Raw genomic sequence first — 115,343 nt, 5'->3', positions numbered from 1 at the left:
TGTAAAGAAGCAATTGATGCAGGTTTCACATCTGTAATGATCGACGCTTCTCACCACCCATTCGATGAAAACGTTGAAACTACTAAAAAAGTAGTAGAATACGCACACGCTCGTAACGTATCTGTTGAAGCTGAGCTTGGAACAGTTGGAGGACAAGAAGACGACATCATCGCTGAAGGCGTAATTTACGCTGATCCAGCAGAGTGTAAGCACCTTGTTGAAGCAACAGGTATCGATTGCCTAGCTCCAGCTCTAGGTTCTGTACACGGTCCTTACAAAGGTGAGCCTAACTTAGGATTCGCTGAAATGGAACAAGTTCGTGACTTCACTGGCGTACCTTTAGTATTACACGGTGGTACTGGTATCCCAACTGCTGATATCGTAAAAGCTATTTCTCTAGGTACTTCAAAAATTAACGTAAACACTGAGAACCAAATTGAGTTTACAAAAGCTGTTCGTGAAGCATTAAACAAAGACCAAGAAGTTTACGATCCTCGTAAATATATTGGACCTGGCCGCGACGCTATCAAAGCAACTGTTGCTGGTAAAATGCGTGAGTTCGGTTCTAACGGTAAAGCGTAAGAATAAAATTCCGTTTTGGAAACCGTCTAGTCTTTTAGACGGTTTCCTTTCGTTGTATAATGAAAGCGTGAACAAGTCTAAAGATTTTATAAAGTGAATTTTTGGTTTGCGAATATAGAAAATAATGTGCATAGTCCTATTAATAAATGTGGTAAGTATCTGAATTGAGTAATTTGATTCGATGAATAGTTAATCTTCATCTATTTGTATAGCAGGGGAGCTACAGGTGATGGTTTTCTACTTATTGAGTTTCAGGATGGAAAGAGTGATTGAGATTCTTAAGGGGGAATCTTCTACTTCTTATAAAGAAGTAGAAGATAAATACATTCACAAGAAGGGAGCTCAATATGGAAAAGTTGCTAATTGAAGGCGGAAGAGCTTTAAATGGAACGATTCGTGTGAGTGGTGCAAAGAACAGTGCTGTTGCACTAATTCCAGCGACAATTTTAGCAGATACTCCAGTAACTATTGGCGGTGTTCCTAATATTTCGGACGTGAAAATGTTAGGAGACTTACTAGAGGAAATTGGAGGGAAAGTAACTTATGGGCAGGAAGAAGAGATGGTAGTCGATCCTTCTAACATGGTTGCGATGCCTTTACCAAATGGAAAAGTGAAAAAATTGCGCGCCTCTTATTATTTAATGGGTGCAATGCTTGGCCGTTTTAAAAAAGCTGTTATTGGGCTTCCAGGTGGATGTCATTTAGGGCCACGACCGATTGATCAGCATATTAAAGGGTTTGAAGCGTTAGGGGCATATGTTACAAATGAACAAGGTGCCATTTATTTAAGAGCAGACGAACTACGTGGGGCACGTATTTATTTAGATGTTGTTAGTGTAGGAGCTACGATTAATATTATGCTAGCGGCTGTACGAGCGAAAGGTAGAACTGTTATTGAAAATGCAGCGAAAGAACCAGAGATTATTGATGTAGCTACATTGTTAACGAGTATGGGAGCACGTATTAAAGGTGCTGGTACAGACGTAATCCGAATTGATGGTGTGGATTCACTGCACGGTTGTCACCACACTATTATTCCAGACCGTATTGAAGCTGGTACGTATATGATTTTAGGAGCAGCATCAGGAGGAGAAGTAACAGTTGATAATGTTATTCCTCAGCATTTAGAATCCGTTACTGCGAAGCTAAGAGAAGCTGGTGTTCAAATTGAAACGAACGATGACCAAATTACAGTGAACGGCAATAGAAGGTTAAAAGTAGTTGATGTAAAAACGCTTGTATATCCAGGGTTTCCAACGGATTTACAACAGCCGTTTACAACGCTTTTAACAAAAGCGCATGGAACAGGAGTTGTAACTGATACAATTTACAGCGCACGTTTCAAGCATATTGATGAATTGCGCCGTATGAACGCGCAAATTAAAGTAGAAGGCCGTTCAGCAATTGTGACTGGACCGGTTTTATTGCAAGGTGCGAAGGTGAAAGCGAGTGACCTACGAGCTGGTGCGTCCCTTGTTATTGCGGGTTTAATGGCAGATGGCATTACAGAAGTAACGGGACTTGATCATATTGATCGAGGTTACGAAAATATAGTAGACAAGCTTAAAGGGCTTGGTGCAAACATTTGGCGAGAACAAATGACAAAGCAAGAAATTGAAGAAATGAAGAATGCATAAAGTGAAACTTTAATCAGTATGGGGTATCCCACGTCGATTATTAACCCTCACCAATCGGGATAAGGTGGTGATACTTCCGTTAATGGGGAGCGAAGAATCACTACTAACGGAAGTACACTTTATAGAAAAATAAGGTTCACAAAATACGGCAGAAATATAAAGGCTTAAAGGAGAGGGATTATCGTGGAAAGAAGTTTATCTATGGAGTTAGTACGTGTAACAGAGGCTGCAGCATTATCATCAGCGCGTTGGATGGGGCGCGGAAAAAAAGATGAGGCAGATGGTGCAGCAACATCAGCTATGCGTGATGTATTTGATACAATTCCGATGAAAGGTACAGTTGTAATTGGCGAAGGTGAAATGGATGAAGCGCCAATGCTATATATCGGAGAAAAATTGGGTACAGGATATGGACCACGCGTAGACGTTGCAGTTGATCCTCTAGAAGGGACAAATATCGTAGCGGCTGGCGGCTGGAATGCGCTTGCTGTTATTGCAATTGCAGATCACGGCAATTTGTTACATGCTCCTGACATGTACATGGATAAAATAGCGGTTGGTCCAGAAGCAGTTGGTGCAGTTGATATTGACGCACCTATTATCGACAACTTACGTGCAGTTGCGAAAGCGAAAAATAAAGATATCGAAGATGTTGTAGCGACAGTTTTAAACCGTCCACGTCATCAAGCAATTATCGAAGAAATTCGTAAAGCTGGTGCTCGTATTAAATTAATTAACGATGGAGATGTAGCTGGAGCAATCAATACAGCATTTGACCGTACTGGTGTAGATATTCTATTCGGTTCTGGTGGAGCACCTGAAGGTGTATTAGCTGCGGTCGCATTAAAATGCTTAGGTGGAGAAATTCACGGGAAGCTCTTACCTCAAAACGAAGCTGAACTAGCTCGTTGTAAAAGAATGGGTATTGAAGATATCAATCGTATCCTTCGTATGGAAGACTTAGTAAAAGGTGACGATGCAATCTTTGCAGCAACAGGTGTAACAGACGGAGAACTATTACGAGGCGTTCAATTTAAAGGTAGCGTCGGAACAACACAATCACTTGTTATGCGTGCAAAATCAGGCACAGTACGCTTCGTAGACGGCCGCCATAGCTTAAATAAAAAACCGAATTTGGTTATTAAATAAAAAGCGTAAGCAGCTCGTTCAGAATGGGAGGGGGATGGAGCTTCAGACGTAGAGGCGCTTTTTGCCTCACAGGAAGGGGTGAAATGACCGGAGATTCTAGCCCCTGGAACTGAATTAAATAAAAGCAGAAATACCTTATCTATTCTGCCTTAAAATCAGGTGAGTAGAAAAAAGAAAGAAATATGAAAAGGCGAAGACAAATTTTCTTGTCTTCGCTTCTTGTATTTGTGTTTCAACGTATTGATTAAAACTAGATAAAAGGGTTACAATAGTGAATATTATCCTACTTGAACTTATTGCCTTTCATTATTATTTATTTGCCTTCCGTATTTTTCCCTTTACCCATGTGAAAAGAGAATAAAGTTAAAGTGTGGTGTCTGAATGAATTTGTCAATTGCAGCATTAGAAAACATGAAATTAAAAGAGTTATACGAGCTTGCGAAGGAATTTAAGATTTCGTATTACAGCAAGTTAACGAAAAAAGAGCTAATCTTCTCTATCTTAAAAGCTCGAGCAGAAAAAGAAGGTTTCTTTTTCATGGAAGGCGTATTAGAAATTATTCAATCAGAAGGATTTGGATTCTTACGTCCTATCAATTATTCTCCAAGCTCAGAAGATATTTATATCTCGGCTTCGCAAATTCGTCGTTTCGATTTACGTAATGGAGATAAGGTTTCTGGTAAAGTACGACCTCCGAAAGAAAATGAGCGCTATTTTGGATTGCTACAAGTTGAAGCTGTAAATGGAGATGATCCAGACTCAGCAAAAGAGCGTGTACATTTCCCTGCATTAACACCGTTATACCCAGATCGCCAAATGAAATTGGAGACGGAAACGAAAAAGTTACCGACACGCATCATGGATTTAATCGCACCAGTTGGATTTGGACAACGTGGTTTAATTGTTGCGCCTCCAAAGGCTGGTAAAACAAGTCTGTTAAAAGAAATTGCACACAGTGTCACAACAAATCATCCGGAAGCAGAATTAATTGTACTTTTAATTGATGAGCGTCCAGAGGAAGTAACAGATATTGAACGTTCTGTTAAAGGTGATGTTGTAAGTTCTACTTTTGATGAAGTGCCAGAGAATCATATTAAAGTAGCGGAGCTTGTATTAGAGCGTGCAATGCGTCTTGTAGAACATAAAAGGGACGTTGTCATTTTAATGGATAGTATTACCCGTTTAGCGCGTGCTTACAACCTTGTTATTCCGCCAAGTGGTAGAACCTTATCAGGTGGTATTGATCCTGCTGCTTTTCATAGACCGAAGCGTTTCTTTGGGGCTGCGCGTAATATCGAAGAGGGCGGTAGCCTAACGATTTTAGCAACAGCGCTTGTTGATACAGGGTCTCGTATGGATGATGTAATTTACGAGGAGTTTAAAGGAACTGGAAATATGGAACTTCACTTAGATCGCTCATTAGCTGAGCGCCGTATCTTCCCAGCGATTGATATTCGTCGCTCTGGTACGCGTAAAGAAGACCTATTAATTCCGAAAGAACATTTAGACAAGCTGTGGGGTATTCGTAAAACAATGCGTGATACACCAGACTTTGTTGAAGGCTTCTTACGTAAACTTCGTCAAACAAAGACAAATGAAGAATTTTTACAAAACATTGTTGCAGACTCAAAAAGGTATGTAACCACTAAGTAAAGGGAAAAGATGGGGACTCGCTTATTTCGTAGTAAGCGAGTTTTTTATGTTTTTAAGGGAATATTAGAGAGAGTAATATATGGAAAAAATTTGTTTTTTGAGATGGAAATCATATTTGGATTGAGAGCTTGAAGTGCCCTACGATTCTGGGCGAGCCGCTACGTCAGAAGCTCCATCCCCCTCTCATTCTGAACAAGCCGCTTGTGCTTTTAGGTATATCCATCTCCAGCGGCTAGAATCTCCGGCCATTTCGCTCTCTCGGTCGAAGCAAAAAGCGCTTCTTGGTCGAGAGCTTGAAGTGACCTGGATTCTGAACGAGCCGCTTGTGCTTTTAATTGATATCCAGTTCCGGCGGCTAGCTCTTCGTGTCTAAGAACCTCCCGCACTCAAGGTAAAAAGCACCTTTTGTGCGAGAGAACCTTAGCCAGTCAGAGCTGAGCGAGCCGCCTCCACTTTTAGGTGCTATCCAGCTCCAGCGGCTAGAATCTCCGGCCATTTCGCTCTCTCGGTCGAAGCAAAAAGCGCTTCTTGGTCGAGAGCTCCAATGTCCTGCGATTCTGAACGAGCCGCTTGTGCTTTTAATTTTTAAAAAGACAAAAACAGGTAGTTGCAAAATGGAGTTAGCCTTGTTATAATTTCATCATATGTGTTTCATCAATATAGTTGTGTAAGCAGCTGAAGATGAAAAACTCTGTTTCGAAAATGATTCAGGGCGGAAGGAGATGAAAAGAATGAAAGCAGGAATCCATCCAAATTACAATAAAGTTGTATTTATGGACACGAACACTGGCTTCAAATTCTTAAGCGGGTCTACAAAAGGCTCTAGCGAAACTGTTGAGTGGGAAGATGGTAACACTTATCCATTACTAAAAATTGAGATCAGTTCTGATTCTCACCCATTCTACACTGGACGTCAGAAGTTTGCTACTGCAGACGGACGTGTTGACCGCTTCAATAAGAAATACGGCATCAAGTAATAAAGAACATAAAACAGGCAAGTGTATGTATTCGCTTGTCTGTTTTTTTTGCGAAAATATTAAACCTTTACCCTACTTTGGATTAGGAAAGTAGATGAAAGGAGAGCTCAATGTACTTAATGAATCAAAATGGTTGGATTGAAGTGATTTGCGGGAGTATGTTTTCTGGGAAATCAGAAGAGCTCATCCGCCGTATACGCCGTACACAATTTGCGAAACAACATGCGATTGTATTTAAACCATGTATTGATAATCGTTATAGTGAAGAAGATGTTGTATCACATAATGGATTAAAGGTTAAAGCAGTTCCTGTTTCAGCTTCAAAAGATATATTTAACCATGTAACAGAAGAAATGGATGTTATTGCAATCGATGAGGTACAATTTTTTGATGGGGACATTGTGGAAGTGGTGCAAGTATTGGCAAATCGTGGCTATCGTGTCATTGTAGCTGGATTAGACCAAGATTTCCGTGGTCTACCATTTGGACAAGTTCCTCAGCTGATGGCGATTGCTGAACATGTAACTAAATTGCAGGCAGTTTGTTCTGAATGTGGATCTCCTGCAAGTCGTACGCAACGTTTAATCGATGGAGAACCAGCGGCATTTGATGATCCAATTATTTTAGTTGGGGCTTCAGAATCGTATGAACCACGTTGTCGTCATTGTCATGCAGTACCTACAAAACAAAGATAAGTGAAACTCGCTATGTAGAGCGGGTTTTTTTCGAAAATAGATGAAGATTGGTGGCCAGCTCTTCGTGTCTAAGAACCGCCGCTACTCAAGGTGAAAAGCACCTTTTGTGCGAGAGAACCTTAGCCAGTCAGAGCTGAGCGAGCCGCTTGCGCTTTTAAATATTATCTAGCTCCAGCGGCTAGAATCTCCGGCCATTTCACTCTCTCGCTCGAAGCAAAAAGCGCTTCAAGGTCGAGAGTTCCAATGTCCTGCGATTCTGAGCAAGCCGCTTACGCTTTTAAATATAATTTGCGTTTTTTTGATTAAGTACCATATACTATTTGTATTAGATACTAGGATGTAGAGGTGAATGGTGTGTTAGATCGTTTGCAAGCTGTAGAAGATCGTTATGAGAAGTTGAATGAGTTGTTAAGTGACCCAGAGGTTATTAGCGATACAAATAAGCTTCGTGAGTATTCAAAAGAGCAATCTGATATTCAGGACACGGTAGAGGTGTACCGTGAGTATAAAGATGTTCGTGAGCAATTACGAGATGCAAAAGCAATGTTAGAAGATAAGTTAGACGCTGATATGCGTGATATGGTAAAAGAAGAGGTTTCTGAATTAGAAGGACAAGAGAAAACATTATCAGAACGTCTGAAAATTTTACTTGTTCCAAAAGACCCTAATGATGATAAAAACGTTATCGTTGAGGTTCGTGGCGCTGCTGGTGGTGACGAAGCAGCTTTATTTGCTGGTGATTTATATCGTATGTATAGCCGTTATGCTGAGGTGCAAGGTTGGAAAACTGAAATTATCGAAGCGAGCTATACAGAGTTAGGTGGATATAAAGAGATTATCTTTATGATTAACGGTAAAGGTGCTTTCGCGAAGCTGAAATTCGAGAATGGTGCTCACCGTGTACAACGTGTTCCTGAAACGGAATCTGGCGGACGTATTCATACATCTACAGCAACTGTAGCTGTACTACCAGAGGCAGAAGAAGTAGAAATTAATATTCATGAAAAAGATGTTCGTGTTGATACGTTTGCTTCTAGTGGTCCTGGTGGACAAAGCGTTAATACAACGATGTCAGCGGTACGTTTAACGCATTTACCGACTGGTGTAGTTGTATCTTGTCAGGATGAGAAATCACAAATTAAGAATAAAGAAAAAGCGATGAAAGTATTACGCGCACGTGTTTATGATAAATTTAGACAAGAAGCGCAAGCTGAGTATGATCAAAACCGTAAACAAGCTGTTGGTACGGGAGATCGTTCAGAGCGTATTCGTACGTATAACTTCCCGCAAAACCGTGTTACAGACCATCGAATCGGTTTAACGATTCAAAAGCTAGATCAAATCCTACAAGGTAAGTTAGATGATTTCATCAATGCCTTAGTGATGGAAGATCAGGCGCAAAAGATGGAGGCAGCTGAGTAATGCGTGTCTATGAAGCCCTGAAATGGGCTTCTTCTTTTTTACAGGAAAATGGACGAGATGAAAATGCGGGAGAAATTGTCCTTTGTCATGTATTAAAGACGAACAGAACCGGAATGCTCATGAATATGCGTGAAGAAATAACTGCGGAACAAGAGAAAAGTTTTGCAGAATTTATCCACAAGCATGTAGAAGGTATTCCGATCCAATATATGCTCGGTTATGAAATGTTTTATGGCCGATCATTCTTTGTAAATGAAGAGGTATTGATACCAAGACCGGAAACAGAGGAACTTATAGTTGGAGTGCTAGAGAGAATTGAGCGCCATTTCGGTAATGAGGAGCTTCACATAGCGGATATTGGAACAGGTAGTGGAGCGATTTCTATTACGCTCGCTTTAGAAAATAAAAATCTTCATGTGTATACAGTAGATATCGCACAGGAGTCGATTGAAGTTGCAAAAGAAAATGCAAAAACTTTAGGGGCGGATGTAACTTTCTATCACGGCGATTTACTGTCTCCGTTTTATGAAACAGGTCAGAAGTTAGATGTTGTTGTTTCCAATCCTCCGTACATACCAGAGGAAGATTGGCGTGGTCTTTCTACTGTTGTGAAGGAGCATGAGCCGAAGCGTGCGCTTGTTGGTGGGGAAGATGGACTAGATTTCTATCGTCGTTTTATGGAGGAATTGCCGAATGTATTACAGAACAAGGCGATTGTGGCGTTTGAAATTGGTGTAGGGCAAGGTGAAGATGTGAAAGCATTATTACAGCAAACTTTCCCGCGAGCTCAAGTTGAAGTTGTATTTGATATTAATGGAAAAGATCGCATGGTATTTGCAGAGATGGAGTAAGGCATAAGCCTTACTCTATTTTTTGTATGAAAAATTCGTAACTACTCAGCCATACATTTTATTTAGAATTTTGGTAAGGGGAATTATTTCAGCGAAAATACGCACCTTATTACCTATACATAGCCAGTTCCTCTCGCCAATTAAAAAAATGCTTTTCTATCGGTTTTTTATATAGATTTTGAATTTAATAGTTTAGAAAGATGAAAGTCTGTCCACACTGTTTCTAGAGGGGACGGTGGAGGAAATGAAAAAACAAGTTATTGCTTACTTTCTTTTATTATTAATTGGTGCACAGTTACTTGTGCAGTTTGGATATATGAAAGCTGATGCAAAAGGGCCTACTGTTATTCCGAAAGAGGCCGTTCGATTACGTATTTTAGCTAATAGTGATTCCGATAAAGATCAGGCGTTAAAGCGTAAAGTACGCGATGAAGTAAAAGCGCAAATTGATGGATGGGTAGCGGATTTAACGTCATTTGAAGAAGCTCGAAAAGTAATTCAAAATCATATTCCTGAAATTGAAAAGACAGTGGCAAATACACTAAAAAGAGAAGGAAGTAAAGAGGCGTTTCAAGTGAAATTCGGTAAGAATGTGAAGTTTCCTACAAAGGTATATGGGAATTTTATTTATCCGGCAGGAGAATATGAAGCGGTACTTATTACAATTGGAAAAGGTGAAGGTGCAAACTGGTGGTGTGTATTATTTCCACCGATGTGTTTCTTAGATTTTTCAAGTGGTACAGCTGTAAGGAAAGAAGAACATGTTGTGAAAGCTGAATCTCCTGAAGAGGAGCAGGTGAGACAACTAGATGAGGAAGTAGTGGATGTACCGGAGAAGAAAGAGGATAAGGTGAAAGAAAAGAAAGTAGTAAAGCCGGAAAAAGCTGAAAAAGTAACAGCACAGGAAAAGAAAGTAGTAAAACACGAAACACAAGTAGAAGAACAGCCTGTAAAAAAAGTAGAAACAAAAACTGTGGAAAAAGTGGAGAAACCTGTGGAGCAAAAACAAGAAAAGCAAAATGAATATGTAACAGTAGAAGAGGAAGAGAAACCAGAGGTTAAATTATTTATCGTCGAAGCTTTTACATCTTTATTCTCTAAATAGTGCTATTAATAAATCCTTCCTCATATATATCAATGAGGAGGGATTTACTATGAAGAACGTGTATTTTGCTACGAAAGCAGATGTAGAAAGATTACATTCTTTTTTCGGACAAGCTAATAAAAAAGATGATAAAATAAATGAGTTGTACGCACAATTTATGATCTTGGAAGAGGCGGGAGAAATACGAGCGGTAATTGGATATGAACAAAGTGGAGAAAATGCACTTATCCGTTCTTGTTTATTCACACCTAATGTGGATAAACAGACTTTCTTATATTTTTTCGAGATGTTTTTGCAGTATATGAAAGAAAAAGATATTCGACAATTGTACTTACTCACAAATCATCCACAATCTGTGACCATCTTTCAGTTTTTTAACTTTGTCATTGTAGAGAAAGAGGAAGTGCCAGAGGAAATTCGACAGTTAGAACACTTTTGTAAAAATATAAAAGAGCTAAATGCAATAATACTAAATTGTCAGCTATTCACAAAGTTATCCACGGATTAACAAGGTTTATCCACATTTTGTGGATAAACCTTGTTTGTCTTTTGGATAAATCTCATAGTAAACTAAAAATAGACAAGTATTTCATGGTAGAAAAGGACGTGGGAAAAAATGCATACAAATATGTGGGTTGTGGATAATGTTGTGGAAAGAAAAAAATATTATCCACAATTAAAAGAAGCAGCGAGATTATTAAGAGAAAATGAAGCGGTGGCCTTCCCAACGGAAACGGTATATGGGTTAGGAGCAAACGCAATGGATGATGAAGCGATAGCGAAAATTTTTGAAGCGAAAGGGAGACCGAGCGATAATCCACTGATTGTCCACATAGGAACAAAATCTCAGTTAGATGGTATCGTAAGAGAAATTCCGCCGGTTGCAGAAAAGTTAATGGAGCATTTTTGGCCAGGACCATTAACAATCATTTTACCGAGAAAAAAAGGGATTTCAGAGAGGGTTACGGCAGGACTTAATACAGTCGGAGTGAGGATGCCAGATCATCCAGTAGCGCTCGCCCTTATTGAAGAGGCAAACGTGCCTGTTGCAGCACCGAGTGCGAATCGTTCAGGACGCCCAAGTCCAACGTTAGCTTCTCATGTGTATGAAGATTTGAATGGGAAAATTGCTGGTATTGTTGATGGCGGGGCAACAGGAGTAGGCGTTGAATCAACTGTAATTGATTGTACGAGCGAGGTTCCGACGATTTTACGTCCAGGTGGGATTACGAAGGAGCAATTAGAGGCCGTGATAGGAAATGTTTCTTTAGATCCAGCTTTAAAGGATGAGAAAGAAAAACCAAAATCACCTGGAATGAAATATACACATTATGCACCGAAAGCGCCACTTAGTATTGTTGAAGGGTCCCGTGAGTTTATTCAACGTATTGTGGATGAGAAAAAGAAAGAAGGATTTAAAGTAGGTGTATTAACGACAGAAGAGTATCAGCATGTGTATAGTGCAGATGTTGTATTGTCTTGTGGTGTGCGAAGCGATTTAGCCAGCGTTGCGACTAAGTTATATGATGTGCTTAGAACGTTTGATGCAAGTGAAGTAGATGTTATTTTTAGTGAATCATTCCCGAATGAAGGCATAGGAAATGCAATTATGAATCGTTTAACAAAAGCTGCGGGACATCAGATTATTATTGAATGATAATGTACCTTTAGCAAACAGAATATTTCTCCTCGGATAAGCATATTGTGAAGTAGCACGTCCGAGGGGGGATATGAATGACACTTGAACAATTAATACCTTTAATAATTATGGCATTTGCCCTGGGGATGGATGCATTTTCAGTGAGCCTCGGTATGGGGATGGTAACATTAAAGTTAAGACAAATCCTTTATATAGGTATGACGATTGGGATATTTCATATTATTATGCCATTTATCGGAATGGTACTAGGACGTTTTCTATCAGAGAGGTATGGGGATGTCGCAAATTTTGCAGGAGCTATTTTATTAATTGGGCTAGGGTTCTATATCGTATATTCGTCTATTTTAGAAGGGGAAGAGACTAGAACTGCTCCAATTGGAATTAGTTTATTTGTATTTGCATTTGGTGTCAGTATAGATAGTTTTTCAGTAGGTCTTAGTCTTGGAATTTACGGAGCAGAGACAATTATTACGATATTATTGTTCGGACTAATAAGTATGTTACTGGCTTGGATGGGTTTATTGCTTGGTAGCCATGCCAAAAATATACTTGGCACATACGGTGAAATAGTAGGTGGTATTATTCTTGTTGGGTTTGGATTGTATCTCCTTTTTCCTATATAATTTTATGTAGGAGGGAATTATGAACAAGCTATTGGAATGGTATGTTAAGCTTTTAACCTTCTTTCCTCGATGGCTAAGAAGACTTATAATATTGGGTGTTATTTTGCAAATTTCGATGTTAGGTTGGATTAAGTTAATTCGTGAATGGTGAGATAGTTCCTTTCTGTGCATAGTTTCGTTTGTACTATATTGATCACACTAAAAAATTACAAATATAGAAAGGATGAGATGAATGACGAGATTAAAGCAAGTTTTTGGTATTATTATTAGTTTTTTTGTTTTTTGGTTCAGTATGCTCGGTGTACAAATGTTTGCTGAGTTTTTAGATATTGAGTCATTGAAGTTTGTTGCAGGAAAATCGGAGGCGGCGCGTACTTTTTATTCTCCGTACCCGTTTTTAATTGTTTTCCTTATTACGTTACTTTCCTTATATTTCTTTGTAATAAAGCTTGGTAGATCTAAAAAAGAGAAATTCCCGGCATTAGAGGAGAAGAACGAAGAATTACGATAAAAAATCCCCCGCTTTCAGCGGGGGGGGGTTATGTTTGAGTGATGAAGCTGGAGCTTTTCGGTGGTATCCAGTGCCGGCGACTAGCTCTTCGCATCTAAGAACCTTCCGCCCGAAAGGCAAAAAGCGCCTTTAGGACGAAAGAACCTTAGCTGGTCAGAGCTGAACGAGTCGCCTCCACTTTTAGATAGGCCTCACTAATTCAAATTGTTCTCCTAGTTTTGCGTAGTTGTGTCCTGCTAGGCGGCTTATTGGTTTTAGTTCTTCGGCGTGAATTCGGCCGTTTTCGTATAAGTGTTCAGCGACGTGAAAGCGGACGACGCGGCCGATTAGTAGGTCACAAGCTGGCGAGTCTTCGGTTCCGCCGAGTGGGATAGCGCGTTCTAATATGCACTCCATTCGAATGTTTGCTTCTTTAACCCCTGGTACTGAAATGACATCACTGTCAATCGGTGTTAGTTTTGCTAATTCGATTTCACTTTCATTAGGAGGTAGGTTCGCTGCTGTTTCGTTGATCGCCTCTACGTAAGATTCATCAGAAATATGTACGACAAATTCCCCTTTTTCTATTGCGTTTCTGGAAGTGTCTTTCGGTTTTCCTTCTTTGCGTTGTACTGAAACTGAGATAAGTGGTGGATTGGCAGCGACGATATTGAAATAACTATATGGCGCACCGTTCAATACACCATCTTTAGTTACAGAAGTAACGAATGCAACAGGACGTGGAATGATACTTCCTGTTAGTAATTTGTAATTATCTTTTTCAGTTTGTTCGTTTGGATTAATGGATAACATGTTGTAATCCCCTTTCTAAATATGAATACTTATTGTTCCTTTACAAGATAACAATGGGAATCTCCTGCTGAAAATAATATTTTTTTGATGATGTAAAAAAAAGAGATTACCTCGATTGTACTGAAGTAATCTCTTTTTTGGCAAATATCTTGAAATAGAGATAAATATTAAAGTAAAACGTAAGCGCCAGGTCCAATTAAAGCTACACCGATAGCGACAGCGATTAACATTAAATTATATTCGAATCCGTTTTGTGTTACCCAGTAACCATTTTTTCCGTGAACTGTGAAAATTGCTACTAGCATTGTTCCTACGATAAATAATGAACCAACTACAGTGAAAATACCTGCTGCGAATAAGAAACCACCTAATAGTTCAGTTGCGCCAGCCATAAATGCCATAAATACGCCAGGACGTAAGCCGATTGACTCCATCCAGCCGCCAGTTCCCTTTAAGCCGTAACCGCCGAACCAACCAAATAATTTTTGAGCACCATGACCCATGAATGTAATTCCTATAATAAGACGAATAATAAGAAGACCGATATCCATCATTTCAAAAAACCTCCTAAAAGTTATTAACTTACCTTATGTAAGTAATAATAAGATAGTTACTTACTTTAGTCAAGTGTATTTCAACAAAAATTTGAAAGGAATTTTACAAATTAACAACAAAAAATAAAATGTAGTAAAGACCTCTAGACAAGTAAGTGAAAAAAAGAGAAAATATAAGTAGAAGTTAACTTCTCATTGTTATTCAGACAATCAGAATTGACTGGAATTTTGTGAAGCGCTACAATAAGAGTCTAGTAGTAATGACATGATTTATTTCGAAAGAGTTTTTACAGTATAACATTCGAAGTATGAAGTCTTACGTGTATTTCGATCTTGAATAGAGATTGCCCTATAAACTTTTAGGTAAATTATAAGGAGGACTATCCTATGTTTAAAAAATTATTCGGTTTTGGTTCAAAAACAAATGAAGAAACAATCGTAGCTCCATTAACTGGAGCAGTGAAAAATATTGAAGAAGTACCAGATCCAGTATTCGCTGGTCGTATGATGGGTGACGGTGTTGCGATCGATCCTACTGAAGGTGTAGTTGTATCTCCAGTTGATGGTGAAATCGTACAATTATTCCACACGAAACATGCTATTGGAATTAAAGCGAAAAACGGTACAGAAATTTTAATCCACGTTGGATTAGAAACTGTAAAAATGGAAGGTGAAGGTTTCGAAGCTCACGTTTCTGAAGGACAAGCTGTAAAAGCTGGAGATAAATTAATCTCATTCGACTTAGAATTAATTCGTGAAAAAGCGAAAAGCACAATTACTCCAATCGTTATTACAAACACAGATGCAGCTGAGTCTATTAAGACAACTGTAGGTGTAACAGCTACAAAAGGTTCAACAGAAGTAATGAAAGTTACAATGAAATAATTATTTGATAGAAGGAATCCGTTTCATATGAAATGGATTCCTTATTTTGTTTCGTAGTGTGTTCATTATGTATGGTAAAATACTTTGGGCACTTGGAAATAGGGTTTCATATATGTGGATAAGGCGCATTTTTCTTAGAAAAAATATAAGAGAAATGCGCCTTTCGTATGTTCACATTTCTTTTGTTCTATTCTAATGTACGCTATGATAAAGTGAAACTTTAATCAGTGGAGGGTGTTCATCCCCCGCTGATTATTAGCCTTCACCAATCGGGATAAATGTAGGAAACAGAAAAAAAGGGGTGGGTTTAGATGAAACGGGTGTTATTTGTTTGCACTGGAAATACATGCCGTAGTCCGATGGCTGAGGCTTTGCTTCGTCATTATGGAGAAGGTAAATTTGAAGTGCAATCTGCTGGTGTTTTCGCCTATCCTGGAAGCGATGTGTCGATACATGCAAAGGAAGCTTTAGCTGAAAAAGGAATTGTAATCAATCATGCCGCGCAGCAGGTAAACGATACTTTGGTTGATTGGGCGGATATTGTAGTAACAATGACGGAAAATCATAAGCAAATTGTACTTGGGTATTATCCGAGCGTGGAAAAGAAATTGGATACATTATATGGATTAACTAAGGGTATAAGTAAGGATATTTCAGATCCATTTGGCGGATCGCTTTCTATTTATAAAGAAACGTTAGAAGAGATGGAAAAACTTGTACAAACTTTACTGAAAAAGCATTCAGAAGGTTGATGTTTCGTGTATAATACGATATTGGAGATCACTTTGTTCCATTAAGGTAGCGAGTGTGAAATGAAGATAATTGATTGAAACTTCGGAGGGGTAAAAATGAAAGTAGTAGTAGCATCTGATCACGGCGGTATGAATATCCGTAAAGAACTTGTAAGTTTATTAGAAGAGTTAAATATTGAATATATTGATTTAGGTTGTGAATGTGAAGCTGGTTCTGTTGATTACCCTGATTTTGCGTTTCCAGCAGCAGAAATGGTCGCGAATGGTGAAGTGGATCGTGGTATTTTAGTTTGCGGGACAGGCATTGGTATGTCAATCGCAGCAAACAAAGTAAATGGTATTCGTTGTGCATTAGTTCATGATACTTTCAGTGCGAAAGCGACGAGAGAGCATAATGACACTAACATGTTAGCGATGGGCGAGCGTGTAATTGGAGCTGGTCTAGCGCGTGATATCGCGAAAATTTGGCTAACAACTGACTATGAAGGTGGCCGTCACGAAAACCGAGTAGGAAAAATTAAAACGTACGAAACAAAGTAATAGATTCTAACTATAAGTAGTATGAAATATAATTTGGTGAACCAACCTGTGAAAGGAAGAGGCGTAATGACAGAAATCGTAAAGGTAAGAGAACAGCTACAAATGTCGCTTTCTGATTTCCAAGAACAAGCCACGCTGCAAAGTGGTCAAATTTTTGTAGTGGGGTGTAGCACGAGCGAAGTGCTAGGTGAAAGAATTGGAACATCAGGAACGATGGAAGTGGCAGAGGCGATTTTTTCTGAGTTAAAACAATTTCAAGAGAGAACAGGTATTGAATTGGCGTTTCAATGTTGTGAGCATTTAAATCGTGCTTTAGTAGTTGAGAGAGATGTAGCGATGAAATATCAATTTGAAATTGTAACAGTTACGCCTGTTAGATCAGCAGGTGGTGCATTAGCGACGTATGCGTATCACAATTTTAAAGATCCGGTAGTAATTGAGTTTATTAAAGCAGATGCAGGAATGGATATCGGCGATACATTTATCGGTATGCATTTAAAGCATGTAGCTGTACCGGTTCGTACAAGTGTGAAGGAAATAGGAAGTGCGCATGTAACGATGGCGAAAACACGTGGGAAACTAATAGGTGGAGCACGTGCCGTTTATGCGGCAAATGAAGAAGCTATTCCTTGCCGTTAAACATGAAAAATTATAAAGTCTTATACAGCTGTATATCGAAAGGTAAAAGGTATGTGGTCTGACTTTATAATAGAAGAAAGAAAAGACCAATTTTGGTCTTTTTTTTTCTTTTATGATATAGAAAGTCATGTTAGAATGTAGTTGAAAACATGAAGGTTCGAAAGAATTACAACCTGAATTTTCGTTTTTTCTGAATAAATGAGAAAAAACTATTGGGAATTGATGTAATTCGTTCAGAAAAGGGGGATTTTGGTGAATCATTTAAAACGTCAAGATGAAAAGGTATTTGCTGCAATTGAGGCAGAACTAGGAAGACAGCGTTCAAAGATTGAGTTAATTGCTTCGGAAAACTTCGTAAGTGAAGCAGTAATGGAGGCGCAAGGTTCTGTTCTAACGAATAAGTATGCTGAAGGATATCCTGGAAAACGTTACTATGGTGGTTGTGAACACGTAGACGTAGTAGAAGATATCGCACGTGATCGCGCGAAAGAAATTTTTGGCGCAGAGCATGTAAATGTTCAACCACATTCTGGTGCACAAGCGAACATGGCAGTATACTTCACGATTTTAGAGCAAGGCGATACAGTACTTGGCATGAATTTATCTCATGGTGGTCACTTAACACACGGAAGCCCTGTTAACTTCAGTGGAGTACAATATAATTTCGTAGAATATGGCGTGGATGCTGAATCTCACCGTATTAATTACGATGATGTATTAGCAAAAGCGAAAGAACATAAACCAAAATTAATCGTTGCAGGTGCAAGTGCATATCCTCGTGTTATCGATTTCAAACGATTCCGTGAGATTGCAGATGAAGTGGGTGCATACTTTATGGTTGATATGGCACATATCGCTGGTTTAGTAGCTGCTGGTTTACATCCAAACCCAGTACCACATGCACATTTCGTTACAACGACAACACATAAAACATTACGTGGTCCACGTGGTGGTATGATTTTATGTGAAGAGCAATTTGCAAAACAAATTGATAAATCAATCTTCCCTGGTATTCAAGGTGGCCCACTTATGCACGTAATTGCTGCAAAAGCTGTTGCATTTGGTGAGACACTACAAGATGAGTTTAAAACATATGCACAACATATCATTAATAATGCGAACCGCTTAGCTGAAGGCCTTCAAAAGGAAGGACTTACACTTGTTTCTGGTGGAACAGACAATCATTTAATCTTAATTGATGTTCGTAACTTGGAAATTACAGGTAAAGTAGCAGAGCACGTATTAGATGAAGTTGGTATTACAGTGAACAAAAATACAATTCCATTTGAAACAGCAAGCCCATTTGTAACAAGCGGCGTACGTATCGGTACAGCAGCTGTAACATCTCGTGGTTTCGGTTTAGAAGAAATGGATGAAATTGCGGCACTTATTGCTTATACATTAAAAAATCATGAGAATGAAGTTGCATTAGAAGAAGCAAGTAAGCGTGTAGAAGCGTTAACGAGCAAATTCTCAATGTATACAGATCTATAATAGATTGAAAAAGACTGCTGAAACGTAATTGTTTTGGCAGTCTTTTTTGTGGACATATATTATTTTTAAAGTATGTATACAAATGATGAATAAATTTTGGCGATATAATGAAGGATACAGCTCCCATAATTGGTAAAGATACTAGATAGATTCATCGCAAAATCATGATTTTGCCAAATTTGCCCTTGAATATTAGTAGCGTTTTCTTTACAATCGTAAATAGTGTAAAGAAGCGTGTAAACGCATGAATATCATCTAAAGGAGAGATTCACATGGGAAAACTGTATGTATTTGATCACCCGTTAATTCAACATAAGATTACATATATTCGCGATAAGAATACAGGTACGAAAGATTTTCGTGAATTAGTGGACGAAGTAGCAAGCTTAATGGCTTTCGAGATTACTCGTGACCTTCCACTTGAAGACATTGAAATTGAAACGCCTGTAAGCAAAGCGACAACAAAAGTGATCGCTGGTAAAAAACTTGGTTTAATTCCGATTTTACGTGCAGGTTTAGGAATGGTTGATGGAATTCTGAAATTAATTCCAGCAGCAAAAGTAGGACACGTTGGTTTATACCGTGACCCTAAAACATTGCAACCGGTAGAATACTATGTGAAACTTCCAACGGATGTAGAAGAGCGTGACTTTATCGTACTAGATCCGATGCTAGCAACAGGTGGTTCTGCGGCTGAAGCAATTAATTCTCTGAAAAAGCGCGGTGCAAAGCAAATTAAATTAATGTGTATCGTAGCTGCTCCAGAAGGAGTAAAAGTAGTGCAGGAAGAGCATCCTGATGTTGATATTTATGTAGCAGCATTAGATGAGAAGTTAAATGACCATGGTTATGTAGTTCCAGGTCTTGGTGATGCTGGTGACCGTTTATTCGGAACGAAGTAAGACAACAGACGAGAGGGGGATTCCCCTCTCGTTTTTTTTCGCCCTCAGCGCACGGGGGAGGGGGAGATAAATATACAGGGTATATACAACATAAGTTATATACACATCACATATAATATAGAAGTCTTACGTCTCGGGGACACTATATTATGGAAGGAAAGCGCTATATCTTAAAAATATAATAGTGACAAACTTGTGAACATTTTCTTCTATTATAAAGAGAAAACTGTTAGAAATTGCATATCTCTAACCAGTATTTAGAAGGGGAACGTTTTCATTTTTGGGAGGAAATGCCTAATACTCAAATTTTTTGATTTTTTACGATTTCTCGTTGACACTGTTAATACCCTATTGTATGCTAACAACGGGGATAGATGGTAGGGCTTTCAGTGACAAAAATGCATCTATTCCGTGACGAAAATGTAAACTTTTTATTTTGTATAGAATTTATGCAGAAAAATGAGTTATTATTAACACATCGTGAATGAGGGTTACATATTGGAGGGATGAATCCTTGCAAAAAAACGATCGCAGCCATATAAAAGCGTATGCTTTAATGTCAGGAATACTTGCTCAGTTAGTTGGTTCTATTCTTATCGGAATCTTTGGTGGGCAATGGATTGATAATAAGGTTGGAACGTTTCCGTTGTTTCTTATTATAGGGTTATTACTCGGGTTAGGAACAGGGGTATACGCAATGATTCGACTCATTCAACATTACTATTCGGGAGAGCAATGATGATAGACGTACATGGACTTGTCCAACGACAAAAGAAATATATGTACTACTTGCTTGCGCTTCTAGTGCTAGGATGGGGAATTACCTCTTACAAGGATGTATTTCTTGGGCTGATTATCGGAACGATTTTCAGTTTTCTTAGTTTGCGCATCATTGCACGTAGAACAGACAAGCTATTAGATCGCGTAACAAATGGAGAAAACGTGAAGTTTAAGGCGACAGCGGTAAGTACATATTCAAGATTCGCCACGATTGGGTTATTAATTTTATTTGCAGCCAAATATCAAGAGTTAATTGCGATGTGGGGCTTAGGTGTAGGATTGCTGACAGGATACCTTGTCATGATCATAGATTTTCTTTATTTAGAGTATACGAGCAGGGAAGAGAGGTGAATTACTAGTGGAACACGGTAAATTAGTTGAATTTCTAGGTTTAACGTTCGATTTGTCATCAGTTATGATGGTTACTGTAGCAGCAGTTATTGTTTTCTTAATCGCTGTTATCGGAACTCGCAGCTTAGCGCTTCGCCCAACCGGGATGCAAAATTTCATGGAATGGGTGTTTGACTTCGTGAAAGGGATTATCAATAGTACGATGGATTGGAAAACAGGTGGACGTTTCTTAACGCTTGGCGTTACGCTCATCATGTTTATCATCGTATCGAACTTCCTTGGTTTACCATTCATGTATTCAACAGTTGAGGCTGGCGAACATATTGCATGGTGGAGATCACCAACGTCTGATCCAGCAGTTGCATTAACATTAGCCGTGATGGTAGTTACCCTCACCCATTATTATGGAATTAAGATGAAGGGTACGAAAGAATATGTTAAAGGTTATTTCCAACCTATGAAATTCTTATTCCCATTAAAGGTTATTGAGGAGTTTGCTAACACATTAACGTTAGGTCTTCGTTTATTTGGTAACATTTACGCAGGTGAAATCTTATTAGGATTACTTGCTAAGTTAGGCGGGGCATCATTCTTAGGAGCATTAGGTGCGCTTGTACCGATGTTAGCATGGATGGGATTCAGCGTATTCGTTGGTTCAATCCAGTCATTTATTTTCGTAATGTTAACGATGGTTTATATGGCTCATAAAGTAAGCCATGACCATTAATATAATTTAAGTAAGAAAAAATTTATTTTTTTATAATACAAAGGAGGACAAATTAAATGAGTTTAGGTGTAATCGCAGCTGCAATTGCAATTGGTTTATCAGCATTAGGTGCAGGTATTGGTAACGGTCTTATCGTATCACGTACAATCGAAGGTGTTGCTCGTCAACCAGAATTAAAAGGCGCACTTCAAACAATTATGTTCATCGGGGTTGCATTAGTTGAGGCACTTCCAATTATCGGTGTAGTTATTGCTTTCATCGTAATGAACAAATAAGGGAGACTCCCCTTACATAGATGGCGAAGAGTGTTTTTCCGAACTTTCTTCGCCATTGCTTTATGAACGAAACGTATGTCTTTTTTTTTCATATGATCAATTTAGATATTTTGAAGGGAGTGAATCCTTGTGCCAACTTTATTATTAGGGGCTTCCATTCCATTTGGAACGATTGCTTATACATTGTTCATTTTCTTACTTCTATTAGTAATGCTACGCAAATTCGCGTGGGGTCCTTTAATGGGAATTATGAAAGAACGTGAAGAGCATGTTACTAATGAAATCGACGCTGCAGAAAGAAGTAATGCTGAAGCGAAGAAATTAGTAGAAGAACAACGTGAAATGTTAAAACAATCGCGTGTTGAAGCACAAGAGTTAATCGAAAGAGCGAAGAAACAAGCTGTAGATCAAAAGGATGTTATTGTTGCTGCTGCGAAAGAAGAAGCAGAATCAATTAAAACATCTGCTGTACAAGAAATTCAACGCGAAAAAGAGCAAGCGATTGCTGCTTTACAAGAACAAGTTGCTTCTTTATCTGTTCATATTGCTTCTAAAGTAATTGAAAAAGAATTAAAAGAAGAAGATCAAGTGAAGTTAATTCGCGATTATATTAAAGAAGTAGGAGAAGCGCGATGAGCAATGGGATTGTAGCAAAACGTTATGCTGTCGCTCTTTTCAAAATTGCAAAAGAAAAACACGTATTAGAAATGTTTGAAGAGGAATTACGCCTTGTACAAAACGTTTTTACAAAGAACGGAGAACTACATAGCTTTTTAACGCAACCGAACATTTCAAAAGAGCAGAAGAAAACGTTTCTTGCAAACGTATTCGCATCTGTTTCTGAATCTATTTTAAATACGTTATATATTTTAATTGATAACAAGCGTATTGATATCCTACCTGAAATTGCAAATGAATATGTTGTTCTTGCTAATGAAGAACGTAACGTAGCGGATGCAACTGTATATTCTATTCGTCTTCTATCGGAAGAAGAAAAACTTAACATTGCAGAAGCATTTGCAAAAAAAACAGGAAAAGATGCAATTCGCGTGAAAAATGTTGTGGATGAAGATTTACTAGGCGGCATTAAAGTACGTATTGGAAATCGCATTTACGACGGAAGCTTACAAGGAAAATTAGCACGTATTCAGCGTGAATTAATGAAGAATAGATAGGGGTGAAGCACATGAGCATCAGAGCTGAAGAAATTAGCGCACTGATAAAGCAACAAATCGAGAACTATCAGTCTGAAATCGAAGTTAGTGATGTTGGTACAGTTATCCAAGTTGGTGACGGTATTGCGCGTGCTCATGGTCTTGATAACGTTATGGCTGGTGAACTTGTAGAGTTCTCTAATGGCGTTATGGGACTAGCACAAAACTTAGAGGAAAACAACGTAGGTATCATTATTTTAGGACCTTACACAGAAATCCGTGAAGGTGACGAAGTTCGTCGTACTGGTCGCATCATGCAAGTACCAGTAGGAAAAGAACTAATCGGTCGTGTTGTAAACCCATTAGGTCAACCAGTTGATGGTTTAGGCCCAATCAATACAACAAACACTCGTCCAATCGAAAGTCCAGCACCAGGTGTAATGGATCGTAAATCTGTTCATGAGCCACTTCAAACAGGTATTAAAGCGATCGATGCTCTTGTACCAATTGGCCGTGGTCAACGTGAGTTAATCATCGGTGACCGTCAAACAGGTAAAACAGCAGTTGCACTTGATACGATCATTAACCAAAAAGATGAAGATATGATTTGTATCTATGTAGCTATCGGACAAAAAGAATCAACAGTACGTAACGTAGTAGAAACACTACGTAAGCACGGTGCATTAGATTACACAATCGTTGTAACTGCATCAGCTTCTCAACCAGCTCCATTATTATACCTAGCTCCTTACGCTGGTGTAACAATGGGTGAAGAGTTCATGTACAATGGTAAACACGTATTAGTAGTATATGATGACTTATCAAAACAAGCAGCGGCTTACCGTGAGCTTTCATTACTATTACGTCGTCCTCCAGGTCGTGAAGCATATCCAGGGGATGTATTCTACTTACATTCTCGCTTATTAGAGCGTGCAGCAAAATTAAGTGATGCAAGAGGCGGCGGTTCTTTAACTGCACTACCTTTCATCGAAACACAAGCAGGGGACGTATCAGCTTACATCCCAACAAACGTAATTTCTATTACGGATGGACAAATCTTCTTACAATCTGACCTATTCTTCTCTGGCGTACGTCCAGCAATCGATGCGGGTACTTCTGTATCTCGTGTAGGTGGATCAGCTCAGATTAAAGCGATGAGTAAAGTATCAGGTACACTTCGTCTTGACCTTGCATCTTATCGTGAGTTAGAAGCGTTCGCTCAGTTCGGTTCTGACCTTGATAAAGCAACACAAGCAAAATTAAACCGTGGTGCTCGTACAGTTGAGGTATTAAAACAAGGATTACACAAACCGTTACGTGTAGAGAAACAAGTTATCATTCTTTACGCTTTAACACGTGGATTCCTAGATGATATCCCAGTAGTAGATATCACTCGTTTCGAAGAAGAATTCCATGCTTGGTTAGATTCAAATGCAACTGACTTATTAAGCGAAATTCGCACAACTAAGAAACTTGCGGATGACGACAAATTTGCAGCAGCAATTAACGGATTTAAAAAAGTATTCGTAGCTTCTGAATAATAATTAAAAGTGAAGTCGACTGTGGCTTAGCTAGATCATATAAAAGGCATCTCAGCTTTTGAGATTGCTGACGGTTATGTAAAGGAAAAGAGTAGGTGCACCTATTCTTTTCCTTCAATCATGAGCAAGAATATCTTGCAACGTAGATTAGGAAGAGGATTCTTACTAATCGTGCCAACTTCCGGAAAAAAGGTGGTGAAAACCTGTGGCATCTTTACGCGATATAAAAGCGAAGATTAACTCGACAAAGAAAACGAGTCAAATTACGAAAGCGATGGAGATGGTATCTGCATCTAAGTTAAACCGTGCAGAACAAAATGCTAAATCTTTCGTTCCGTATATGGAAAAGATTCAAGAAGTAGTAGCGAGCATTGCGCAAGGAAGTAAAGGGATTAATCATCCAATGCTAAATGCGCGTCCTGTAAAGCGTACAGGGTACATCGTTATTACATCTGATCGCGGACTAGCAGGTGGTTATAACAGTAACGTATTACGTACAGTAAGTAACGTAATTCGTGAACGTCATAATATGGATTCAAACCAATATTCAATTATTGTGCTTGGACGACTAGGACGTGATTATTTAAAACGTCGCGGCTTTAACATCATTGATGAAGTAGTTGGATTATCTGACCACCCATCATTTACTGATATTAAAGATATTGCTTCTCGAGCAATTGCGATGTTCGCAGATGGTGCTTATGATGAGCTGTATATTTACTACAATCATTATGTAAGTAAAATTTCACAAGAAGTAACGGAAAATAAAATTTTACCGCTTACGGATGTGGCGTCTGATAAACCGACGACAGCTTATGAATTCGAACCTTCTGAAGAAGAAATTTTAAAAGTATTATTGCCACAATACGCAGAAAGCTTAGTGTACGGTGCATTACTAGACGGTAAAGCAAGTGAGCACGCGGCGCGTATGACAGCAATGAAGAGTGCTACAGACAACGCAATGGAAGTTATCGATTCACTTACACTTTCATTCAACCGTGCGCGTCAAGCAGCGATTACGCAAGAAATTACGGAAATCGTTGGTGGAGTAGCAGCGTTAGAATAGTATTAAAAAGCGTAGGTGGCTTGCTCAGAAGGGGGAGGGCATTGGAGCTCCTGACGAAGAGGCGCTTTTGGCCTCGTAGGAAGGCGCGAAATGACCGACTGTTCTAGCCGCTGGAACTAGATTCAATAAAAAGCGGAAGCGGTTCGTCCAGAACAGGAGAGTCGCGTAAGCTATAAACTAATAAAAATTAAAAGCCGACTTCTCTTAGAAAGCTGGCTAATTAAAAGAAAGCTAGGAGGGAACCCGATGAATAAAGGGCGCGTTACGCAAATCATGGGTCCGGTTGTAGACGTTAAGTTTGATGGCGGAAAGCTACCAGAAATCTACAACGCCCTTACGGTAAAACAAAGCAACGAAAACGGAGCAAGCATTAACTTAACATTTGAAGTTGCACTTCATTTAGGTGATGACACAGTTCGTACAGTTGCAATGTCTTCCACAGATGGACTTGTTCGTGGCACAGAAGTAGAAGATACTGGTAAAGCAATCTCTGTACCAGTTGGGGATGTAACACTTGGTCGTGTATTTAACGTATTAGGTGATGCAATTGACTTAGATGGTGATGTTCCTGCGGATGTACGTCGTGATCCAATTCACCGTCAAGCGCCTGCATTCGAAGAGTTATCTACTAAAGTAGAAATTCTTGAAACTGGTATTAAAGTAGTAGACTTACTTGCTCCTTACATTAAGGGTGGTAAGATCGGTCTATTCGGTGGTGCCGGCGTAGGTAAAACAGTATTAATTCAGGAATTAATTAACAACATCGCACAAGAGCACGGTGGTATCTCTGTATTCGCTGGTGTAGGTGAGCGTACTCGTGAAGGTAACGACTTATACCACGAAATGAGCGATTCTGGCGTAATTAAGAAAACTGCGATGGTATTCGGACAAATGAACGAGCCACCTGGAGCACGTCAACGTGTTGCATTAACAGGTTTAACAATGGCTGAACATTTCCGTGATGAGCAAGGACAAGACGTACTATTGTTCATCGATAACATCTTCCGTTTCACGCAAGCGGGTTCTGAAGTATCTGCCCTTCTTGGTCGTATGCCATCTGCGGTAGGTTACCAGCCAACACTTGCAACAGAAATGGGACAATTACAAGAGCGTATTACATCTACAAATAAAGGATCTATCACGTCTATCCAAGCGGTATACGTACCAGCCGATGACTATACGGATCCAGCACCAGCTACAACGTTCGCTCACTTAGATGCAACAACAAACTTAGAGCGTCGTTTAACACAAATGGGTATTTACCCAGCCGTAGATCCATTAGCATCTACATCTCGTGCGCTTTCTCCAGAAATCGTAGGAGAAGAGCATTATGGAGTAGCTCGTCAAGTACAGCAAACTTTACAGCGTTATAAAGAGCTTCAAGATATCATCGCTATCTTAGGTATGGATGAGTTATCTGAAGAAGATAAGTTAGTTGTACATCGTGCTCGTCGTATTCAATTCTTCTTATCACAAAACTTCCACGTAGCTGAACAGTTTACAGGTCAAAAAGGTTCTTACGTACCTGTAAAAAATACAGTTAGTGGTTTCAAAGAAATTCTAGAAGGAAAATATGATGACCTTCCAGAAGATGCGTTCCGTCTTGTTGGTAGCATTGAAGAAGTTATTGAAAACGCGAAGAAAATGATGGCGTAAGGCCTTAGGAGGGACGAATTATGAAGACATTTCCAGTCAGTATTGTAACTCCTGATGGACCGGTTTACGAAAAAGAAGTAGAAATGGTAAGCGTAAAAGCAGAGAGTGGGGAAATGGGGATCTTACCAGGTCACATTCCAACTGTTGCACCTTTAAAAATTAGTGCGGTTCGTCTGAAAAATGGTGGGCACACTGATTATGTAGCAGTAAGCGGTGGCTTTATCGAAGTTCGTCCAGATAAAGTAACTGTGTTATCATCATCTGCTGAAGAAGCAAACCATATCGATATCCATCGTGCAAATGAATCGAAACGTCGCGCTGAGCAACGTATGCAAGATAAACAAGCGCATGTTGACTTTAGACGTGCAGAAATGGCCTTGCAGCGTGCTGTGAACCGTTTAAACGTTTCTGATATGAAGTAAAAAAATCCGTAAGGGCTCTTGCCTTTACGGATTTTTTGTTATGGATATAAATAATAAGAGGAAAAAAATGCCTCTCTTTAGGTAGGAGAGAGCATCTAGCCGTGCATAGAAGCGGTCAGAGCCTTTTTCTGCCCGATGCCAAGTGTGAAAATCAAGAAATAAAAAGAACTGCAGGTTCGTTTTTTGTTATGCATAGATGTGTTTTATTTAAATGTCGAAGCTGAAACTCAATTTAATATATAGAATAAACTGACAAAATTGGTATAATTATATTGTTGTTTGTATAAGTAGAAAATATATAACAATTTATATTTCATAAAGGAGATGAACAAATGATCGGTGAAATGAAACGAGAAGCATTGTACTCTTTAAAGGGAAAATGGGGACTAGGTGTTGGATCAACGATTTTACATATTATTTTAAGTTATGTTGTTTCAATGGCTGCAATGCTTATACTTTTAATTCCAGGAATTATTATATTTTTCTTAGTTGTTGGTTTAGCGGGTTCAATTGAAGGGGAAGCGATATCAGTCGGGGCAGGTATTACATTTGGAATTTTTTATTGCATAATGATCATTTTGAGTAATGCATCTTATGGTATTACATCATACGGTTATACGAATGTGTTGCTACAAATTAGTAAACGAGAAGATGCTAGAGTAGATTATTTATTTGAAGGATTTCGTGGCTTTAAAAGAATGATGAAAACAATGTGGGCTATGCTTGCGATTTTGTTATATACAGGTACGTGGATTCCGATGTTGTTACTAGGTGTATTCGCATTTTTTGGTGAGGAAGGGAATGTATCGTTAACAATTGCTTTCTTTGTACTATTAGCCATTTCGATTGTTGTAATGATTGTGATGTATTTTTCTTATGCGATGACGTATTATGTTATGGTTGAAAATCCAGATTATAGCGTTTCACAGGCGATGAAAGAAAGTAAGAACTTTATGAAGGGGCATAAACTAGATTTATTTCTTTTATGGCTTAGCTTCATAGGATGGGCTATTTTAGCAATTCTTACTCTTGGAATAGGATTTCTTTGGCTTAGTCCATATGTAGGTACAACGACAGCGCATTTTTATCGCTATATTGCAAAAGGTGAATTGCAGTAGGGACGTGCTATACTAATAGAATTATTACGTATAGGAGGTTAAGTATGATTAGTGATTTAAAAGGAGAAGCGCTAGATTCACTGGAAGGAAAATGGGGCTTAGCTGTTGGGGCAACATTACTTATTTCGATTCTTACTTCAGCTTTTAGTTTTAGTATTCAGTTCCTTCTCTCTCAGGTTTGGGAGTGGAAAGAAGTGAAAAGCTCACTTTCAATAGATGTTATTACAATATTGCTGGTGGGGCCTTTAACGCTAGGGGGTTATTGTTTAGCACTACATATAATTCGTGAAAAGGAAGCGCGTATTGGGCATATATTTAGATGGTTTACAGAAGGAAGTAAGTTTATAAAGTCATTTTTATTATATATAGTAGTAAACATTTATATTTTCTTATGGTGTTTACTATTTATTATTCCAGGCATTATTAAATCATTTTCTTATGCGATGACGTATTTTATTATAAATGATCATCCTGAGTATTCAATAAATCAAGCTATTACAGAAAGTCGTCGTATGATGGCTGGACATAAGATGGAGTATTTCATTTTATGTTTAAGTTTTATTGGTTGGTTTATATTAAGTTGTATTACATTAGGGATTGGATTTTTATGGTTGATTCCATATTTTTATACAACGACAGCAGCTTTTTACGAAGAGATTGCAGAAGAATATTACGAAAAAAGAATTCCGACACTTTAAAAAACACCCAGTGTGAACTATTGGTTCATACTGGGTGTTTTTTGTAGAAATTTTATAAACTGTTTACTTGTTAGAGGTTTACTGAAATAGTAACCTTGCATGTATTTACAGTTGTTTTTTTGCAGAAACTTAAGTTGTTTTTCTGTTTCAATTCCTTCAGCAACGACAGAGAGATTTAAAGTATTTGCAAGGGAAAGGATAGTGGAAACGATGGCTCTTTCTTCAGGCCGATGATCGGCTAGTTGTGTAAATTCTTTTGGTACTTTTAATGTATCGATAGGGAAAATTGATAAATAAGCAAGAGAAGAGTAGCCGGTACCGAAGTCATCAATGGACGTTTGAATACCATATTCTTTTAATTGCTTTAGTCTCGATAATGTTTCTTTTTCATCAATCATCGCAATTCGTTCTGTTAGTTCAAGTGTTACATCTTTCGGGTCAATTTTAACGTCCTTTAGTATTTGTGAAATATTTTCGATTAATTGATTTTGTTGAAATTCTTTCGCTGATAAATTGACACTCATTTTTAAGTTTGTGTATCCAAAACTTTGCCATATTTTTAGTTGACGACAAGACTCTCGTAGCACCCAATGCCCAAGTGGGATGACCTGCGGAGTCTCTTCCACGATTGGAATGAACTCACATGGTGAAATGTCACCTAATAGTGGATGTTTCCAACGGATTAAAGCTTCGGCACCGATGATTTTATTCGTTGTAATGTCAACTTGTGGTTGATAGACGAGAAAGAATTCTTTATTTACTAAAGCAAGTGGTAAATCTTTTTCAATTCGAGCTTTTCGCTCCATTTTTTTATATAACTCTTTCGTATAAAGTGAGCTACCATTCTTTCCTTTATTTTTGGTTTCGTACATGGCCATATCGGCATGTTGTAAAATAGATAACGGATCTTCGCCTGCTTCTGGGTATATTGCAATCCCGATACTTGGCGAGATTTGTAAATGTTGATTTTCAATTTCGAATGGTTCATTCATAGATAGTACAATCATATCAGCTATTTTTTGTACATCTCTATCTTCTTTATAATCTTCTATAAGAATTGTGAACTCATCCCCAGCTAACCGAGCAAGTTTCATATTTGACGTCGATATTCGTTCTAGTCTTTTTGCTACAGCAATTAAAAGAAGATCTCCTACCCGGTGACCGAGAGTATCGTTAATAACTTTAAAACGGTCTAAATCGAGAAACATAACAGCAAAAGGTCTTTTCGATAGTTTTGCTCGGACAATTGCTTGTTCTAACTGCAGATGAAATGAACGGCGATTTGCAAGTTCCGTTAAAGTATCATGATATGCTAGGAAATTAATTTGCTCTTGTTGCTGCTTGCTTTCTGTAATATCTTTAATCATTAAATAGGCCCCAGAAATATGTTCCTTTAAAAAGATGGGAACAGCTGTAACATGTAAGTAGTAAATATCTCTATTTTTATGATATGCCCGTATTTCTAAAGAAATAGATTTCCCTTTTTTCACGTGATGAAAGGCAGTAATGATTTCTTCTAAATCTTCTTCATACATAAGTGAATAGTATGGTTGGTTTAATAATTCATTCGTTTGATAACCGAGTAAAGTAGTTCCAGCGTTGTTCACATTGAGAAAATTACCGTACAAATCTAATGTGAAAATTGGATCTGGATGATGCTCGTATAAAGATTTAAACATTTGTTGGTTATGATATAACTCATTTTTTTGTTCTACTAAATCTTCTGTACGTAGTTCGATTTGTTTCTCGAGTTCTAAGCTGAATTGCATTTGTGCTAGCAATAATATTTTATTTTGTCTTCGAACTAACATATGGCGTATGAGAACGAAGGCGAAAGTTACCATAAGTCCAATTACTACGATAGGTGCAAAAACATTTTCGACCAATATAAAAACAATAAGCATCACGACAGAAATATACGGTAATGATAATCGGATTGATTCACCAAATTGAGGCGTTAGTAATATTTGTTCTTGTTTTTCGGGCTCTTTTGTGTGAAGTATACAAGCGATTGCTACCAATAATAAGGTTACTTGATAGAATGGAGCAACTGTGAACATAGAGTGCTCAGGCTGGAAGTATTTTATATAAGCATAAATAGAATCCGTAGTAGCATACAAAATTAAAGCACTGCCAAGAAGAGCACCAACTTGCTTTGGTAGTAAGGATAATGGTCTGAATAAAAGGTTGATTCCTATTAAAAGAAAGAGTAGATCAGCCATTGGATACGTGAGTTGAACAAACATGTCGATATATGATGTTGTAAAAATATGAATGGTTCTTTCAATAAGTAAATAGTAGCTTAAAGTAAATTGAGCAGTAACAATAATACAAATATCACATATCGTAAAAAGCTGTTCCAATAAATCTCGGTCATAAATAATTTCATATAGAAAGGCAAATGCAAAGCTAATTAAAAATAATAAGTAAAAAAAGTCTGATGGATCAACGAATGTATAGTAGTCATGCAGAATTAAGCGTTGATAAGCAACTACTATATCGCCGATGAAATAAGAGAAGGATCCGATAGTTAATGTTATCCAAAATAAACGAGATAACCCTTGTTTTATATTTGAAAAATAAAATATATAACTGCAAATTGTAATATCAATTAATATGGTACTTATTCCAGTTAATATTTGAAATGGGAGTGCGTACTCATATAAAAAGGACATTGATACGTAATGAATAGCTATATACAACAATGAAATGCTTATAAGAATATTTACATGTGTTTGTTTTTTCATTTATATCACCCACTGTATATACATAAGAACCACCTTTTTGTAGTTTATGTTTTTTATGATTGCTTGAAAACATATAGAATTTCTATATTTATTTTACACATTTATAATGAGTTGTAAAAATAGATTTGCTCAGCAAGTATTAATTGTTGTTTCTGTTCCCAATATATCGACATAGGAATTTGAAGTTTGCTATAATGAATTAAATAGTTGCATTATTTAGAAAAATTTAAAAATAATAAATGATGCAAGTAAGACATATTGTTTACTATGTGAACTTGTTCTTAATTCAGGGGGGAGGGTTTCACAATGGCAAGTGTATATGAAAATAGTTATATGATCGTTTTGATTTTCTTGCTATTAGGTATATTGCTGCCGGTAGTGGCTCTTACATTAGGGAAAATGCTGCGTCCAAACAAACCGAGTGCAGCGAAAGCGACGACGTATGAGAGTGGAATTGAGCCTTTTCATGATGCAAATATTCGGTTTCATGCTCGTTATTACATTTTCGCTTTATTGTTCGTCATCTTTGATGTAGAAACTTTATTTTTATACCCATGGGCTGTTGCATATGACAAACTTGGTTTATTTGCACTGATTGAAATGCTCATTTTTGTTGTGATGTTGCTAGTTGGATTAGCGTATGCTTGGAAAAAGAAGGTGTTACAATGGTTATAAATTTTGAGGAATTACACCCACAGGAGCGAGCGGAATTAGAAAGAAATATCTTTTTTTCTACATTGGAACAGTTGAAGGGATGGGCGCGGAGCAACTCTTTATGGCCGATGACATTTGGACTGGCATGCTGTGCGATTGAAATGATGGGAGTAGGCTCATCACATTACGATTTAGATCGATTTGGGTCATTTTTTCGGACTTCACCAAGACAATCGGACGTCATGATTGTGTCAGGAACGGTAACGAAGAAAATGGCACCTATTGTTCGGCGCCTATATGATCAAATGCCTGAACCGAAGTGGGTAATTGCGATGGGATCTTGTGCAACGGCCGGTGGTCCGTATGTGAATTCGTATGCTGTTGTGAAAGGTGTAGATCAAATTGTACCAGTTGATGTGTATATTCCTGGATGCCCTCCAAATCCTGCTGCTTTAATTTATGGAATTAATAAATTAAAAGAAAAAATTCGTTACGAGGCGAGGACCGGGAAGCAGGTGACGAATAAATGAGTGATCCAAATAAAGACTTAGAAAGTATGAAAAGAGAAGCAGCCCGTCATGCGAAAGAGGAAGCGCGAAAACGTCTTGCTGCGAAACATGGGGTGGAAATGTCCAAACTTGAAGGAGAACATCGAGAAAAAGAGAAAGCGCTACCAAAAGATAAGGGGATTAATGTAGAAGAAGCGAAGGCGAAAGCCGCAGCAGCCGCAAAAGCAAAAGCAGCGGTATTAGCGAAGCAAAAGCGAGAAGGATCAGAAGAAGTAACGGACGAAGAAAAAGCCAAAGCAAAGGCGAAAGCCGCAGCAGCTGCCAAAGCGAAAGCAGCGGTATTAGCGAAGCAAAAGCGAGAAGGATTAGAAGAAGTAACGGACGAGGAAAAAGTTAAAGCAAAGGCGAAAGCCGCAGCAGCTGCAAAAGCGAAAGCAGCGGCACTAGCGAAGCAAAAGCGAGAAGGGTCAGAAGAGGTAACGGACGAAGAAAAAGCCAAAGCGAAGGCAAAAGCCGCAGCAGCTGCCAAAGCAAAAGCAGCGGTATTAGCGAAGCAGAAGCGAGAAGGATCAGAAGAAGTAACGGACGAAGAAAAAGCCAAAGCGAAGGCCGTAGCAGCTGCAAAAGCAAAAGCAGCAGCGTTAGCGAAGCAGAAAGCCTCACAAGGTGAGGGGGATTCTGGAGATGAGAAAGCAAAGGCAATTGCAGCCGCGAAAGCGAAAGCCGCTGCTGCGGCAAGGGCAAAGGGATCTGTAAATAAGATAGAAGACGAACTGCAGCAGGAAGAACCATCAGTTAACCAACCATATTTAAATCGCTATGTGGAGGTTGTTAAGGAGAGGTTAGGAGAATATGCATTAGTAGATTCCTATATTAATAAGCTTTCAAAAGATGTTCCAACGCTTGTGGCGGAGCCTTCGAAATATTATGAAGTGATGGAGTTAATGCGATTGCATGAGGGACTTGCTTTTGATTATATGTCAGAGCTACATGCGACGGATTTTGTGACACATATGGAAGTATACGTTCATTTATTTTCATATGGAAAGAAACAGTCAGTAGCAGTGAAGGTAAAGCTGGATAGGGAAGCGCCGCAAGTAAAATCGGTGATGCCGCTTTGGAAAGGGGCAGATTGGCCGGAGCGTGAAGCGTATGATTTGCTCGGTATTGTATTTGAAGGTCATCCTAATTTATCTCGCATTTTAATGCCGGATGATTGGGTGGGGTATCCGCTTAGGAAGGATTATGAACCGTATGATGTGGAGGTGTAGCTTGTGATCCGTACGGAAGAGATGCTCTTAAATGTAGGGCCGCAGCATCCGAGTACACATGGTGTGTTTCGGCTTGTAATTAAGATTGACGGGGAAATTATTAAAGAGGCTACACCGGTTATCGGATATTTGCATCGCGGAACAGAAAAGATAGCTGAGAGCTTGCAATATACACAAATTATCCCGTATACAGATCGAATGGACTATTTATCAGCAATGACGAATAATTACGTCCTTTGCCACGCTGTAGAGACGATGATGGATCTTGAGATTCCAGAGCGTGCTGAATATTTACGGGTGCTTGCGATGGAGCTTGGGAGGGTTGCGAGCCATCTCGTCTGGTGGGGAACGAACCTGCTTGATATAGGAGCGGTTAGTCCATTTTTATATGCCTTTCGCGAACGAGAGATGATTATAAATTTATTAAGTGAATTGTGCGGTGCAAGGCTTACTTTCAACTATATGAGAGTCGGCGGCGTGAAGTGGGATGCGCCAGACGGCTGGATTGAAAAGGTGAAAGAGTTTGTTCCGTATATGAGGGAGCAGTTGGAAGGGTATCACGACCTTGTTAGCGGAAATGAAATTTTCTTAAATCGTGTGAAAGGCGTTGGCGTATATAGTGCGGAAGAGGCGATCTCGTATTCATTAAGCGGCGCAAATTTGCGATGCACGGGAGTCCACTGGGATCTTCGCAAAGATGAGCCGTATTCTATTTATGATCGTTTTGACTTTGATGTTCCTGTTGGGAGCACGGGAGATGCTTGGGACCGCTACGTTTGCCGGATGAAGGAAATTGAGGAGTCATTAAAAATTATTGAGCAAGCAGTCGAGCAGTTCCCGAAAGACGGCGCTGTGCTGGCGAAAGTGCCGAAAATTATTAAAGCACCTAAGGGAGAAGCGTTCGTCCGTATAGAGTCACCGCGGGGAGAGATTGGCTGTTATATTGCTAGTGATGGAAAGAAAGAGCCGTACCGCTTGAAATTTCGCAGACCGTCTTTTTATAATTTGCAAATCTTACCGAAGTTATTGAAAGGTGAAAACATCGCCAATTTAATTACGATTTTAGGTGGGGTTGATATTGTACTTGGGGAGGTTGACGGCTAATGATTGAGACGCTCTTACAATCACCTTCAAGCTGGACGAATTTCTTCATTTTTTTCGGGTTAGCGGTGCTTCTATTATTTGCAGTCCTTGGCTTCGTTACATACGGTATTTTGGCAGAACGGAAAGTGATGGGATTTATGCAAGGACGGATTGGACCAAACCAAGTTGGGGGCCGGTTCGGTTTACTCCAAACGGTAGCTGATGTTTTGAAACTATTATTAAAAGAAGATAGCATTCCGAAAGCTGCAGATAAACCGTTGTTTATATTAGCTCCTGTTATTGCATTCGCACCAGCATTTATGGTGCTTGCGGTTATCCCGTTTACTGATAAATTTCAGTTTGCGGATATTGGCGTAGGGTTGCTGTATTACATTGCTGTCTCTGGGATTACGACGATCGGCGTCGTAACTGGGGGATGGGCATCAAATAATAAATATTCCCTTTTAGGAGGGATGCGTGCGGCAGCGCAAATGATTTCTTATGAGATTCCACTTGTGATGAGTGTAATTGGCGTCGTTTTGTTAGCTGGTAGTCTTAACTTGAATGAAATTGTAGCGGCGCAGGAAAAGGTATGGTACATTTTCGCACAGCCAATCGGTTTCGTCATTTTCTTAATCGCGGCAGTTGCAGAGTTAAATAGGACACCGTTTGATTTACCCGAAGCGGAGTCAGAACTTGTTTCAGGATACCATACGGAATACTCAGGTTTTCGCTGGGCGTTTTTCATGCTTTCAGAGTATGTGTATTTCTTCGGGATGTCATCTTTAATTACAGTACTCTTTTTAGGAGGCTGGAATCCAGTTATGTTTCTTGGGTTTATTCCAGGAGCCGTATGGTTTGCTTTGAAATTCAGCAGTGTGGTCTTTCTATTGATTTGGTTCCGCGTTACGTTCCCGCGCATAAGAGGTGACCAGTTAATGGAGTTTGGCTGGAAAGTATTATTACCAATCGCACTTGCAAATATTTTCTTAACGGCATTGATTAAGGAGCTATTCTTCTAATCTATAAAGGGGGTGCCAGTAAGAGATGAAAGGACTATTTAAAGGGTTAAAATATACGCTTAGTAATTTGAGTAAGAAAAAGGTGACGTATGATTATCCAAATCAACCGTTGCCATTACCAGACCGATTTCGAGGTATTCAAAAGTTTTATCCAGAGAAATGTATTGTTTGTAATCAGTGTTCCAATATTTGTCCAACAGATTGTATTCAATTAACAGGAAAAAAACATCCTGATCCTACGAAAAAAGGGAAAATTATCGACACGTATGATATTAATTTTGAAATTTGTATTCTTTGCGATTTATGTACAGAAGTTTGCCCGACAGAGGCGATTGTAATGACAAATAACTTTGAACTTGCAGAGTATTCACGTGATGATTTATTTAAAAATTTGCAGTGGCTTGACGAGAACGACGAGAACATCAGGAAGGAGAATAAAGCATGAACGGCGAGTTTGTAGCTTTCTTTATATTATCCTTGTCTGCGATTATCGGCGGCATTCTTATGCTGAATTTAACGAAAGTAATGCATATGATGCTGGCCCTTGTGCTTACGTTCCTTAGCATTGCGGGTTTGTACTTTCTCTTATCAGCCGAATTTATCGGAGTGTCACAAATTTTACTTTACTCTGGTGCAATCACTATTATTATGATTTTTGGCATTATGTTAACGAAACATAACGCGGAAAATGAATCGCGCCTTACTCTTCGAAAATGGATTATCTTCTTTGCAGTTGTAGCATTTGGAGCAGTTATGTATTTCGCTGTTAATAGTATCGATTTTTCAAATCAAAGCACACAAGGAAGTTTACCTCTCCATGAAAATAACACACTTCAAATCGGTACACTTCTCTATTCAAAATATATTATTCCATTCGAATTAACCTCAGTTATTTTACTTGTAGCACTTGTAGGAGCGATTATCCTTGCGAAGAAGGATGAGGGAGAGGAGGATTCCCATGAGTAGCGTTCCAGCTTCTGCGTATTTAACACTTGCGATTATTTTGTTTTGCATCGGCTTATTTGGAGCTTTAACAAAGCGAAATACAGTAATTGTACTAGTTTGTATCGAATTGATGTTAAACGCCGCCAATTTAAATCTAGTAGCGTTTAGTAAATTAGGCTTGTTTCCGAATTTAACAGGACAAATTTTTTCGCTGTTTACGATGTCTGTAGCGGCAGCGGAGGCAGCGGTAGGTCTTGCAATTTTGATTGCTTTGTACCGTAATCGCCCGACAGTTCATGTAGATGAGATGGATACGCTCAAAGGATAGCATTGTGACCGAAAAGGGGGAAGGAAACAATGATCGATTATGCATGGCTCATACCGCTTTTCCCGCTTGTTTCGTTTTTGTTACTTATTGTGTTCGGGAAGAAAATTAGAGAGGGAAGTAGTGTACTAGGTATTTTCTTTACCTTTCTCTCCTTTATATCCGCGGTAGTGGTACTAATAGAACGGTTTTCATCCGAGGCAGTGAAGCATAAGTGGGTATGGCTTAGGGTAGGAGATATAGATATATCATTTGGTTTTGAAGTTACCGCATTAGGGGCTTTAATGTTGTTTATCGTTACGCTTGTGAGTTTTCTTGTACATGTGTACTCAAAAGGTTATATGAAAGGTGACACCAGATTACCAACCTTTTATGCATATTTAGGGCTCTTTACCTTTGCGATGCTTGGGCTAGTTATATCGACGAATTTATTACAGCTTTATATATTTTGGGAGTTAGTCGGCCTTGGTTCGTTTTTACTTATCGGTTTTTATTTCTTTAAAGAAGAAGCGAAGGCTGCTGCGAAAAAGGCTTTTATTATGACACGCATTGGGGATGTTGGGCTATTTATTGGGATGATATTAATTTTTTGGCACGCAGGTAGTTTTGAATATGACGCGATTTTTAAAGCGATTCATACGGGCGACCTCTCTCCTTCTATGATTACAATAACGGCGATATTAATTTTTATCGGTGCGATGGGGAAATCGGGTCAGTTCCCGCTTCATACATGGTTGCCAGATGCAATGGAAGGACCGACGCCTGTTTCGGCGCTTATTCACGCGGCAACGATGGTTGCAGCCGGCGTATATTTAGTAGCGACGATGTTCCCGCTATTTTCAGCAAGTGCGGTAGCGATGCAAACTGTGGCAATCGTTGGGGCTTTCACCGCAATCTTTGCGGCCTCTATCGGTCTAGTGCAAACAGATATTAAGAGGGTTCTTGCTTATTCTACAGTTAGTCAGCTCGGGTATATGATGCTTGCGCTAGGCTCGGCTGGTTATGTAGCTGGTATCTTTCACTTAACGACACACGCCTTTTTTAAAGCATTATTGTTTCTGGCAGCAGGAAGCGTAATTCATGCAGTCCATACGCAAAACATTAATAAAATGGGCGGTTTACAGAAAAAGATGAAAGTAACCGGTGCACTATTTTTAATAGGCACACTTGCAATTAGTGGTGTTCCTCTTCTTTCCGGATTTTTTAGTAAAGATGAAATTTTAGCGGCGGCTTGGATGAATGGCAATTACTTTCTATTCGTTTTAGCAGTAATTGCGGCATTTCTAACAGCATTTTATATGTTCCGTCTATATTTTCTTGTCTTTACGGGGGAAACGAAGACGAAGGAAGAGGTGCATGAATCACCTCGCACCATGACGTATCCGATGATTGTCCTTGGTGTTCTTGCGGTAGTGGCAGGTTATATAAATACACCGTGGTTCGGAACGTTTCTTGGGGATTGGCTTACGAAAGATATAGGATTCCAGGTGAAGGAAGTGCATGGACCTGTTTGGATTATGGTTGTTGCGACGCTCGTTTCATTTGCGGGAATTGCCCTCGCATATTTCATATATGGCAAGAAATCTATCTCTAGAGATTGGGCCGGTGGAGAAGGGACGTCTTTTTATAACCTTTTGAAAGAAAAATATTATGTGGATGAACTATACAATGCGACAGTACTTCCTATTACGAAAGGAATCGCTCATGTGCTTCGCTTATTTGAAGTATACGTTGTAGAAGGAATCGCAGTTTTAATTGCTGGACTCGTTAAAGGTATGAGTGGACTAGGATCACGGCTTCAAAACGGGAATGTACAAGTGTATGGAACTGTAACAGCAGTTTCGCTCGCAGTGCTCCTAATTATTTTGTTATATACGGGAGGGGATTTACGGTGAATGGATTGCTATTAACGTTCTTCATTTTTTCCCCGCTTTTAGGAATTCTCTTGCTTTTATTAACGCCGAAACGAGAATCGCGTACAGTGCAGGCGCTTGGTTTATTCGGAACGGCGCTTCCATTTGGAATTGCTATCGTCCTTGCTTGTACATACGCTTCAGGAAAGAGCTTATCGATATTTGATGAAAAAGTGAAATGGATTAAATTTGGGGATTTCACAGCAGTGGACAAAAGGTGGTTTTCAATTTATTACGAGCTCGGCATTGATGGTTTATCGCTTGTAATGATGGTGCTCACAGCCCTTCTAGCGATGCTTGCAGCTATTGCGGCATTTTCTATTAAAAGAAATTTGAAAGCATTCTACATGCTGTTACTCATGTTAGAAATAGGTATGCTCGGTGTCTTCGCTGCTCAAAATTTAATGTTGTTCTTCATGTTCTTTGAGATTACGTTGCCACCAATGTTTTTATTAATTGGCAAGTGGGGGAAATTGTCGAGTGAAAAGGCTGCATATAGTTATTTAATATATAACGGTATTGGATCAGCTATTTTACTTATCGTTTTCTCGGTTTTATTTGCGAAAACAGGTACAACAAATATTGCGGAGCTTAAAGAAATATTAACGAGTGTAGGTGCTGGGGGAGGAATGGCCGTCTCAAGTAGCGTACAGTTCGGCTTGTTTCTTGCCATAATGATTGCTTTTGCGATTAAACTCCCTGTTTTCCCTTTGCATCGCTGGATGGTCAATGTACACATAGAAGCGCATCCTGCTGTAGTTATGCTTCACGCGGGGGTTTTGCTGAAGATTGGCGCGTACGGTATTGTTCGCTTCGGGAAAGGATTATTCCCAGAATATTTTCGTGATTTTGCAACGCTAATTGCGGTTTTAGGGGTAATTAATTTATTGTATGGGGCCTTTCTAGCACTCATCCAAACGGACTTTAGAAAGGTACTTGCTTACTCTAGTATTTCGCATATGGGCATTGTATTAATGGGGCTTGCGGCGTTAAATGCACCAGGTATACAAGGGGCATTGTTCCAAGTTGTGTCTCACGGTTTAATTGCGGCCTTGCTCTTCTTCTTGCTTGGCATTATTGAAGAGCGTTTCGGGACTTCGGATATTACAGCACTTGGTGGACTCGCAAAAAGTGTTCCAGTGCTTAGTGGTTTCTTCTTAGCGGGCGGTATGGCATCGCTTGGAATGCCAGGGATGTCTGGATTTATTAGCGAATTCCTTGCCTTTCTCGGTTTATTCCAAGGGAAACCGGTTATCGCCGCCGCAGGTGTACTTGGAATTATTTTAACCGCTGTATACGTATTAAGAGCGACACTTCAAGTGACATTTGGTAAGAAAGAATGGGAAGCGAAATCTGATATACACGGATGGGAGTACATTCCTGTTATAGTGCTTATCGTTTGTATTATTGCAATTGGGGTAATGCCAGAACTACTAGGGGATCCACTTCAAACTACATTGAAAACATTGGGGGTGAAGTAGGATGGATATGAACACGTTACTTAGCTTATCATGGCATCTCATGGTACCAGAATTCATTATTCTCGGGGCAGCCATCCTTCTTTCCATATGTGATTTGTTTTTTAAGCTGAACCATAGGTACGTTGCGATTGGTGCAATTGCCGCTGCCTTGTTAGCGATAGTGTCATTAATGACGCTATATAGCGAACCGGCAGGAGACATTTTAAATGGATCGTTTGTACTAGATGGATTTTCAAAAGGATTTAAAACGTTGTTATTAGGCGGAGCAGCTCTCGTTTTATGTATGGCAATAAGCGATGACAAGAAGGAGCCTATTCAAGATAAAGGAGAATATTATTATTTGTTTTTAATGGCGCTTCTTGGAGCGATGTTCATGGCTTCTAGCGTTGATTTCATCACATTGTTCGTTGGTTTAGAGTTGCTTTCGCTTTCTTCCTATATTTTAGTAGGAATCAGAAAAAGAAACCGCGCATCGAATGAGGCTGCAATGAAATATGTCATTAACGGAGGAATTGGAACAGCAATTACACTCTTTGGAATGAGCTATTTATACGGTATTACAGGGTCGACCAACATAGTGGAAATGCAAAAGGCATTTACGCAAGGATTGGCCGGGGGCATTCAGTTATTGTTAGCCCTCGCATTTCTACTTTTGCTCGTTGGACTCTCATTCAAAATTGCAACAGTGCCATTTCATATGTGGGCACCAGATGTGTATGAGGGAGCGGCTACACCTGTCACTGCTTTTCTCGGAACGATTTCTAAAATTGCTGGTTTTCTACTCATTACGCGTTTGTTTCTTATGGTGTTTGCAGGTGTGGCAATCCAAGGAGACGCACAATCTTTGTACGGGCGTATGAGTATATACATTGCGGTACTAGCTAGTATTACGATGATTGTTGGGAACGTAGTAGCATTAAAGCAATACAACGTAAAACGTCTATTTGCCTATTCAGGTATCGCGCATGCTGGGTATTTGCTAGTCCCTCTTGTAGCGCTATCGCAGTTTACGATGGATAGTATGTGGTTTTATATGCTTGCATATATGCTTATGAATATAGGAGCATTTGCAATCATCCACGGATTAATCTTACAAAACGATAAGGAAAACATGACGATTTTTACAGGGTTATATAAGCGATCCCCCTTTACAGCTATAGTGATGACGGTCTTTATTTTATCGTTAGCTGGAATACCGGGGACAGCAGGTTTCATCGGAAAAATTAACATTTTTTTAGGGGCACTTCATGTTGAACCTGCTCATTACGTATTAGCTTCTATTATGATGGGGACGACGGTTATTTCATTCATATATTATTTCCGAATATTACAGCAAATGTTTTTCCGCAAGGGAGAGACAGAAGAAAAGCTCCGATTACCGTTAAATATAAAGATTGTCATGAGTCTTTGCGCAATTTCAATTGTAATACTAGGGATTATGCCGATGATTGGTTACAATTTCTTTTATGAACATTTTCCATTAATGAAGGATTTCTTCTTCTTGGGGAACGTGGTACAATAGTGGAAATAAAAGGTGTAGAGTCCGTACTCTACGCTTTTTATTTTGGAGTAACAGCAAATGAAAACGTCTATAGGTATATGTTTTCCGAGAGAAAATTACGATGTAAGATGCTTATTTGCGTTTGAAAAAGTGTGGCTCCTACTTATTTATGGTATCGTTTTTTACATTTTGCGTAAGTAGTAGCCAAGCAAAAAAAGGGGTCGATTTTTTGGCACATCTTTTAGGGCAACAAGCACTGATTGCCATTGTTTCGCATTTATTGTTTATTACCATTACGTGGTGGGCCTTACAAGGTATTCACATTGAGCGCTTAATGAAGTCTGGAAAAGTGATGCAGACGAGAGTATTACTTATCCTAATTACAATTGCAATTGGGACATCTGTAAGTAACTTTTTCCTTGATTATTTAGGCTATTCAAAGAGTTTAACGTATTTAGTAAAGTAAGTGTATAGAACCTCATATCTCCGTTAACAATGGGGATAGGAGGGGATGAAATTGAAGTTTAAAGCCATTCTTATCGTTATCGTAAGTGTTGTTTTATTTTTGGTTGGATATAAAGAGATGAAACCTATAAGCGACGAACAGAAAATGGAGAGCATGATTGCAGCTTTAGAGAAGAACGATGCAAAAGTAGAGCGGTGGTCATGGTTAGCGCGAGAAACGAAAACAATTTCTAATATACATACGTTTCAAAAATTGTTAAACGATGTGAAGGAAGAGGCAAACATCGAAAATTGGGAATTAGAACAATCTCCAGATGGATATAAGGCTACATCCTATAAAAAATCTTCTTCACATGAAGAACGAATAGTAGTAACTTGGAGTAAGGAAAATACTAAAGAAAACACTTTTATTATTTTTGAAGTGAGCGGGGCGAAATGGGACCCGAAGTACGTTCAGAACATGGATAAAATTTTTAGTGAAAAACCTATAATTTACACTTGTGTTCAAGGTGTACTGAATGATAAGATTGAAGGTGTTTTGCAAAATAAAACCAATCAGGTTTTGAAAGATCTTTCAGCAAGAGCGATCGAACAGATAGAAGAAAGAGCATTTGTATCAGTCTCCGCATATAATAAAAAGTGGAATGACGCTCTTTCAACAAATAGAGAGAAAATAAATGTGCAAATAGCAATACGTTCTACAAACAACAAAGATACAATTGTGGTTGGCACACCGATCATAACTTCTGAGTATTGAGTGAATAGATACTGAAAAAAGGACACGGAGGGGAATAATTTGGAAAAGATCATCGTCCGTGGCGGAAAGCGGTTAAGCGGCACAGTGCGTGTTGAGGGCGCAAAAAATGCTGTATTACCTATAATCGCTGCAGCCCTATTAGCGAGTGACGGAAAGAATGTACTATCTGAAGTACCAGTATTATCTGATGTATACACAATTAACGAGGTATTACGTCATTTAAATGCTGAAGTCGTATTTGAAAATAACCAAGTAACAATCGATTCTTCTAAAGAATTAAACATTGAGGCACCATTTGAGTATGTACGTAAGATGCGTGCATCTGTTCAAGTAATGGGACCATTATTAGCACGTAACGGTCGTGCTCGTATTGCACTTCCTGGTGGATGTGCAATTGGTTCACGTCCAATTGACCAACATTTAAAAGGCTTCGAAGCAATGGGAGCGAAAGTAAAAGTTGGTAACGGATTTGTTGAGGCACACGTAGAGGGCGAACTAAAAGGAGCTAAAATTTATTTAGACTTCCCAAGCGTAGGCGCGACAGAAAACATTATGTCTGCAGCTACATTAGCAAAAGGGACAACAGTCCTTGAAAACGCAGCGAAAGAGCCAGAAATCGTTGACTTAGCTAACTTCTTAAATGCAATGGGAGCGAAAGTACGCGGAGCTGGAACTGGAACGATTCGTATTGAAGGCGTTGAAAAATTATATGGTGCAAACCACCCTATTATTCCTGATCGTATTGAAGCAGGAACATTCATGGTTGCAGCGGCAATTACAGGTGGAGACATCTTAATTGAAAATGCTGTGCCTGAACATTTACGCTCAATTACAGCGAAAATGGAAGAAATGGGTGTTAAAATTATTGAGGAAAATGAAGGTGTACGTGTTATCGGCCCAGATAAGTTAAAAGCGGTTGATATTAAAACTATGCCTCATCCAGGTTTCCCAACAGACATGCAATCACAAATGATGGCATTATTACTACATGCTGATGGAACAAGTATGATTACAGAAACGGTATTCGAAAACCGCTTTATGCACGTTGAAGAATTCCGTCGTATGAATGCTGATATTAAAATCGAAGGTCGTTCTGTAATTATGAACGGTCCAAGTAGCTTGCAAGGAGCTGAAGTTGGTGCAACTGATTTACGTGCTGCAGCAGCATTAATCTTAGCTGGTTTAGTATCAGAAGGTTATACTCGTGTAACAGAGTTAAAACATCTTGACCGCGGTTATGTAGACTTCCATAAGAAATTAGCTGCATTAGGTGCAACTATTGAACGTGTAAATGAAAAAGTAGAAGAAGTGAAAGAACAAGAAGTTTCTGATCTTCACGCTTAATTGAAGTAGTCTCTATGTCTTTTGACATAGGGGCTATTTTTTTTGGGTTATTACTGTTATAGTCAATAAATTCCATACTTATGCACGTCTCAGTGAAAATATTTAGAAAATTTTTGTTTTATTCCACTATTTGCGGTCAGTAAAACCCCACTGATTATAGTTTCACTTTATATCGATACCCCCAAGTATGTTCTAAAAGATCCCGTATTTCCATAAGAATGAAAGGAATCCAACTTTATATTGGGGGAATAGGATGAAATTTTCAAAGCCACTTTTCATTACAGTAGCGCTCTTAATAGCGCTCGTTATCATTGTACCTGCTGCTCTTGTTATTCCGTTTGCGAAAGCAAAAGTAGGGGAAGAAGCAGCTTCTAAAACTCCTCCAGCGATAGAAAGTATACCAGCTCCAGGGAAAGTGGATACAGCCGTTCAAGTTGCTGTATATCGTGATCAGCAGAAGAAGGTAGAAACATTACCTATGGAGGAGTATGTGGCCGGTGTAGTAGCTTCTGAGATGAATGCCAGCTTTGAAATAGAGGCGCTAAAGGCGCAGGCATTAGCAGCAAGAACATTTGTAGTGCAGCGTATGCTAAGCGGTGGTAAGAAAAACAATGCGGATGTGATAGATACAGTGAAAGATCAAGTGTACAAAAGCAAAGAGGAATTGAAGAAACAATGGGGTAATAACTACGAAAATAATTTAAAGAAAATTGAGGAAGCCGTTTCGCAAACCGCAGGACAAGTTTTAACGTATGATGGAAAACCAATTTCAGCATCCTTCTTCTCAACGAGTAACGGACGAACAGAAAATGCAGCTGATTATTGGGGAAATGATTATCCGTACTTGAAAAGTGTAGATAGTCCGTGGGATCAAGCTTCTCCAAAATTTACGAGTGAGCAAAAATTCACAGTAGCTGATTTTCAAAAACGTCTCGGTGTGAAAGTACTAGCAAACGGAAAGGTTGGTAATATTAAAGACCTTACGGAAGGAAAGCGAGTAAAGGATGTAGAGTTCCAAGGGAAAACATTAACAGGAAAACAAGTTCGTGAAAAGTTAGATTTACGCTCCTCAGACTTTACGTGGAAACAAGAAGGGGATAACATCACCGTTACAACGAAAGGATTCGGTCACGGCGTCGGTATGAGCCAGTACGGTGCGAATGGTATGGCAGCGGAAGGCAAGAAATATACAGAGATAGTCGCTCATTACTATAAAGGCATTGAAATAAAGACGATGAATGATTATGAAGGAAAATTGATGGTGAAGAAGTAGGTGTCAGGGGTTTCCTGATACCTACTTCTTTTTTGTTTAAAATATCATAATTTTCCATTAAATGTTTGGTATAATTAGAGAAAAATATTTGGGGGAGACAGAATGGCGTTATTGGAGTTGAAACAGTTAGGGAAGACGAACCAGTTACCGGCAATTGAGCTAGAGGTTGAGAAGGGACAATGTGTTGTTTTGCAGTGTAATAACCATACAGCTAAAGTGTTGCACCGCATCATTATCGGTGAAGAAGAAGCTTCAACTGGCAATGTACTATTTGAAGGCACAGCGATTGGAAAGAAGAATTATTCCCGCATCGGCTTTTGTTTTTTGAAAGATGAAGCATACGATCGTTTGAAGGTGAGGGAGTACTTTAAGTTTATATTAGGGCTTTATGAATCTAACATGAGTATGGAAGAAGCAGTACAATATGTCGGTCTCCTAGATAAGTTGAACGTTAAAATAGAAAAATTGTCATTTTCAGAGAAACGCCGTCTTCATCTTGGGCGAGTTATGATTCATAATCCGGATTTAGTTATTTTAGAAGAGCCAGAGCAAAATGTCGATACAGAGAGTACGATCATTATTCGAAAAGCGATTATGAAAATGAAAGAGCAAGGAAAGGCGATTTTTATTACGTCATCTTTTTTATCAGATGCGCTCTCGCTAACAGAAGATGTATACATATTAAATAACAATGGTGTGAAAAAGGTAGAAATTGAGCAAGAAGAAGTGAAAGAAGTTGACGAAGAAAAGGTCATTCAAATGATTCCGCAAATGAAACTTGAAAGAATTCCAGCGAAAGTGAACGATAAAATCATTTTACTGGATCCGATGGAGATCCATTTCATTGAAACACAAAATGGAGTGACACATATTCATGTGCGCGAAGGTGACTTCGTATGCGCATTAACATTAAGTGAACTAGAAACGAGATTAACAGGATTCGGATTCTTTAGATGTCATCGCTCGTACCTCGTTAATTTACAAAGAGTACGAGAAGTCATTACGTGGACACGTAATAGCTTTAGTTTAATTTTGGATGACGAAAGAAAAAGTTCAATCCCGCTTTCAAAAGGACGAATGGATGAGTTAAAAGGTGTAATTGGGCTATAAAAATGCTCCAATAAGCTCAAAATACGATTCATTCACCGGTAAAAATACTCCCTTTACCGGTATTTTACTGCGCCTACCCTTTGTTTTTCATATGATTGAGTCAAGAAAAACGAAACAAACAAACGAAAAGCGCTAAAGCGACTTTCATCTATAAAAAGAAAAACAAAGGGGATGACGAAATGACATTTGCAATTGAAATGAAAGATGTAATGAAAAGTTTCGATGGAAAAACGGCCCTTCGAAATGTAAATATTGAGGTGAAGCAAGGAGAAATCTTTGGATTCCTTGGACCGAGTGGATCTGGGAAAACGACAACAGTAAAAATATTAACTTCTCAATTGCTTCATAGCGTTGGAACTGTAAGAGTGTTAGGTAAAGACATTACAGGTCCAAGTAGTATCGATTACAAGCGAATTGGTATTTTAACAGACAACAGCGGCCTATACGAAAGACTTAGCATCTATGATAACTTACTACTATTTTGTGACTTATACGATTGTAAAAAAGAACGAATCGATGAAGTGCTAGCACAAGTGAACTTATTGGATGATAAAAAAACACAAGTGAAAAAATTATCAAAAGGAATGAAGCAGCGCGTCACATTAGCGAGAGCAATTCTTCATAAACCAGATATCCTCTTCTTAGATGAACCAACATCCGCACTTGATCCAGTAAACGTACAAAACATTCATAAAATCTTAAAAGACTTAAATAAAGAGGGAACGACGATTTTCTTAACGACTCACAATATGGACGAAGCAGAAACACTTTGTAACCGCATCGCCTTTCTATGCGGCGGAGAAATTGTAGCACTCGATACACCAGAAAACTTGCGATTAAAATACGCGAAAGATCAAATACAAGTTGTGTTAACCGATAAGAAGAAAGAAATTGTGAAAAAAGATGAATTAGGGGCAAAACGCATTTCAGAATGGATGAAAAAAGGCGAATTACTATCTATTCATTCACATGAGCCAACGTTAGGCGATATCTTTATTGAAGTTACTGGGAGGGGACTATAATGACATTTTCAATGAGACGTGTATCAGCTATTTTTAGAAAAGAAGTACAAGATTTTAAGACAAATTCACAAGTGTTGTTAATGGCATCTTTACCAATTATATTTGCATTTATATTTAGCAGATTTGGGCAAGGGAGTGCGGGTGTTAGTATTATTACTTTAACGAGCTTCCTCTTTGTTGCTGGATTTGTTCAATCTATGGTAATCGCAGAAGAGAAAGAAAAGCATACATTGCGTGTATTAATGTTATCTCCAGCATCTTCTGTTGAAGTTCTTCTTGGAAAAAGTATATTAACAGCATGTTTGACGTTGATTATTTGTATTGTGAACTTATTCATTCTGGATCAATTAAGTGGCAACCTTTTATTGCTAGGATTGATTATGTTATGTGGAACGATTTTATTTATCGTAATTGGAACAGTGATTGGGTTATTAGCTGAGTCTGTACCACAAACATCACTAATTGGAATGCCGATATTAATGACGATGTATTTAGCTGTACAATTTGAGCCAATGGTCGAAAATAAAGTAATTAAGACGATGATTGAGTACCTTCCAACATCCCATATGGCGAAAGCGATTAACAGCTTAGTAGATGGAGCTGGGTTTAGTAGTATTAGTGGACATATGCTAAATGTTGGGATTTGGTTTGTTATTTCGCTTGCTGCATGTTTAATCGTGTACAAGAAAAAACAATTAGACTAAAAACTGAGCTGAAACGCTCAGTTTTTTCCTTTTTCTATCATTTCCTCGGAAATTTTGTAATTCTTATACATATTTTTACAGATTTTGTCGAAAAGTAATTAGTTATAGGTTGTATAGGATGAGTGAATATTGTTCAAAATGATTGCTGAGGTGATGATGGAATGCGAGGAAGAAATAGTAAAAAGTCGCAAAAAGTAGTACATTTATTTCAAAAAAGATGGGTGTTTCCGGCACTATACATTGCTTGTGCAGCGGTAATCTTAATGGTTGCGCTATGGTTCCAGGGAGCTAATCCAAAGAAAGCTCCGAACCAAGATCAAGCAACACCGTATACACAAACGGAAGATCCGGCAGTACCAGTAACAAAATCTTCAGAAGTAGTGAAAATGCCAACTGCAGCAAATGCAGAAGTAGTAGTACAGAAGAAATTCTATGAAGATGCAGCATCAGAGGCGGAACAAGAAAAAGCACTTGTCTTTTATAACAACACATATTCCCCGAATAAAGGAATTGACATTGCTGCGAAAAACGGAAAAGAATTTGATGTTACAGCTGCTTTAAGTGGTACAGTAACGAAAGCTGAAAAAGATTCACTTCTTGGTTATGTTGTAACAGTAGATAGTGGAAATGGTGTAGCAGCATCTTATCAAAGCTTAGGCAGTGTGAAAGTAGAAAAAGGTGCAAGAGTCGCGCAAGGTGAAGTGTTAGGAAAATCAGGTCTAAATGCAATGAATAAAGATGCAGGTTCTTACGTTCACTTTGAAGTACGTAAAGACAATGTGGCTGTGAACCCTGAGCGTTATTTAAATAAATCAGTAGCAGAAATTAAAGCTGATGCAGGTGCTGCAAAGGCGACAAATGCTTCTGGTAAAAAAGCTGATGACAAATCTCAAAAAGAAGAAAAGTCAACAAGCACGAAACCAGAAGATAAGTCTCAAAAAGAAGAGAAATCAACAAGCGGCTCGACTAGTGATAAAGAGACGAACGGCAAACAAGATGAGAAATCTCAAAAAGAAGAGAAATCGACAAGCGGTTCGACTAGTGATAAAGAGACGAACGGTAAACAAGATGAGAAATCTCAAAAAGAAGAAAAATCAACGAATGGTTCTACAGAACCATCTAACGGTTCTTCTTCACCAGAATAATAAAGTGAAAAAATCAGTTCTCATTAGGAGAGCTGATTTTTTTATTTTTATATAAAAATAATCAATTTCGAGAAAAAAGTTGCAATAACAAGGAAAAATGACGAGATTCTCGAATATATATTACAAAAGGGAGGGGATACTGTGTCATTTTTATCTGTTCTGTCGATTGCTATCATTTTATTGTTTGTTTTATTCGCTTTATATTATTATATTGCCGGTAAGAAAGAAGTCCCCCACCATCAGTTGTTAGAAGAAGAATATGAAAGAGAAGAGTGACACCTTTTATAAAGAGGTGTCACTTTTTTTCGCCATAATTGTCATCGTTAACGTATTTCTCACAAAAAAACGTAATTTTTCTTAACTTAGTCCGCAAAAATAGTGAACATGTAGCATATATCATTAGTGCGGGCAATACAATGGTATAAACCAATGCAAAGAGAGTGTTTGAGGTGAGAAATCGTGAATCATTTCATTATAAATCCAAGAATGTTTAACGCTTACAAACAGCACTCACATTTACTTCATAGTCGTATGCAGCGAGTCTCATTTCACACTTCTCACATCCAATTTAGGGAGGCGAGTGGTGTGCACGATTACATCAAAGAGAGAACTATCAAGATTGGCAAGTATATCGTGGAGACAAGAAAGACAGTGCGTGTAATCGCAAAGGAATTTGGGGTATCAAAGAGTACAGTCCATAAAGATTTAACAGAACGTTTGCCAGAAATTAATCCAGAGCTCGCAAATGAAGTGAAAGAAATTCTTGATTATCATAAGTCTATTCGTCATTTAAGAGGTGGAGAAGCAACAAAGCAAAAGTACCGAAAAGAAGATACAGAAAACCCTGTGCGCCAATAAATCTAAAATAGCAAACATTCCTTGTGAATTCGGTAATATTTTTCAGAAGAATTCTTTTTGCGAATATTACGTTTCTGTTAAATTTATGATAAAATCAGAAATTAGGTGTAAAAGAATTCGGGTGTAACCTGATTTTGAATATCGAGGAGGAAATGACGGGAATGTTTGCGCGAGATATCGGAATTGACCTAGGCACGGCTAACGTATTAATTCATGTTAAAGGTAAGGGTATTGTATTAAATGAGCCATCTGTTGTGGCAATTGATCGTAATAGTGGAAAAGTATTAGCAGTAGGTGAAGAAGCAAGAAGTATGGTGGGACGTACACCTGGTAATATTGTAGCAATTCGTCCGCTTAAAGATGGTGTAATCGCAGATTTCGAAATTACAGAAGCAATGTTAAAGTATTTCATTAACAAATTGGACGTGAAGAGCTTCTTTTCAAAACCTCGCATTTTAATTTGCTGTCCAACAAATATCACATCTGTAGAACAAAAAGCAATTCGTGAGGCTGCTGAACGTTCAGGTGGTAAAACAGTATTTTTAGAAGAAGAACCAAAAGTAGCCGCAGTTGGTGCTGGTATGGAAATCTTCCAGCCAAGCGGAAACATGGTTGTTGATATTGGTGGAGGTACAACAGATATTGCCGTACTTTCTATGGGTGATATTGTTACCTCTTCCTCTATCAAAATGGCTGGCGATAAGTTTGATATGGAAATCTTAAACTACGTTAAACGTAAGTATAAGCTATTAATTGGAGAACGTACTTCAGAAAATATTAAAATTAAAGTTGGTACAGTATTCCCAGGTGCACGTAGTGAAGAGCTTGAAATTCGCGGACGTGACATGGTAACAGGTTTACCACGTACAATTACAGTATGCTCTGAAGAGATTACAGAAGCACTAAAAGAAGACGCAGCTATCATTGTACAAGCTGCAAAAGGCGTACTAGAGCGCACACCACCAGAACTATCTGCGGACATTATCGACCGCGGTGTTATTCTAACAGGCGGTGGAGCTTTATTACACGGTATCGACATGCTTCTAGCAGAAGAATTAAAGGTACCAGTATTAATCGCTGAAAACCCAATGCAATGTGTTGCTATTGGTACAGGTATTATGTTAGAGAATATTGATAAATTACCACGTCGTGCATTGAAATAAAGTGAGAAAGAGCTAAGGGAAAACCTTAGTTCTTTTTTTTTTATTTTTTTAATTCTAATTTTTTACGAAAACGGAAGAATAATAGAGGAAAATAAAGAAATAAGGTGATATATCCGTATATACAGTTAAATTTAATGTTTTCTTATTTGAAAACGTATGTAATATAATGATTCGGAATACGACATTAAGGCAAAAAATGTTCAAATACATATTGCCTTTCCCTAATTTGGGCATACACTCTTTTCTACCTCCGTGTCAGTTGCTGGGAAGTGCAACTATTTTAATGGAATAGAGTGTGTGCATTTTTTTATAATAGAGAGTAAAGTGTTACTTTATAATGACAAATAATAAACAAAATGGGATAATAACAATATGTCCAAGTGGTAAGACCAATATTACAAAAGGGGCGATTGTTACATGCTAAATATAGAACAAATTAAAGAAATCATTCCACACCGTTATCCATTTTTACTTGTTGATAAAATATTAGAAGTGGATGAGGGGAAAAGAGCGGTTGGAATTAAAAATGTATCTGCAAACGAGGAGTTCTTTAATGGACACTTCCCAGATTATGCAGTTATGCCTGGTGTACTTATTGTAGAAGCATTAGCACAAGTTGGGGCAGTTGCTGTATTAAAGAAAGAAGAAAACCGCGGGAGACTTGCTTTCTTCGCAGGCATCGACAACTGCCGCTTCAAAAAACAAGTACGCCCAGGTGATCAACTTCGTTTAGAAGTAGAAATGACACGCGTACGTGGACCAATCGGAAAAGGAAAAGCAATCGCAACAGTGGATGGTGAAGTTGCATGCGAAGCTGAAATTACATTTGCAATTGGTGATAAAAAAGAATAGAGAGTAATTTAAAAATCCTTCTGCATATTACAGAAGGATTTTTTTAATTACCTATATTTTTTGTTCTAAATATAAAAATACAAAATAATCAGAAAATTAATTGTAAATGAATGGAAGTTTGTATATAATAGCGATGTAAATATCTTGAAATTAAGATAAATGATAGTGCGACAAAAATAGAGATGTCGTTGTCACATTATAGAGGTTATGAGATAGGACAAAGGTTATTATGATTCGTTATGATGAACTGTAGAGGAAAGTAATGGGGAAATTTAACGGTAGAAGTTAATGAAAAATAGGCGTAGCATATCGAGCATAAAAGAGAAAAAGGGAAAAGGTCGCATTTTGAAAAAGGAGACTAGAACATGTTCGGAAGAAAGAAAAGAAAACCATTACGACAATTAATTACACATAAAGAGCCTAAATCACGTATTACAGAACAATACCGTAACATTCGTACGAACATTGAATTTACATCTGTAGATAACCATATTCGTTCTATTATTGTCACTTCAGCAGATCCAGGAGACGGGAAAACAACGACTATTTCTAATCTAGCAGTTGTTTTTGGTCAACAAGGAAAGAAAGTATTGTTGATTGGGGCTGACTTACGTAAGCCGACAATTCAAAACTTATTTGCGATTCATAATTCAAATGGATTAACAAATTTATTATCAGGACAGGCTTCGTTTATGCAATGTATTCAAAAAACAGATATAGATAATGTATATGTCATGCCAGCAGGCCCAATTCCGCCAAACCCTGCAGAACTACTAGGATACCGTAAAATGGACGAAATGCTTTTAGAGGCATATAAGATGTTCGACGTCATTCTAATCGATACGCCTCCTGTGCTGGCGGTTACAGACGCGCAAATACTTGCAAACAAATGCGATGGAGTTGTATTAGTAGCTCGTAGTGAAAAAACAGAAAAAGATAAACTGATAAAGGCGAAACAAATATTAGATAAAGCATCTGGAAAACTACTTGGCGTCGTTTTAAATGATAAAAAAGAAGAACAAGAACAATATGGATATTATTAGAAAATAATGTGTAAAATAGTAATTCTTAAAGCTGGTAAGTGTTGTTACCAGTTTTTTTGAATTATTTTAAAATTATATATTTAATTATATAAAAAAAATGATATAATAGGAATTTTGTAAAATTGATGGAATGTGTTGTCATATTTAAGATTATTTTGTAAGATTATATATGTTTTCAAATAACAAAAGAACATAGATATGACTAAAATAAAAAAATGTAAGATTATATGTTATAATTTTTCTTATGTGCAAATTTTAGAAAGTTGGAGGAACTTATGGAAGAAACAATTAGTTTGAAAGAGTTATTTCATATTTTAAAAAAACGTTTAGCAATGATCCTCGTAATCGCCTTTGGTGCAGCTATAGTAAGTGCTATCATTAGCTTCTTCTTCATGACACCAATCTATCAATCTTCAACGCAAATTCTTGTGAATCAGAAGAAGCAAGAAGGGGCAATGATTCAAGCTGGTGAAGTTCAAACGAATATTCAATTAACGAATACATATAAGGTTATTATTAAAAGCCCAGTAATCTTAGATCAAGTGAATGAAAAATTAAATTTAAATATGACAGCGCAAGCTTTAACAGAAAAGATTAATGTTACAAATGAAAAAGATTCACAAGTCATCTCTGTTACAGCTGAGGATAAAGATCCAAAAGTAGCTCGTGATATTGCAAATGCAACTGCAGATGTATTTAAAGGTGAAGTTGCTAAAATTATGAATGTTGATAACGTAACTGTATTATCAAAAGCAGAAGTTGGAGAAAATCAGTCTCCAATTAAACCACGTCCGATGTTAAACGTAGTAATTGCTTTTGTTGTTGGTTTAATGGCTGCAGTTGGTCTTGCATTCTTACTAGAATACTTAGACAACACAGTGAAAAAAGAAGAAGATGTAGAAAGCTTACTTGGCTTACCGGTGTTAGGTATTGTAGCACGTATGGATGAAGAAACAGCAAGCGTGAAATCACATGCTCCATCATCAAGAAAAGTGAGGGGACAAACAATTGGCTCTTAATAGTTTATTTAAAAAGAAACAAAATCATCGTCAACGTCGTCAATTAATTGCTCATCAACAACCGAAATCACCAATTTCAGAACAATATCGTAATATTCGAACGAATATCGAATTTGCATCTGTTGATACGAATTTACATTCGTTAATGGTAACGTCTGCTAACCCGAGTGAAGGGAAAACGACGACAACAGCGAATATGGCAGTTGTTTTTGCTCAACAAGGAAAGAAAGTATTATTAATTGATGCAGATATGCGTAAACCAGCGATGCATCAAATGTTCCAAGTTGATAATATTTTCGGATTAACGAATGTATTAACACATAGTGAACGGTTAGAGAAGTGTGTACAAACGACATTAGTTGATAATTTACACTTTTTAGCGTGTGGTCCAATCCCACCAAATCCGGCGGAATTGTTAGGTTCGAAATCGATGAAAGAACTTCTTGGGCAAGCATATAGCATGTATGATTTAGTCATCTTTGATTTACCGCCAATTTTAGCTGTAACAGATGCGCAAATTATGGCGAATGTATGTGATGCATCTATTCTTGTCGTTCGTAGTGAATCGACAGAAAAGGAAACAGCGGTAAAAGCAAAAGGATTGTTAGAATCGGCTAAAGGTAAACTGTTAGGCGTTGTCCTGAACGACCGTGAACGTGAACAAGGCTTATATTATTACTACGGTGCAAACTAATTAAAAAGTGAGATATGGCAAAAACATATCTCCTTTTTTCCTTTGAATATGAGATAACTCATATTCAAAGGAAAAAAGATTTTTATATGAGAGAGGGAGGATGAAACAAATGATTGATTTACATTGTCACATTTTACCTGGCATCGATGATGGTGCACAAACAGTAACAGATAGTCTGGCCATGGCACAAAAGGCTGTTCAAGAAGGAATACATACAATCGTCGCAACACCACACCATCAAAACGGGAAATATACAAATGAACGTACTTCAATTATTCATCAAGTAAAACAACTAAATGATGAACTACAACAAAATGAAATTCCACTGAAAATTTTACCAGGGCAAGAGGTCAGGTTATATGGTGATTTATTAGAAGACTATGAAGCTAGTAAAATCGTTACCTTAAACGAAACGAATAAATACATATTAATTGAGTTTCCATCTAATCACGTACCTCGCTATGCAGAGCAACTATTATATGAATTACGTGTTAAAGGAATGATCCCAATTATCGTTCATCCAGAACGCAATGCCGAGTTAATCGAGCGGCCAGATAAGTTATACAGCCTTGTAAGTAAGGGTGCATTAACGCAAGTAACGGCAGGTAGCTTGCTAGGAAATTTCGGCAAAAAGATAAAAAAATTCTCACTACAACTCGTTGAACATAATTTAACGCATATGATTGCGTCAGATGCACATAACACAACATCAAGAGGATTTCATCTAGCGGAAAGTTACGAATTAATCGGAAAAGAATTCGGAATGAACGTTATGAATGATTTAAAAGAAAATACGTATTTATTAATTAGCGGAAAAGCAATTTATAAAGAAGATCCAGAACTAATTCGTCGTAAAAAATTGTTCGGTATTTTCTAAATAAGGAATTGGTGATGTCTCCTAACCGTTATCAACGGGGGCACTCGGTCGTGCTGTGGGTAGAAATTTTTATTTCTTGCCTACCTTAGACGCTTGTCGTCGGGAGTATGATGTGAGGATTGGTTAGATGCCTATAATTTTATTTATGCCAGAAACTCTACCTATGGAGTTATAAAAATGACTCTATAGGTAGGGTTTTTGTTATTGTTACATAAAGATAAAACGATATTTTTTTGGGGGGACAAGATTTGAAAAAAGTAAGAAAAGCAATTATCCCAGCCGCTGGTCTTGGGACGAGGTTTTTACCAGCAACAAAAGCAATGCCGAAAGAGATGTTACCAATCGTTGATAAACCGACAATTCAATACATAGTAGAAGAAGCGATAGAATCAGGAATTGAAGATATTATTATTGTTACTGGAAAAGGGAAGCGTGCAATTGAAGATCATTTTGATCATTCTTTTGAGTTAGAGCAAAACCTTTTAGAAAAAGGAAAGCATGAAATGCTTGAGAAAGTTCAAGCTTCTTCAAAAATTAACATTCATTACATAAGACAAAAAGAACCAAAAGGTTTAGGACATGCAGTATGGTGCGCACGTAAATTTATTGGAAATGAGCCATTCGCGGTATTACTTGGCGATGATATTGTACAGGCTGAAACACCATGTTTACGACAGCTAATGAACGAGTGCGAGGCAACACATTCATCTGTCATTGGTGTACAAACGGTACCAGAAAATGAAACACATCGTTACGGAATTATTGATCCAATCACACAAAATGGTCGTCAATATCAAGTACGTCAGTTTGTAGAAAAACCAGTACAAGGAACAGCACCATCCAACTTAGCAATTATGGGTCGTTACGTATTAACGCCAGAAATCTTTATGTTTCTTGAAAATCAACAAACAGGTGCTGGTGGGGAAATTCAGTTAACGGATGCAATCCAACGATTAAATGAAATTCAACGAGTGTTTGCTTATGACTTTGAAGGAACTCGTTATGATGTTGGGGAGAAGTTTGGGTTCATTAAGACGACGATTGAAATGGCATTGCAACATGATGAATTGAAAGATGAATTAATGCAGTATATGAACGAACTTGTAAAAATAAAAAATGTACATGTGTAAAGTTGAGGTGAAGAGGGCTTGGAAGAAAGAGGCGTAATAAACGAATCTGTAGGGAAAGAAATAGATGAGGTTAAAAAAATATCAATGGTTCATGCATTCTTAAAAAGGACTATAGATATTATAGGTGCTATTGTTGGTTTGATAATATTTTCTCCATTTTTTATTATAATTCCTATTCTATATATGCGTGGGGAAGCAAAAGGACCAGTTTTCTTTAAACAATCTAGAATTGGTAAAAATGGTGAGGTTTTTGGTATTTATAAATTCCGTTCTATGGTAGTTAATGCAGAAGAAAAATTAGAAAAAAATGAAGTACTATACAAGAAATATATAGATAATAATTATAAACTTGAACCGGAAGAAGATCCACGTATTACAAATATAGGGCGCTTTTTACGAAAAACAAGTCTAGATGAATTGCCACAATTTATTAATGTTCTTAAAGGTGAGATGACCTTGGTTGGTCCGAGGCCAGTTATCCAAGAAGAATTAAAAGAATATGGCTCAAAAACTTCAGACTTCTTGTCAGTTAGCCCTGGTCTAACCGGTTATTGGCAGGTAAGTGGTAGGAGTGATGTAGGATATCCGGAAAGAGTAGATATAGAATTATACTATGTGTATAACCAATCCTTAAAATTAGATATTACTATCTTATTTAAAACAGTTTTATTGGTTGTATTACGTAAGGGTGCTTATTAAACATAATAAGCACCTTTTTGAGATTAATTATAAATAGATTCCTTGAGAGAGTTATAGTCTTTTCTATCTGAGGGATCTATTTGTTTTTTATATCAAATTTTTCGAAAACTAAATAATAATGTTAGATATACCATTATAAATATTAAATCTGGTACGTTTAATGGAATTAAGAGGGAATGTAAAATATGAGCGAAAAATATTTTCTTATAGGTCCTTATCCTCCTCCATTGGGAGGCGTGAGTATATATATATATAGGTATAGTAAATTCCTAGAAAAGCAAGGTGAAGAAGTAGAATTCATTGATTTTGATAAAATGAGTCGTTTAGAAAAGTTGAAATTTTTAGTGTGCCATTGTGTAATGTCACCACAAAAACATACTTTCCACCTCAATGAATTTAATACATTAACTATGGTTGCTTTATTATTACGTCCATTTCAATGTAGAATCATTTTACAAAACCATTCTATAAGAATTTTAGATACCTTTCGTAATATGAAAAAAATAATGACTAAATTATTTATAAAAAAAGTAGATCATTGTGTGTTGGTTGGAGAACATTTAAAAGATGGATATAGAAAGAATAATATACAACTCCCCAAAAAAGTTGTGGTAAAATCACCTTTTATACCACCTCCATTAGAGGATGAAGAGCATATCTTGTCGACGTATAGCGAAGAGGTTATAAGTTTTTTAAATAACCGTGAACAAATATTAATAGGCAATGCCTCAAAGATTACATTTTATCAGGATATAGATTTGTATGGAATTGATATGTGTATAGAGATAATAAGAATTTTAAAAAACAAGTACCCAAAAATAGGATTGGTTTTTGCTTTAGCAGAAATAGGCGATGAAGATTATTTTAAAAGTATTTTAGAAAAAATTAAAGAATACAAAATAGAGGATAATATGTTATTTCTTACAGGGCAAAAAGAACTATGGCCCCTATTTAAAAAGTCGGATATAATGATTCGTCCAACTTATAGTGATGCTTATGGTATAAGTATTGAAGAAGCAATTTACTTTAATTGTAGAGCGATTGCAAGTAATGTTTGCAATAGGCCAGAGGGTACGATATTGTTCGAAAATCGAAATATAAATGATTTGGTATGTAATATTGAAAAATGTATTGAAGATATGGATTTTAAGGAGAAATCAACATGATGCAGCTACTGGAAAATCTGAGAGAGAAAATCCATAATAATATCATTCAACTAAGAAAAAAAGGTTTTTTTAGTTTATTATTAACAAAATTTTTAGTACAGTTTGTTGGGTTCGGAAGTGTTATTTTAGTTGCGAAATTTATTTCTCCTGAAAGTATGGCGCAGATAAAAAGCTTGCAGACTTATTTAATATTAGCTGTTCTAATAGGTACTTTTGGACTTGATACAGCAATATTAAAATATTGTTCAGAACCCAGGAAGGACAACGAAAAAAGTTATCTTCTCTCATATGCGATTCGCAGAAGCATAATCTTTTGTGTGATTGCTGTAATATTATTTAACCTATTTTTAGTTTTATCTCCGAAATATTCTGTATTTCAGTGGGGGGTATATACACTCTGTATTCCAATGCTTACTATGACAAATATTTTGATGAATTATTTGTTGGCTCTGAAAAGGGTAAAACGAATGGCTGTTATACAATCAATAATAAAAATTCAAAATGCCATATTTATTATTCTTGGTACGTGGTTTTTCGGTATTAAGGGGTTTATTATTGCGACAGTTCTAGGATTAGTAATAGGATTATTTCCACTGTTTAAAGAAGTAAATTCTATAAAAATATCGTATAATATGTCCGGAAAAATACCCTCTACATTTTGGAATATTGCTTTTTTTAGTTTTTTGGCTAATTTTACTAACAGTATAGGAAATTATACAGATATTATTATTATGGATAATTTTTCTACAAATCGAGTTGAGATGGGATACTATGCAATAGCAACTATATTTTTATTAGGAGCAACGCAAGTTACTGCTACTTTACAGAATATTTATACACCGTATTTGACTGAAAGCAATAAGGATATTAATAAGTTAAAACAGATGACTTTTAATATACAAAAAAAGGCTTTAGTAGTAAGTATTTTTGTAGGGATTACAGTTTATTTAGGGGCGAAACTATTTGTTCCTATTTTTTATGGGGACTATTACATAAATACTGTTACATATACTGGTGTATTAATGATTAAATACGTAATATATTCATCCTATGCAATTGTAGCAATTATGTTAATTGCCTTAGGAAGAATGAAAGAGAATTTTTTAGTAAACCTTATTTCTGTTCCTATTATTTTGTTAATTAATTATTTTGTTGGAAAACATTTATCTATCATTGGAATAGCGTGGGCGCAAGTATTTAATGCTTTATTGGTACTGGTTATACAATACGCCTTTGTTTTTATAGTGATAAAGAAAGAGAGAAGACACGTTTAAGTTTTTTTTGCAAAAAACGAAAGGTTGTAATAGTAAAGAGGCAGGTGATAGCATATTGAATTACTTCCAAAAAATAGAAGGTTTATCTGTAAAGGAAATCCTAGAGAAAGCGAAGAGAAAAATCGTTTATAAATCATCAAGAAAGATTGAATGTTGGAAAGATAGTATAGTTTCTAGTTACTCAAAAGAATTTTTTGATTATGAATTAGAGGAGATTTTATCAAAAATCGTGGAGTATGAATTTGATGAAAATGAAGTGCAACAAATTAGAGATTTAACTTCACTTTATAGGAACCATTATTTTGATTTATTGGGATCAGGGTGGGTGAATGTTAAATATAATATGAAGTGCCCGGGATTAGAAAAATATCAGTATACTTCAAAGGTAATTGAAGTTGATAAGAATAGTGATTGGATAAAAACCTTAATTAATAAAGAAAATCAAAATTATAGTAAATATGTTAGGAGTCATATATCTAGTAGTTATGTACCTATAGATTGGCGAATCGATTTTAAATCAGGATATACGTGGGACTCCAAAAAGCATTATTCTGAATTGAATCTTAATATAGAGCCAGGAATTGATGTTAAAGTACCTTGGGAACTTTCCAGAATGCAACATTTAATTCAATTTGTTTGGGCATATATGCTAGCGAGTAAAGGAAACAAAGAATTTGATAATCCTGAGGTATATGAAAGAGAATTTCAAGATGAAATTCTTGATTTTATCTCTGTAAATCCCCCTAATTTTGGAGTGAATTGGACGTGCACTATGGACGTTGCGATTCGAGCGGCTAATTGGCTTTTGGTTTATGATTTATTTAAAGTACAAGGAGTAGAATTTAATAAGGAATTTGAAAAAATATTTGTACTTTCTATATATGATCATGGGAAATTTATTTTTAACCATCTAGAACGTAATAAAGGGATAAGAAATAATCATTATTTATCTAATATTGTAGGATTATTCTTCATTTCCGCATATCTTCCCGTTACAAAAGAGGTATCAACATGGTTGAATTTTTCATTTCAAGAATTAATTCAAGAGATGGATTTTCAATTTTATACAGAAGGTTCAAACTTTGAAAATTCAACTACGTATCATCGTTTGTCTGCTGAACTTATGCTTTATGCAACAGCGGTAGCCCTATCATTACCTGAAAAGAAAATAGAGATAATGCATAATTATACATTACAGAAACATGTTGATATTTGTAAAAATATAGGGTTCAGAATTAATCCAAGTAAATTTTGGGGTTGCTCAAGCAAGGAGTTATTTCCAAATTGGTATATAGAAAGATTGGAAAAAATGGCGGAATTTACAGTTGATATTACTAAGCCTAATGGGGAAGTTGCGCAATTTGGCGATAATGATAGTGGAAGATTCTTCAAGGCACAGCCAATTTATAATTTATTAAAAGTTCAGGAAGCTAAAAAAAGATATTTAAATTTAAGTGCTTATAATGAATTAAGCAATAAAGGGAATTACTGGGATGAAGACTTTTTAGATCATCGTTTTCTAGTAGCAGGAATCAATGCTTTATTTAAAAGGAAGGAATTTTTTAATTTTGTAAATAAACCTTCTATAGAATATACATTAATTCAAAGTATGGTTAAAAATCATATCAAAACATATGAGGAATCTGTTCCAAGGTGTTTAAAGCATGATACTTTAGATTTTTCTATAAATGAAAAGGAAAAAGATGAAATTAGTAAAATTGAAGAACAAGAAAAATTTGTTCAGTACAGTTTTAGATCTAAATCTAATTTGATGGAGGGAATGGAAAAAATAGCATATTCTGATTTTGGTATGTATATTTTTAAATCTCAGGATTTCTATTTAGCTATTAGGTGTGGAAACTTAGGTACTAATGGAAAGGGAAGTCATGATCATAACGATCAACTCGGCATCGAGTTAGTAATTGATGGGGAAGATATTATCAAAGATCCTGGAACATATTTATACACACCAATACCAGAGAAAAGAAATCTATTTAGGTCAACTAAAGCACATTTTACAATCCAATTTGGCGATATTGAACAAAATAATTTTTATGATGAATTGAATGGTTTATTTAGCTTAGAGCATAATACCAATAGCCGTTGTTTAGAATTTAAAAAAAATAGTTTTATAGGATGCCATAATGGTTATGGTCATAAAGTATATAGGAAAATAGAAATCTCTGAAAACCAGGTAGTGATAACAGATTTTGGGACAAGTACTATTAATCAAGGATTTAATTACTATTCAAACGGTTACGGACGAATTATGAGAAATAAATAAAGGGCATTTAAAAATAAGATTTTTTGGTATAACTCTAGTGAATTAATGGGCTAGAGAGTGGATAGTATTGTGTTATATGATGTAAATTAAATGAATTTTAGAAGGGATTTATTACAAGAATATGAAGAGAGTAATGGTAATTAGTTATTGGTATTATCCGGAAAATGTAGCACGTGCTTTCCATGTGAAAGGTATTGTATCTTCTTTGATACAAGAGGGGTATCATGTAGATTTAATAATTCCTAGAAATACTATGTATCAAGAGATTGGTACTAGAGATCCAGATAATATAACTGTACATCAAGTGAAGCCAGGTATGTTACTTCATAAAGAAAAAAATAGATGGGATGTTAATAAAAATATACTAAATAATTCCCATAGTAATTTTTTTATTAAAGGTTTGAAAAAACTCTATGATGTACTTGTTTGGCCAGATCGAACAGTTGAGTGGGCAATAAATGCATATCGTTATGTGAAAAAAAATAAACTGCATAGTAATAGTGAAGCAATGGTGACTGTTGGATTACCGGTTTCTACTCATATTACAGGACATTTATTAAAAAAAGATGCTACTCATTTAAAGTGGATAGCTGATTACGGAGATCCATTCTCTTATAATCCAGATCGAAAAATAAGAAAATACGATAAGTTTTTAGAATCAAAGATACTTAATAATGTCAATTCTATAGTAATACCAACAGAAAATGCAATAGATTGCTACACTAATTTGGGCGTGAATAGGTCGAAAATTCATGTTATTCCCCAACTATTTGAAGAACAACAAGGTGAAAGTAACTATAAGATTGATAAGGAAAAATTTAATATCATGTATGCTGGATCTTTTTATAGAGGAATTAGAAGTCCAGTGGAATTTATCCATGGTCTAGTATTAGCCAGTAAAAAGAATCCGAAGCTACATTTTCATTATTTTGGAAATGTTAATGCATTAGAAGAATTTTTAGAGATTGAAGGACTGGATATAAAAACAATTCCTATTACAGTAAACACCTTTAAAGATAGAAGTGAAATTATTAGTATTATGAAAAAGATGGATTTATTAATTAATTTAAATAACAAAAGTACAAGTCAAATACCTAGTAAAATTATTGATTACTTGTACGCAGATACGAGAATTTTGAATGTAGGATCAAATTTAACTGAGTTATTTGATAATGTTGATAATGAAAAGGAAAAAATCGCGAAAAAATTAGTGAAGATTAGTACAAACTCTACTGATTTTGATTACTCTGAATTGAAGGGGTTTTATAGCTATAATGTTAATTCAAGTCAATATAATAGTATTCTTCAAAAGGAAGATTCTTGATTTATGAATAATTTACCAATTTTATATAAGGTGTTTGAGAAAATATGAATGTAAAAATCAATAATTTATTACTAGTGTATGTGGCAGTATTGATTTTATCAATTTTTGTAAATGATACAGCGCAGAATATCACAATAATCGTTAGTCTAGTTGTTTTGAATATACTGGCATACAGGCGTTTGAAATTGAATAAACCAATAATTTGTTTATTGGGGATATTGTTGACGAGTATATTTGTAATTATAGTATATATTCAATACTATAATGCCATCAGCTTAGGTTTTAGTGATGGGAATTTATTAGGGAAAATCGGGGGAAATTTTTACGCTGATACCAAAAATTATTATGATGAATCACAACAACTTGTACAGATACTTTTTAGTCAGAACTTTAAATATTGGTTATCAGGGGATTTTAAGCATTTTGGATTTTATGGTCCGTATAATGCCTATAATATACTTAATGCTGTCTTAATTAGTATATTTGGTCCTAATCTTTTAACTTTGATATTATTAAAAGTAAAAGTAAGTATTTTAAGTTATTACTTATTGTATAAGATAGCAAGTAACTACTTAAATGATAAATGGGCTATTTTTTCAATAATGTTATATGAATTATACCCAGCTAATTTGCTTGTCATATCCACTCTTTCTAGAGACAATATAAATTCTTTTTTAGTGATACTAGTATGTTATTACTGTATATATTTTGCTGGAAATAACTTTGAAAATAAAGTAAAGTATACTATTAAAATTTTAATTACACTAATATTTCTGTTTTTATTTAGGTCATATGCCGCTCCTATTACTATTATTTCGTTGAGTTGTGCGTATTTCTTCTCAAAAAAGCAGTCTGTTAAAAATTATTTATTAGTAACTATTTTGATGATTGTTGTAATTATAGGATGCTATGTTTATGGATTCGAGAATATACAAAATAAACTTACACTGAATGATGGAACTCAGCCATGGATAGCAGAACGTTCTGAAGGGTGGAACTTACCTATATATAGTGTACTGTATAGCTTTTTGGGACAAACGACAGTTATAAATAATTATGATTTATCCGCATTTTCTGAGTTTTTGAATCTATCTTCTTTTTATTATCAAAATTTCATTTTAATGTTCAGCTTTGTAGGTATTACTATTCTTATGTTTATCAGAAAAAAACAAAAGGATACTTGGATTTGGTTGTTATGCTGTATAATGCCTATGTTGTTTATCGTATTAATTACAAGTGTATACGGGCTTCCAATACCTAGATTATATAATATGTGGATATGGCTAAATTGCTTGTTAATAGGAATCGTAATCAATAGATTTAGGGAGAAGTTATTGTTCTTGGGATTAGTTAGTTTTATTCTTATTGTTATGTTGACGGGTTTTTTAGTCAAATAATCTATTTGTTAAACACAATTACAACATTTGTTTATATAAAAATTTAGAATGTTTACACGTAGATAATCATTACATGTATTTTATGTGATGATTATTTATGTTTTTATTATTATACGAAGTATGAATTGGAGAGGTTTTATGTCGGAAATAGCATTATTAATTCCCGTATATAACGATCAAGTTGGTTTAAATCAAACCTTAGAATCCTTATTGAAGGAAACAAAAGAGAAGATAGATGTAGTAGTTGTTGATGACGGTAGTAAGGAATCGATCCATGTTCCTAAGACTATTGGAATTCACCATATTATTTTTATAAAGTCTGAGGTTAATAAAGGAATTGAGTATGTCTTAAATTTAGGATTAAAGTATATTTGTGATAATGGCTATACATTTGTTGCCAGGATAGATGCAGGAGATACAATTGAGCCTAATCGATTTTATAAGCAGAAAAAATATATGTTAGATAATCCAAATTACATGTTGATAGGATCAAATGTGAGGCATACGGATATGAATGGTAAAGAAGTGTTTATAGAGCGTGTGCCGCTTTCGACAGATGAAATAAAAAAGAGGATGCATATTAATAGTTGTTTCCCACACCCATCCGTTATGTTTAGAACAGTGATTATTGAAGAGATTGGTGTATATCACACTGATTTTCCAGCAGCAGAAGATTATGAGTTTTTCTTCAGGATAATGAATAAATATAAGGTTTCGAATTTAGATGAAGTTCTCATTTGTAAAGAAATCAATCCAAATAGTATCTCATTAAGTAGGCGAAAAAGACAGTTGTATAGCAGAATAAAAATTCAAAAAAAATATTTTAACCCTCTAGTTTTAGAAAGTTATGTGGGAATAATAAAATCTTTTATCCTGCTAGTAGCTCCTAATAAGCTAATTATTGGTCTTAAATCTTTATTAAGCAGATCTAACTAATGATAAAAGGGGTAGTGAGGAATGAAAAAGATTGTTTTTATATGTGAGGCATTAGGTGGAGGAGTTAGAAGGCATTTAGTAGACCTACTCTCAAATTTAGACCTAAATAAATATGAAGTACATGTTATACATGGTACTAGGCGGGTAGATAATGTATTTCTATCGGCAAAAAATGATCTTATGAGAAAGGGGCTCTACTTTTACGAAGTCAAAGAAATGGTGAGGGAATTATCAGTTAAGAATGACATAGGAGCTACAAAATTAATTATAAAAATATTACGGGAAATTAAGCCACAGGTTGTTCATTGCCATAGCTCTAAAGCAGGTGCAATAGGTAGAATAGCAGCAAAAATATGTGGAGTAAAACAAGTATACTATACGCCACATGCATATGTATTTCAAAACCCGAATTTATCAGCGAAGAAAAAATTCATATACAAGAATATTGAAAAATTATTAGGTTCTTTAACCACGAAGGTCCTTCATGTTTCTAAGGGTGAAGAAGCATTTGCTTTGGGGCATAAAGTCATTTCATTAAATAAATCAATGGTAGTATATAATGGTATTTCTTCACCCTCTACAGATAACGAACTTCCTTTAAAAGGTTGTAAAGAGAAATTGGTAGTGGGAACAATTGCGAGAATGGATTATCAAAAAAACCCATGGTTATTTATTCGTATAGCTGAACAAGTGATTAAGGAAAATCAAAACGTTGAATTTGTATATATTGGAGATGGAGAGTATTTTAAAGAAGTTTCTGATTATGTTAAAGAGAATAATTTAAGTGAATTTATTAAATTAAAAGGATTTCATTCAAACCCAGATATAGAATTAATTTGTTTTGATATATTCTTATCTACTTCCTTATACGAGGGTATGCCATATTCATTAATAGAGGCATTATCATATAAAAAACCTATTATCGCAACGGATGTTGTAGGTAATAATGAAATAGTAGTTGATGATTATAATGGTTATCTTTTTGATAAAGATAATGCTAAAGAAGGCACACAAAAAATATTAGAAATTATAAAAAATCCTAGCCTATATAATAAGCTTTCTAATAATGGCTTTAGGTCATTTGAGGAAAACTTTACGATTGAAAAGATGCTATCTTCAATAGAAGGGGTATATTCGAAATAAAAGATTATAGGTAGTACAAAGAGGTTTATAATTAAGGACTGGATAATCAGTGATACGTAATAATAGGATTTAATTAACTGGAAGGATAATAAAGTATAGTGCGTCTATATGAAATTATTTGAGTAAGTATAATTTTTTAAGATTTTATATTCATTATAACTTTGATATATGAGTTAAATAATAAAAAAGATAAGGATTGATGAAGATGAATAAAAAAGTTTGTGTAATAGGTTTAGGTTACATTGGTTTACCAACTTCAGCTATATTTGCAAGAACAGGGTATGATGTTATAGGGGTAGATGTTAACCCAGTTGCAATTGAAATGATTAATCAAGGTAAAGTTCATATTGAAGAAGTTGGATTAGGAGAATTAGTTAAAGATGTAGTAGAAAAAGGGAAATTGAACGCAAGTGTACATCCAACACAAGCGGATGTATTTATTATTGCTGTTCCTACACCACATAATGCTGATCACACTGCAAATTTAGACTACGTTGTAGAAGCAACTAAGTCTATTTTACCATTCTTACAGAAAGGAAGTATTGTAATTGTAGAATCTACGATTCCACCAAGAACTATTGATGATGTAGTAGCTCCAATTCTTAAGGAACAAGGATGGGATGTAGGAGAAGAAATCTACCTTGCACATTGTCCAGAACGTGTGTTACCCGGACGTATTTTAATTGAATTAGTAGAAAATACAAGAATAGTTGGTGGAATTAATAAGAAATCTACACAAAAAGCAGCCGAAGTTTATGGTAGTTTTGTACAAGGAGAAATCCTTGAAACTACTGCTGTAACAGCAGAGATGTCTAAGCTTATGGAAAATACATTCCGTGATGTAAATATTGCATTAGCAAATGAATTAGCAAAAATTTCCGAAAAACTTGGCGTAAATGCTTTAGAGGTTATTAAGCTAGCTAACCATCATCCTCGAGTAAATTTACATCTTCCAGGACCAGGTGTTGGAGGACATTGTTTAGCAGTAGATCCATATTTCATTATTGAAAAGGCACCTGAAGAATCTCAATTAATTTCTAATGCGCGCTTTATAAATAATTCTATGCCTGCATTTGTTGTAGAACAATTAGCGAAAATTATTCCAGGTAAAAATGCAAAAGTTGCAGTTTTAGGAATTACATATAAGGGTAATATTGATGATGTCAGAGAAAGTCCAGCTATGACAATTGTAGATTTGCTTACAGAACAGGGTTATCAAGTTGCTGTACATGATCCCCATGTTCATGAAAATCAGGTGCATTTTAATTTATATAGTCTAGAGAATGCTGTGAAAAATGCAGAATGTATTTTGGTACTAACAGACCATAATGAATTTAAACAAGTAGACGAACAAATCATTATTGATAACGCAAGAAAGGCTATTATATTTGATACGCGTAATTGTATGAATATAAGTAGTAAACAAATTTCTTATTACAATTTTAATAATCTATATAAACTAAGAAGCTTAGAAGGCGTACGAGTATAATGAATTAGTTGCAAACGGCTGATTAAGAATATGTTTTATTAAATGAAAAGTTAGATTTCTGGTATAAAATGCATATATAGAACTTTGAATTATTGCAATTAATTGCATAAGGGAGTTCGAATACTTACCATAGTTATAGATATTTTGAATGTATTTAAGATATAATTGTAACTATGTTTTTTGAGAAAAGATTTCGATTTTCGAAAGAGGGTTAAAAAGATGAAAAAGAAAATTTTATTCTGGATTCTGGGTATTATTGGCGTTCTTATTGTCGGTGGTGGAGTATATGCATATACTGTTTATTCTAATGTGTCTAATACATTAGATGCTGTCCATAAACCATTAGATCGCGAGAAATCTGAAAAACGAGATCAGAAGGTAGATGTTTCGGATAAAAAACCAATATCTATTTTAATGATGGGTGTGGACCAACGTGGTGAAGATCAAGGGAGATCAGATTCGTTAATGTTATTTACATTAAATCCTACGACAAAATCTATGAAAATTGTTAGTATTCCACGTGATTCTTATACAGAAATCGTTGGAAAAGGTACAAAGGATAAAATTAATCATGCTTACGCATTTGGCGGGATTGATATGGCTGTAAAAACAGTAGAGAATTTTCTTAATGTGCCAGTTGATCATTATATTGAAGTAAATATGGATGGATTTAAAGATATTGTAGATGCTGTTGGTGGCGTAGATGTAAATAATGATTTAGATTTCACATATGAAGGAATTCATTTTGAAAAAGGAAATATTCATTTAGATGGTACGAAGGCATTACATTATTCTAGGATGAGAAAACTTGACCCACGTGGTGATTTCGGACGTCAAATGCGCCAGCGTCAAGTAATCCAAGGAGTAATTAAACAAGGCGCTAGTGTTTCTTCTCTAGCAAGCTACGGTGATGTATTAAAAGCAATTGAGAAAAATGTCAAAACAAGTTTAACCCAAGATCAAATGTTTGATATTCAAAAGAATTATAAAGATTGCATACAGAACAGTGAGGAAATTCAAATCCCAGGTGACGGTCACAAAGCAGCTGACGGTATTTGGTACTACTACGTTCCAGACGCAGCAAAACAAGATTTAACGAACAAGTTAAAAGCACATCTTGAATTGACTAAGTAATATATATTGAACCCAACTCTTTTGGAAGGAGTTGGGTTTATTTTTGCTTAAATTTATATTAGTATTATATATTGTGAGATTAATAGATGAGGTGAATCGATGAATAAGAAAGCAGTACTTGTCCTATTTATTTTTGTATTGTTTATTGCTTCTGTTGTGAGCGGTAAATTATATTGGAATAAGAAGATTGCGAATGCAACAGGGCAAACGAGTGAAGTAACGAAAACAAAGGCTGAAGTGAAAGATAGCCGTGCGAAGAAGGACGAGAAAAAAGAAGAGAAAAAACAAGATGTAAAGTCATCTTTTAATGAAGCATACGCGAAGAACTTGCCAGATGCAGTGAAAGAGAAGTTAAAGAAAGCTGCTGCGGATAAGAAGGCAGTAAATCTTGTTATTGTTGGTGATGAAGCTTCTTCATCTGAAAAAGATGCTTGGGTAGCTAAGTTCACTGCTAATTTAGAGGCTTCTTACGGTAAAGGTTTATGGAATGTGACGGTAAAGGAATATAAGGGTGAAAGTACAGAGGAATTAATTGCGAATAAACGCGATAAAGAGATTGCGAAAGACAATCCGGATGTAATTTTATTTGAACCACCATTTATTACCGACAACGGAAAAACTGGTAATGGAAATTCTGTAGCGAGTACACAGAAGTTTGTGCAAGCACTTTCTACTAGTGCAAAAGGCGCTACAATTATGATTCAACCATCAAACCCAGTGTATGGTGCGAAGAATTATCCGAAAGCGATTGAAGCATTAAAACAATTTGCGACACAAAATGGTTATACATATGTTGATCATTGGGGAGCATGGCCTGATGCAACAACGAAAGCGATTTTACCGTACTTACAAACAGAGTTCGGTTTCCCAAGTGCTAAAGGGCATGAAGTTTGGGCGCAATATGTAACGGATTATTTTGTAGCGAAGTAATGAAGGGTATATAGAAGGTATACGAGTAATCGTATACCTTCTATATTAGTAAAGTAAGTAAGAAATCCTAGTATATATGTAGGGGGAAAACAATGAAATCAATCTTAATCTGCGGCGGAGCGGGCTATATCGGTTCTCACGCTGTTAAAAAACTAGTTGATGAAGGTTTATCGGTAGTAGTAGTAGATAACTTACAAACTGGTCATGAAGATGCAATTACGGAAGGTGCGAAGTTTTATAATGGTGACCTTCGTGATAAGGAATTTTCAAGAGATGTTTTTAAACAAGAAAATATCGAGGCGGTTATGCATTTTGCAGCTGATTCTTTAGTTGGAGTTAGTATGGAGAAGCCTCTTCAATATTATAATAACAATGTGTATGGCGCACTTTGCTTGCTAGAAGTAATGGATGAGTTTAAAGTAGAGAAGTTTATTTTCTCTTCTACTGCGGCGACTTATGGTGAAGTAGATGTAGACCTTATTACTGAGGAAACGACGACAAATCCGACGAATACGTACGGAGAGACGAAGTTAGCAATTGAGAAGATGCTTCATTGGTATAGCCAAGCCTCTAATTTAAGATATAAGATTTTCAGATACTTTAATGTGGCTGGTGCAACGCCAAGTGGGATTATTGGGGAAGATCACCGTCCAGAGACACATTTAATTCCGCTTGTTTTACAAGTGGCGTTAGGTCAACGTGAGAAGATTATGATGTTTGGTGATGATTATAGTACACCAGATGGTACTTGTATCCGTGATTATATTCATGTTGAAGATTTAGTGGCAGCTCATTTCTTAGGACTTAAAGACCTGCAAAATGGTGGAGAGAGTGATTTCTACAACTTAGGAAATGGTAATGGCTTTAGTGTAAAAGAAATCGTTGATGCAGTTCGTGAAGTTACGAATCATGAGATTCCAGCTGAGATGGCGCCACGCCGTGCGGGAGATCCAGCACGCTTAGTAGCTTCTTCTCAAAAGGCGAAAGAGAAGTTAGGGTGGAATCCTGAGTATGTAAATGTAAAGACAATTATTGAGCATGCGTGGGATTGGCATCAGAAGAAACCTAATGGGTATGAGAAATAAGTTTAATAAATGAGAGAGGGTATCGTCGACAAAATATGTTCGACAATACCCTCTCTTTTTTTGTCTTATTTTTGCTATACTAAACTGTACTATAATACAGGGTGGAAGGAGGAGAATGATGAAAATACTTGTAGTAGATGATGAATCGAGTATTCGTAATTTGATTCGGATGCAGTTAGAGATGGAAGGGTATGAAGTATTGACGGCGGCTGATGGGAGAGAAGCTTTAGAGAGATGGAATGAGCAGCCGGATGTACTTATTTTAGATGTGATGCTTCCTGATACGGATGGGTATGAGTTGTTACGTTTATTCAGAGAGAAGGAGCGTGATATTCCGGTGCTTATGTTGACAGCGAAGAGTCAGATGAATGATAAGTTACTTGGTCTTCAGCTTGGAGCTGATGATTATGTGACGAAGCCTTTTAATTATGCGGAGCTTATTCTTCGGGTGAAGAATATGGCGCGGCGCGTGAAGAAGAAGGAGGTTCCTTTAAATCATGAGGTGATTGGGGCTGGTGATTTACTTATTTGTCCAAAGGAACGAAAGCTTCATGTGAGTGGGCAGGAGATTCAGTTAACGTACCGAGAGTTTAATTTATGTCAGTTGTTTGTTTCGAATCCGCAGCGTGTGTTCATGAGAGATGAGCTATTAGAGAAGGTATGGGGGTTTGAGTATATCGGAAATACGAGAGCGGTTGATATTATGGTGCAAAGGCTTCGAAAGAAACTCGGCGCGAGCGGGGAGTATATTAAGACAATTTATGGTGTGGGGTATAAGCTTGATTGCTAAAAGGTGATGATATGTCTTTAAAACGAAATATGGTGTTTGGAATAGTTGGGTTGTTGATTCCAATTCTTGTTCTTTTGTATGCGGTGGTTTATATTGCACTGGAGAAGAATGTGTATCATAATGCGGCAGATTCCTTAGAAAAGTTAAGTGTGGAAGCGCAAATTTATACGATGAATTATTTAGAGAAGGAAGCAGAAGTAGAGACGCTAGGGCCTAATTCGCTTTTAATTGCTTCGTATTTAGCGAAGCGAATGGATGTCCGGGTGCAGATGATTGGGAAGAATGGAGATGTTGTTGCAGATACACAAAAAGGAGCGTTACTTCATCGGAATATTGACATTGAGAGTTCTTTGAAGGGAAAGAAATCTTATGTTTTCGAGGAGGGAGACCCAGCTCCAATTCTTTTGTTTTCAAGTCCGGTTTATTATGGAAACGATGTCATTGGAAGTATTCGTTTTATAAATGAGTTAACGGATGAGAAGGAAGTTTTAACAAATGTAAGTTGGACGTTTTTAATGACGTCGCTTTGTTTAGTAGCTGCTGGTATTTTCTTTGCGATTCGTTTGGCGAAGTCTCTTCATAAACCAATTGATCAGTTAAGGCAAATGGCATATCGGCTTGCGAATGGAGATTATGAAAGTAAGATTGAGCTGAATGAGTATGTGGAAATTGCGCAGCTTTCAGCGTCCTTTAATGCGATGGCTGATGGGATTGAGCTGCATATTAAGCAGCTGAAGGAAGAGAAAGAGAAACAGAAAGATTTCTTGGACCGCATTACGCATGAGCTGAAAACACCGCTTACGGCAATTATCGGGTATGTAGATTTAATTCCGAAGTTACAGTCGAAGGAAGATGTGCAGGAGAGCCTCCGTTATGTGTCTGTAGAAAGTGAGCGTCTATTATCACTTGTAGAGGAATTACTTAAGTCTTCAAAGTACGGAAAGAGTACGTTTGAAGTGTCACCTACAGTCGTGAATATTAAAGAATTGGCAGAAGAAGCGGTTTCGATTGTGAAACTCAGGTTACAGCAGTTTGAAATTGAAGTTATGAATGAGTTAACAGAAGTACACGTCGTTGCGGATTTTGATAAGACGAAGCAAATTTTCTTGAATGTGCTTGATAATGTGATTAAATATAGTGATGCTACGCAAGTTCGTATGAATGTAATTATAAATGAGCAGGAAGCGAAAGTTTTTGTTCATGATGATGGTATTGGTATGGATGAAGGTGTGCTTGCAGAATGGAATGAGTCTCCGGAAGGTAAGGTGCTTCCTTCAAGTTACGGGAATGGCTATGGCTTATACATTTGTCAGGAGATTATGAAGAAGCAAGGCGGAAGTATACGAATTGAGAGTAGTGAAGAAATGGGAACTACAATATGCATTACATTTTTACTTCCGAGACGGATGGAAGACATAAAAAACTTGAAAGCGGTTAAATGATACATTTATGAAACAATTATGCGGTATTTTCGAAACAACGTTTTTTTATCTTGGAGGTAGGCAGAAATGAAAAGGCTATCATTTCAAATTCTTATGTTTGTCTTTTGTATGATCGTTTCTCTTATTTTGTTTTATGTTATTGAGAAGCAAATATATAATCGAATCACAATTGTGGATGACAAACAAGCCGTTTTACAAAGAGTGAATGAATCCCTTCCTACTGAAGTGAAAGTAAGGCATGAGAAGTGGGGAGAAATTGTTGTAACGGATGAAGTTCGTTTGCATACGATTGTTTCATTCTTTGACCGAATTCGAATAGAACCGAGAGAAGCGAGGAATCAAGAACAAGTATTTACTGGAGAAGTAACGTACTTGAATGGACATAAACGTACTTTTGCAGTAGGTGACTTGTTCCAGTACGAGGCTAATGTATACGGAAAGAAGGGCACGGATCCGATGATCTCAGCATTTCAAACGTATTTGTTAAGTCTGTATTATACACCAGAGCGCATTAGTAATTTCTTTGCGGAGGCAAAGGAAGTTGTAGTGAGGCAAGGGGATGTAATACGTACTATAGATCTTACGCAAATATTTGATTCTATTCGATACGCAAAGCAAATTACAGATTACGGAGAAATTCAGAAATTATTACAATCACAGAATGAGCCGATAGCTTATATTACTGCCTATAAAACAGGCAAACGTGTAAAGAATGAGCGGGAGGATATTCTAACTATTTCTGTGTATCCATCGTACTTTGTTGTGCAATATCTCGGTGATAATAACGGGAATGTCATGTATATGAAGGGCTCCCTAGCAGAATTCCTTGTAAAGGAGAGTGTGTCATGAGAAAGATAGCCTTTTTCTTCTTTTTGCTAGTAATCGGAGGAGCGATGTCTAGTTGCTCTCGAGATACAACCTCTATTAAATATAATAAAAGTGGTCTCCCTATTTTGGATGATCGTCATCTCGTTGCGTATGTAGCGGCCCGCGAGGAAGTTGGTGAAGCTTTGCTTTCGTCATTTTGTAAACAACGCGGGTGTACATATGAATTTATTCGTCTATCGACAGAAGAACTTCTTCGGAGAGTAGAAGAGGAAGCTGGAAATCCGAAGGCGGATATTATTATTGGCGGTACAGTAGATGCGCATCAAATGATGAAGCAAAAGAACCTTTCTATTCCTGTTACGACCCAGCATGCGAATCGTATTTCAAAGACTGTTAAAGATAAAGATGGTTATTGGTACGGTTATGAAGTAGAGAAACTGGCAATCGCGATTAATAAAGAGCGGTGGAATGAAGAAATAGCGCCGCTCGGTCTTCCATATCCATCAAGGTGGCAAGATTTATTAGATCCAGTATATACGGGTAAGATTGCAATGCCTGATCCAAACGTTTCCGGCACAGCATATACTTTGTTTCAATCACTTATTGATACTTTAGGTGAAGAAGAAGCGAAAGAGTATGTTAAGAATCTTGCAAGGCAAGTTGGTGAAGTAACGGTGAATGGTTATATGCCCGCAGAACTGGTTGCGAGCGGTGAATATATGATAGGCATCAATTTTGCGGGAGATCAGAGAATGCTTCAGAAACAAGGCTTTCCTATTGTAAGTAATGAACCTGAGCAAACAGGATTATCTGTTAATGCGATTTCGAAACTGAAGCGTGCACCGAGTGGTTTTATAGCGGACTTATTTATTGATTATTGTTTATCAGAAGAAGCGGGGCACATTTTAGAAAAAGTTTCGTTTGGCGTACCAACGATGTTTGCGAAGAATCAGAAAGAGATAGAAGGTCAGCCGGTTAGAAGGACGAACAAAAATATATCAAATAGTGGAATAATCGAGATATGGAATAGACAGCGTCTCTCTCAGCAGTGAGAAAAGGAGACGAAAGAATATGTTTAAATGGCTTAAGCCAGCACCTGCAATTGAGAGATTGCCGGCGGATATGATTGACAGGGTATACAAATTATTACGTATTCGTGTGCTAATGGGAATTTCAGTTGGGTATGCTGCTTATTATTTAGTGCGCAGTAACTTTACGTTATCAAGTACGTATTTAGTACAAGAATATGGTTTTAGTACAGCTGAAATTGGATTGCTAGGTTCAGTAATGGCAATTGTTTATGGATTTAGTAAGTTCTTTATGGGGAATTTATCGGATAAAGCTTTCGCCCAGCGCTTTATCGCAGTCGGATTATTCTTATCGGGGCTTGTAAATATTTGTTTCGGTTTTGCATCTTCATTTGGGATGATTGTTACATTACTTGTCTTAAATGGTATTGTACAAGGTATGGGAGCACCACCTTGTAGTATTGTTATGACGAAATGGTTCTCGAAGAAAGAACGTGGTACGAAAACAGGTATTTGGAATATTTCACATAACGTTGGTGGAATGCTAGTGCCGCCCCTTGTCGGAATTGGTGTAGGTATTTTCGGTGAAAATCATTGGCAGGGCGGGGTATTTATTTTCCCAGCGATTATCGCAATGGTAATTGCAGTTCTTGTTTGGATTAATGCGAAGGATACACCAGAATCTGAAGGTCTTCCTCCAATTGATGAGTATCGTAATGATTATGAAAATCTTGAAAAAGCAGATAATGCTAATAAGATGTCACCAAAAGAAATTTTAATGAAATATGTAGTGACAAATAAGTTCGTTTGGTATTTATGTATTGCAAATGCATTTGTTTACTTAATTCGTTTCGGTGTTATTAACTGGGTTCCGCTTTATTTAACGACAGTTAAAGGTTTTTCAAAAGCAGAAGCACATGCTGCATACGCAATTTTTGAAGGTATGGCAATTCCAAGTTCATTAATCGTTGGTCTTTTAAGTGATAAGTTATTTAAAGGAAAACGTATGCCATTATGTATTATGAGTATGGCCGGAGTTGTTGTTGGTACGGTTGTATATTGGCAAGCATCTAGCGTACTTGTTGTAAGTATTGCGGTTTCTATTATTGGTTGTTTAATTTACGTACCACAGTTTTTAATCGGTTTAAGTGCGATGGAATTAGTACCGAAATTTGCAGTAGGTACAACAGTTGGTATGTGTGGTCTGTTCGGTTATGTAGGCGGAAGTCTTGTAGCAAACGCAGCAATTGGTGTTATTGTTGATCGTTCTGGCTGGGATGGCTGCTTCATCTTACTATTAGCAGGCGGTATTTTATCAACAGTATTCTTATTTATCGTTCAACGTGGACATGAGAGAAAAGGTCCTAAAGTGGCGTAATAGTTTATTCAGAAAAGCGATCCAATCATTATTTTGGATCGCTTTTTTTATATAAGGAAACCTTTCCTTAAAACTATCTTAAAAGATAGAATGTCATATTTCTAATCATTGGTATTTTTGTTACAATATAAATGATTGTGTAAAACTTTGTAAAATGAGTGTAACAATGTAAGTGGGGATGCAATTTTCCGAAAGTTTTATACAATTAATTATCTATTAAACTATTAAGATATAAAAGGAGAGAGAATATGTTACCAAATACGGTTCGTACTCCAAACAAGAAGAAGAAATGGATTATCATCGGAGTTATTGCACTAATTGTTATTGTGGCAGCAGTTAATATTTTTGTTATGCAAGGTAAGAAGAAAGGCGCAGCAACAACGACTGATGCTGTGAGCTTTGAGAAAGTGACAGAGCGTAAGCTTAATAATACGAAGTTAATTTCTGGTCAGGTGAAGCCAGGGAATATTGAAAGTTTTTATGCGGATCCGACTAAAGGAAAAGTGAAAGATATTGCGGTGAAAGAAGGACAAGAGGTAGAAAAGGGAACGAAATTATTCTCTTATGATAATGAAGAAATTAATCTTCAAATGAAGCAAGCTGATCTTGATCAGAAGATGGCTGATATGCGTTACGATCAAGGGAAAAAGAAGATTGATTCATTGAAGAAAGAAATTAAGAAGGTAAAAGATAGTGGGGCTGGGAAAGAAGTAACAGACCCGATGGAAGAGCAAGTAAGCGAGTTAGAAATGGCTCAGAAAACAACTGACCTTGAGAAAGAAAAAGGGAAGTTACAAAAAGAAGAGTTAAGTAAAAAACAGAAAGAACTTACGATTTATAGTAATTTTACTGGTGTTGTACAGAAGTTAGATAAGGATACAGCGCAAAGTTCATCTCAGGCATTAGGTGGTCAAGGGAAAGCATTTTTACAAGTTGCTTCTAAAGACCCGTTCCAAGTTCAAGGGACTTTAACAGAGCTTCAAAAGTCACAAATTCAAAAAGATCAAACGTTCACTGTAACTGCGAAAGCAAATAATAAGAAGAAGTGGACAGGTAAGATTACGGAAGTAAGTGAATTCCCAACGAGTGCAGAGATGGCTCAAGCTGCTGGTGAGGGAACTCAAAATATGTCTCAATATACATATAAAGCAAGTCTTGATAGCCAAGATGGTTTATCTCCAGGTTATCACGTTTCTCTGCAAGTAAATTTAGAGAATAAGACGATGATTGCTGTTCCAAGTAAGAGCATTGTAGAAAAAGGCGAAGATGCATTTGTTTATATTGAAGAGAAAGGAAAGCTTCGTAAACAAAATGTGAAAAAAGGTTCTACTGATGGAGACTGGACAGAGATTGTTGAAGGCGCAACAGTGGGGCAAAAGGTGGTTAAAAATCCTTCCGACGACGTGTATGACGGAATGGAAGTGAAAGAGAAATGATTACGTTAAATAATATTGCTAAAACATATTATCAAGGAAAATTGGCAGTGCCGATTTTACATGGTATTAGTTTAACAATTCAAAGCGGTGAGTTCGTTTCTATTATGGGACCGTCTGGTTCTGGTAAATCAACGCTTATGAATATTATCGGTTGTTTAGATCGTCCAACAGAAGGTGAATATATGTTGAATGATGTGAATATCTTAACAGCAGACGAGTCAAAACTAGCTTTAATTCGTAATGAATATATCGGCTTTGTGTTCCAGCACTTTAATTTGCTGCCGCGTCTTTCCGCAGTGGAAAACGTTGAACTTCCGCTCATCTACGGTGGGGTGAAGAAAGCAGAGCGTCGTCAGAGAGCCCTTGAAGCGCTTGGGAAAGTTGGATTATCAGATAGAGTCCATCATTTACCTAGTGAGTTATCAGGTGGACAGAAGCAACGTGTAGCGATTGCGAGATCGATTGCAAATAATCCAACGTTTATTATGGCCGATGAGCCGACAGGTGCACTTGATACGAAGTCTGGTGCACAAGTTATGGATATTTTCACGAAGCTAAATGCAGAAGGTACGACGATTGTTATGGTTACGCATGAAGAAGAGGTAGCAGCGTATTCTTCCCGCCGCATTGTACTGCGAGATGGGAAAGTTACAGAAGATAGAAGGTGTGCAGTATGAGTTTACTAGATAGTATGAAAATTGCCTTATCGTCTATTTTAGCTCATAAACTACGCTCAGCTTTGACGATGTTAGGGATTATTATCGGTGTAGGCTCTATTATTACCGTCGTTGCGATTGGGCAAGGTGGGGAAGCTGCACTGAAATCCCAATTTGTTGGATCAGGTAATCAAACGGTACCGATTCATTATAGTGCCGATATGAATGATCCTTTTGGTATGGCGATGGTAGAAGCACCGAAGATAACTGAAGAAGATATTTTTGAAATTAAAAAAATTCCAGATATCGCACATGTTGTAACAACAAATTCAAGTATGGAACCACTTGATATTGAAGATAAAATAGAAATGGTGAGTATTACTGGATTAGACAGTGAGTATTTTTCAGTAAATAAAGTAAAGTTGTTAAAGGGACGTTCTTTACAAGAATCAGATGTGGATCAAGGTAATAATGTTGTCATGATTAGTAAACAAATGGAAGATAAGGTGTTTAAGGATGCTAATCCAGTCGGTAAAATTATTGAAATGAAGGGGCAACCGATGCAAATTATCGGTGTCTACAAATCAGATAACGAATTTATGGGAATGGGACCATCAGAAGCACTAGTTCCAATTTCATTATGGCCGACACTGTATGGAAAAGATGAAATTCAAAATATTTCTGTTCAAGCAAAAAATGTAGATAATTTAGAAAAAGCAGGTAAAAAAGCTGCAGATGTCTTAAATAGTCGTAAACCGAGTGATGCAACTGGTAAATACGAGGTTATGAATTTAAAAGAACTTCAAGAAGGTATTTCAAAAATGACTAATATTATGACGATGATCATCGGCGGTATCGCTGGTATTTCATTAGTCGTTGGTGGTATCGGTGTAATGAACATCATGCTCGTATCTGTAACAGAGCGTACACGTGAAATTGGGGTGCGTAAGGCACTTGGAGCAACACGTAGTAAAATTTTATTACAGTTTTTAATTGAAGCAGTTATGTTAACACTTCTTGGTGGTTTGATCGGAATTGGTCTTGGATATGGCGGGGCATATATCGTTTCCACATTTGCGAAATGGCCACCACTCGTTTCTTGGGAAGTTGTCGTTGGCGGCGTACTATTCTCTATGACACTTGGTATTATTTTCGGATTAATTCCAGCAAACAAAGCTGCGAAATTAGATCCAATTGAAGCACTTCGTTATGAGTAAATTATTAGTGTAGTAGAGAAGTTCCCTACTACAAGTTACCGTTCTAATGGGCGGTTCGTAGCCTCTACATGAGGATGTGAACCGCCCGTTAGAACGGGTTATATAAATAGAGGGAGGCGTTATAATGGAAGCGAATATTAATACGCAAGATGTAGGTTCGAAAAAGCCATCATTATTTGGAATGATTACATCTCCAGGTGTGCAGTTTGAGAGAATGAAAACGAAAAGTCCGGTTTGGGGGGCATTTTTCCTGTTTGCTATACTTGGGACAATCACGGCAGCAGTAGTGGCTTATTTAGCGTTAGTTAATACTCCGGAGTTGGCAAAGGAGCTTAAGGGCGATTCAGCAGGTGTGGTTAAAGGGTTTACTCTTGGAGGGGGAGCGATTTTTGGTTTCCTTGGAACAATTGTTGGTTTGTTTATTGTAGCTGGATTTTATAAAGTTATTATGATGTTCATGAGTAATGATACACCGTATATGAAGATATTATCTATTTATTTATATGCAAATATTGTTTATTATTTTGGTGGTATTCTGAATGCAGTGCTAGGTTTTATTCTTGGTGGAAATGGTACTGATAAATATACAAGTTTAGCGCCTTTATTTGATCAAGGAACGGTTGCTTACGGTATTGGTTCTGCGTTTGAAGTGTTTAACATTTGGAGCTTGATCTTAACTGGTTTAGGCTTGCAGATCGTTGCTGGTTTAAGTAAAAAACAAGCAACAATTTTAATCTCCATATTCTTTATCCTTTCAATTGGATTCAGTATTTTAGGCGGTATGTTCTCTGGCTTTGGTGCGTAACATGCTATTTTGAAAAGATGGCTCATCCTAGAGCCATCTTTTTTATTTTTACCCCTATTTCAAATACCCCTATTAGAATTTCAAATACTGCTTAGTGTAATTTCAAATTCTGGCAGCAGTATTTGAAATTACCCACAATGAAATTTCCTTTCTCATTTTATATTGTAGAGGTACCGCGGAATACTGAAGAGGTATACCTTTTAGAAACGGGTACTGTGTGAAGCCAGCGACTTTTGCAGATACGGTTGTTTTGTATGAAGGTATGATTGTAAATCAAATAAAGAGGTTAAATATTTACCAAGATTATGAAGAGTATTATCAATGTGGTTTAATTGGTCTTTGGCATGCTTATGAAAGGTATGAGGAGGAGAAAGGGAGTTTTCCTGCTTATGCTGTCGTAACAGTACGTGGTTATATATTGGGAAGATTGGAGAAAGAATGTGTAGTGCAAGAGAGGTATGTATGCACCGATGAGTATGAGGAACGATTTGAGTGTGAAGATGTGGGAACGAGAGCGAAGGACTTTATGAGTGTGTTAGATGAGAAGGAGAAGCACATCATTTCAGAGCGATTTTTTACAGGGAAAAATATGGGGGAGATAGCTTCTGAAATGGGGATGACGTACTATCAAGTGAGATGGGTATATCGACAAGCGCTTGAGAAAATGAGGGATAGTGTAAGGGGATAAGAATAATAAGTAGAATGGAAGGCAAAGGAAATATTGCGTTCCATTCTATTTACATTAAGGCAGTAAATGTGGCAAGAGGTTTTTTAAGGTAATGAATCTTTCATGTTCATTCGGGATAATACATGTCCAGATTTGAAAAATTGTTGCTGTAACTTATGAGAACCTATTTGTATTGTTATGGTAGTTCCGTTAAAAAAATGAATGTTAGCTTTGTTAGTTTTTTTTGGAAAACTCTATCTCATCTATATGGTTATAGAACAACCAAATGCAGCTTGGAGAAGAAGGAGATTCTGCTGGGAAAACGCAAATATATTCTTTGTGATTAATTGGAATTGGAACATTTTGTTTGAGCTTAAAGTTTATTTGGACTGCATGACGTCTACCTTGATAAGTAGAATGAACATGTGTTAGACAAGATTTCTTTATGAGTTGGATAGCTGTTTGGCAAGAGTACAGAGGGTTTCCGCTACTGTCGATAATTTTTGTCCGGTAATAAGGGTGTTTGCAAGGTTCGAGCATCATTGTAGAACTAGAAATAAAAATATCATTCTCATTATCCATGATTCTAAAATCCTCCCTTATAAAAAAATGTTATTCCGAATATAATTATATACGAATTATGTAAAATTATTATTAATCTTTTGTTTCGTATTGTAAATTTTTACGGTTCGTTTACAATCAATAGATGATAGTCTTTCTAATTTGCATCGCTTGTACATATATATGAAAATAGAAAAGAGTAGGCGGTGATATAGCATGAAGAAAAAGTATATTATTATGGCTCTAGCTGTTGTTCTCTTAGTTTATTTAGCAAACAGTAATCCGGGTAAGGGAGAATATACGGATTGGGCAGCAAAACAATTTATGAAGCGTAATGATGTGAGTAAGAAGCTAGAAGAGGTTGAGAAAGAAAACAAAGAGGGTATACTTGGCGACTTAGCATCGGCGGGAAAGAAATTAGCAAATAAGTATGTTGAACCACAAGTTGGATTATTAATTGAGCATTATACAAAGCGAAATGATTATATTTTCTTCTCAACATATACGACAGAGTTTGATTTAGGCGGAGAGAATTATAAGTATGTTTGTGTTGGTTTTTCAAACATCTTTATTCCAATTGAAATGCCGAAGAAAAAAGACGAATCTGCAAAATAATGCAGATTCGTCTTTTTGATTTACGGAGTAATCTGAACTTCAGATACGTTTTTTTCTATGAGGCGAGCCCCTTTTTTACGAGTATTTTCACTAATTGATGAAAATACAGATGAAGAAAGAATGGTATCCATTACTTGATTTACGACTAGTTCATTTACTGGTGTGATGGGATTTTCGATAGAAAAGGCAACTGTTTTTCCATCTTCTTTCACGAAAATTAACTCTAGTACTTGCATGCTTTATTCCCTCCTTTTTAATTATAGATTAGAAAGATCTGACGTGCTTACAAGTTGTACAGCGTGAAGTGATGATTGTTGTAGTGAAGCAAGAGCACGTGCTACTTCATGTACTTTTCCTAAATCTGCATTTGTTTTCACACGTTTGAATTGTTTGTTCTTAAAAACTGTTTTACCGTTTTTGTCTAATCCTCCGTTTAATACAAGGCGTAAAGTTAAATCCATTACGATTGTTTCAACTGCCATGTTTATCACCCCCTTTCACTTTATAAATAGGGTGTAAATGTCATGTTTTGGCGTGAAATTTTTTCTTTTTTTTGGTACTCTTAAAAGACTAAGAGAGGGGTTTTCGGGAGAATGAATCGTAAATGGTTATTTTGGATTCCTGTATTACTATGGATGGGGATTATTTTCTATTCTTCAGCACAGCCATATAAAAAACAGGATATGCGCTCGGATATTGAGCAATATGTAAATGCTGAGTTTGTGAAAGAGCATTTTTCATGGGTATCTATCGATTATGGGGGAGGTACACCTGTTAGTATCGCAAATAAAGGTGTAGGTGGATTTGTTGAGTTTTTCCTTCGTAAAGGTGCTCATTTTATGGTGTTCTTTATGCTCGGTTCATTGACGTATTATGCTTTTCATCGATCGGGTTATTCGAGAAAAAGGTGCTTTGCATACGCCCTCCTTTTCGTTGCGGGGTATGCAACATTTGATGAAATTCATCAATGGTTTACGGGAGACCGTACACCGATGTGGCAAGATTCATTGCTTGATACGTGCGGCGGGTTAACAGGAATTATAATAAGCAATTGGTTTTGGAATAGAAAAAGGAGCTAATCTCAGTTAGAGATTTGCTCCTTTTTCATTTATCCCGCTATTTGTGGGAATAGAAAGATCCACCTTATCCCGCATTAACTGCCCGTAAAAGCCCGATTGGTGAAGGCTAATAATCAGTGGGGGATGAACAAAACCCCACTGATTAAAGTTTCACTTTATACGCCAAGTAATTCTTTTAGTTCGTCGGTTGATAGTTCGGTCATCCAACTGTCGCTTGTAATGACGGCGTTGTTTAATGATTGTTTTCGTTCTAACATTTCATCAATCTTCTCTTCAAGTGTTCCCGTTGTAATAAGCTTATGAACGTGAACGAAGCGTTTTTGACCGATGCGATAAGCACGGTCTGTTGCTTGGTTTTCTACAGCTGGATTCCACCAACGGTCATAGTGAATAACATGGTTGGCGGCAGTTAAGTTTAATCCTGTTCCGCCGGCCTTTAACGATAAGATGAAGATATCATACGTTCCGTTTTGGAACTGCTCAATCATCTTGTCACGCTCTTTCTTCGGTACGCTCCCGTTTAAGAAGAGGACGCGCTGACCGAATGTTTCTTCTAACATACTTTTTAGCATGTTCCCCATGCCAATGTACTGAGTGAAGATTAAACAACTTTCATTTTGGTCTTTTATATTTTCGATGAGCTCCATTACCGTTTTTGTTTTCATAGAGCGCTCGACGATATTTTGTGGTTCTTCTTCTTTCAAATAAAGGGCTGGGTGATTACAAATTTGTTTTAGCTTGTTCAGCATAAGTAATATAAATCCGCGTCTTTCAATTCCACTTAATCCTTCTACATTTTGTAATGTATCTTGAACAAGTTGTTCATATAAGGAAGCTTGTTCGCCAGTTAGTGGACAATAAGCTTTCTGTTCTTGTTTATCTGGTAAGTTTAATGCGACCGTTTGATCTTTCTTCGTACGACGCAGTAAAAACGGCGAGATAAACCGCTGAACTTGCTGGATTTTTCCTTCATCGCGGTCCTTTTCAATCGGTGTGACGAAGCGGCGCTGGAATTGTCCTAAGCTTCCGAGATACCCATGATTGATAAAGTCGAAAATAGACCAAAGCTCAGCAAGTCGGTTTTCCATCGGTGTACCGGTTAAAGCAATTTTGTGATTTGCTTGTAGGTTTCTTACTGCTTTCGACTGTTTCGTATGTGGGTTTTTTATATTTTGCGCTTCGTCTAAAATAACAGCGTCCCAGCATAAGGTACTAAGTTCTTCTTCATCAAGCTGAGCTAATGCATAAGAAGTTAATATAACATCTGTTGATTGAAGAAAATCTTTAAATGACTCATCCTTAGATCGGTTACTTCCATAGTGTAACTGAACACGTAAGCTTGGTGCGAAACGCTCAAATTCTTTTTGCCAATTTCCAAGGACTGATGTTGGTGCCACAATTAATGCAGGACCTGTTTGGAGATTGTTTTCTTTAGCGTATAGTAAGTAAGTTATCGTTTGAATACTTTTTCCGAGTCCCATATCATCGGCTAATAACGCTCCAAATCCAAGCTTTCGTAAGTATAGTAACCACTCAACACCGTGTTGTTGATACGGGCGGAGTGTTGCTTGTAGCGAAGATGGTACATCTACTTTTGGAATATCTCCAATGTGTAGAAGTTTTTGGAAAAGCTCTTCGTAATATCCATCTAGCTCGATTTCAATATCGGTAAACGGACTATCGTCTTCTACAATTTCTGTTTCTGCCGTATTAGATAAATGTTGCTGCAACACATCTTTCATTTCAAGTCCATATTTATCGGCACGGTGCATTAGTTTTTTTACTTCTTCAATAAAGGCAGGATCAAGTCTCATCCATTGACCATTTAAATTGAAAAGACGTTTGTTTTGTTCAACGAGTTCGAAAAATTCGCTTTCTGATAAATCAATTCCGTCCGTTGAAATGCGCCAGTCGAAATTAACGAGCGTATTCATGCCGAAGAAAGACTGTGTTTGTGCTGTACTTTGCTTCAGCTGTACACGCAACCTCGGTTTTGTTGCTTTTAAATTTTGCCACCATGATGGTAGTAAAATTGTAATACCTGCTGCCAGTAATTCATTACTTGCTTCGGTTAAGAAGTTCCAAGCTTCCGTTTCAAAGAGTTCTTCTCGGAACTTGTCGTCCTCTTTTAACCACGGTACGAGCTTACTGAATCCTTCTTGTGTTTCAAGGATACGTTCTTCGTAATCGTGCCATCGTTTTGGTAAGGAATCGATACTTTCATATACATATATGCGATGTGCACCACGTTTTGGTGTAACGATTGTTTCAAGCTTCCACATTTCAAGTTCTTCTTGCGGTTCTTGTAGTCTTAAGCCGACTGTAAATGGAAGGTCATCTTCAATGTAACCAATTTTTCGAAGCCAATCCTCTTCATGTAGTGCTGCTTCCAATTGCCTTTTCGTAAAGTCGTAATGTTCGTATAGTCTCTTTGCATCTTCCCATCCGTCATTTGAGCGAGCATCTTGCAAAATACTTTCGTTCACAGCGGCAGAGAAAAGAGATGCTAACATGTCATCTTCAATTGAGGTATTCTGAACTTTCCAAGATGGCTGCTGAGACCAATGCTTCATGTCAGGTGCGAAGCTGCCGCTGACGAAAGCGTCCCATAATTCACTTGCGTCCTTTGTAAGTGCCGTAATAGGACCGTTCATTTGCATATTTGCAAATGAATTCATCGGTTTATTTGCGATGTATTCAAATGCCTGTGCATTCGTTAACATAACGCCTTGTTTTCCCTCATACGTTGCTTCTTTTAAAAACGTTCCGTAGAAAGAAGTAGAGTGCCATGCGAATGCATTTTTTTTCCAAGTTGCTACGGATAAGAGAGTACCGCTATCATCTTCTCCCCAAAGGAACCAACCTTGACTAACGTGCTGGAGCCTAATTGTTACTTCAGTTTGTATGATCATCGATTAATTTTCCTCTCCGTAATTCCTCTTGTAGTGCACGCAGACGTGAATGTAAGTTAGCGATATGAATAATGAAAGCATCCCATTCATCAGTTCGCTTCAGTCGTTTATAAAGCATACGTAATTTCTTTAAGTAACGAACGGCACGTTTATATGATTTGCGATTTCGCTCTTCAATTGCTTCCATTGCGGCATGGTGATAAAGAGGAAGTGCTGCTTCGGGCGCTTCTTTTTCAATATCTTTCAATGGTTCTTTCAAAAGTTCGATTACTTCGAATCCATATAAGAGCTGAAGTTCCGTCCATGCATGGTATTGTTTCTTCGCAAGTACATATTGTTCATAATTTGTGAAACTATACGGTAATAGTTCTTGTAAAATCATTTCTAATCCGGCTTGTTCATTCGTATGCGTTGCATATGTCTCATACATCATCACAAATAATCGAACGATATCTTGTATGAAGACGGTATTTTCTTGTTCCGTTATCGTTTCTTTTACTTGTTTATAAGTAAAGGAAAGCCAATCTTTCCCGCGGTCCCACTCCATCGCACTTAATAACTCTTCTAACCAATAGAAGTAAAGGCTCACAACAGAAGAAGGCTGTTTTTCCAGTAATTCCATTGCCGATACATCTTCACCGTTTAAAAAGAGCAGGTGAGAAGATGCTAATGCTTTGGAAAGTGGATTGATTTTAGTATCGATTCGTTTTTTTTCTTCTTGTAGCTGCTCCTCTGTTCTTAACAGTTCACCCCATACGTGACGATAAATGAAGAATCGCTCTTGTGTATAGGCATCGGTAGAGAAGAATGATTCATGTATGAGCCGTGCTGTTTCTTCTAAAATCGGTTTGGATTCTTCTGGAATCGCCTCTGTTTTTAGGTCCCTAACGGTAGATTCAACTTTATCAACGAATAGGCGAACGACGTTAACTGGTTGGTGATAAGAATATAGTTTGTTTGCTTCAAATTCTTGAATTTCTTCTAATAATTTTTGAAAGCAATAAAGTGCCGCGTGCAACTTAAATAATTCATGAATAGCAACGATGCGCGGAGCTTTCCGTTCTAATTTTGTATAGAAGTCTGTAAAAAGACTCATAAGGAAATACATTTGTTTATAAGTGAGCCGCGCTTGTTCTTTTTTAAATGATTCATATTCATTTTCAAAGTATGTTTGCCAACTTTTATAATCCATTTCTTCAAAAGCTGATGATTGCAATACTTGTCGTGCAGTTCGAATAGGAGGAAGAGAAGGTTTTGTATTATTTTTGAATAAAGTTAATACATCTCCTACTTGCCCAAAACTAGAAGCTGCAGATAGTAACACAGCAAGCATATGCTGACATTGCGTTGGCGCGAAGCAATCGCAATAGCTTTCAGTGACATTACGAATCGGAATGTGAACACTATATACACTGCCTTCAGCATTTACAGTTCCGGATAGCGTATAGCCATCAAAGTCAACGTTATAGACAACACCACTACGATATAGTTGCCGAGCTGTAGCGACATGCTCTTGATCAGCAACTTGCTGTGGATCAAGCCCTTGAACGAACTCATTCGCAATCATCATAATTTCATCTTTCGTAATTGAGTCTTGCAGCATAATATTCCTCCGTACACAGATTTCTTTCCTTTACCATTATAAACAAAAAATGCTCAAAACAGAAAAAATGAAATTCTAATTACACAATTAGAAAATCATGGTAATATATATAATGTTAATTTTGTATATTACTATGTAATTAAAAGGAGAGAATTTGTTTGTCAGATTTACAATCGAAGTTTGGTAATGGCATGAATAAGTTGCAAGAGGGAATTGAGCAAGGCAAGATGAAGTTGCAAGTAGCACAGGAAATGGCGCAATTAAAGAAGATTACACAAGAGAAGTTACAAGAAAAAACTGAAATTTTACTTGAACTTGGTCAAACGGTATATATGCAACTTCGTGATGATGAAGTTCGAATAGATTTGTTGAAAGCTATTGTAGCACCAGTGCAAGAGCTTGATGTTGCTATTTATAACACGCGCAGACAAATTTCTAATTTACAGAGACAAGAACAAAAAGGACAGTGTAGTTGCGGTGGTCCATTATCATTAAATGATAAATTTTGCGGGCAGTGCGGTAAAGAAAATGAGTTACTCCTTCAATCAAAAAATATTGAAAAAGAAGCATGTTCTTCATGTGGTGAACAAATTGCAACGGAAGCTACATTCTGTCCAGCATGTGGTATGAAGCAAAGTAAGGAGTGAGGAACATGTATTGTAAAATTTGCGGTTTAGAACAGCCTGAGGCAGTAAACTATTGTACACATGACGGCTCAAGTACGGATAGTATAGATAGCCATGTTATGTTAGTCCCGCAATCTTCGAAGTATTGCCGAACATGTGGACAGGAAAGTAAAGAATATGCTACATATTGTGAGAAATGCGGTGATTCTTTATTAGGAGTCGCCCAAAAAGAATCGAACATGAAATTACCAAATGCAGGAGCGCAATTACATGTAAATGCATCAGGAAGTATGCTGAAAAAAGGATTATTCGGTGGTGCTTTTGCAATTGTATGTATGTTCATTGCAGGCTTCATTGGCAGTTTAATAATAGATTCTGCTATAAATGATGTAGTGGAGACAGCGGTTAGAAATACGGATGGTATGCTGAATATGAATACCATTAATCAATCATTTATTGGTATAGCACCATTAATTTTAATGTGTCATTTAATAGGTATTGAAATTAGCGGGAGCGGGGCATACACGATGTCATTCCTTCTTCATATGCCATTATTCATCTTGGTAACTATTCCGGCACTTATATTAGGTGGAAGTGGATTTTTTGTTGAAAGAAACAAACCTTCAATTAGTTGGCGAGAGAAGTTCATGACATCATGTGTAATTGGCATGATATACGGTATTTTCTTATGTATTGTAAGCTTTATGGCAAGTTCTTCTACATCTATTTCTTATTTCTATCAAACGATGACTATTGATGTTGTATATTCTCATGTTGTTAGTTTATTGTTTGGTATTATATTTGGCCTATTATTCAGCTTTATTGGTATGAGTATTGAAGCAGGACCACATCGTATGCTTTCTTCTACTAGTCAGTTTGTCCCGTATGTAACGTCTATTTATTATAGTATAGTGACTGTTTTGAAAGGACTACTTATTACATTTGGTATTATACTTATTACGATTTTATTTAGTAGTTCAAAATCAATGGGTCCAATTGATTTTCCAGAGAAGGCGTATAAAGTATTACTTTCTTTAGAAGCAACACCTTTCATGTGGAATATGGCCCACCTTTCTCCAACTGAAATTGAGTGGGGAAATATGGAGAGAGAAATGCATAGATATTCAGTCGAAAAAGGGCCACTGCATGTATCGTATATGTCAGGCATATCAATACAGGGTACGTCTTTAAAAGACCTGGAAATCGCTAATGGTGCTAGTGCTGATCGTATAAAAGATATTGATGATTTTAATTCGTATTTACATTGGTGGGGATTATTAATTCTTCTACCATGTCTTCTACTAGTTAGGGCTGGAATGAAATTGGCTCAATATCGTATGCGAAATATGTACGTAACTATAGCAGTGTTTAGTGCTGTTTATACAGTGATGATGCTTTGTATAAATGGATTAGCAAAAATTCATATTACAGCTTCAGGAAGTAAGGAAATTATGAAGGAGTTCGCTGGAATTTCTGGACCGATATTATCTATTCAAAGTAACACGCTATATTTAATAGTAGGTAGTTTTCTTATTTCTTACGTATTAACATTCGCGGGTATGAAATTAGTGAAAAAATAAGGGGGAGAAATACTTGAAGTTTTGTGGAACATGCAATAAACAAGTTGCGGATCATTTGAACTTTTGTCCTGATTGCGGAAGTAAAGTAGAAGAAATTGCTGATCAAACAGCTTCTTCTTACTCAGAAATGCGTAGAGAAACAAAGTCAGTGAAAAGTAAGAAGAACATGTTTTTACTTATAGGTTTTGTCATTGTTTTTGCTATTTTGTTTGGCGCATATAAATTCGGTGCGAGCAAGTTTTCGAAGGAAAAGCAAGTAAATGCAATGATTGAAGCATTCCAAAATAAAGATGTGAATGCAATCGATGAGATTTTGAAAGTAGACGATCCAACCTTAAAGGTTAAGACAGAAGATATTAAGGCGTATATCCGTTATTTAAAAGAGAATCCTTCTTATAATAAAGAACTGTTATCATATTTGCAAAGAGAGACAGTAGATCAAAAGTTAGCAAGTGATAAAGCATCTTTTAAAGATGGGAAAATTATAGAAGACGGGAAAGAATGGTTCTTGTATCCGAAGTATAAGTTCAGCATGAAGTCGTATTACATGAATGTTAGCACAACTGCAAAGAATGCTGAAATATATGTGAATGATAAAAAAGAAACAGAGCTTTCTAGTGATAAAACTTCGAAAGAATTAGGTCCATACTTCCCGGGTGCTTATGTTGTAAAGGCAAAGGCGAAGACGGAACTTGCTGAATTAGAGACAGAAAAAGAAGTGTATTTAGCAGATGAAAAGAATGGGACAGTAGAAGTGAATTTATCACTTGAAGGAAATTATGTAACCATTTCATCTGATGAAAATGATGCAACTGTATTTGTTAATGGCAAGAAACGTGGAAAGTTAAATTACGGAAGTTATAAACTTGGTCCTGTACCAACGGATGAAACGGTAGAAGTACATTTAGAGAAAAACGCTGAATTTGGTGTGATGAAATCTGAAAGTATTAAAGTTGGAGATCAAAGTACATATTACTTAAAGTTCCCAAAAGAAGCTTCTAGTTCAGCGGTTGGAGATTTTGTACAAAATCATATTTATAATAACGTGCGTGCAATTGCATTAAACGATTTTAGTTTAATTGAAAATGATTATGATAAGAGCGGGAAATCGTATAAGGAAGACCGTGATTACTTACAATATCTACACAAAAAAGGAATTACAGAAGATTTATTGACAATGAATATTCGCAATGTAGAACGTCAAAGTGCAACGAAATATAAAGTAACGACATATGAAGAATATCATATTCGTTACGGTGACGGCTCTGTAAAATTCAAGAGCTTTAATAATGACCATATCGTTACTGTTAATGGAAATGGAAAGATATTGTACCATTCTCTTGGAGCGAATAATACGCTGAAATCAGAGGAAGTATCTGGTCCGAATCGTTAATATAAGAAAGAGGCTGTTCAATTTTGAACAGCCTCTTTCTTTAGGTAGCTTGCCGTTATTGTCAATCTTTGTCGGTAAATCGATATTCCATGTTGAACCGTTGATATAATTTTCTCTACTCGTGTTCATGAAGGGAAAGTAAAAAGGATATCACCTAGTTGGAAAATTCTACTAGGTGATATCCTTTTTTGCAATTAGAAGCGGGCTTCCTTTAATATCGCTTGTACATATGGATCATTTAATATTTGCTTTATGAGCGGTAGCATTTCTTGCTCGAATGGAATATCAATAGGGAATGGCTTTTGAGAGCCTGGTTTTATTCCGTATTGTACGAGTTTGTAATGTGTATTTTCTTCAGACTTGAGCACAATTAATTTATAGCGATTGTCATCGTTTGTTAGTGAGAAGTCAATTGCGATTGCATCATATGTTACATCATCTTTATATATGTACGGTTTTGGTGTACCGACCCAGTCTACCTTAGCTTGTAAATTCATGGACGTCACCTCCTTATATGTAATTATATAAAAAATAAAAGCCAGCTCTCAACAAAGAGAACCGGCTTTAGCAGTCATTGGTTATTTTAAAATTTTCACTTTAACAGTTTTGCGTCCCCATTTTTGAGCAGCGCTATCTGATCCAAGTAGGATGTCGATACGGTTACCTTTAATTGCACCGCCAGTATCTCCAGCGATAGCTTCTCCGTAACCTTCTACCCATACTTTAGATCCTAATGGGATTACTTTCGGGTCAACAGCGATCATTTTCATGTTTGGGTTCGCTGTTAAGTCATGACCCATTGCAGTTAATACACGGCCGCCGTATGTGCCACCGTTTTCACTTGGGTGAGCTGTATATGCCGTAGCTACAACTGTTAACTCACGACCACCAGAAGGTGTGCTAGTCTCAGCAGCTTTCACAGCAGGCTTAGCAGCTGGTTTTGCTTGTGCTGCAGGTGCTTGAGCTTTAGCTGGTGCTACAGTTTTAGCAGGAGCAGGTTGTTCTTGTTTCTCGATAACAGGTGCTGTACCTGTTAAGAAAGGAACGTGAACATAAGCTGTTTTCCCGTTATATTCAAATTGTAACCACTCATTTTGTACTTGGTTCGTTGTTTCGATCATATCGTCTTTCTTAAGCGTTCCAAGAATTTCTGAGTTTGTGTTCGCTTCAGCACGTACATTTAATACGTTAGCTGTTACATAGTAAGAGTTCTTTGTAAACTCTGCACTTACGAATGCGTCTTTACCATCTAATTTGATTTGTGACCATCCGTTTTCTGTATTTAGAACATCTAATTTATGACCATTCTGTAATTTACCGACAACTTTTGATTCAGTAGTAGGGTTTTCTCGTACGTTTAGTACGTCTGTTGTTACAACAGTTTCTGCATTAGCAGATGCGGTGAAAATCCCAAGACCAAAAACTGCTGCTGTTGCTATTCCAATTAATTTTTTCATGATAGCCTCCATTGCGTTTGTTTTCGTGTCCTCATTATAGCAACAGATTTTTTCGGATTTTGGGAAAACACACAATTACAAACCATTCGTAATAAGTCGTTAACACTTTGTAATATAGCTAGAATGAGAGGAAAGCGTTTTTCATTCCATATAATTAGTAGGTTTCTAGTTATATTCAAAATATTTAATACAACATATTTTTTTCGGTGTAAATAAAAATGTTACAGGGGTGTTACATAATGATTACTATACAGTTACATTCCTTGAGTATTTTCCCGTTTTATGGGTAATATAGTTATATAAACATAAACATCTCGTTTGTGAAGTTATAAACACGCGCTATATACTAGCAAAAAACCGCATAATTGTTACAAGAAGAAAGGGTTGTAAAGAATAAATCTGCCCTTTTTTAAAACTGTAACACATCCTTTTTTGGGAAAATCTCTTCCCATCCGCATTTTTCTCACACAATTTGACAGTAGTATTCCAATCTTGTAGCTCTTGCAGAGTGGAAAGGTTGTACGGAAGGTAAGGCTGTCCATAAGAACTCTAATTGGTGAAGGCAAACTTGAGAGAGCCGAAAGAAAATCACCACAAAAAACTATGGTTTTCTATCCGATTTAACATATCGGAATTTATGATTTTTACAAGAAATGAAACATACGAAGGGGGATTTGATGAGGAAACTGACGAAAACATTTATTGTCTCATTAACATTATGTATTGCATTTACACTTTGGGGGATTATTCCCGAATCTATTATTGGAAAAGGTAGCTTAGGAAATGTAACGACTGTAATTCAAGCTGCGTTAGTTAGTAAGTTTGGATGGTTCTATATTATTTCCGTTTCTATTTTCTTAGGAATTGCTATTTTCTTAATTGTTTCTAAGTACGGTTCGATTCGTTTAGGTAAAGATGATGATGAACCTGATTATAGTTATATGACATGGTTTGCTATGTTATTTAGTGCCGGTATGGGAATCGGTTTGGTTTTCTGGGGCGTCGCAGAACCGATGAACCATTTATACACACCTCCGTTTGGAGAGAGTGCGACTGAAGAGAGTGCACGCCTTGCACTTCGTTTCTCATTTTTCCATTGGGGATTACATCCGTGGGGATTATATGCACTTGTAGCATTATGTATTGCTTATTTTACATTTAGAAAAGGAAGAGCAAGTACAATTAGTGCGGCGGTCGGTCCGCTATTTAAAGGCGGTGAACATGGCCGTATTGCCCATATGTTTGATGTTCTAGCTGTATTTGCGACAGTATTTGGTGTGGCGACATCATTAGGACTTGGGGCAAAGCAAATTGCGGGTGGTGTTAGTTATTTAACATCCATTCCAAACTCATTATCGACACAGCTAGTAATCATCGGAATTGTAACTGTTCTTTATATGCTATCTGCGCAAACGGGACTCGATAAAGGAATTAAATATTTAAGTAATGCGAATATTATTTTAGCGTTTGCACTTATGATAATTGTATTATTTGCAGGTCCAACAAACTTTATTATGAATTATTTCACTTCAACAATCGGTTCATACATTCAAGAATTGCCGAGTATGAGTTTCCGTTTAAGTCCATTAAATGAAGGCGGAAATCAATGGATTCAGTCATGGACAATTTTCTACTGGGCATGGTGGATTGCATGGTCACCATTCGTAGGTACGTTTATTGCTCGTGTGTCACGCGGGCGTACAATTCGTGAATTTGTTGTTGGTGTGTTACTCGTACCAACAGTAATTGGTGCGCTTTGGTTCTCTGTTTTCGGAGGAACAGGTATTCACATGGAGCTATTTGATGGTGCAAATATATATGGACAAATTAAAGAAATGGGCACAGAAGTAGGATTGTTTGCTATGTTAGACCAAATGGGTAGTATGGGACCGGCTTTATGTGTGTTAGCCATTTTACTTATTTCAACATTCTTTATTACATCGGCAGACTCTGCTACGTTTGTTCTAGCGATGTTAACGACACATGGTAGCTTAAACCCACCAAATCGTATTAAAATGGTTTGGGGTATTGTTCTAGCGGCGTTAGCTTCGATCTTATTGTATGTCGGAGGATTAGAGGCGCTGCAAACTGCGTCGATTATTGCGGCCTTCCCGTTCGTATTTGTTATTTTCTTTATGATTGCAGCACTATTTAAAGAGTTGCAAAAAGAAGGACGTATGAAACAACATTAATAATAGAAGAAAAAAATTCTGTATATATAAATAGTATTAGGACTGCCGACATTCGGCAGTCCTTTTTCACTGTTTTATACTATTGTAGGAAAAGCATTACTTTGTTGCGGAATACTATAGATATCGGTAATTTAAAAAGAAAAATCGATATAGTTCGACATTATCCGATATTTTACACATTATATTCATATTTTTGACAAAAATATGTCGGAAATGTGTTGTTACTTTTATGTATATGTGCTATATTATTTCCTGTAAGCGATTTCAAATAGTTTTAAAGCGCATTCAAGGGGGACAACTAGAATAATGAAACGTTACGAAAGAAAGTGGAAGCATATTTGTTTGAAACGTGTGGCACATCGAAATGCCCAAGAAAGCACGGAACCAAAGACTGAAACTCGTAAAGAGCATCAAGAGAAGCAATTGGTTCTACAAAAATAGCAATCACTTTTTCGTATATAAATGAAGGTCGATCGTTCGTTGGGGGATGGACGTGAAATAACTTTCAGCTAAGGGGTATTGTCTGATATATATAGTATTACGGTAAAAAATAAGCACAGAGCATACGGCGCTCTGTGCTTATTTTTTAATGAAATCTATTTTTCTTTTTTAAATCGTACTGTTTTATCCCAACCAATTACTTGTTTCTTGCTCTTTGCACGTAAGTAAAGAATGAGACTGCGAATAAACAAATACGTAAAGAGCTGTGCGTACGTAAAGTACATAATGACGCTTATGAAAATATTGGTCGGTGTAAAGGTTCGTTCGACGCTCTGAGCACTAAATAATTGAGAAACATATGTAATATATGCGACATACCACATAAATAGTAATGGAATGCTATATTGAATTTGGAATATGCCGAGCAGTCCAATTATAAACCAAACGTTTGAAATGATTAGGAATAGCCAAAATACGACATACACTAAAACTTGTTGTAAGGAATGGACGAGAAGTTTCCCTTTAAAAAAGCTTAATGAAGAAAACATTTTTTCTAAAATGTATAAGTTTCCTTGAAGCCAACGTGTCCGCTGTTTTATAAGAATTTTTAAATGTTCAGGTTCTTGTTCCCATGTAATCGATTCCGGGACGATTGGTAAGAGATAGCCCTTTTGGGTAATTCTTAATGTTAATTCAGCATCCTCTGCAATTGCATAAGGATCATAGCCGCCAAGTTCTTCTAATGCGGAACGACGAAGAAGCATGTTTGTTCCGGTTAGTGAACCTGTTTGGAATAATAGCCAGCGTCCAGATTGCATAAGGAGCTGGAAAATCTGAAATTCTAATGAAATCATTCGTGTAAGCCAGTTTCTTTTCTCATTTACTGTACGAACGTGTCCAACTGCTCCAACGGCATCCTTTGTTGTTTCAGCATGTTCTACGAGCATTCGCAGTGCATGTGGTTCAGGTTGATTATCTGCATCGTAAACACAGAAATATTCACCATCCGAAATGCTAAGGCCGTAGTTTAATACACGCGATTTTCCTTTCGGTTCGCCAGGTGGTACACGAATGTGATGAATATGAGCATAAGCTTTGTCGAAATCATCGCCAATTTCAGGTGTTTCATCTTGAGAGTTATCGTTTAATAAATAAACGTTTAGTTTGCCTGGGTATTCAATCTTTGCCATTGCTTCTAATGTATCTTTAATAACAACCCCTTCATTATGGGCAGGTATTAAAATATCTACACTTGGATAATGTTCTAGCGTACGATCTTTTCGTTTACTATTTCGATGAATTAAGCCTGCGAGTGTTAAGAGAGAGTAGTAAACGAGTAGGCCTGAGAATAGAAAGGCCGTAAAAATAAGTACATATTTGATTGAAAATGTGATGCTAATCCAAAATACGAGTACGCAGAACAGAAGGAATAAAAGGAGTATAACGAGTGTCATCATAATAATGTCTGTCCTTTTGTCGTGATTTGTTCTCGTTTTATTTTAATGTCTTGAATTGCTTCAGCAGCAAGCCATTGCTCCATTTTTGGATGTAGACGGTTCATTACAATGTCAGCACCGGCTTCATTTGTATTTTGTAATAAAATGACTAATGTGTTGCTGTCATATTCAGCAGCAAGGTCAAAGTCAGCTCTGACTGTATCAACTAACAATGAAGCTACACGATCCATGACACTTTCCTTCGTATATTTACTAAAGGAAGTGAAATCAAAGAAAATGATAATGCCTGTTTCATTACGACGATTCATCGCAGTTGTTAATAAAGCTTGTCGTCTTTCGAATTCTTGTCTTGTTAATAATTTTGATTCTCCAATGTATTGCTCAAGCACTCTCACTCGTTCAGTTAACTCTTTATTTTTAAGGATAACCTTTTTTAATAGATGGGTTGAAATATAAACAATGAAGAAGTTAGCTGCCATCAGGAAGTGTGTAATAATATATTCCCATTGATCTGATGTACTCCATAAGTGAAGCCACGCTTGATAAAATAAATAGAATACTGAAATGATTGTTCCCAGTATGAAGAAAATAAATGCTGTTTTATCAGGTAAAAATAGGAATAGTACATTTATGATGACATATATAATTGTAAAAATGAGCGCGTGCTCATATTTCGTCACATGTACAGTAGTAAAATAAAATAAAATTTGTAAAATCCACATAGAGAGGACTTTATAGGACTTATCTTTCACGAAACGTTCCTCCTTAAAGCTAATTCGTGCTGGATATTTGTAGTATGCACAATTATTAAGAAATGGACCATGTAGCTGGAAGTCTTTTTTTAGCGAGCGACATCAGGTAGTATCCCTCTTGTACAAGAAAAAATAAACAGACATACTAATTATTGTAACATAGCGTCTATACATCTATACATAAAGTATTTAATATATATGAAAATTATATTTATGTTATATAAAAAAGCCTCCTCTTTAAAAGAGGAGACTTTACATGAGTTTATAGGAACATCATACCTGCGACTGCTGCGTTTAAGAAGTTCGCTAGTGTACCAGCGATAACTGCTTTAATCCCTAATTGTGCAATTTGTTTACGGCGAGTAGGAGCTAACGTTCCTGTTACACCTAATTGAATTGCGATAGAAGAGAAGTTTGCAAAACCACAGATTGCAAATGTTAAAATCATATTTGTTTTTGCAGAGAATTCTGCCATGTGTGGTCCTAAGTTTGCATATGCAACGAATTCGTTGATTGCAAGTTTTTGACCGATAAAGCTTGCTGCTTGGATAGCTTCACCTGGAGAAACCCCGATTAAGATTGCAAATGGTGATAATAAGTAACCGAAGATTAAATCAAGGCTAAGTTTAATATCGAACCAAGAACCAACCCATCCTAATAAGCCATTTAATAAAGCGATTAATGCAATGAAGGCCATTAGCATTGCAGCTACGTTAATAACAAGCTGTATACCTTCAGATGCACCGCGTGCAGCTGCATCGATAACGTTTGCGTCTTCACGCTCTGTTGAAAGTTGAACATTATTATCTACTTTTTCTGTTTCTGGCATAATTAGTTTTGCAATTAATAAACTTGATGGAGCTGCCATAATTGCAGCTGCTAATAAATGTTCTAACGGAATACCCATTGCTGCATAGCCGACAAGAACTGATCCGGCAACAGCGGTCATACCACTTACCATAATAGTGAAGAATTCACTGTTAGTTAAACGTGCTAAGTATGGTTTAATTAAAATTGGTGCTTCTGTTTGTCCTAAAAATACAGTTGTTACTGCATTTAAGCTTTCTGCCTTAGAAGTTCCAAGAAGTTTACTTAATGCACCACCAACGATACTAACAAATTTCTGCATAATACCTAAGTAATATAAGATTGCAACTAATGAACTAATAAATACAATTGGAAGTAGTGCTTGAATAACGAAAACAAATCCCCAAGGGCCTTTTGCGTTGACTAAATCCCCAGCAACGAACCTAATTCCCTCGTAAGAAAAATTAATTAATCCTTGAACGCCGTCAGCAGCAACTTTTAAGCCTGCTTTTCCAGCATCCCATCGCAATACGATAAATGAAAATGTCATTTGTAATGCTAGCGCGATTAAAATTGTGCGCCAATTAATAGCTTTGCGGTTAGAAGATAGTAAGAAAGCAATTGCTAATACTCCAATCACGCCGCCAATTCCCCATAAAACATTCATGCAGTGTATGCTCCTTCCTCATAGTAAAAAAGTGTATAAACCAGTTGTCTATACTTTTGCGAATATAACATCTTAAGTAACTTATCATAATGGACATCGGAGGTCAAACGTCTAACGAAAAGTTTAAATAAAAAGAAAATTCTTTGAAAAAACACATATAAAATGAATAGACATGAAATAGGTTATGTTTTTTGTGGGAATATATTCATTATGATAACATTTTGGGAAATTTTAATAGAATATAGTGTATGAAATAGAAAAATGAACGCATAATTTTTTCGTAGAGAGAATGAAAGGGAAGTACTATATCGAGTCCTTTAAAAAAAGCCTTCTAGTAAACTAGAAGGCTCTGAAACTATAAATTAAGGTGCTTTCGTATACCCTAAGAAATGGCTTTTCCAATAAGAATTGTTTAATGAAGCGATTGCTACACCTTTATCTCCAGATTGGATGAATGATCCCCCGCCAAGGTAGATACCCATGTGAGAAGGACCTGCTTTATAAGTATTTTGGAAATAAATTAAGTCACCTGGTTGTGGAGTTGAAGTTTTTGATAAGCTGCTCCAATATCCAGCAACACTTTGGCGGCTAATGTTATGACCAAATTTCTTAAATACGTGGTAGATGTAACCACTGCAGTCAACACCATTAGCAGAAGTACCGCCCCAAACATATGGTACGCCTTGCATAGATTTCGCGTATGCAAGTAGAGAAGAACTGTCACCGCTATTATTATTGTTATTGTTGTTATTATTTTGATTTTGATTGTTATTTTGGTTGTCGTTAGGCTTATTATCTACTGCGCCACCAACTGGTGTTTTAGATAGGAAACGTGTTCCGATGTAACCAGTTTGACCGTTGTAGTTAATTTTGCTCCATCCAGAGTTTTCAGAGATTACTTGAACCTTCTGTCCTTGTGGAAGTGCGCCTATGATTCTATAATTTGTACCTTCGCCGCTACGTACATTTAGTGCAGAAGCATTAATGTAGTAGTCACCAATTGCACCTTGTTCAGGTTGTTTCGGTTGCTCAGGAGTAGCAGTGCCACCTTTGACGAATTTTACAAATTCGCTACTAACATAGCCTGTTTTTCCTTGGTAGTTTACTTTAAACCAGCCGTTTTCAGATCCGACTACGTTTAATGTTGTGCCATTTAACACGCCGCCAATTACACTATGGTAAGCAGCAGGGCCTGTACGAACACGTAGAGATGTTGCGTTAACAACGTAAGTACCACCAGTTTGAATAGTTCCATTATTATTTTGCTCTTGGTTGTTACCTTGATTGACGTTTTCGTTAGAACCGCCTTTTGTTACGTAGTCCTTGCTTAAGTAAGCTGTTTGTCCTGCGTAATTGATTTTGAACCAATCTTGAACTTCGCCTACAACTTGTACTACTTGTCCTTGTTTAACAGAACCTACAGTTGGATGAGAAGTGCTAGGACCTGTACGAACGCGAAGGGAAGATACATTTACTGTATAGTTTCCACTTGCTGGTTGAACAGTTGCTTCATTGTTACTATTGTTGTTATTGCTTGTAGAGCCAGTATTTGAAGAAGCGCCTGATACAAATTGGCTACTAACATAACCAGTTTGTCCGTTATGGTTGATTTTCACCCAACCATTTTCTTCTCCAATTACGTTTAAAGTTTGTCCTTCATATACACGTCCTGAAACAGAACTAGAAGTGTTAGGAGCTGTACGTACACGTAATACATCAGCAGTAACTTTATTTTTTCCACCTGTGCTTACATTGTTATTCGTTGCTCCGTTTTTTGATACAAACTCGCCACTAACAAAACCAGTTTGTCCATTAACGTTAATTTTGAACCAACCATTTTCTTCTCCAATTACGTTTAATGATTGACCATTATAAACGCGAGAGATGACGTCGTGAGAAGTACTTGATCCTGCACGAACGTGTAGTACGCTAGCATTCACCGTATATGATGAATTGTTTGATGCGGAAGCTTGGACAGTTTGTGTAGCAGCTTTTTGTGTATTTTGTTCAGGGGCAGCTTGAACACTATCAAGTGTAGGGGCTGCTCCTCCTGCTACAGACACTGCCGCAAGACCGGCAAGGTATTTTTTCATAATTTGTCGATTCCTTTCTGTCTGTAATGTAGTGAAGAAATATTTACCAACTGTTAAAAATTCTAAAGAGCATGTCGATTACTGTCAAGACTTATGTGGTAATCTGAATATGACAAAAAGGTTACAAAAAAAAAATCAAGGTATAAATCTGCACCTTGATTTCCATTTAAATACATATATTTGATGTGGAAAATGAGAAGATTATTCGTATTTAGGAAGATGTGCTGTTGGATTTTAAAAGGCTTTGAGAAAATGACCTTTGCAGTAATTTGGTGATAGGGCCAACTTGACCATCTTGAATCGCAGTTCCATCGAGATGGGTCATCGGTAAAATTTCAATAGTCGTTCCCGTAAAGAAGCATTCATCTGCTTGATAAACATCGCGAACGCTGAAAAGCTCTTCCTTTACAGGAAGTTGAAGAGTGTTAGCTAAAGAAAGGACGTACTGACGAATAATGCCGTTTAAAATAAGGTGATTGGCTGGATGCGTATACAGTGTTCCGTTTTTTATAAGAAAGAAGTTAGAGTGGCTACCTTCAGTTACAATACCATTTCGTACGAGAAGTGCTTCTTTACAACCTTTGCGTTCAGCTTTCGTATAAGCTAATACATTTGGTAATAAATTTAACGATTTAATATCACAGCGGAGCCAGCGTGTATCAGGTTCTGATATAGCACGTACACCGTATTCAATCCATAAAGATGGTCTTTCTTTTTTTGAAATATAAGCATAGATTGTCGGAGATATGTCATATGAAAATGCATGTGCTCGAGCTTGTACACCACGAGATACTTGTAAGTAAATTGTTCCGTCTTCGTGGAAATTATTGTTTTCAATTAATTTGTAGAGTAAGATGATGAGTTCGGCTTTTGAGAAAGGAAGTGATAATTCTATTTCTTCAAGGGATCGATATAATCTTGTTAAATGTGGGTCTAATAAGTGAAAGTTTCCGTTATAAAGGCGAATAACTTCATAGACGCCATCACCAAATTGTAAACCTCTTTCTTCAAGTTCTATGTACGCGCGATGTTTTGTTGTATCAATAACTGCATCATTCCATAGTACAAATCTTTCGTATGCCAATTTTCGTCCCATCCTTTCGTTAGTACATGAATAAAAATCACTATAGTAATTTTTATGTAAGCAATTCTCTACATATGACGTATATGTATTTGTAAATCACAGAGAAGTAGTGGTGATTTATACTGCATTAACTGCCCGTAAACGCCCGATTGGTGAGGGCTAATAATCAGTGGGAGATGAACAAAACACCCACTGATTAAAGTTTCACTTTATAGCATTTTGTATATACAAATTCGGAAATGAGAAATAAGAATCCTGCTTTTTGAAAAAAAAAAGCAACATTCGTATGGAATGCTGCACAAGGAGGGTAGCTATCATTCATAGGGACATCGTCTTTACAGGTTTCATTTATGCAAACAAAACACTTGGAAAGACAATTATAAGAAAGTTGAAAACAAATGATGCACACATTTCTCTAAGGGATCTTATTGAAGATGAGAGATAAGAAATATGTGGAACCTTGTTTACATATTTTATTATAAAGATGTTTCGTTAATGTGGTGTAAATATTAGGTGAAGGTTATGTAATTTTAAAGTTAATGAATAGGAGAGGAAGGATAGCAGAAAATAAAAAAAGAGGCTGAGATTACTCAGCGCTCTTCTTTTCTTCTTTAATAGCTGTCTTTACTTCACCAGTTTTGATCTTGTTACTTTCAGAGAAGCGAAGTAAGTCACCTTCAATGATTTTGTCAGACATGTTCAATTCATTTTGAGCACGATCAATTAGTGGTTGAGATTCTTCTTTCGGTAATTGCACAACTTCGCCAGTAGTACGGTCGTAGAATGTACTGTTCGTGTACATGTACTTATCTGTAACGAAGCTACCGTCACGAAGAACAACGAATCCTTTATTTTCTGGTGAGAATACATCATGACCGAATTGAATTTGATTCGTAGAATCTACACCAAGTAAGTTTAGAATTGTTGGCTTAATGTCAATTTCACCAGTTGGTTTTGAAATTGTTTTACCTTCTTTTTGACCTGGAACGTGAATAAACATCGGTGTTTTTTGTAAGTTCATATGGTCAAATGTAGTGATTTCTTCTTTTCCTAAGAACTGTGCCATTGCACGGTTATGGTTTTCAGAAATACCATAGTGATCACCGTAGAATACGATAACTGAGTTGTCGTAAATACCTTCTGCTTTTAGACGCTCAATAAAGTGTTTCATTGCTTCGTCTAAATAGCGAGCAGTTACCATGTAACGGTCAAATACGCCATCACCAGAATTGTATTCATCGATTAATTTCGTACTGTCATCATAAGTGAATGGGTAATGGTTTGTTAAAGTAAGGAAGCGAGTATAGAACGGTTGCTTCACTTCTTTTAACATATCGATAGATTGATCGAAGTATTCGATATCTTTTAATCCCCAATTTAATTTTGTTTCTGGCGTAATTTTGTAGTCAAGCTCGTTGTAGTAACGATCATAACCAAGTGCCGGATACATAATGTTACGGTTCCAGAACGTTGCGTTATTCGCGTGGAATACTGATGTGTGATATCCTTGCTGACGCAAAATTTCTGGAGTTGCTGTATATTCGTTATTACCGTGTGTGAAGAATACAGCACCACGGTCTAGTGGATACATTGAAGTATCTACTAAGAATTCAGCATCAGACGTTTTACCTTGCCCAGTTTGATGGAAGAAGTTATCGAAGTAATAACTTTCTTTCGCAAATTGGTTTAGGAATGGTGTAACTTCTTGTCCGTTAACTTGCGCACCAATTAAGAATGTTTGTAATGATTCAAGAGAGACAACAATTACGTTTTTCCCTTTTGCAGTACCAAACATATTTGGATCTGGTTTACTTTGTGTTGTTTTCACATAGTTTTCTGCTTCTTGCAATTTACTACTATCAGCAAACGCTTTTTGTGAACTTGATTTTGCTTGTAAGCCAAGATCGTATGCTTGGTGTACATATAATCCTAGGTTTTTAACAAGCATAACGCGGTCGAATGAACGTGTTAATAGTTCTGGACGCTCAGCTTCTGCAAATCCTAGGTTTACGCAGAAAATAGCAACCGTTGACACGAAGTATAGAGAACGCATCGGACGTGCTACACGTTCTGTCGGTGCAAAATCTTTCTTCTTCTTCAATAGAACGAAGAATACGATAATATCCGCAAATGCAAGGATGATTTTGTAGTTAAATAATTCTTTCACACTAGAACCTAAACTTCCGAAATTAGACGTTTGTCCTAGTACTGGTAAAGTAACGAAGTCATTGTAGAATCCGTAGAACATTACGTTACCAACAAGAATGAACGTTAAGATAAAGTTAATTCCTAGTGCTATATAGTTACGTTTTTTCCCTTTTGCAAATAATGCAAGACCCACAAACAGTAATGATGCTGCTAATGGACTAATGAATAAAATGAATTCTTGCATGAAAGATTCAAGTTTTAAATCGAAGCTAGTGCGTGTAATGATGTAGGTTTTTAGCCATACGGCCAAAGCTACGAATAAAGTGAAACGCACATTTTGAAATTGTGATTTCATGGTTTCTTTCATTCATTTCCACCCTTTCTCTATCAGGCTTGGTCGATTTTGGAGCGAAAAATGTTAAAATAAAAAATACATAGTTTTCTTGGTCATAATTAGAGTTTCTATATTCACCCATATACGACTTTAACTATGCATACCCTTTTTGGTTTCTTGTGCTGCTCATAAGCATAACGTCATTTCTGTATTATACAACAAAATTCATTTCTGAGAAACACTATAACATTTTACATTTTTTGTATGTGATTTGTCACTACCAGAGAAAACTTTAACATTCGTTTATAGGCTCGTCAACTAGAAAATATAACAAAAAATGAAATTTCATTGATAGATTATGTGTAATTTTGATGAACTTTTATAGAAAAGAATGTTAAGCGGAATTGAAAGTTTTTTGGTTGAGAAATATGGAATAGAAATCTTTAAGTGGTTGTCTAGAAAACTATTATATGAAGGAAAATACGAAAAAATTAACGAACACTTGTTCTTTTTGGTTTTGTTTGTTACAATGAAATTTCATTGATAGATTATGTGTAATTTTGATGAACTTTTACTGATAACATAACATATTGTAGCTTATTTCTTTTGAAAATAGGGAGGCTTTTGAATGAAACAAAAATTTTCAGTTGAAGCGTTTTGGAAGAAAATAAAACATGTTGCGAAGCAGGCAGGGCAGTCGGTAATCTATGCGAGTTTATTGTTGTTTTACGTGTTGCAAAGACCGGATGTTCCAAAACGAGTGAAAATTATTGTAATCGGAGCACTTGCTTATTTCATTGCACCGATTGATGCCATTCCAGATTTCATTGCTGGAGTCGGTTATACGGATGATTTAGGTGCGTTAATGGCCGCACTATTACAAGCATCGATATACGTAAATGAAGATGTGAAAGATAAGGCACGAGTGAAGTTGGCAGAATGGTTTGGTTCGGATATAGACACATCATTTATCGATCAAAAATTAGATCAATAGGTGAGAACTGTCATAGGATGACAGGGCGAACGTAAGCGAGGAAGTGCATTATGCCATCAGGAAGAACGCATACGAAAATAAACTTAATATCCCTTCCGGTTGTTTTGTTTATGCTCTTTTCGTATGGATTAACAAGTTTTGATTTTTTATTAACTTTTGCAATTGGCTTTTTAGTAGGTACTTCATTTCTAACACCGGATTTAGATACGTACAGTAATGCGTATAATAAATGGGGATTCCTCCGCATTTTTTGGTATCCATATAGGAGCGTAATGCCCCATCGTTCCTTCTTCACACATACGATTATAATTGGTGATATTATTCGTATTGCATACATGTTAATCGTGTTTTCTCCGTTTTTATTCCTATTAAATATAATCGCATTCGGTGGGAATTTAATAGAAATTGCGAAGGAACACGAGGTTGAAATTGTAACGTTTGTAATGGGGATTGTTGTGGCGAGTACGCTTCACATTATAGCGGATAAAGCGAATACGCGCCGAAAGAAAATGATGAGAAAAAAGAAGAAACGCAGAAGATAAAGAAACCGTCCCAAAAGGTATTTTGGGACGGTTTTTTTCTTATTAATAGGTAGGTTACTCTTGTTGAACCGCCGATAAAATTTCATTTACGATCATGCGACATCAATTTTTGGACAGTTTCTTTTTAATCAAACGCTTGTTTAAAACTAAGCTTTCAGTACTTTAATACCTTTCACGATATTCCAAATGAAGTAGTATAAGCTAATGATTCCGCAAATGCATAAGACGATGATTGCTCCAATTCCAAGTGTTACGTCTGGTTGATCAGATCCGATGCCCATAATCCCTAAAATAACTAATCCAATCAATGAAGCGATGCTTGGAACGATATGTGTCCATAGAGCACGTTTCGCATGTGGTTTCGTTTCAGAATCGCCCACAATCCACACGATAATAGGGAATAAGATAGGTGCAAATAATACACTAAAGTATGATAAAGCTGCTAATATTTTGTTTCCGTTCATATATATCACCTCATAAGTAATGTCCGTTGTTATACTTTTAGTATGCGATAAATTTGGCAACCTTCCTATCGATTAACATTACAAAAACGTGACGCTTTTGTAAGATTTCCTTTTTAAATGATGAAATTTTCGAAAAAATCTTTTTAAATGAAAATTGTTGTGATAAAATTATTGAAAACGTTTTCTTGAACGTTTTGTATTTTTTAGACTTAAAGGTATGATGACCTGGTAGTCTATTGATAAGGTTATATCTTATTTAAAAGGGGATTCTTTAGGGGGAGAGAACAATGAACACATGGACACAAGTTTACGATCCGTTCGGTAACATTTGGATTTCGGCAGCAGTCGCACTTATTCCAATCATCTTTTTTTTCTTAGCTTTAGCGGTTTTCCGCATGAAGGGGTATGTGGCAGGATTTATTACAGTTGTATTAACGATTTTGGTGGCGTTATTTGCGTATAAAATGCCATTCACAATGGCAATGGCAGCGACCGGATACGGTTTCTTATACGGATTATGGCCAATTGCGTGGATTATCATTATGTCAGTATTTTTATATAAAATTTCTGTGAAAACAGGTCAATTTGATGTCATTCGTGCATCTGTATTATCCATTACGAATGACCATCGTTTACTCGTTATTTTAATTGGATTTTCATTTGGAGCATTTTTGGAAGGGGCAGCAGGATTTGGTGCACCAGTAGCGATTACGGCAGCACTTCTGGCAGGCCTTGGGCTAAATCCTTTATATGCAGCAGGTCTTTGTTTAATCGCAAATACTGCACCAGTAGCTTTCGGAGCGATGGGGATTCCGATTACAGTTGCTGGACAAGTGACAGGCATTGATCCACATAAAATTGGACAAATGGCTGGGCATCAATTACCGTTCTTATCTTTATTTGTTCCGTTCTTTATCGTATTTTTAATGGATGGCTTTAAAGGAGTAAAACAAACGTGGCCTGCTTTATTTGTAGCGGGTAGTTCATTTGCAATTACACAGTTTATTACAGCGACGTTTTTAGGACCAGAACTTCCTGATATTACGTCAGCACTTGTAAGTTTAGTAAGTTTATCGCTATTCTTAAAAGTTTGGCAGCCGAAAGAAATTTATCAAACTAAGCAAGCGAATAGTGAAGTAGCCGCGGCGACGACAACGACATCTATGCCGAAACTAACGGTAGGAAAAGTAGTAAAAGCATGGTCTCCGTTCATTATTTTAACTGTGATGGTAGTCATTTGGAGCCAAAGTTTCTTTAAAGCATTATTCGCTCCGGGCGGGGCTTTAGAAAGTCTCGTATTTAAATTTGAAGTTCCAGGCTTGCACAATTTAGTAATGAAAGCAGAGCCTATTGTAAATAAACCAACACCTTATGAAGCAATCTTGAAATTAGATATTTTATCAGCGACTGGAACAGCAATTTTAATTGCTTGTATCATTTCTATTTTTATTTTGAAAATGAGTGCAAAAGATGCAGTAGCAACATTTAAAGAAACGTTAAATGAACTAAAAATGCCAATTCTATCTATTGGATTCGTATTAGGATTCGCATTTATCGCAAACTATTCTGGTCTATCTTCTACATTAGCGTTAGCACTTGCAGGAACTGGCGGACTATTCCCGTTCTTCTCACCATTCTTAGGATGGATTGGCGTATTCTTAACAGGATCAGATACGTCAGCGAACGCACTGTTCTCGAATTTACAAGCAATTACAGCGCAGCAAGTCGGTGTATCTGAAGTGCTTCTTGTTGCAGCAAATACAACGGGCGGTGTAACAGGTAAAATGATTTCTCCGCAATCAATTGCGATTGCTTGTGCGGCAGTTGGACTTGCTGGGAAAGAGTCAGATTTGTTCCGCTTTACATTGAAGCATAGTTTATTCTTCGTTACTATTGTTGGGATTATGACGTATGTGCAGGCTTATTATTTAACTTGGATGATTCCGTAAACAACAAAAGAAATAAACTTTGCATTTTTCAGATTATAGTGTATGATGGGAAAGTATTGAAAATTAAATCAGTGATAAACTAGGGGTGCCTAACGTATGCGTAGGCTGAGAGAGAAGCGTGTGAACTTCTTAACCCTTTGGACCTGATCTGGCTCGTACCAGCGTAGGGAAGTTAACGGCTTTACATAATTATGTCTTTATGAGCCAGGTCCTTATTCTTTTATGGACCTGGCTCTTTTTATTTTGGCATGCGCTGGCCATATCTCGTCCTTGTCACGAACAGGGGGGCAACAAAGGTTATGAAACAGTCTGTTTCAGCTGAGCAAATTGAATTGAAATCGAGTTTACCAGGAAGTAAGAAAGTGTATGTGGATGGAACACGTGAAGGTATGAAAGTACCAATGCGTGAGATTGAACAAAGCGATACGAACGGTGTTCAAAATCCGCCAATCCGTGTGTATGATACGAGTGGACCTTATACAGATCCAGAGTATAAAGTGGAGCTGGAAAAAGGGTTGCAGGCGCCGCGCCACTCTTGGACCTTGGGGCGTGGTGATGTGGAAGCTTATGAAGGACGCGAAATTAAACCTGAGGATGACGGTGTGAAAGTGGCTTCAAAACATACACCTGTTTTCCCGCAAATGGATCGTAAGCCGCTTAGAGCGAAGCAAGGTGCAAATGTTTCGCAAATGCATTATGCGCGTAATGGCATTATTACGTCTGAGATGGAATATGTTGCGATTCGTGAAGGGGTAGAGCCTGAATTTGTTCGTAAGGAGATTGCAGAAGGTCGTGCGATTTTGCCGGCAAACATTAACCATCCTGAAGCGGAACCGATGATAATTGGACGTAATTTTCACGTGAAGGTAAATGCAAATATCGGAAACTCTGCTGTATCGTCTTCTATTGCAGAAGAAGTAGAGAAGATGACGTGGGCGACTCGCTGGGGTGCAGATACGATTATGGATTTATCTACAGGTAAAAACATTCATACAACACGTGAGTGGATTATTCGTAATGCTCCGGTACCAGTTGGAACTGTGCCAATTTATCAAGCGCTTGAAAAAGTAAACGGAATTGCAGAGGATTTAACGTGGGAAGTGTATCGTGATACGTTAATTGAGCAGGCGGAGCAAGGCGTTGATTACTTCACGATTCACGCTGGTGTATTACTTCGTTATATTCCAATTACTGCAAAGCGTATGACAGGTATTGTTTCGCGCGGTGGTTCGATTATGGCGCAGTGGTGTTTATTCCATCATAAAGAAAACTTCCTATATACTCACTTTGAAGAGATTTGTGAAATTATGAAGCAGTACGATGTTTCGTTTTCTCTTGGAGATGGATTACGTCCAGGTTCTATTGCAGATGCAAATGACGAAGCGCAGTTTTCTGAGCTTGAGACACTTGGTGAATTAACAAAAATCGCTTGGAAACATGATGTGCAAGTTATGATTGAAGGACCTGGGCATGTACCGATGCATTTAATTAAAGAAAATATGGAGAAAGAACTTGATATTTGTCAGGGTGCGCCGTTCTATACACTTGGGCCGTTAACGACAGATATTGCACCAGGTTATGATCATATTACTTCAGCGATTGGTGCTGCGATGATCGGCTGGTTTGGAACGGCGATGCTTTGTTATGTAACCCCGAAAGAACATTTAGGTTTACCGAACAAAGATGATGTTCGCGAAGGGGTTATTACGTACAAAATCGCTGCGCATGCAGCCGATCTTGCGAAAGGGCATAAAACGGCTCATCAGCGTGATGATGCACTTTCAAAAGCACGATTTGAATTCCGTTGGCGCGACCAATTTAATTTATCTTTAGATCCTGAACGCGCGATGGAGTACCATGATGAAACGTTGCCAGCAGAAGGGGCGAAAACAGCGCATTTCTGTTCAATGTGTGGCCCAAAGTTTTGTAGTATGAGAATTTCACATGATATTCGTGAATATGCGAAAGAAAATGACTTAGAAACGACAGAAGCAATTGAAAAAGGAATGAAAGAGAAAGCGGTAGAATTCAAAGAAACTGGTAGTCACTTATATCAATAACACGTTACACCTCTTTACTTGATTGATCACACTGTACCTAACTTAAATATAGAAGAAGCCCCCTTTGCTAAGACGGTAGCAAAGGGGGCTTCTGTCGTCTATCCCGCTATTTGTGGGCAGTAAAACTCCCACCTCAAAATTCGGCTGGAGCAAAGAAGTTAGGTGGGAGATAAACTGTCCGTAAACGCCCGATTGGTGCGGGCTAATAATCAGTGGGGGATGAACACCCACCCACCTTATAAAGTTTCACTTTATAAGGTGAAGAATAATTGTACCCAGTAGTATAAGAGGAATAATGTGACGACTGTTGTGAGTGGGATTACGATGAGAGATACGCTTAAATAATCTTTCCATTTCACTTTAATTTTGTTTTGTCTTAAGATATACATCCAAATGAGGGAAGCTAGTGTACCGATTGGTAATAATAGTGAACCGATGTCACTACCGATGATATTTGCGAGATAGATAGTTTTTAATGTGACTGGATCTAGTCCCATTTCTGTTAATGTGATTGTACCAATCATAAGTGCAGGGTGGTTATTGAAGACGTTAGAGAGGAGGGAAACGAGTCCGCCCATTGCAAAGCTGGCATAGAGTAGATGCTGACTTACAACTGGTTCAAGCCAACTTACAAGTGCCGCTGTTAACCCTGCGTTATGAAGCCCGTAAATAATTACATACATAGAGAAAGCGAAAATTAAAATGTGCCACGGTGTCTTTTTCAAAATATCGACTGGGTTTGTTCGTAAGTAGTACCATCTCCAGATGAGAAGAACGAGTGAACCGAGTACGGCAACGATTTCGATTGGAATCGATAAGAAGGATGCAACGAATAGAAGACAGCGCATAAGGAAAACGAAGCCTAATACTTTTAACATGAATTTCGTACGTTTTTGTTTCGTATTAACAGAATTCTGTCCTTTTAACGGATGGAAGTTTTTCGTGAAGAAAATTTCTTCAATATCATATGAAGAAACAGGTAATCTTTCTGGAAGTTTTTTCTTTAAAACTGTATACATGAGCCATGACATAAACAGTAGTCCTAGTGTTGCAGGTACAAACATCATAGCTGTATGCATATAAAGAGTCATATTAACAATATTTAATGCGATTAAGTTTACGATATTACTTACACCGATTGGTGCACTAGATGCAGTGGCAATTAAAGCACCGCTTAATAAATAAGGGATTTGTTGATGAGGTTTTAATTGAAGGTTTTTCAGAAGTAAAATCAAAATCGGTGTTGTAATTAAAATACTACCGTCATTATTAAATAAAAGAGTCATAAGAAAACATAGTAATTGAATGTACCAGTATAGGCGTCGTCCGGAACCTTTAGCTAAATTTGCGAGCTTCGCTGCAGACCAGTGGAAGAAGCCGAAGCTTTCTAATATAACCGCCATAACGATGGTCGCTAATATCGTTATAGAGGCACCGCCGATTTTACTTATAATGTCCATGACGTCTGGTTTTGATACAAGTCCAGTAATGAGGATAATGCTAGCGCCGACTGCTGCCGGCCACGCCTCATTTAAACCGCGAGGTCGCCAAAAGATAACAATCATCGTTAAGAAGAATACAATAATAGTAATCCATATTTCAATGCTCATATTTAACCTACCTTTCTATTTTCCCTTGAACAAATGTGGCTTGTCTCAAGTTTATATAGCATTATATTCAAAAGAAAATAAGAAGAACTAGGCATCTACCTTAATCTAGTGAATATGTGTATTTTGAGCAATAAGGCAAGTATAAGGAGTAGTGTAATAACTATTAGGAGAGGAGTCTAATAAATTAGGGGCATTCTATGTGTGAATGCCCCTAATTTACTATTTTTCCTTTAAAAATGTTCGATCTTTTAAGAATAAATTCCAGAAGAAAATAAATCCTGGTAGTAAAATTGCAATCCCGATTGCGTAAAGAATAAGAAGAGCATAGAATGTTTCGACCGTCGTAAAGCTTGTAAATACAGTTACGTCCGGGTAAATGATATAAGGTAAATGGGCGACGCCGTAAGCGTAGCTTGCAAATGCATATTGAGCGACGACAGCTAAAACTGCAATGCGAGGAAAGCCTAATGTGCCATATTTCTTATTTGTCCACCAAAGGGAAGAGTATCCGATAACAAATAAAATGATAGAGACTGTAAACCATGGGAATTGCTTTATTAGTCCTTGCATAAGCCAGTGTGTTTCAGGGTCCATTACAACGAGAGCGATAATAGCAGTCACGAGCGTTGCAGGACCAAGTATGATGGCATTTCTTCTATAAATTCGGTACGTATCTTCAGAACCTTGTTCCCTAGCA

The 115,343-nt window shown here is 37.0% G+C and carries 112 protein-coding genes, 1 pseudogene and 1 riboswitch (2 of these 114 only partly in view); of the genes and pseudogenes, 94 read left to right on the top strand and 19 right to left on the bottom strand.

Annotation, left to right across the window (positions count from 1 at the left end):
* The 14 genes from AC0IXC_RS19065 to AC0IXC_RS19000 all read left to right on the top strand — a co-directional run.
* Positions 1–582: the 3' portion of a class II fructose-bisphosphate aldolase gene (locus AC0IXC_RS19065; protein ID WP_002016312.1), read on the top strand. Its footprint begins 276 nt before the window's first position; 582 of the gene's 858 nt are visible here — the last part of the coding sequence; its start codon lies off the left edge, out of view; the stop codon is at positions 580–582.
* A 347-nt stretch (positions 583–929) separates the two neighbouring features.
* Positions 930–2,219, top strand: a complete 1,290-nt coding sequence (gene murA / locus AC0IXC_RS19060; RefSeq protein WP_002034893.1) for a UDP-N-acetylglucosamine 1-carboxyvinyltransferase — start codon at positions 930–932, stop codon at positions 2,217–2,219.
* Between the two features lie 183 nt (positions 2,220–2,402).
* Positions 2,403–3,368, top strand: a complete 966-nt coding sequence (glpX, locus tag AC0IXC_RS19055) for a class II fructose-bisphosphatase (RefSeq protein WP_002016310.1) — start codon at positions 2,403–2,405, stop codon at positions 3,366–3,368.
* Positions 3,369–3,749: 381 nt separating this feature from the next.
* Entirely contained in the window at positions 3,750–5,021 is a 1,272-nt protein-coding gene (rho, locus tag AC0IXC_RS19050; protein WP_002016308.1) for a transcription termination factor Rho, read from the top strand.
* A gap of 731 nt (positions 5,022–5,752) precedes the next feature.
* Positions 5,753–5,998: a type B 50S ribosomal protein L31 gene (locus tag AC0IXC_RS19045; protein WP_000643447.1), complete on the top strand. Its 246-nt coding sequence runs from the start codon at positions 5,753–5,755 to the stop codon at positions 5,996–5,998.
* A 110-nt stretch (positions 5,999–6,108) separates the two neighbouring features.
* The gene (locus tag AC0IXC_RS19040; protein WP_002016305.1) at positions 6,109–6,693 is read left to right on the top strand and encodes a thymidine kinase; all 585 of its coding nucleotides are present in this window, start codon (positions 6,109–6,111) and stop codon (positions 6,691–6,693) included.
* 354 nt (positions 6,694–7,047) lie between these two features.
* Complete coding sequence (gene prfA, locus AC0IXC_RS19035) at positions 7,048–8,115, top strand: peptide chain release factor 1 (RefSeq protein ID WP_002113060.1); 1,068 nt, start codon at positions 7,048–7,050, stop codon at positions 8,113–8,115.
* Positions 8,115–8,966: a peptide chain release factor N(5)-glutamine methyltransferase gene (gene prmC / locus AC0IXC_RS19030; protein ID WP_002139010.1), complete on the top strand. Its 852-nt coding sequence runs from the start codon at positions 8,115–8,117 to the stop codon at positions 8,964–8,966. Before prfA ends, prmC begins: the two co-directional genes overlap by 1 nt.
* A 244-nt stretch (positions 8,967–9,210) precedes the next feature.
* Complete coding sequence (spoIIR, locus tag AC0IXC_RS19025; RefSeq protein WP_002130069.1) at positions 9,211–10,071, top strand: stage II sporulation protein R; 861 nt, start codon at positions 9,211–9,213, stop codon at positions 10,069–10,071.
* A gap of 49 nt (positions 10,072–10,120) precedes the next feature.
* The gene (locus tag AC0IXC_RS19020) at positions 10,121–10,579 is read left to right on the top strand and encodes a GNAT family N-acetyltransferase (protein ID WP_002034898.1); all 459 of its coding nucleotides are present in this window, start codon (positions 10,121–10,123) and stop codon (positions 10,577–10,579) included.
* A 108-nt stretch (positions 10,580–10,687) separates the two neighbouring features.
* Entirely contained in the window at positions 10,688–11,728 is a 1,041-nt protein-coding gene (locus AC0IXC_RS19015) for an L-threonylcarbamoyladenylate synthase (protein ID WP_002016299.1), read from the top strand.
* A gap of 77 nt (positions 11,729–11,805) precedes the next feature.
* Positions 11,806–12,354, top strand: coding sequence for a manganese efflux pump MntP (locus AC0IXC_RS19010; RefSeq protein WP_002016298.1), 549 nt, complete (start codon positions 11,806–11,808; stop codon positions 12,352–12,354).
* 19 nt (positions 12,355–12,373) lie between these two features.
* Positions 12,374–12,505: a hypothetical protein gene (locus AC0IXC_RS19005; RefSeq protein WP_002139014.1), complete on the top strand. Its 132-nt coding sequence runs from the start codon at positions 12,374–12,376 to the stop codon at positions 12,503–12,505.
* A gap of 81 nt (positions 12,506–12,586) precedes the next feature.
* Positions 12,587–12,865 (top strand): DUF3935 domain-containing protein, encoded by a 279-nt coding sequence (locus AC0IXC_RS19000; protein ID WP_002034899.1) that lies wholly within the window; start codon positions 12,587–12,589, stop codon positions 12,863–12,865.
* A 180-nt stretch (positions 12,866–13,045) separates the two neighbouring features.
* Here AC0IXC_RS19000 and AC0IXC_RS18995 read toward each other — a convergent pair whose 3' ends face one another.
* Together AC0IXC_RS18995 and AC0IXC_RS18990 are read right to left on the bottom strand one after the other, a co-directional pair.
* On the bottom strand, positions 13,046–13,657 hold the full coding sequence (locus AC0IXC_RS18995) for a flavin reductase family protein (protein ID WP_002034901.1): 612 nt from the start codon (positions 13,655–13,657) through the stop codon (positions 13,046–13,048).
* A 167-nt stretch (positions 13,658–13,824) separates the two neighbouring features.
* Positions 13,825–14,211 carry a DoxX family protein gene (locus tag AC0IXC_RS18990; protein ID WP_002068579.1) on the bottom strand — a complete coding sequence of 129 codons (387 nt, stop codon included), beginning with the start codon at positions 14,209–14,211 and terminating at the stop codon, positions 13,825–13,827.
* 387 nt (positions 14,212–14,598) lie between these two features.
* Here AC0IXC_RS18990 and AC0IXC_RS18985 point away from each other — a divergent pair, with 387 nt between their 5' ends.
* The 19 genes from AC0IXC_RS18985 (at position 14,599) to AC0IXC_RS18895 (ending at position 29,211) form a co-directional block, all read left to right on the top strand.
* Complete coding sequence (locus tag AC0IXC_RS18985) at positions 14,599–15,096, top strand: PTS sugar transporter subunit IIA (RefSeq protein WP_002016294.1); 498 nt, start codon at positions 14,599–14,601, stop codon at positions 15,094–15,096.
* Positions 15,097–15,407: 311 nt separating this feature from the next.
* A complete protein-coding gene (locus tag AC0IXC_RS18980) occupies positions 15,408–15,848 on the top strand; it encodes a low molecular weight protein arginine phosphatase (RefSeq protein WP_215590492.1) in 441 nt (146 codons plus the stop codon).
* A gap of 96 nt (positions 15,849–15,944) precedes the next feature.
* Positions 15,945–16,388 (top strand): ribose 5-phosphate isomerase B, encoded by a 444-nt coding sequence (gene rpiB / locus AC0IXC_RS18975; protein WP_000869917.1) that lies wholly within the window; start codon positions 15,945–15,947, stop codon positions 16,386–16,388.
* 66 nt (positions 16,389–16,454) lie between these two features.
* The gene (locus tag AC0IXC_RS18970; RefSeq protein WP_002130064.1) at positions 16,455–17,027 is read left to right on the top strand and encodes a TIGR01440 family protein; all 573 of its coding nucleotides are present in this window, start codon (positions 16,455–16,457) and stop codon (positions 17,025–17,027) included.
* A gap of 252 nt (positions 17,028–17,279) precedes the next feature.
* Positions 17,280–18,521 (top strand): serine hydroxymethyltransferase, encoded by a 1,242-nt coding sequence (glyA, locus tag AC0IXC_RS18965; RefSeq protein WP_002143868.1) that lies wholly within the window; start codon positions 17,280–17,282, stop codon positions 18,519–18,521.
* Positions 18,522–18,793: 272 nt separating this feature from the next.
* Positions 18,794–19,423, top strand: coding sequence for a uracil phosphoribosyltransferase (gene upp, locus AC0IXC_RS18960; RefSeq protein ID WP_000517533.1), 630 nt, complete (start codon positions 18,794–18,796; stop codon positions 19,421–19,423).
* Positions 19,424–19,797: 374 nt separating this feature from the next.
* Positions 19,798–19,911: a DUF4024 domain-containing protein gene (locus AC0IXC_RS18955; RefSeq protein WP_000232963.1), complete on the top strand. Its 114-nt coding sequence runs from the start codon at positions 19,798–19,800 to the stop codon at positions 19,909–19,911.
* A gap of 26 nt (positions 19,912–19,937) precedes the next feature.
* On the top strand, positions 19,938–20,162 hold the full coding sequence (locus AC0IXC_RS18950) for an AtpZ/AtpI family protein (RefSeq protein ID WP_002089742.1): 225 nt from the start codon (positions 19,938–19,940) through the stop codon (positions 20,160–20,162).
* Positions 20,162–20,554, top strand: a complete 393-nt coding sequence (locus tag AC0IXC_RS18945; protein WP_002016288.1) for an ATP synthase subunit I — start codon at positions 20,162–20,164, stop codon at positions 20,552–20,554. The genes AC0IXC_RS18950 and AC0IXC_RS18945 overlap by 1 nt, the downstream gene beginning before the upstream one ends.
* Before the next feature lie 7 nt (positions 20,555–20,561).
* Positions 20,562–21,281 carry a F0F1 ATP synthase subunit A gene (atpB, locus tag AC0IXC_RS18940; protein ID WP_000399874.1) on the top strand — a complete coding sequence of 240 codons (720 nt, stop codon included), beginning with the start codon at positions 20,562–20,564 and terminating at the stop codon, positions 21,279–21,281.
* A gap of 56 nt (positions 21,282–21,337) precedes the next feature.
* Complete coding sequence (atpE, locus tag AC0IXC_RS18935; protein ID WP_000052064.1) at positions 21,338–21,556, top strand: F0F1 ATP synthase subunit C; 219 nt, start codon at positions 21,338–21,340, stop codon at positions 21,554–21,556.
* Positions 21,557–21,685: 129 nt separating this feature from the next.
* Positions 21,686–22,192, top strand: coding sequence for a F0F1 ATP synthase subunit B (gene atpF / locus AC0IXC_RS18930; RefSeq protein ID WP_002016287.1), 507 nt, complete (start codon positions 21,686–21,688; stop codon positions 22,190–22,192).
* Positions 22,189–22,731 (top strand): F0F1 ATP synthase subunit delta, encoded by a 543-nt coding sequence (gene atpH / locus AC0IXC_RS18925; protein ID WP_002130060.1) that lies wholly within the window; start codon positions 22,189–22,191, stop codon positions 22,729–22,731. The genes atpF and atpH overlap by 4 nt, the downstream gene beginning before the upstream one ends.
* A gap of 11 nt (positions 22,732–22,742) precedes the next feature.
* A complete protein-coding gene (atpA, locus tag AC0IXC_RS18920) occupies positions 22,743–24,251 on the top strand; it encodes a F0F1 ATP synthase subunit alpha (protein ID WP_002016284.1) in 1,509 nt (502 codons plus the stop codon).
* Positions 24,252–24,456: 205 nt separating this feature from the next.
* On the top strand, positions 24,457–25,317 hold the full coding sequence (atpG, locus tag AC0IXC_RS18915; RefSeq protein ID WP_002016283.1) for a F0F1 ATP synthase subunit gamma: 861 nt from the start codon (positions 24,457–24,459) through the stop codon (positions 25,315–25,317).
* Between the two features lie 246 nt (positions 25,318–25,563).
* The gene (gene atpD, locus AC0IXC_RS18910; RefSeq protein WP_002016281.1) at positions 25,564–26,973 is read left to right on the top strand and encodes a F0F1 ATP synthase subunit beta; all 1,410 of its coding nucleotides are present in this window, start codon (positions 25,564–25,566) and stop codon (positions 26,971–26,973) included.
* A 20-nt stretch (positions 26,974–26,993) separates the two neighbouring features.
* Positions 26,994–27,395, top strand: coding sequence for a F0F1 ATP synthase subunit epsilon (gene atpC, locus AC0IXC_RS18905; protein WP_002016279.1), 402 nt, complete (start codon positions 26,994–26,996; stop codon positions 27,393–27,395).
* Positions 27,396–27,727: 332 nt separating this feature from the next.
* On the top strand, positions 27,728–28,513 hold the full coding sequence (locus AC0IXC_RS18900; RefSeq protein WP_471653151.1) for a DUF975 family protein: 786 nt from the start codon (positions 27,728–27,730) through the stop codon (positions 28,511–28,513).
* 44 nt (positions 28,514–28,557) lie between these two features.
* Positions 28,558–29,211 (top strand): DUF975 family protein, encoded by a 654-nt coding sequence (locus AC0IXC_RS18895; protein WP_471653150.1) that lies wholly within the window; start codon positions 28,558–28,560, stop codon positions 29,209–29,211.
* Between the two features lie 17 nt (positions 29,212–29,228).
* Here the strand turns inward: AC0IXC_RS18895 and AC0IXC_RS18890 are convergent, their stop codons facing one another.
* Positions 29,229–31,958, bottom strand: coding sequence for an EAL domain-containing protein (locus tag AC0IXC_RS18890; protein WP_215590490.1), 2,730 nt, complete (start codon positions 31,956–31,958; stop codon positions 29,229–29,231).
* A 306-nt stretch (positions 31,959–32,264) separates the two neighbouring features.
* On the opposite strand from AC0IXC_RS18890, the gene nuoA reads away from it, so the two are divergent.
* From nuoA to AC0IXC_RS18640, 50 genes are all read left to right on the top strand, one after another.
* On the top strand, positions 32,265–32,633 hold the full coding sequence (gene nuoA, locus AC0IXC_RS18885; protein ID WP_000179270.1) for an NADH-quinone oxidoreductase subunit NuoA: 369 nt from the start codon (positions 32,265–32,267) through the stop codon (positions 32,631–32,633).
* On the top strand, positions 32,624–33,142 hold the full coding sequence (gene nuoB, locus AC0IXC_RS18880; protein WP_002089729.1) for an NADH-quinone oxidoreductase subunit NuoB: 519 nt from the start codon (positions 32,624–32,626) through the stop codon (positions 33,140–33,142). The genes nuoA and nuoB overlap by 10 nt, the downstream gene beginning before the upstream one ends.
* The gene (locus tag AC0IXC_RS18875; RefSeq protein WP_471653149.1) at positions 33,139–34,392 is read left to right on the top strand and encodes an NADH-quinone oxidoreductase subunit C; all 1,254 of its coding nucleotides are present in this window, start codon (positions 33,139–33,141) and stop codon (positions 34,390–34,392) included. The genes nuoB and AC0IXC_RS18875 overlap by 4 nt, the downstream gene beginning before the upstream one ends.
* A 3-nt stretch (positions 34,393–34,395) precedes the next feature.
* Positions 34,396–35,496, top strand: a complete 1,101-nt coding sequence (nuoD, locus tag AC0IXC_RS18870; protein WP_002143861.1) for an NADH-quinone oxidoreductase subunit NuoD — start codon at positions 34,396–34,398, stop codon at positions 35,494–35,496.
* Positions 35,496–36,497: an NADH-quinone oxidoreductase subunit NuoH gene (gene nuoH, locus AC0IXC_RS18865; RefSeq protein WP_002068471.1), complete on the top strand. Its 1,002-nt coding sequence runs from the start codon at positions 35,496–35,498 to the stop codon at positions 36,495–36,497. Before nuoD ends, nuoH begins: the two co-directional genes overlap by 1 nt.
* A gap of 25 nt (positions 36,498–36,522) precedes the next feature.
* On the top strand, positions 36,523–36,942 hold the full coding sequence (gene nuoI / locus AC0IXC_RS18860; protein ID WP_002016193.1) for an NADH-quinone oxidoreductase subunit NuoI: 420 nt from the start codon (positions 36,523–36,525) through the stop codon (positions 36,940–36,942).
* Complete coding sequence (locus AC0IXC_RS18855; protein ID WP_471653148.1) at positions 36,939–37,463, top strand: NADH-quinone oxidoreductase subunit J; 525 nt, start codon at positions 36,939–36,941, stop codon at positions 37,461–37,463. Before nuoI ends, AC0IXC_RS18855 begins: the two co-directional genes overlap by 4 nt.
* Positions 37,456–37,770, top strand: coding sequence for an NADH-quinone oxidoreductase subunit NuoK (gene nuoK, locus AC0IXC_RS18850; RefSeq protein WP_000100081.1), 315 nt, complete (start codon positions 37,456–37,458; stop codon positions 37,768–37,770). The genes AC0IXC_RS18855 and nuoK overlap by 8 nt, the downstream gene beginning before the upstream one ends.
* Before the next feature lie 29 nt (positions 37,771–37,799).
* On the top strand, positions 37,800–39,662 hold the full coding sequence (gene nuoL / locus AC0IXC_RS18845) for an NADH-quinone oxidoreductase subunit L (protein WP_061688682.1): 1,863 nt from the start codon (positions 37,800–37,802) through the stop codon (positions 39,660–39,662).
* The gene (locus tag AC0IXC_RS18840; protein ID WP_471653147.1) at positions 39,659–41,161 is read left to right on the top strand and encodes an NADH-quinone oxidoreductase subunit M; all 1,503 of its coding nucleotides are present in this window, start codon (positions 39,659–39,661) and stop codon (positions 41,159–41,161) included. The genes nuoL and AC0IXC_RS18840 overlap by 4 nt, the downstream gene beginning before the upstream one ends.
* A gap of 7 nt (positions 41,162–41,168) precedes the next feature.
* Positions 41,169–42,683, top strand: coding sequence for an NADH-quinone oxidoreductase subunit NuoN (gene nuoN, locus AC0IXC_RS18835; RefSeq protein ID WP_002143854.1), 1,515 nt, complete (start codon positions 41,169–41,171; stop codon positions 42,681–42,683).
* A gap of 208 nt (positions 42,684–42,891) precedes the next feature.
* Positions 42,892–43,128: a DUF1146 family protein gene (locus tag AC0IXC_RS18830; RefSeq protein WP_002016201.1), complete on the top strand. Its 237-nt coding sequence runs from the start codon at positions 42,892–42,894 to the stop codon at positions 43,126–43,128.
* 51 nt (positions 43,129–43,179) lie between these two features.
* Positions 43,180–43,884 (top strand): YwmB family TATA-box binding protein, encoded by a 705-nt coding sequence (locus AC0IXC_RS18825; protein ID WP_471653146.1) that lies wholly within the window; start codon positions 43,180–43,182, stop codon positions 43,882–43,884.
* A 39-nt stretch (positions 43,885–43,923) separates the two neighbouring features.
* A complete protein-coding gene (gene murA, locus AC0IXC_RS18820) occupies positions 43,924–45,228 on the top strand; it encodes a UDP-N-acetylglucosamine 1-carboxyvinyltransferase (protein ID WP_002068497.1) in 1,305 nt (434 codons plus the stop codon).
* 253 nt (positions 45,229–45,481) lie between these two features.
* Positions 45,482–46,501 carry a stage II sporulation protein D gene (gene spoIID / locus AC0IXC_RS18815; protein WP_002130041.1) on the top strand — a complete coding sequence of 340 codons (1,020 nt, stop codon included), beginning with the start codon at positions 45,482–45,484 and terminating at the stop codon, positions 46,499–46,501.
* A gap of 102 nt (positions 46,502–46,603) precedes the next feature.
* Entirely contained in the window at positions 46,604–47,611 is a 1,008-nt protein-coding gene (locus AC0IXC_RS18810; protein ID WP_061673795.1) for a LytTR family transcriptional regulator DNA-binding domain-containing protein, read from the top strand.
* A 179-nt stretch (positions 47,612–47,790) separates the two neighbouring features.
* Positions 47,791–48,633: an ABC transporter ATP-binding protein gene (locus tag AC0IXC_RS18805; RefSeq protein ID WP_471653145.1), complete on the top strand. Its 843-nt coding sequence runs from the start codon at positions 47,791–47,793 to the stop codon at positions 48,631–48,633.
* Entirely contained in the window at positions 48,633–49,337 is a 705-nt protein-coding gene (locus AC0IXC_RS18800; RefSeq protein ID WP_085312848.1) for an ABC transporter permease, read from the top strand. The genes AC0IXC_RS18805 and AC0IXC_RS18800 overlap by 1 nt, the downstream gene beginning before the upstream one ends.
* Positions 49,338–49,498: 161 nt before the next feature.
* Positions 49,499–50,482 (top strand): peptidoglycan DD-metalloendopeptidase family protein, encoded by a 984-nt coding sequence (locus AC0IXC_RS18795; protein ID WP_471653144.1) that lies wholly within the window; start codon positions 49,499–49,501, stop codon positions 50,480–50,482.
* Positions 50,483–50,623: 141 nt separating this feature from the next.
* The gene (locus AC0IXC_RS18790; RefSeq protein ID WP_002016211.1) at positions 50,624–50,758 is read left to right on the top strand and encodes a hypothetical protein; all 135 of its coding nucleotides are present in this window, start codon (positions 50,624–50,626) and stop codon (positions 50,756–50,758) included.
* 309 nt (positions 50,759–51,067) lie between these two features.
* Positions 51,068–51,340 carry a sporulation transcriptional regulator SpoIIID gene (gene spoIIID / locus AC0IXC_RS18785; RefSeq protein WP_002089714.1) on the top strand — a complete coding sequence of 91 codons (273 nt, stop codon included), beginning with the start codon at positions 51,068–51,070 and terminating at the stop codon, positions 51,338–51,340.
* Positions 51,341–51,501: 161 nt separating this feature from the next.
* The gene (gene mreB, locus AC0IXC_RS18780; RefSeq protein ID WP_002130035.1) at positions 51,502–52,503 is read left to right on the top strand and encodes a rod shape-determining protein; all 1,002 of its coding nucleotides are present in this window, start codon (positions 51,502–51,504) and stop codon (positions 52,501–52,503) included.
* Positions 52,504–52,920: 417 nt separating this feature from the next.
* Positions 52,921–53,355, top strand: a complete 435-nt coding sequence (gene fabZ / locus AC0IXC_RS18775; RefSeq protein ID WP_000931959.1) for a 3-hydroxyacyl-ACP dehydratase FabZ — start codon at positions 52,921–52,923, stop codon at positions 53,353–53,355.
* A 365-nt stretch (positions 53,356–53,720) separates the two neighbouring features.
* Entirely contained in the window at positions 53,721–54,398 is a 678-nt protein-coding gene (locus AC0IXC_RS18770) for a CpsD/CapB family tyrosine-protein kinase (RefSeq protein WP_471653143.1), read from the top strand.
* Between the two features lie 275 nt (positions 54,399–54,673).
* Positions 54,674–55,417: a YveK family protein gene (locus AC0IXC_RS18765; protein WP_471653142.1), complete on the top strand. Its 744-nt coding sequence runs from the start codon at positions 54,674–54,676 to the stop codon at positions 55,415–55,417.
* Entirely contained in the window at positions 55,407–56,111 is a 705-nt protein-coding gene (locus tag AC0IXC_RS18760; protein ID WP_016102294.1) for a CpsD/CapB family tyrosine-protein kinase, read from the top strand. The genes AC0IXC_RS18765 and AC0IXC_RS18760 overlap by 11 nt, the downstream gene beginning before the upstream one ends.
* Before the next feature lie 109 nt (positions 56,112–56,220).
* On the top strand, positions 56,221–56,988 hold the full coding sequence (locus tag AC0IXC_RS18755; RefSeq protein WP_214933060.1) for a CpsB/CapC family capsule biosynthesis tyrosine phosphatase: 768 nt from the start codon (positions 56,221–56,223) through the stop codon (positions 56,986–56,988).
* 248 nt (positions 56,989–57,236) lie between these two features.
* Complete coding sequence (gene galU / locus AC0IXC_RS18750) at positions 57,237–58,118, top strand: UTP--glucose-1-phosphate uridylyltransferase GalU (RefSeq protein ID WP_427342502.1); 882 nt, start codon at positions 57,237–57,239, stop codon at positions 58,116–58,118.
* Positions 58,119–58,136: 18 nt separating this feature from the next.
* Complete coding sequence (locus tag AC0IXC_RS18745) at positions 58,137–58,817, top strand: sugar transferase (protein WP_002130028.1); 681 nt, start codon at positions 58,137–58,139, stop codon at positions 58,815–58,817.
* Between the two features lie 185 nt (positions 58,818–59,002).
* Complete coding sequence (locus tag AC0IXC_RS18740) at positions 59,003–59,983, top strand: glycosyltransferase family 4 protein (protein ID WP_016102291.1); 981 nt, start codon at positions 59,003–59,005, stop codon at positions 59,981–59,983.
* Entirely contained in the window at positions 59,980–61,257 is a 1,278-nt protein-coding gene (locus AC0IXC_RS18735) for a lipopolysaccharide biosynthesis protein (protein ID WP_471653141.1), read from the top strand. Before AC0IXC_RS18740 ends, AC0IXC_RS18735 begins: the two co-directional genes overlap by 4 nt.
* A gap of 55 nt (positions 61,258–61,312) precedes the next feature.
* Positions 61,313–63,541, top strand: coding sequence for a heparinase II/III family protein (locus AC0IXC_RS18730; protein ID WP_471653140.1), 2,229 nt, complete (start codon positions 61,313–61,315; stop codon positions 63,539–63,541).
* Positions 63,542–63,662: 121 nt separating this feature from the next.
* Positions 63,663–64,865: a glycosyltransferase family protein gene (locus tag AC0IXC_RS18725; protein WP_471653139.1), complete on the top strand. Its 1,203-nt coding sequence runs from the start codon at positions 63,663–63,665 to the stop codon at positions 64,863–64,865.
* A gap of 44 nt (positions 64,866–64,909) precedes the next feature.
* Positions 64,910–66,262, top strand: a complete 1,353-nt coding sequence (locus AC0IXC_RS18720) for a glycosyltransferase family 39 protein (protein WP_471653138.1) — start codon at positions 64,910–64,912, stop codon at positions 66,260–66,262.
* 138 nt (positions 66,263–66,400) lie between these two features.
* Complete coding sequence (locus AC0IXC_RS18715) at positions 66,401–67,198, top strand: glycosyltransferase (RefSeq protein ID WP_471653137.1); 798 nt, start codon at positions 66,401–66,403, stop codon at positions 67,196–67,198.
* 21 nt (positions 67,199–67,219) lie between these two features.
* A complete protein-coding gene (locus AC0IXC_RS18710) occupies positions 67,220–68,341 on the top strand; it encodes a glycosyltransferase family 4 protein (protein ID WP_471653136.1) in 1,122 nt (373 codons plus the stop codon).
* A 205-nt stretch (positions 68,342–68,546) separates the two neighbouring features.
* Positions 68,547–69,830, top strand: a complete 1,284-nt coding sequence (locus AC0IXC_RS18705) for a nucleotide sugar dehydrogenase (protein ID WP_471653135.1) — start codon at positions 68,547–68,549, stop codon at positions 69,828–69,830.
* A gap of 219 nt (positions 69,831–70,049) precedes the next feature.
* Complete coding sequence (gene tagU / locus AC0IXC_RS18700) at positions 70,050–70,964, top strand: polyisoprenyl-teichoic acid--peptidoglycan teichoic acid transferase TagU (RefSeq protein WP_016102283.1); 915 nt, start codon at positions 70,050–70,052, stop codon at positions 70,962–70,964.
* Positions 70,965–71,063: 99 nt separating this feature from the next.
* Positions 71,064–71,894 (top strand): SGNH/GDSL hydrolase family protein, encoded by an 831-nt coding sequence (locus AC0IXC_RS18695; RefSeq protein ID WP_113936216.1) that lies wholly within the window; start codon positions 71,064–71,066, stop codon positions 71,892–71,894.
* Between the two features lie 92 nt (positions 71,895–71,986).
* Entirely contained in the window at positions 71,987–72,979 is a 993-nt protein-coding gene (gene galE, locus AC0IXC_RS18690; protein WP_471653134.1) for a UDP-glucose 4-epimerase GalE, read from the top strand.
* A 118-nt stretch (positions 72,980–73,097) separates the two neighbouring features.
* Positions 73,098–73,769, top strand: coding sequence for a response regulator transcription factor (locus AC0IXC_RS18685; RefSeq protein WP_002166430.1), 672 nt, complete (start codon positions 73,098–73,100; stop codon positions 73,767–73,769).
* 11 nt (positions 73,770–73,780) lie between these two features.
* Entirely contained in the window at positions 73,781–75,211 is a 1,431-nt protein-coding gene (locus AC0IXC_RS18680) for a HAMP domain-containing sensor histidine kinase (protein WP_471653187.1), read from the top strand.
* A 66-nt stretch (positions 75,212–75,277) separates the two neighbouring features.
* Positions 75,278–76,060, top strand: a complete 783-nt coding sequence (locus AC0IXC_RS18675) for a DUF3919 family protein (RefSeq protein ID WP_471653133.1) — start codon at positions 75,278–75,280, stop codon at positions 76,058–76,060.
* The gene (locus tag AC0IXC_RS18670; protein WP_002143816.1) at positions 76,057–77,091 is read left to right on the top strand and encodes an ABC transporter substrate-binding protein; all 1,035 of its coding nucleotides are present in this window, start codon (positions 76,057–76,059) and stop codon (positions 77,089–77,091) included. Before AC0IXC_RS18675 ends, AC0IXC_RS18670 begins: the two co-directional genes overlap by 4 nt.
* Positions 77,092–77,110: 19 nt before the next feature.
* The gene (gene pgtP, locus AC0IXC_RS18665; protein WP_002184617.1) at positions 77,111–78,445 is read left to right on the top strand and encodes an MFS transporter; all 1,335 of its coding nucleotides are present in this window, start codon (positions 77,111–77,113) and stop codon (positions 78,443–78,445) included.
* 248 nt (positions 78,446–78,693) lie between these two features.
* Positions 78,694–79,881, top strand: coding sequence for an efflux RND transporter periplasmic adaptor subunit (locus AC0IXC_RS18660; RefSeq protein WP_471653132.1), 1,188 nt, complete (start codon positions 78,694–78,696; stop codon positions 79,879–79,881).
* Positions 79,878–80,558: an ABC transporter ATP-binding protein gene (locus tag AC0IXC_RS18655; RefSeq protein ID WP_002130002.1), complete on the top strand. Its 681-nt coding sequence runs from the start codon at positions 79,878–79,880 to the stop codon at positions 80,556–80,558. The genes AC0IXC_RS18660 and AC0IXC_RS18655 overlap by 4 nt, the downstream gene beginning before the upstream one ends.
* Positions 80,555–81,754 carry an ABC transporter permease gene (locus tag AC0IXC_RS18650; protein WP_033709581.1) on the top strand — a complete coding sequence of 400 codons (1,200 nt, stop codon included), beginning with the start codon at positions 80,555–80,557 and terminating at the stop codon, positions 81,752–81,754. The genes AC0IXC_RS18655 and AC0IXC_RS18650 overlap by 4 nt, the downstream gene beginning before the upstream one ends.
* 124 nt (positions 81,755–81,878) lie before the next feature.
* Positions 81,879–82,559 (top strand): YknW family membrane protein, encoded by a 681-nt coding sequence (gene yknW, locus AC0IXC_RS18645; protein WP_088291062.1) that lies wholly within the window; start codon positions 81,879–81,881, stop codon positions 82,557–82,559.
* 217 nt (positions 82,560–82,776) lie between these two features.
* On the top strand, positions 82,777–83,247 hold the full coding sequence (locus tag AC0IXC_RS18640; RefSeq protein ID WP_002034807.1) for a sigma-70 family RNA polymerase sigma factor: 471 nt from the start codon (positions 82,777–82,779) through the stop codon (positions 83,245–83,247).
* 54 nt (positions 83,248–83,301) lie between these two features.
* On the opposite strand, the pseudogene AC0IXC_RS18635 reads toward AC0IXC_RS18640, so the two are convergent.
* Positions 83,302–83,808, bottom strand: a pseudogene (locus AC0IXC_RS18635) (competence protein ComK).
* 195 nt (positions 83,809–84,003) lie between these two features.
* Here AC0IXC_RS18635 and AC0IXC_RS18630 point away from each other — a divergent pair.
* Complete coding sequence (locus AC0IXC_RS18630) at positions 84,004–84,402, top strand: DUF4359 domain-containing protein (RefSeq protein WP_002034805.1); 399 nt, start codon at positions 84,004–84,006, stop codon at positions 84,400–84,402.
* Between the two features lie 20 nt (positions 84,403–84,422).
* On the opposite strand, the gene AC0IXC_RS18625 is transcribed toward AC0IXC_RS18630, so the two are convergent.
* Both AC0IXC_RS18625 and AC0IXC_RS18620 read right to left on the bottom strand, forming a co-directional pair.
* Positions 84,423–84,638, bottom strand: coding sequence for a DUF2922 domain-containing protein (locus AC0IXC_RS18625; RefSeq protein ID WP_002034804.1), 216 nt, complete (start codon positions 84,636–84,638; stop codon positions 84,423–84,425).
* A 21-nt stretch (positions 84,639–84,659) separates the two neighbouring features.
* Positions 84,660–84,884 carry a DUF1659 domain-containing protein gene (locus AC0IXC_RS18620; protein WP_002016256.1) on the bottom strand — a complete coding sequence of 75 codons (225 nt, stop codon included), beginning with the start codon at positions 84,882–84,884 and terminating at the stop codon, positions 84,660–84,662.
* Between the two features lie 111 nt (positions 84,885–84,995).
* Between AC0IXC_RS18620 and AC0IXC_RS18615 the strand changes: the two genes are divergently transcribed.
* Positions 84,996–85,481, top strand: a complete 486-nt coding sequence (locus AC0IXC_RS18615; RefSeq protein ID WP_061673764.1) for a VanZ family protein — start codon at positions 84,996–84,998, stop codon at positions 85,479–85,481.
* Between the two features lie 155 nt (positions 85,482–85,636).
* Here the strand turns inward: AC0IXC_RS18615 and AC0IXC_RS18610 are convergent, their stop codons facing one another.
* Both AC0IXC_RS18610 and AC0IXC_RS18605 read right to left on the bottom strand, forming a co-directional pair.
* Entirely contained in the window at positions 85,637–88,393 is a 2,757-nt protein-coding gene (locus AC0IXC_RS18610; RefSeq protein ID WP_088040450.1) for a DEAD/DEAH box helicase, read from the bottom strand.
* Entirely contained in the window at positions 88,377–89,996 is a 1,620-nt protein-coding gene (locus AC0IXC_RS18605) for an SWIM zinc finger family protein (RefSeq protein ID WP_002129991.1), read from the bottom strand. Before AC0IXC_RS18605 ends, AC0IXC_RS18610 begins: the two co-directional genes overlap by 17 nt.
* 158 nt (positions 89,997–90,154) lie before the next feature.
* On the opposite strand from AC0IXC_RS18605, the gene AC0IXC_RS18600 reads away from it, so the two are divergent.
* The 3 genes from AC0IXC_RS18600 to AC0IXC_RS18590 are packed head-to-tail and all read left to right on the top strand — an operon-like array spanning position 90,155 to position 93,595.
* Positions 90,155–90,643, top strand: a complete 489-nt coding sequence (locus AC0IXC_RS18600; protein WP_002034798.1) for a zinc ribbon domain-containing protein — start codon at positions 90,155–90,157, stop codon at positions 90,641–90,643.
* Between the two features lie 5 nt (positions 90,644–90,648).
* On the top strand, positions 90,649–92,202 hold the full coding sequence (locus tag AC0IXC_RS18595; RefSeq protein ID WP_471653131.1) for a hypothetical protein: 1,554 nt from the start codon (positions 90,649–90,651) through the stop codon (positions 92,200–92,202).
* Positions 92,203–92,215: 13 nt separating this feature from the next.
* Positions 92,216–93,595, top strand: a complete 1,380-nt coding sequence (locus AC0IXC_RS18590) for a zinc ribbon domain-containing protein (protein WP_471653130.1) — start codon at positions 92,216–92,218, stop codon at positions 93,593–93,595.
* A 194-nt stretch (positions 93,596–93,789) separates the two neighbouring features.
* Here the strand turns inward: AC0IXC_RS18590 and AC0IXC_RS18585 are convergent, their stop codons facing one another.
* A complete protein-coding gene (locus AC0IXC_RS18585; RefSeq protein WP_002034795.1) occupies positions 93,790–94,092 on the bottom strand; it encodes a DUF3910 family protein in 303 nt (100 codons plus the stop codon).
* 81 nt (positions 94,093–94,173) lie between these two features.
* Positions 94,174–95,052 (bottom strand): cell wall-binding protein EntA, encoded by an 879-nt coding sequence (locus AC0IXC_RS18580; RefSeq protein WP_002167369.1) that lies wholly within the window; start codon positions 95,050–95,052, stop codon positions 94,174–94,176.
* Between the two features lie 677 nt (positions 95,053–95,729).
* On the opposite strand from AC0IXC_RS18580, the gene opuD reads away from it, so the two are divergent.
* The gene (gene opuD / locus AC0IXC_RS18575; protein WP_002166438.1) at positions 95,730–97,244 is read left to right on the top strand and encodes a glycine betaine transporter OpuD; all 1,515 of its coding nucleotides are present in this window, start codon (positions 95,730–95,732) and stop codon (positions 97,242–97,244) included.
* A 306-nt stretch (positions 97,245–97,550) separates the two neighbouring features.
* On the top strand, positions 97,551–97,685 hold the full coding sequence (locus AC0IXC_RS18570; RefSeq protein WP_002068447.1) for a hypothetical protein: 135 nt from the start codon (positions 97,551–97,553) through the stop codon (positions 97,683–97,685).
* Positions 97,686–97,840: 155 nt separating this feature from the next.
* Here the strand turns inward: AC0IXC_RS18570 and AC0IXC_RS18565 are convergent, their stop codons facing one another.
* The 6 genes from AC0IXC_RS18565 to AC0IXC_RS18540 form a co-directional block, all read right to left on the bottom strand.
* Positions 97,841–99,142: a glycosyltransferase family 2 protein gene (locus AC0IXC_RS18565; protein ID WP_002129979.1), complete on the bottom strand. Its 1,302-nt coding sequence runs from the start codon at positions 99,140–99,142 to the stop codon at positions 97,841–97,843.
* A complete protein-coding gene (locus tag AC0IXC_RS18560; protein WP_012262004.1) occupies positions 99,139–99,894 on the bottom strand; it encodes a diguanylate cyclase domain-containing protein in 756 nt (251 codons plus the stop codon). Before AC0IXC_RS18560 ends, AC0IXC_RS18565 begins: the two co-directional genes overlap by 4 nt.
* A gap of 262 nt (positions 99,895–100,156) precedes the next feature.
* Positions 100,157–101,368, bottom strand: coding sequence for a NupC/NupG family nucleoside CNT transporter (locus AC0IXC_RS18555; RefSeq protein WP_002016182.1), 1,212 nt, complete (start codon positions 101,366–101,368; stop codon positions 100,157–100,159).
* Between the two features lie 362 nt (positions 101,369–101,730).
* The gene (locus AC0IXC_RS18550) at positions 101,731–103,461 is read right to left on the bottom strand and encodes a C40 family peptidase (RefSeq protein ID WP_471653129.1); all 1,731 of its coding nucleotides are present in this window, start codon (positions 103,459–103,461) and stop codon (positions 101,731–101,733) included.
* Positions 103,462–103,672: 211 nt separating this feature from the next.
* The gene (locus AC0IXC_RS18545; protein ID WP_002016184.1) at positions 103,673–104,557 is read right to left on the bottom strand and encodes a D-amino-acid transaminase; all 885 of its coding nucleotides are present in this window, start codon (positions 104,555–104,557) and stop codon (positions 103,673–103,675) included.
* Between the two features lie 574 nt (positions 104,558–105,131).
* Positions 105,132–107,060: an LTA synthase family protein gene (locus tag AC0IXC_RS18540; protein ID WP_012262002.1), complete on the bottom strand. Its 1,929-nt coding sequence runs from the start codon at positions 107,058–107,060 to the stop codon at positions 105,132–105,134.
* A 595-nt stretch (positions 107,061–107,655) separates the two neighbouring features.
* On the opposite strand from AC0IXC_RS18540, the gene AC0IXC_RS18535 reads away from it, so the two are divergent.
* Both AC0IXC_RS18535 and AC0IXC_RS18530 read left to right on the top strand, forming a co-directional pair.
* The gene (locus AC0IXC_RS18535) at positions 107,656–108,021 is read left to right on the top strand and encodes a YkvA family protein (RefSeq protein WP_002016186.1); all 366 of its coding nucleotides are present in this window, start codon (positions 107,656–107,658) and stop codon (positions 108,019–108,021) included.
* Positions 108,022–108,071: 50 nt separating this feature from the next.
* Positions 108,072–108,563, top strand: a complete 492-nt coding sequence (locus AC0IXC_RS18530; RefSeq protein ID WP_002089644.1) for a metal-binding protein — start codon at positions 108,072–108,074, stop codon at positions 108,561–108,563.
* 146 nt (positions 108,564–108,709) lie between these two features.
* Here the strand turns inward: AC0IXC_RS18530 and AC0IXC_RS18525 are convergent, their stop codons facing one another.
* Positions 108,710–109,027: a magnetosome magnetite crystal formation protein family gene (locus AC0IXC_RS18525; protein WP_471653128.1), complete on the bottom strand. Its 318-nt coding sequence runs from the start codon at positions 109,025–109,027 to the stop codon at positions 108,710–108,712.
* Between the two features lie 287 nt (positions 109,028–109,314).
* Here AC0IXC_RS18525 and lldP point away from each other — a divergent pair, with 287 nt between their 5' ends.
* Both lldP and thiC read left to right on the top strand, forming a co-directional pair.
* The gene (gene lldP / locus AC0IXC_RS18520; RefSeq protein WP_002143782.1) at positions 109,315–110,976 is read left to right on the top strand and encodes an L-lactate permease; all 1,662 of its coding nucleotides are present in this window, start codon (positions 109,315–109,317) and stop codon (positions 110,974–110,976) included.
* A 71-nt stretch (positions 110,977–111,047) separates the two neighbouring features.
* A riboswitch (TPP riboswitch) is annotated at positions 111,048–111,163 on the top strand.
* Positions 111,164–111,275: 112 nt separating this feature from the next.
* Positions 111,276–113,036: a phosphomethylpyrimidine synthase ThiC gene (gene thiC / locus AC0IXC_RS18515; RefSeq protein WP_002068339.1), complete on the top strand. Its 1,761-nt coding sequence runs from the start codon at positions 111,276–111,278 to the stop codon at positions 113,034–113,036.
* Between the two features lie 251 nt (positions 113,037–113,287).
* Here thiC and AC0IXC_RS18510 read toward each other — a convergent pair whose 3' ends face one another.
* Together AC0IXC_RS18510 and AC0IXC_RS18505 are read right to left on the bottom strand one after the other, a co-directional pair.
* Positions 113,288–114,646 carry an arsenic transporter gene (locus AC0IXC_RS18510; protein WP_447618157.1) on the bottom strand — a complete coding sequence of 453 codons (1,359 nt, stop codon included), beginning with the start codon at positions 114,644–114,646 and terminating at the stop codon, positions 113,288–113,290.
* A gap of 219 nt (positions 114,647–114,865) precedes the next feature.
* Positions 114,866–115,343: the 3' portion of a cytochrome d ubiquinol oxidase subunit II gene (locus AC0IXC_RS18505; protein ID WP_002089640.1), read on the bottom strand. The gene runs 548 nt beyond the window's last position; 478 of the gene's 1,026 nt are visible here — the last part of the coding sequence; the start codon falls outside the window, past its right edge; it ends in the stop codon at positions 114,866–114,868.

This window comes from Bacillus sp. AC266 (assembly GCF_979253805.1).
The sequence above is the reverse complement of the archived record's forward strand: the minus strand, read 5'-3'. Positions and strand labels throughout refer to the sequence as shown.

Excerpts from the sequence above, each read along its gene's own strand:
- tagU (WP_016102283.1), top strand. The coding sequence starts at position 70,050 with ATGAAAAAGAAAATTTTATTCTGGATTCTGGGTATTATTGGCGTTCTT.
- rpiB (WP_000869917.1), top strand. The coding sequence starts at position 15,945 with ATGAAAGTAGTAGTAGCATCTGATCACGGCGGTATGAATATCCGTAAA.
- AC0IXC_RS18535 (WP_002016186.1), top strand. The coding sequence starts at position 107,656 with ATGAAACAAAAATTTTCAGTTGAAGCGTTTTGGAAGAAAATAAAACAT.
- AC0IXC_RS19045 (WP_000643447.1), top strand. The coding sequence starts at position 5,753 with ATGAAAGCAGGAATCCATCCAAATTACAATAAAGTTGTATTTATGGAC.
- AC0IXC_RS18875 (WP_471653149.1), top strand. The coding sequence starts at position 33,139 with ATGAGTGATCCAAATAAAGACTTAGAAAGTATGAAAAGAGAAGCAGCC.
- AC0IXC_RS18955 (WP_000232963.1), top strand. The coding sequence starts at position 19,798 with ATGGTAGGGCTTTCAGTGACAAAAATGCATCTATTCCGTGACGAAAAT.
- AC0IXC_RS18595 (WP_471653131.1), top strand. The coding sequence starts at position 90,649 with ATGTATTGTAAAATTTGCGGTTTAGAACAGCCTGAGGCAGTAAACTAT.
- AC0IXC_RS18755 (WP_214933060.1), top strand. The coding sequence starts at position 56,221 with ATGATTGATTTACATTGTCACATTTTACCTGGCATCGATGATGGTGCA.
- AC0IXC_RS18980 (WP_215590492.1), top strand. The coding sequence starts at position 15,408 with ATGAAACGGGTGTTATTTGTTTGCACTGGAAATACATGCCGTAGTCCG.
- AC0IXC_RS19000 (WP_002034899.1), top strand. The coding sequence starts at position 12,587 with ATGACGAGATTAAAGCAAGTTTTTGGTATTATTATTAGTTTTTTTGTT.
- AC0IXC_RS18695 (WP_113936216.1), top strand. The coding sequence starts at position 71,064 with ATGAATAAGAAAGCAGTACTTGTCCTATTTATTTTTGTATTGTTTATT.
- AC0IXC_RS18580 (WP_002167369.1), bottom strand. The coding sequence starts at position 95,052 with ATGAAAAAATTAATTGGAATAGCAACAGCAGCAGTTTTTGGTCTTGGG.
- AC0IXC_RS18985 (WP_002016294.1), top strand. The coding sequence starts at position 14,599 with ATGTTTAAAAAATTATTCGGTTTTGGTTCAAAAACAAATGAAGAAACA.
- AC0IXC_RS18990 (WP_002068579.1), bottom strand. The coding sequence starts at position 14,211 with ATGATGGATATCGGTCTTCTTATTATTCGTCTTATTATAGGAATTACA.
- galE (WP_471653134.1), top strand. The coding sequence starts at position 71,987 with ATGAAATCAATCTTAATCTGCGGCGGAGCGGGCTATATCGGTTCTCAC.
- AC0IXC_RS18675 (WP_471653133.1), top strand. The coding sequence starts at position 75,278 with ATGAAAAGGCTATCATTTCAAATTCTTATGTTTGTCTTTTGTATGATC.
- nuoI (WP_002016193.1), top strand. The coding sequence starts at position 36,523 with ATGAAAGGACTATTTAAAGGGTTAAAATATACGCTTAGTAATTTGAGT.
- AC0IXC_RS19015 (WP_002016299.1), top strand. The coding sequence starts at position 10,688 with ATGCATACAAATATGTGGGTTGTGGATAATGTTGTGGAAAGAAAAAAA.
- AC0IXC_RS18795 (WP_471653144.1), top strand. The coding sequence starts at position 49,499 with ATGCGAGGAAGAAATAGTAAAAAGTCGCAAAAAGTAGTACATTTATTT.
- AC0IXC_RS18945 (WP_002016288.1), top strand. The coding sequence starts at position 20,162 with ATGATAGACGTACATGGACTTGTCCAACGACAAAAGAAATATATGTAC.
- AC0IXC_RS18655 (WP_002130002.1), top strand. The coding sequence starts at position 79,878 with ATGATTACGTTAAATAATATTGCTAAAACATATTATCAAGGAAAATTG.
- atpC (WP_002016279.1), top strand. The coding sequence starts at position 26,994 with ATGAAGACATTTCCAGTCAGTATTGTAACTCCTGATGGACCGGTTTAC.
- opuD (WP_002166438.1), top strand. The coding sequence starts at position 95,730 with ATGAGGAAACTGACGAAAACATTTATTGTCTCATTAACATTATGTATT.
- AC0IXC_RS18620 (WP_002016256.1), bottom strand. The coding sequence starts at position 84,884 with ATGGCAGTTGAAACAATCGTAATGGATTTAACTTTACGCCTTGTATTA.
- AC0IXC_RS18630 (WP_002034805.1), top strand. The coding sequence starts at position 84,004 with ATGAAGAAAAAGTATATTATTATGGCTCTAGCTGTTGTTCTCTTAGTT.
- AC0IXC_RS18650 (WP_033709581.1), top strand. The coding sequence starts at position 80,555 with ATGAGTTTACTAGATAGTATGAAAATTGCCTTATCGTCTATTTTAGCT.
- AC0IXC_RS18995 (WP_002034901.1), bottom strand. The coding sequence starts at position 13,657 with ATGTTATCCATTAATCCAAACGAACAAACTGAAAAAGATAATTACAAA.
- atpA (WP_002016284.1), top strand. The coding sequence starts at position 22,743 with ATGAGCATCAGAGCTGAAGAAATTAGCGCACTGATAAAGCAACAAATC.
- AC0IXC_RS19040 (WP_002016305.1), top strand. The coding sequence starts at position 6,109 with ATGTACTTAATGAATCAAAATGGTTGGATTGAAGTGATTTGCGGGAGT.
- murA (WP_002034893.1), top strand. The coding sequence starts at position 930 with ATGGAAAAGTTGCTAATTGAAGGCGGAAGAGCTTTAAATGGAACGATT.
- AC0IXC_RS19020 (WP_002034898.1), top strand. The coding sequence starts at position 10,121 with ATGAAGAACGTGTATTTTGCTACGAAAGCAGATGTAGAAAGATTACAT.
- atpH (WP_002130060.1), top strand. The coding sequence starts at position 22,189 with ATGAGCAATGGGATTGTAGCAAAACGTTATGCTGTCGCTCTTTTCAAA.
- upp (WP_000517533.1), top strand. The coding sequence starts at position 18,794 with ATGGGAAAACTGTATGTATTTGATCACCCGTTAATTCAACATAAGATT.
- lldP (WP_002143782.1), top strand. The coding sequence starts at position 109,315 with ATGAACACATGGACACAAGTTTACGATCCGTTCGGTAACATTTGGATT.
- thiC (WP_002068339.1), top strand. The coding sequence starts at position 111,276 with ATGAAACAGTCTGTTTCAGCTGAGCAAATTGAATTGAAATCGAGTTTA.
- AC0IXC_RS18900 (WP_471653151.1), top strand. The coding sequence starts at position 27,728 with ATGATCGGTGAAATGAAACGAGAAGCATTGTACTCTTTAAAGGGAAAA.
- AC0IXC_RS18550 (WP_471653129.1), bottom strand. The coding sequence starts at position 103,461 with ATGAAAAAATACCTTGCCGGTCTTGCGGCAGTGTCTGTAGCAGGAGGA.
- AC0IXC_RS18810 (WP_061673795.1), top strand. The coding sequence starts at position 46,604 with ATGGCGTTATTGGAGTTGAAACAGTTAGGGAAGACGAACCAGTTACCG.
- prmC (WP_002139010.1), top strand. The coding sequence starts at position 8,115 with ATGCGTGTCTATGAAGCCCTGAAATGGGCTTCTTCTTTTTTACAGGAA.
- atpE (WP_000052064.1), top strand. The coding sequence starts at position 21,338 with ATGAGTTTAGGTGTAATCGCAGCTGCAATTGCAATTGGTTTATCAGCA.
- spoIIR (WP_002130069.1), top strand. The coding sequence starts at position 9,211 with ATGAAAAAACAAGTTATTGCTTACTTTCTTTTATTATTAATTGGTGCA.
- nuoK (WP_000100081.1), top strand. The coding sequence starts at position 37,456 with ATGAGTAGCGTTCCAGCTTCTGCGTATTTAACACTTGCGATTATTTTG.
- nuoL (WP_061688682.1), top strand. The coding sequence starts at position 37,800 with ATGATCGATTATGCATGGCTCATACCGCTTTTCCCGCTTGTTTCGTTT.
- nuoB (WP_002089729.1), top strand. The coding sequence starts at position 32,624 with ATGGTTATAAATTTTGAGGAATTACACCCACAGGAGCGAGCGGAATTA.
- AC0IXC_RS18710 (WP_471653136.1), top strand. The coding sequence starts at position 67,220 with ATGAAAAAGATTGTTTTTATATGTGAGGCATTAGGTGGAGGAGTTAGA.
- AC0IXC_RS18605 (WP_002129991.1), bottom strand. The coding sequence starts at position 89,996 with ATGCTGCAAGACTCAATTACGAAAGATGAAATTATGATGATTGCGAAT.
- AC0IXC_RS18570 (WP_002068447.1), top strand. The coding sequence starts at position 97,551 with ATGAAACGTTACGAAAGAAAGTGGAAGCATATTTGTTTGAAACGTGTG.
- AC0IXC_RS19010 (WP_002016298.1), top strand. The coding sequence starts at position 11,806 with ATGACACTTGAACAATTAATACCTTTAATAATTATGGCATTTGCCCTG.
- AC0IXC_RS18510 (WP_447618157.1), bottom strand. The coding sequence starts at position 114,646 with ATGAGCATTGAAATATGGATTACTATTATTGTATTCTTCTTAACGATG.
- AC0IXC_RS18540 (WP_012262002.1), bottom strand. The coding sequence starts at position 107,060 with ATGAAAGAAACCATGAAATCACAATTTCAAAATGTGCGTTTCACTTTA.
- AC0IXC_RS18660 (WP_471653132.1), top strand. The coding sequence starts at position 78,694 with ATGTTACCAAATACGGTTCGTACTCCAAACAAGAAGAAGAAATGGATT.
- spoIID (WP_002130041.1), top strand. The coding sequence starts at position 45,482 with ATGAAATTTTCAAAGCCACTTTTCATTACAGTAGCGCTCTTAATAGCG.
- AC0IXC_RS18565 (WP_002129979.1), bottom strand. The coding sequence starts at position 99,142 with ATGATGACACTCGTTATACTCCTTTTATTCCTTCTGTTCTGCGTACTC.
- rho (WP_002016308.1), top strand. The coding sequence starts at position 3,750 with ATGAATTTGTCAATTGCAGCATTAGAAAACATGAAATTAAAAGAGTTA.
- AC0IXC_RS18740 (WP_016102291.1), top strand. The coding sequence starts at position 59,003 with ATGAGCGAAAAATATTTTCTTATAGGTCCTTATCCTCCTCCATTGGGA.
- AC0IXC_RS18895 (WP_471653150.1), top strand. The coding sequence starts at position 28,558 with ATGATTAGTGATTTAAAAGGAGAAGCGCTAGATTCACTGGAAGGAAAA.
- AC0IXC_RS18545 (WP_002016184.1), bottom strand. The coding sequence starts at position 104,557 with ATGGGACGAAAATTGGCATACGAAAGATTTGTACTATGGAATGATGCA.
- AC0IXC_RS18625 (WP_002034804.1), bottom strand. The coding sequence starts at position 84,638 with ATGCAAGTACTAGAGTTAATTTTCGTGAAAGAAGATGGAAAAACAGTT.
- AC0IXC_RS18735 (WP_471653141.1), top strand. The coding sequence starts at position 59,980 with ATGATGCAGCTACTGGAAAATCTGAGAGAGAAAATCCATAATAATATC.
- pgtP (WP_002184617.1), top strand. The coding sequence starts at position 77,111 with ATGTTTAAATGGCTTAAGCCAGCACCTGCAATTGAGAGATTGCCGGCG.
- AC0IXC_RS18855 (WP_471653148.1), top strand. The coding sequence starts at position 36,939 with ATGAACGGCGAGTTTGTAGCTTTCTTTATATTATCCTTGTCTGCGATT.
- nuoH (WP_002068471.1), top strand. The coding sequence starts at position 35,496 with ATGATTGAGACGCTCTTACAATCACCTTCAAGCTGGACGAATTTCTTC.
- AC0IXC_RS18720 (WP_471653138.1), top strand. The coding sequence starts at position 64,910 with ATGAATGTAAAAATCAATAATTTATTACTAGTGTATGTGGCAGTATTG.
- AC0IXC_RS18800 (WP_085312848.1), top strand. The coding sequence starts at position 48,633 with ATGACATTTTCAATGAGACGTGTATCAGCTATTTTTAGAAAAGAAGTA.
- AC0IXC_RS18805 (WP_471653145.1), top strand. The coding sequence starts at position 47,791 with ATGACATTTGCAATTGAAATGAAAGATGTAATGAAAAGTTTCGATGGA.
- nuoA (WP_000179270.1), top strand. The coding sequence starts at position 32,265 with ATGGCAAGTGTATATGAAAATAGTTATATGATCGTTTTGATTTTCTTG.
- AC0IXC_RS19005 (WP_002139014.1), top strand. The coding sequence starts at position 12,374 with ATGAACAAGCTATTGGAATGGTATGTTAAGCTTTTAACCTTCTTTCCT.
- AC0IXC_RS18715 (WP_471653137.1), top strand. The coding sequence starts at position 66,401 with ATGTCGGAAATAGCATTATTAATTCCCGTATATAACGATCAAGTTGGT.
- AC0IXC_RS18765 (WP_471653142.1), top strand. The coding sequence starts at position 54,674 with ATGGAAGAAACAATTAGTTTGAAAGAGTTATTTCATATTTTAAAAAAA.
- AC0IXC_RS18530 (WP_002089644.1), top strand. The coding sequence starts at position 108,072 with ATGCCATCAGGAAGAACGCATACGAAAATAAACTTAATATCCCTTCCG.
- AC0IXC_RS18725 (WP_471653139.1), top strand. The coding sequence starts at position 63,663 with ATGAAGAGAGTAATGGTAATTAGTTATTGGTATTATCCGGAAAATGTA.
- atpD (WP_002016281.1), top strand. The coding sequence starts at position 25,564 with ATGAATAAAGGGCGCGTTACGCAAATCATGGGTCCGGTTGTAGACGTT.
- fabZ (WP_000931959.1), top strand. The coding sequence starts at position 52,921 with ATGCTAAATATAGAACAAATTAAAGAAATCATTCCACACCGTTATCCA.
- AC0IXC_RS18970 (WP_002130064.1), top strand. The coding sequence starts at position 16,455 with ATGACAGAAATCGTAAAGGTAAGAGAACAGCTACAAATGTCGCTTTCT.
- AC0IXC_RS18670 (WP_002143816.1), top strand. The coding sequence starts at position 76,057 with ATGAGAAAGATAGCCTTTTTCTTCTTTTTGCTAGTAATCGGAGGAGCG.
- yknW (WP_088291062.1), top strand. The coding sequence starts at position 81,879 with ATGGAAGCGAATATTAATACGCAAGATGTAGGTTCGAAAAAGCCATCA.
- nuoN (WP_002143854.1), top strand. The coding sequence starts at position 41,169 with ATGAACACGTTACTTAGCTTATCATGGCATCTCATGGTACCAGAATTC.
- mreB (WP_002130035.1), top strand. The coding sequence starts at position 51,502 with ATGTTTGCGCGAGATATCGGAATTGACCTAGGCACGGCTAACGTATTA.
- AC0IXC_RS18770 (WP_471653143.1), top strand. The coding sequence starts at position 53,721 with ATGTTCGGAAGAAAGAAAAGAAAACCATTACGACAATTAATTACACAT.
- AC0IXC_RS18610 (WP_088040450.1), bottom strand. The coding sequence starts at position 88,393 with ATGATCATACAAACTGAAGTAACAATTAGGCTCCAGCACGTTAGTCAA.
- AC0IXC_RS18705 (WP_471653135.1), top strand. The coding sequence starts at position 68,547 with ATGAATAAAAAAGTTTGTGTAATAGGTTTAGGTTACATTGGTTTACCA.
- AC0IXC_RS18585 (WP_002034795.1), bottom strand. The coding sequence starts at position 94,092 with ATGAATTTACAAGCTAAGGTAGACTGGGTCGGTACACCAAAACCGTAC.
- AC0IXC_RS18525 (WP_471653128.1), bottom strand. The coding sequence starts at position 109,027 with ATGAACGGAAACAAAATATTAGCAGCTTTATCATACTTTAGTGTATTA.
- AC0IXC_RS18890 (WP_215590490.1), bottom strand. The coding sequence starts at position 31,958 with ATGAAAAAACAAACACATGTAAATATTCTTATAAGCATTTCATTGTTG.
- AC0IXC_RS18685 (WP_002166430.1), top strand. The coding sequence starts at position 73,098 with ATGAAAATACTTGTAGTAGATGATGAATCGAGTATTCGTAATTTGATT.
- AC0IXC_RS18555 (WP_002016182.1), bottom strand. The coding sequence starts at position 101,368 with ATGAATGTTTTATGGGGAATTGGCGGCGTGATTGGAGTATTAGCAATT.
- AC0IXC_RS18615 (WP_061673764.1), top strand. The coding sequence starts at position 84,996 with ATGAATCGTAAATGGTTATTTTGGATTCCTGTATTACTATGGATGGGG.
- AC0IXC_RS18680 (WP_471653187.1), top strand. The coding sequence starts at position 73,781 with ATGTCTTTAAAACGAAATATGGTGTTTGGAATAGTTGGGTTGTTGATT.